The following is a 115,343-nucleotide window of genomic DNA, read 5'->3' as shown; positions in this document are numbered from 1 at the left end:
TTGAATTTTTTAATTCGAGAGTTTTAGAGTAAGCACTAACTAACGTAAGCTCGAGATAAAATCTGGGCTAAAAGTCCTTAAACATCATTTGTTCATAGAAATTGGTTACTTATTAGCCGTGGAAAAGCAGAGATTATTCAATGCCTTCCGTGTTTCGCTTCGCGTCAAAAGATGTGCCGTGGCTATCTTGTACATAAAAGCTGGTATAAATCTTTTCTATGTAGAAGATATATCGAACTCACGTTAACTAGTAAATGTGGGAGATGATTACGTTCAGAACCAACATTCAATTTTACATAATAGCGTCACCACCTTTTATTTTAATATTGTAAGGAGGGGCTATAGAGAATTGATTCATACAAATTTATTTACCCCCGATTACTTCAACAGTCTGTTTTTTTAATTTTCCCTAAACGCCCTCTCCACTTGAGCCAGAGAACCCGGAGTTTAAATCTAAACGTTAAGGAGTCTCCAATAATCCCTGTAATCTCATCCATCTGCCGATCAGAGAATGCGCTGATTTTTCCTTTTTCCGAATCCTTTTTGTCCACTTTAGAAGGGTACAATAACATTTCGGTCTCCGGTAAATGTGCATTGCAAACTCTCCATGTCTCTTCATATCGGGCCAGGTAATTTGAAAGCACCTCTTTGTGATATTGATCAATGCTTGCATCTTCAGCTTTTTGGTCTTTACTGACAGCCAACAGCCTATCATACAAAATGCTTGCCAATTCGGATTGATGCCGCCTTACCTTTTTAATCAGCATGAGCTCTGACAAACTCAGTGAAGGGTTTACCGTCTTTGTTGGAGGTATTAATTCAATATCTAAACCAAGCCACTCTTTAAAAAGCATTTCTTCAAGTGCTCCCTCTTTTTTGCTGAATTTTCTGCATGTAAGGTCGATCCTCTCTTGTTCGGCATTTTTCAAAAACGCAAGTAAACCGTCCCCATATGAGTAGTGCTTTTCCGGCCAATTTCCAATATCGGGAGCCATGCCGCTTTTGGCCCGGTGCTTGTACAGTGAAAGCGCCTGGTCCACAGGATCTCTTAAAAAGAGTAAATACTTAGTTTCAGGGCAGCCGATACTGTCTAAAATAGCCTCAAACTGATTCAATCTGCTTTCTTTAGCCAGTGCCAGTACCAGCAGTTCATTGGACAGAAAAAGCGAGTGGCAACCGTTCTCTTTTGCTTTTACAAGATGTCTCGACAATAATCTCACTGCAGGTTTCAAAATCATCGGCATTCAGGGCATCAGTGATATCCTGTGCATTACCGGCTGAAATCTCTCCCTTTAGAAGCTGCTGCTCCAATTTTTCCGCTTTGGGAAACCAGATCCCTTCATTCGTTAACCGCTCTCTATTAATTCCAGCGATGCTCTGCAGATGAGAGCTTCCTGTTTTTTCCGTCCCGATATGCAGGTATATCTTCATGCCTGTGAATCTATTAAATAGTACAATACGCTGTCCTTCGGGATGGTTGGGCTATCCAGTTTCCAGGTCAGTTTATAGAGCGGGGAGCGCTGCTCATCTACCCATTGCCGGGCTTCATCTGTCAGGGGTTTCAAAAGGCCAAACCGCTGCATTTTATGGGGGATATCGGCAGGGTATTTGTTCATAGTTTGATAGATAGCGGCACACTCCTTGTCGGTTCGAATCAGATCATACACCTTAAAATGGTACACCATGTAGGGAAATAGCCTCAAGAGCCTCGTCATAAGCGGTGAAAACCAGATCCGTGGCCAGCTCAGATTTCGATTAATGATTCGGTTCAGCCACTGCTCCGTTTTACTCTTCTCTTTTCTTCCAAGATTAACAAAGTGATAGCTGTTCCAATAAGCACAAAGCGCGCTATATATTTTTTCCAATAGCGGATCATCAGGATTCGCAGCAATGAACCAGTTAGAGATGATGCGATCCCGGCCGGGACGGTGGAACATAAACACTCCGGCGTCCATATAATCAGGCAGCCATTCATCCAATGGCTGCACGCAAAAGCAGGTTGGATCGGCCCAGACGCCCCCATGCTTAACCAGCAACTTGGTACGAATCAGGTCGGAGGTGTGGGCCAAACCCAGTTTTTTTTGTACGTCACCGCTGAGGTCCAGCCTGTCTAAATGATCCCATACACTATCCTGATCCAGCAGATGAATCTCCCACTCCGGATGGTGCTTTTTCCAGGAAGCAATGCAGTGCTGAATAATCTCCGGAGCCTGATCAAAACCCTGGTGCCAGTATGTCCAGATCGTTTTTGTTATTTTTTGTTTGATAGCAGTAATAGTAAAAATGATTAACGGTTTAGAAAGCTAAATTACGTGAGTTCGAAATAAGGATTTCGATACAGATTCTGAGGATGTCCCAAAAGGTATATTTGAAATATGGATGCTTTAATTATTTAAGTTTACTTCGTGAACCTTTGTGACTTTGAGACTTCGTGGTAATAAATTGCGGTTTTTACCACGAAGACGTGAGGACACGAAGCAACACGAAGGACATGTTTCATAAAAAATAAAAATAAACTAAATAATTTAGGTCGAGCTTCGATCATATACACTTTTTAGACAGCCTCCTCGGGATGGCTCTCGTCATTGCCAAGGATTTAAAGTTAGAAAATTGAAAACATACTTTGTTTCAACCTCCCCTAAATCCCCTCCTTGGAAAAGGAGGGGACTTTTGATATTCAAATTCAGATTTTTATCTCAAACTCACGTTAAATAATAAATATCCAGAACTCAGTTCAAATATATTATACAGGCTTGGTATAATTATTTTTTACCGGCAGCCTCTTTTTCCCTCCACTCCTTATTTATGGGATGATTATTGAAGCGATTCAATCCGTAGTGCAAACCCTGCTTTTCGAGAACAGAGACCCTTAATTTCCTTAGGGATGCTGGCACTAATTTGCGTAAAACGTTCTTCATTTTATCCTTTCGGCTATAACGGTGTTTCCCTTTATTTTCGTAGGGGAAGCTTTATCCGGAATCGGCTCTTCCAAAAATGGGCAGAGCTTTTCCCATTTGTCCCCGCCAATCAAATCCATCACCAGCAGATCCTGCTCACGCCCCTCAAAATAGGCCTGCACATCCCGATAGTGTTCCCGGAAACGTTTCAAATATAGTTCTTCATTTCCCTTTAGCACCCCATCTCCATAGAGCCATTCATGCAAGCCCACATGCGTTTCCCCAAAGTGTTTTTTAGCGCTGTTCAGCCAGCTCTCTTCATCGCGAACGGTTAAAATAAACTTACTTCCCGGATATGCAGCATCCAGTTCTTTAAAGAGTGCCGCCCAGGGCACATCCTGAACTGCGTCGAAATTACCGGCCATATTGATAGGCGTCTCGATGTCGCGTTTAAACAAAGGTTCAACCATATCGAGACGGGCACCCAGTACGTCATACTCTAAGATCTAATAGAGCCAGGCCGAGAGTACGTTGTGCCCGTTTTGTGCCAGCCGATACAAAAGACCCTCGGTTTATGATTTTTTTTTCGCGCCATCTACTTCAACAGTTTATTTTAAGTTCGTCCTATAAAACCAAGTTTTTTGAATCTCTCATCCCAAAGCATTTGTCAAAAGAATGGATTAACCACCATATACAAGAAAAAAATAAACCGTTTACGACTTGTTTCAAATGTTTCTTTCATTCTTTAGAATGATATAATATCCTTTCAGATTGGCAAAACATACGTTGTGTGTACCTGGTCTCCGTCTAATGAAAGCTAGCAACTTGGTGACTTTGTAGAGCCAAGTGTTTAGAAGAATTACCCAATATGCACTTACAATTGATATGCCTACAGGTTAAAAAAACCATCTTTATGAATTCCTTCATCTGCTGAAACATTATTTCAAAAAAGTGTGAGAAATTCTAGTGATAAAAGATAGTATCAAGTGAAGATCCACTTATTGTCTCATAATTGTACTCTCAAGGTAGCTTTCAAATTCTGCAAATATATCCGGTGCACTTTTTTGCATGCTTTCCAGATTTTGTATACACAAAAACTTTTTCCGATGGCCATCTTTTTTAAGAAATCCTAAAGTATGAAGTTCATTAAATGACACTTTAGTAGGTATATAGGCTAAATCATTATCGTTCCTTACAGCTGCCTTTTTTTCTTTTAAAGCTAAATGCATGAACAATGAATCCGTTATAAAGTTTTTGTTACTCCTAAATTTATGAACTAAATGATTGCGTAAAATCGAAGGATTATCATCAAAAAAACTTTTTAAAGTACTTATCTTCATTGCATATGGCACATGCAATCTGTGGAAATATTTTTTCTTAAATCCGGCTAAATTGGCAGATTTAATAAAGTGAGGCTTACTGGAAGAGATTGTAATGTTTTTGCGAAAGAGTAGAAACTTTTTTAACGCTCTTTTTAACTTGTTTCTTAAGAGTGTATCTTGTTGTTTCCTTTGCCCACGCATAACAACTTTTTCACCATTATAGAAATCTTTCCTCTCCACCGGGCTAATAAGAAACATGTCATCATTGAAATAGATAAATTTTTCAGCCAATCCTATAATTTTCCACATTACAGGTGAAATTGCCCTACTGTTAAATGTGGGTAAACAATCCAGATGATTTCTAAATATCGTTTTATGATCTATAACGTGTACATTCATTTTTTTTGAAAGTGAAAGATCTAACCATACAGGAGTTTGTTCATCAGTTACCAGACAAATATTTCTTATCCAGTGTGCAAACTTTCTTATACTTTTTATACAATACTTAACCTCTCCTCTTTCTACAAAACGCCCTTCAATTCTAGCAATTTTGGCTTCATTTTTTTACTATATCATCATATTTACTTCTCTTGTTACGATGTACAGGTTCATTACCGTCAACCCATAAAATCACAGTATCTGCACTATCTTTTTCCATTAATAATCAATGAATCTACAATTCTAAATATTTTTCTTTAAAAAGATTTCATTCCCATCTGATACCCAAACACAGAATTGCCTAGTCACTATTAATTAAACTCCTAATAAGGAGTTTATATAATCTTAGATACCTTACCTTAATTGGGTAGAAAATAATTTTTAAAAACCCTTCGTCTCCATTTTTCCATTTCCACAATAACTGTCTGTAAATAAAGGTATTTTTCTTGATAAGTAGTTTCTCACTAATTTTCGATTCTTTAAAAGCTTCGTAAATTGCGCTCCAAGTCTTGACTTGTCTATCTAATTTGACTTCCATTGACACCATACTCATAACCCCTCCCTCATGAACTCTTCTCACACTTGGTTTAATATTCTCTAAATACTTAAGTGAACCTTTTAAGGAAAAGTAGGTTAATAAAAACCTATCACCGTTCGGACAATTAACCGGGTCTGGCATATCTTCTAAATCATTAATAAACATAAATGTACACGGTAAAGGTTTTTCTCTATAATCTTTAATTTCTTTATTTACATCTACGTTTTTAAAAGTATGATAGGTTAAAACAACCTCAGGGTTTTTCTCCATAAAGCCCACCTGTTTTTGGATCTTTTGCGGATCAGTCCAGTAATCATCTCCTTCACATAAAGCTATATATTTTCCCCTGGCTTTTGGAAATATATATTCGCTCATTGGACGTATTCCCTGAGAGTATTTATTCTCTTTTTGCAGTATGGCAGTAATCAGATCAGGGTACTTTTCAGAATATTCCCGGATAATATCGGCAGTTTTGTCTGTAGAGGCATCATCATGAATGATAATTTCTACCGGGAACGTTGTCTCTTGCATCAAAAAACCTTCTAAACAATCCCGTACAAAATTTTCATGATTGTAAGCCAAGCTGCAAATACTTACAATTGGTGCGGTATTCTTCATATTATGCTCAGTAATTTTTTTAAGACTACTCCTCAACAGAATCCCTCCTTTAATATTGAATGATTTTTAATACACTTACGATTTTTTACAAGTTTCATTTAAAATTTATCCTTTATGGATTGAAATCTTTTATCATTTAAAATTGCCTCAATAATCTCATTTGGTAATTCTTCTTTCCATTTATTTATATTCTTATTTTTCCGATAAACGCCATAAGGATCATCTGAAAATATTGACGTGCTGTCCTTTATGAATTTACAAACTTGTTCAGACATTGGCAGGTCACAAAACTTAAACAGTTTTTTTATTTCACTTTGAGTACTGCCACATAGGTTTTCATAAGAAATTACAAAAAATCTTCTTGGAAAATTTTTTTGCAGTTTTAAAAACAACCGAGCAACCTCCACCCATTTTTCATACCCGTAATAATGATGCTTATTTATATTTTTTTTTGGGGCATAACGCCATTCTTCCATAGCATCCCAATTTTCATCAAACTCATTCGGCGCCTTTATCCATGATTTAATCACACCACAGGGATGACGGACAATTCCAACCACTTTTATTTCAGATGTTGCCAATAAGTTCTCTACTGTTTCAAGATATCTGACTTCCTTCCATACAAGGTGCGTAATTTCTTCTTTGTGAAATTCAGGATTTTTATTTCCTGAAAGATTCTTTACATGACAAACATATGGATCATCAGTGCTTAACAAGTCTTTATGAAATTTTTCAATCTCTTCTTTGTCGCTTTTCTCGCTTAATGAGGGCAAGAAAGAATAAGAAAAAAGAGGCTGATGCCTGTAAGCAACATGTTCGGAACTGTTAAAAATTTGACCTAACCAGGTAGTACCGGAGCGGGGAACCCCAAAAATTGCAATCTTCTTCATGAATTAAACTAATTTGTGATTAAATAAAAGTATTTCATTTTTAAATGAAACATGAGCAAATCACTCATTGACAGATCCGACACAAATTCATTACCGGTTCTAATTTAAAAGCAACGGCTACCTCTAATAAACTTAGCATTGTACTTTTTTAAAGAATCGCCTATCATACAAAATTATTACGCTTGAAGTGTTTAAATTATGTTTTAAAAACATACACCATACGGTTATTGAAATCTAGCCTATTCAACTTCAATTTTAATATGTTGTTCAATATCGCACATTACATCTTCCATCTCTTCTTTTGTCGGAAACACCATAAGTAATATTCCGATAGCGGCATTTGCCCCTTGAAAAGAAGTAACTTCCTCACCTACTTCTGTGTATTGATGCTTCTCTTTTATGTATGAATAAATTTTCGGATCTATAGCTATTTTTTTTAGTGTGCCATTTTTTCCTGAGTGCAAAACATAATATGATGAAAACTTTCTGAATAATTTTCCGATCTCGATTTTTTCACCGATCGCTGCTCTTAGTGCTGCCTCCACCATGTTAAAACCTGTTGCATACTCAATTACTTGTGGTGTGAAATTACCGCCACTTCTTGGCCCAATTTCCATTATAAAAATTTCATCTTCATTCGTAACCCTGACTTCAATATTTATTGCTCCAGTTTTAAATCCGGATCTTTTTATCAAAAAATTTAAATCTCGATTTATTCTGTCTAAAATATCTTCACTTATGTTAGCAGGCCATGTTGTAGAATAAGGTACAAAAGGATTAATGGTAGCATCATAGTGGTGATCCCCAAGGCAGGAAAATATCAGTTCGTCGTCTACAACAAATCCATCCCCATGCAGTTGCGCTCCTTTTGCAGCTATATACTCCTCAATAATTATTCTATTTTTCCTAGAAAAAGACAATGCATATGAGGCAGCTTCTTTAAATTCAGTAATAGCTCGAATGAGCTTTACGCCTTTGCTTCCCGATGAGTCAACAGGTTTTACTACTAAAGGGTACTCCATTTCCAATTCACTGATATTATCTATTTCATCCCCGGTTATACTTTTTACTTTTGGGCAGTTGAGCCCAATATCCCGAAGTAATTCTCTGAACAGATGTTTTTCAGAGAGGGTTTTCACACTTTGATATGAATTTCCCGGCAACCCCAATTCTTCACTTACATAGGCGGCCGTTAGAGCTGCAGGATCTGAAGCATACGCCAACACGTAGTCAATCTGTTTTTCTTTTGCTATTTCTAAAATATGCTCCTTGTCAGTCGTACTGGCATTAATATATTCATCAGAAAAATTCTGACCGGGATTATCCGGCAGATAATCACAAAGTATCGTATGAAGCCCCATCTTTTTCGCCATTTTGATAGCGGGCAATTGAGCAAAACTTCCGCCTAAAAGTAGTATCTTCTTTTTTTTCAAATTACTCTGCGATTGAGGTATTTATAATTTGAACGATAATTTCCTGGTCTGCATCAACTAAATCAAAATACAAGGGTAAACACAAAATCCTTTTCGAAATATCTTTTGATACCGGCACCTCCTCTGTTTTTACATAGTCTAAGACATCAAGACTGGGATAAAAATAACGGCGAGGAAAAATATCCTGCTCCTCCAATGCGCCTTTTACTTTTAATGTAGATGATTCACTTTCAAAAATCATAGGATAATATGCACAATTCCATATGTGCTACCCTCTTGGATAGTAATCGTTTTAAGAGAATAATTTGTTAGCAACTGTGAATATTTTTTACACTGCAATTTACGGTTTTCTTAAAATGTTGGTCGCTGTACTTTAAATTCGTGAGTCCCATGGCTGCATGGAATTCAGAGTTTTTGCCATTAATCCCCACCCCGTCAAACTGTTCAAAACCGGCATGACCAAAATTCCGCATCCGGCTCATGCGATAGTTTACTTCATCGTCGCTTGTAAAAACTGCTCCGCCTTCCACCGTATGAAACAGCTTGGTAGCATGAAAGCTGGTGGTACTTACGTCACCGTAATTAAAAACGGATTTACCTTTGTATTGGGTACCAAAGCAGTGGGCAGCATCGTAAATAACCTTTAAATCGTGCTTATCGGCAATGGCCTGAATCGCCTCAATATCACAGGGATTACCAAATACATGGGTAGCTAATATGCCCGTAGTATTTTCAGTTATAGCTGCTTCAATCAGTTCCGGGTTAATATTTAATGTTTCAAGGATCAATATCCACAAATACCGGTCTGCAACCCTCCCAGACAATACTGGAGGTGGTGGCTACATATGAAAAGGGTGTGGTGATAATCTCCCCCTTCAAACCCAGCGCCTTAATGGCAATTTGAAGTGCAATGGTGCCATTGGATAGATAGAGCAGGTGTTCAACACCCAGGTAATCTTTCAGCTTCTGTTCCAGCTCCTGCACCAGTGGTCCGTTGTTGGTCAGGTACTCCCTTTCCCATATCCCTCTAAGGTATTTCTGGTATTCCTCGCGGGGAGGTAAAAATGGTTTGGTAACGGGTATCATTCTAGCACCTATTTTTTCCTAGGATAAGATTAGTAATAATTGGTTCACAGTTACTTCCTGTCGCTCTAGCCCTTCTTCCATATTTACAGTAAATACAGGTGTATTTATAGCTTTAAAATTATCCGCCAATTTTCCCACTATTTCATATTCATCGATACAAACAGAGTACATTTCATTCACAGAAAGACTTTTATCAACGAATGTCCCTTTTCCTTCATTAACTCTTTTCAATCTCCTTTGAGCACATTCATCAGGTGATATTTTACAAAATATAATAGCCTCAGGTTTAGAGTTTTTTTTATATGTTGTAGAATTTTCATCATAAACTTTTTCAAACAATTCATACTTTGATAGTGCGCGGGAATTATTATGAATAATCCCATCTTCATAAACAACATGGCCTTGATACCCAAAATGTTCCAAAAATGCTACATCAGGAAGTAACCTTTTTTCCAAATACCACGCTATCATTTTTGCTTTCAGGTATGATTTCTGTTGGAAAATTGCATCCTCGTCTGTATGCATATTTTCAATAAGTACATCTAAATAAGAATCGTATCTAGGCAGGGTTTCATAAAAAACATCCTCCTTATATTTTTTAATGAAACCACTGTCAAGAAATTGTTCTCTCTGTTTTTTTTTATTCGCTAAAGAATATAAGCAGGCTTTTGAGCAGTGCTTTTTTTCCTTTTGGAGAAGTAATTTTTCCTACTCTCTTCATTGCCTTCTAACTTCTTCCGGTGTAAACCATAGACCCTCCTCTTTCTTGTCCCGTAGATACTTAATCTTCCGAAATAAAGTACTCTTTCCAGCTCCGGATTGTCCTATAAACTCAATTCTTTTCATCTATCAAAAAGCTTTGAAAACATTTTTTTATCCATGATTGAAAATGAAAGTCTACCTTACTTTGAGATCTGTTTTTTAAGCTCTAGTGTTTCTTTAGTAAAATTTTTAAATAATCACCGTAGCTGGATTTTTTCAATTCATCCGCCTTTTTTAGCAATTGTTCTTCATCAATCCACTTTTGTCGCCAGGCAATCTCTTCAAGGCATGCAATCTTATACCCCTGCCGGCGTTCAATAATTTCCACATATTGAGTAGCTTCACTCATCGCCTCGTGTGTTCCGGTGTCCAGCCAGGCATAACCACGGCCTAATACCTGCACGTGCAGAGCATCCAGTTCCAGGTATTTTTGGTTTACAGACGTAATTTCCAGTTCGCCTCTGTCTGAAGGCTTAACATTTTTTGCAATTTCTACAACGCGATTGTCATAAAAATAGAGCCCGGTCACGGCCAGATTACTTTTGGGTTTCTGCGGCTTTTCCTCAATGGAGAGTGCTTTCCCAGAGCTGTCCATTTCTACAACCCCAAAACGTTCGGGGTCCGTAACCCGATATCCAAATACGGTTGCTCCTTTCAAAGACTGAACGGTGTCGGCAAGTTTATGCCCAAAGCCTTGCCCGTAAAAAATATTATCCCCCAGAATCAGGCACACATCATCCTTCCCAATAAACTCTTCTCCTATGATAAATGCCTGTGCCAAGCCATCCGGGCTGGGCTGTACGGCGTATGAGAGTTCAATGCCCCATTCAGAACCGTCTCCAAGCAGTCGCTTAAAACTCTCACTGTCTTCAGGTGTCGTAATGATCAAAATTTCACGTATTCCGGCCAGCATCAATACCGATAGCGGGTAATAGATCATCGGTTTGTCGTACACCGGCATTAGCTGTTTGCTGATGGCTTTGGTTACGGGATATAAACGGGTTCCGGAGCCGCCTGCGAGTATTATTCCTTTCATATTGTTGAGTGTTCAGGTAAAGGTTGAGGTTGAGGGGGTTAAGGCTCAGGTTGAGGGTTTTCTTAACCTTAACCTCAGCCTCAACCTTAACTCAGAGCCTTCATTATTTTATTTAGTTGATGTATCAATTCGTTGTATTCCAGAAAGAGTCGTTCCGTCTGTTCATCTGAAAAATATCCGACTCCGTTTCCATATTCTAAATGGCTTTGTGTTTCATATGCTGATCCACGTGCAACGGTATAAAAATAACTTTTGTCTTTCTTTGTTCTTCGGCCAAATGCTTCTGCAATATTTGCCGAAATGCTGTTGGATGATCTTCTTATTTGAGAAGTCAATGCATAATCTTCCGCCCTTGGCAGTGGCGTTGTCAGATGAAAACTATCAATTGACAGTTGATGTGCCTTTTTCCAAACATCCATATCCCTAAATGACTTTATCATGTTCTATAACTTTAAAATTATGATTGGTTTAGCGGATTCTCAACCTCAGCCTCAACCTTAGCCAGTGCCTAATCTCTCAAGACTGTAGTTGTTTTCAGTGACTGCCTCACACCAGTCAATATTATCCAAATACCACTGAATGGTTTTCTTAATTCCGCTGTCGAATGTTTCTTCAGGGGTCCATCCCAGTTCTTTTTCTATCTTGGAAGCATCAATGGCGTAGCGGAAATCATGTCCCGGACGGTCGGTTACAAAACTTATTTGATCTCGATAATTTTCATCTTTAGGGACTACGTTATTCAGCGTATCACAAATAGTGTGCACTACTTCGATGTTCTGTTTTTCGTTGTGCCCGCCAATGTTATAGGTCTCACCGGGTACTCCGGTTTGAACAACTTTTAAAAGGGCTCTGGCATGATCATCCACATAGAGCCAGTCCCGAATATTTTCACCCGTTCCGTAAACCGGTATCTCCTTTCCCTGTAATGCCTTTAAAATCACAACAGGAATCAGTTTTTCAGGGAACTGATAAGGCCCGTAGTTATTTGAACAATTCGTGATCAATGTTGGCAATCCATAGGTATGATGCCAGGCACGCACCAAATGATCGGACGAAGCTTTGCTTGAGGAGTAGGGAGAACGCGGATCATATGGAGTATCTTCGGTGAAAAAGCCGGTATCTCCCAGTTCTCCATACACTTCATCCGTTGAAACATGCAGAAACCGAAAATGATCTTTCCGGTCACCTTCTAACTTCTGCCAGTAATGTCTGGCTTCCTCAAGTAGCGTATGGGTGCCATTGATATTGGTTTTTATGAATTCCGCTGATCCATCTATCGAACGGTCAACATGAGATTCTGCCGCCAGGTGCATTATAGCATCCGGCTGATACTCATTAAAAATCCGATGAATCGCTTCAGTATCACATATATCCACTTTTTCAAATTGATAGCGATCGGAATGACTCACACTTTCCAAAGATTCCAAATGTCCCGCATAAGTGAGTTTGTCAATATTCAAAACATTGTGCTCTGTTTCATTGACGATCATTCGCACTAAAGCCGAACCGATGAACCCCGCGCCACCTGTAATTACTAATTTCATACTAACCCTCTATTTCTGTGTCTATATATATTCTACCTTCTTAAACTTCGCCCTGTGGAATTAGTCAATTTCACTTGAACCTGCTTGATGTTCTTAAATTTCCATTCTGAATGATTTACCTTTTCATTAATACCTTTTAAACTCGCCCTGGACATCCTCAAATTCGAATCGAGTTTTCAACACATGTACCGTCAGTAATTCGAAGTCTTCAATTCTTCTACTTTTAGAGCATCTTTACTGATCTCACGTAACCTTGTAATGATTTCATCGTCTTCATTCATAGTAAAACTCGCTCCTCCGGTAACTAATAATTTCATTCTAAACCTGTTTCTATTTTTTAATTAATACCTTTAAAACTCGCCCTGTGGAATACGATTTATTGAAGTTGATGTCTAAGTTTCATTCCAGATTTTCAGACATAAATCGTGATCTCAAATTAATCGAATCAACACATGTACGCATAGTACAAGCTTCAATTCTTGACTAAAGATGATTTAAACCTTGACATCATTCCACGGGTGAAACCCGCACCCCGTAATTTTAATCACTGTTCATTATAATACCTTATGCCTGTGTACATTTGAGCAACATTTTATTTAGAGCGCGAATTATTCATTCACCAGTGCCATCTCTCTAAACTCACTGTTGGTGCTCACAAGATTATCATATGATCCCTGGTCCACTATTTTTCCATCTTTCATGAGGTACAGTGTGTCGCAATTTTGAACGGTAGTCAGGCGGTGAGCAATCATAATCACAGTCTTATCACCTTTAAGGGATTCAATAGCACTTGTGATCTCTTTCTCAGTAATATTATCAAGTGCGGAGGTGGCTTCATCCATCACTAAAACCTGAGGGTTGTGGTAAAGCGCGCGGGCTATTCCTATCCGCTGACGCTGGCCACCGGAGATTCTTGTTCCGTTTTCACCCACTATCGTCTCAAGTCCATTTGGAAGTCGGCTAACCATCTCACTAAGCTGAGCAGATTGAATGGCCTGAGTCACTTTATCATCATCGATTTCGTCTTCCGGAATGCCAAATGCGACGTTGTTTCGAAGTGACTCATCTGCAAGATAAATTGTTTGAGGTATGTACCCGATATTTCGCTGCCATGCGGAAATTCCCTCCTGGATATCCTGGCCGTCCACTCGGATTGTGCCGGATGTTGGAGTTAAAAGCCCCAAAATCAGATCAACGATGGTTGTTTTTCCTGCGCCTGATTCCCCCACAAATGCGATGGCTTTTCCTTTAGGAGCAATAAAACTTACGTTATCGAGTGCTTTTTCATCTGCTCCCGGATAACTATAGCTGACACTCTCCGCTATAATAGCCTCTTTTAGCTGAATAGAGTTTTGTTTTTTTCGATCTGCTAAAAAGTTGTTTCTGTACTCTTCAAGCTCTTTTAAATCATCATAAATGGGATCTATAGCCACAAGATTGTATCGCAGTGATGTGTAGAGTGTACTTAGCTGTTGAATAGCGGGCATAAGCCGAACGGTAGCCATGGCAAATAGAGTAAGAATCGGAATAATCGTACTCATGGGGCGCCCCTGCCACACCATGATGGCGGAGATCAGCATCATCGCCAATACGGCTGTGGTCTCAACAACCGGTTTTGGGATTTGTTGAATATATTGAATGTAGGTTTTGAGCAGGGTACTTTCGCGTGCTTCGATACGAAACTTTTCAATAAAAAGGTTCTCCCTGTTCAAGACCCGTGCATCCTTAATCCCACCGAACCCTTGCTGTAAAGCCTGAATCATATTTCTCCTGTGCCTCTGCTCCTGTTCTCCATAACGTTTCACCTTTTTCTGAGTGAAGAAAATAAAGCTGCCTGCTCCAATTCCCGAAAAAGCAATAACAACAAGGGAGATCAGCGGTTCCATGGCAAATAGAAATATAAGAATGGAAAGAGCCATCAGCCCTTCCTTGCTAATTTTTAAAAGGTTAGTGAAAACATTGTTTACAATAATGTTTACTTCAACAATGGTGTTTCGGAGCAGTTCAGAAGAATTTCTACCAAGATGAAAGGTATAGGGTGCCTGCATGTAGGAACTCATTAACCGGTGGCTTAAGAGGTATCTCCTGTTATATACATACTTCGCTTCCGTGTAATTATACGCCAGTATATACGCGCTTTTTAGAATAAAAATCCCCGACCAAAGCAACCGAGCCCAGAATGAGCAGATCTCTGGCGGTAGTAATATTAAGCATTTCCCACAGCCCCATCAGAGGTTCATACTGCAAAACACGGTCAGGTGCCTGAACAATAGAGACAAAAGCAGGTATCATACCGATACCAATAACTTCAATCCCGGCCGCAATAAGCATCAAAACAAAGAGTATCGCCACCTTAAAAGGATCTCCTTTTGGCAGAATATAGACAAGTTTTTTTATCAATGATTTCAAAGCAAATTATTCTCTAAATTCAAATATTACACATGATTAAGTTATAATTAGCAAACGTGAAAGTTCAATTTGAATTTCTTAATTCAGCCCGGTTTAATCCTGCAATCCAAGACAGAAATTAAAGAAATAACAGATATCTATTAACTGAATTCATCTACCAACAAACATTGACTAGAATTCACCTTTTAAAATTTGAGTGAAATTGTAAAGACAAACCCCTGACGCTACCCCAAGCGTATTCCACTTCATATCCTCCCACAGAGGCTCTCCTCTGCCCAGCATCTCATCATAAACCAACTCCTTTGTCGCTCCCAACAGCAAAGTAAGAAGCGCCGCTTTCCATTTGGATTCCAGAATCATATAGCTGCCCAGATATCCGATTGTGCTCACCATATAATGGCTCTTTTTATAATTGTCGATATCACTGTAAATCACCAGAATGGTAGGTGAAAGCGTTGCCAGCTGCGCTGCTTCTTTAAGCTGTGCCTCCGCAGAAGTGTTCAGTATGAACAATAGCACAATGGTGAGGGTGGTCAGTTTCATATAGTTGGATTTATTGGTGGACCGTGGACCGTGGACCGTGGACCGTGGACCGTGGACCGTGGACCGTGGACCGTGGACCGTGGACCGTGGACCGTGGACCGTTGAACCGTTGAACCGAAAGTTGTTGATTTTAAATCATGTGTCAAGTTAATATTATGAAATTTCACGATTCGACAATTCGACAGTTCAACAATTACAGGCGCCAAAGGAGCACTCAACGCTTACAGGAACTTCGCTCCGCTTCGAAGCTCAGGCTGTCAGGTTGATTGCTTCAGCTTCTTCATATCCGACTCCACCATATCTTTTACCAGGTCGTCAATTTTATATTCAAACTCCCATCCCAGTTTTTCTTTGGCTTTTGATGGATCACCCAGCAACAGTTCTACTTCGGTTGGCCGGAAATACTGGGGATCTACTTCAATAATTTCTTTTCCGGTCGCTTTATTGATTCCCTTTTCATTGACCCCTTCACCTTTCCACTCCAGATCAATACCCGCATGCCTGAACGCCATGTTGCAGAATTCCCGAACCGAAGTCGTTTCGCCTGTCGCCAGCACATAATCCTCCGGTTCATCCTGCTGCATCATCAGCCACATCCCTTTTACAAAATCCTTGGTATGACCCCAGTCACGTTTTGCATTCATATTGCCCAGGAAAAGTTTCTCCTGCACTCCCTCCGCAATTCGGACTGCTGCACGGGTAATTTTCCGTGTCACAAACGTCTCACCTCGCCGGGGAGATTCGTGGTTAAACAGAATTCCGTTCGCCGCAAAAATACCGTAAGCCTCCCTGTAGTTCACCGTAATCCAGTAGGCATAGAGTTTGGCAACGGCATAGGGTGAGCGGGGATAGAACGGAGTCGTCTCTTTTGAGGAGTTTCCTGAACTTTCCCATAAAGCTCGGAGGTTGATGCCTGGTAAAATTTTGTTTTTTTCTCCATTCCCAGAATCCGGATCGCCTCCAGCATACGCAACGCCCCAAGGCCATCCACATCAGCCGTATATTCGGGAGAGTCGAAGGAGACCTGAACGTGACTCATCGCTGCCAGATTATAGATCTCATCCGGCTGAGTCTCTTCAATAATACGAATCAGATTGGTGGAATCGGTCATATCGCCGTAGTGCATATAAAACGGCAGCCCGTTGAAATGGGGATCGGTGTAGAGGTGATCTACCCGGGATGTATTAAATGAACTGGAACGCCGCTTGATCCCGTGAACCTCATATCCTTTATCTAATAGAAGTTCCGCCAGATAGGAGCCGTCCTGCCCGGTGATTCCTGTGATGAGAGCGGTTTTGTTTTTTTTCATAGTCATGAGCTGTAGAATACGTTTAAATTTTTTGGGTAGATTTTGTCTAACTGATGAACTGTTGAATCGTTGAATTTATCGTCCCGATCCCGAAAATATTCGAGAGAAAAATAACTTTAAAGCCGTTTATTCCTCTTTTCTAGGGATGAAATCTTTTAAGTTACTTTTTCTTCCTATTTGATATTTATATAGTGAATTCAACTTGTTTATGATTTCATCCAAACTCTTCCGAGAGTCGATATAAGTTTCTTTTGAAATAAAGTTCATATCTAATGCAGTAATGACATGATCTATTGTTTCCAGTGCACTGGTGTATGCCATATTTGTAAAATGGGCTTTATCTTTATCACTTGCTCTGCCCGAACCCTCAGCCAGATTTGAGGTTATGCTTCCTGCAGATCTTCTTATCTGCGATGTTAATCCGAATAATTCTTCTTTTGGAAAATTTCCGGTTACCTGATAAACCGTCTTTTTGAATTTCCTTGCCGCTTGCCAAACTTCCAACTTCTCAAAACTGTATGTATAAAATTCGTTATCCATATCCCCTCCGTGCATTTAATTTTAGTATGAACCTAATGGTATAATCGTATTGAACTGTTGAATTGTTGAATCGAATGTGTTTGAATTTAATTTGTTTATCAAATCGCTTATTCAGAACAATCACTGTTTTCATCCGGTTTCATTGACCAACCCCTCAGTTTTCCCAGTTCTACGCATTAAATACAACCCCGCTCTCGACAGTTCGACAATTCCACAGTTCTACAATTTCACTTCCTTAATAGTCTCAATATTCTCCAGAAACCACTCATACGTTGATCGAATTCCATCCTCAAGTTCAATGCTGTATGTCCACCCGGCTTCTTTCATTCTTGAGACATCCATCAGTTTTCTCGGGGTTCCATCCGGTTTGGAGGTATCCCATTCGATCTCTCCCTCATGACCCACAATTTTTTGAATGGTTAAGGCCAGCTCTTTTATCGTAATATCTTTTCCTGTCCCCACATTATAGAGATCATGCTTCATATCGTTTGTGAGCGCAAAAAGCACGGCGCTAGCCACATCATCTACGTGCAGAAATTCCCGCATCGGCGAACCGGTTCCCCATAGCGGAACGGGTGTATGGCCGGCAATTTTCGCATCATGAAATTTCCGGATCATCGCCGGAAGCACATGAGAGGTTTTTAAATCAAAATTGTCATTTGGCCCGTAAAGATTGGTTGGCATCAGTGAAACGTAGTCGCGGTCAAACTGCTCACGCAACGCTTCCACCATCTTCACCCCTGCAATCTTGGCGATGGCGTACCATTGATTGGTGGGTTCCAGCGGGCCGGTCAGCAGCGAATCTTCGCTGTAGCGGTTGTTCGGCCAGTTTCGGATAGATACATGAGCTCCCAAGAAAAATCAGCTTTTCGACATCGTTTTCGTGAGCTGCTGAAATCAGGTTATTCTGAATTTCCAGGTTTTCGTACAGAAACTGCCAGGGATAGTCGCGGTTGGCAAGTATTCCACCCACACGGGCAGCTGCATCGATCACTACATCCGGTTTTTCAACATCAAAAAAGTCTTTAACAGCTTTTTGATTTCTGAGATCCAGCTCCCTGCTGGATCTTGTAATTAGGTGGGTATAACCTTCTGACTCAAGCCTTCTTTTAATCGCAGAACCAACCATTCCGTTATGCCCAGCGATGTAAATTTTTTTATTAATCTCCATTTTACTTTTTGAATTCTTACACAAGTGACTTGAAAACTAATTTTGCATCATCTAACTAAATCGTCAAGAAAGTCTATTCCCTAAATCGATCCCATAAAATCAACGTAGTCGTTATCACGCTTAGCACCGGAGCTATAACCCCTACGTAATCAGTCAAAGAGGGTTTATTTCGAACTCTTACAGTTACGATATCATTATTCTGAAGCTCAAACTCCCACATTTCCACAGGTTCAGGATCGTGGTATAAATATCTGAAGTAGGCTACCTCCACCACCCTCCTGTTTTCATTAAATCTGGACACCTTAATTTCAACCTGTGTCTTTGTCCAATCGACATTACTTTGACTGCCTCCACCACGTACCTGACCGTACCCAAAGCTGAATGAAATTAAATCCGGAAGGTTGGTATCCTCCGGTATCAAATAACGACCGGAGCTTCCAACATCTCCCCACACATTTACTGAGTCAACCAATTGCCCCATTTCAGCCACTCTTATATATCGATCGCTTAATGTTTCCGGAAGCTGCGCCTGAGCCGGAATCGCCATTAATGATATGATAGCTACTGCAGCATAGGTTATAATGTGTTGCATATTTTTTGTTTTTGAATAGAAATTCGCTCTGTCTCTCATTTCGAAATACCTTTAAACATACGACTCATAACTTTCATACATAGATTTATAATAACCGGAACCGTAATATCCTGAAGTTTCTTTTTTATGATCAAATCCATTTACGACAATTCCGCTGATCTTTGCATTGATCCGCTCCAAATCTTCGACCGTTTTCTGAAACACTCCACGGTTTGTCTTTCTGTATTTCGTGACCAGAATGGTAGATTTTACTCTTTTCAGAAGAGCGGTTGAATCACTCACAATTCCAAAGGGTGGGGTATCCAAAATAATCACATCAAACACCTCTTCCATCTGAGACAGAAATTCATTGAATTTTTTACTGTTCACAATTGTATCAGGAGCCTCATAGCGAGTACCTGAGGTAATTAATTTCAGCATGTTTTTGTCCGTCTCCTTCAACAGACCCACTAACTTGATTTTGCCGTTCAAGTAATCGGTTATGCCATTCTCATTTTCATATCCAAAATAGGTGTGCAGCTTTAGGCCGCCTGAAATCGGTATCAATTAAGAGTGTTTTATACCCGTCATCAGCAAATGATACGGCCAGGTTTGAAACAATGGTAGACTTTCCATCTCCTTTTTCGGCACTGGTCACGGCAATCGTTTTTGGCGGAGTATCACCATTCTGATAGATGAGATTATATTTCACCCTTCGGATGGCTTCCGATGCAAGGTTGGATCTGTCCTGCAGAAGCACCAGCTCTTTAGGCACATCCCCTTCGCCTGTAGTAAAAGATTTTCTATCTTTCTTTGAAACCTTATCAAAAACCGGTACGGCCGCTAAAAGGGGAAGATAGGATGTTCTCAACATATCAAGGTTATTTACACTGTTGTCCATGAACTCACGAACAAAAATGATTCCCGCTGAGAGAACCCCACCAAGCATAATACCCACCAACAAAATTATTTTCTTGTTTGGACTGATAGGTATTCGGGGAGTCAATGCTGTATCTACAATGCGGCCAAAACCGAACTGAGACTGTCTTAATACAGACATCTCCGCATAGTTCTGTGAAACCGTCAAATAAAGCTCTTCATTCATCGCAACATCTCTCTGGAGGCGAGCCAACTGCATCATTCCTTCCGGCAGAGAGTTTAAATCCTGTTCAATCTCCTGTTTCCGCTGCTCCAATGCCTCGCTTCTGGATTGAAGCTGATTTTGTTGAATTCTCAGTTCTGTTAATCTAGTTTGAATGGTCGCGATCATTTGAGCTCTCTCCTCACTGTCCATTCCGGTATACTCTTCATCTTCGGTAAAAAGCTGAGCCGAAAGATCTCTGATCTCATTCTTTACCCTTTCAATCTCTTCATCCAAAAACTTTAATCTTGGCGGAGTCTGCTCCCGATCTCTCACATTAGGATTTCGGGTCAAAATTAAGGTTCGTTCTCCCTCATACCTTGCAAGCTGTTCCTGAGAATTTCGAATTCGGGGACCGATAGCCTCTGAAAACTGCTCCGTCAATCCCGGCTTCAGGCTCTCCATCCTCTGTTCATGATTTTGAATGGCTTGATTCACGGACTCCAGCTCCAATTTGACTTGCTGAAGCTCCATCTCAATCGATGTTTGACGCGTTACAATTCCGGAAGCCTGTTCGTCCATCTGAACAATCCCGGTGTTATCCATAAACTCTTGCAACCTTTTTTCAGACTGTTGAAGCTTCTGTTCAATATCTCTTTTCTCTCTCTCCAGAAATTCAGCTGTTAATTCAGCAGCTCTTCGATTTTCCTGTGTTGAGCTTTCAACATAGATCTCCATTGCCATGTTTGAAACATGAGATGTCTCTTCAGGAGAAGGGCTTTCAAAGCTAATATCTATGATTTCCGAATCTCTTTCTAATCTGTTTACACTCAAATTCCTTCGAATTCGACCGGTGACTTGTGCTTCAGAAGCCCTGCTTATATTCCCTTCTTCATCCACGTTCCAAAGTACAGGAAAAGCACGATGGTCACCCGGTTCCTCTTCAATGAGTGACCCCGCAATTTTTTGTGCAAAATCCCGGGATTTCAGTACCTGAATCTCATTCGCTATCGTAGAGCTGGTACCCACTCCGGTGGTTTGGGATATAATTCTCGACAGCTCATCATCGCCCGAAGATCCGGCACTAATAATCATGGTTCCGCTACTTTTATAGATAGGAGTCAGTGTATCAGAGTAAAACCACGCTCCTGTTCCACCTAAAATCACAAACAGCAGAATCAGCCATTTATATTTTAAAATCAGGGAGACCAGGTATTTTGGGTCTAACCCTCCCTGACCGCCTTGGTCTTGGTTTGCCATTGGATTTACCGGGACAAACTCGAACTTACTTCTTTGATTTGGTCCTCTCCCTTCATTATCACTGTGTATTATATCTGACATACTCATTTACCTCATATAAGTCTTTTTCTACCATCAATTTTTCCAAGACTTCAAGTGATGATACGCGAAAACAATGATACCCGATTGAAGCGAAAAATAACAGCATAGCAGGCAGAATTAGCAATTCTTAATGCTGATTACTTAGGTATAAAAACCTTAGCGAAGCAATTTTGTTTGTTCAGTAACTGCTTTCTGTTATGATTAAACGTTCTTCCTCACTTCAACTCATACATTTATAGTAAATTACAAAATAAAGTCAGGCTTTCTTGCTGATTGTTTTTGTAATCTAAATCTATACACTGTTGTTTTATCGTTAGCTTGATGTAACATATTAAACTCACCCCTATCTTTACAAATGGTTCACTACCCGACTGCTTTATTTGATTCAAGAATCTGCAAAAGTTTTCTTAATTACAATAACCAATACGCCGACAGTCTCAACCACACCCCTGTCATGCTGAGCGACTAATTTTGCCCAAACCGTGGCAACACTATTTCGGTATTGACAAAATAAATCTCCCCTGCCAGTGTTTTTCTGGCCCCGAGTGCATTTATCGGGGAGGGGAGTACTCTTGAAGCTTTAGCGAAGGAGAGAGGGGTGTTTGATGCGTAGTTTGAAGCTTTTCCTAATCTGTCACCAGTAGCGCCTAATTTTGCCCAAAAGCAGGGCATCACTATTACAAGAGTGACAAAAACCACTTTCAAAAAATAATTTTGATGATTACGTACTTATTTATGAAGCTCCCCTTCCTTGTGCCGTGCGTTTGCGGCATAGGAGCCTGTCCGGCTACCACGAAAGGCACGATGGGTCCGAACCAATCTGTCATGCGTGAGTGATATGCCAACCGGCGGAGAGCCGAGAGATCTCCAAAATATCAATTACAGTGCAAAAAATCCATGCTTTCAATTCAATCCAATGACCTAAACCCTGCAAACACTGTATTATTGAAATGCAATCGCCTCTATCCGTTAAGCGCATTACAATTCACGCCCACTGTTCTGCGAATCATGTATGTTGCCTCATATACCCCAGATTTCGCTTCGCCTGTCCCGATGTATTTGGTCGGGAGGGCTATTGATATTTTGCCCCTACAGGGCAGATTACATTCAAAAATTGAATTTCAATCGCGCAAGCGAAACTGCGTGGTCTGCACCAAAGCGGGTTTGACATTGCTATACAGACACACTTTGAAGCATTTCTAACGATTCCAGGATTATAGGGTTATAATCAGATGGTGAGAAAGAACCTGCATCGAGAAAAAGTTTTTCGATGTACGATAACAGAAATAATAGTATATAAGAGATTCCTAATTCACGCTGCTTCCACAATTTTTTTATAATAGACAATTAATGTCTTGGCTTATGAACAAAACAACTGTGAAAAATGAAAGCAAATAATATTGAGATGGATGTAGACACAATTCAAATGAAACAAGAAATTAAAGACCACATACTTGAAGTGACAGGTCTAGAAGAGAGTAAGATTCAGAATGATACATTGATTTTTGAAGAAGGTTATTTCGATTCCATGGGATTTGTTTTACTCATCACTCTACTCGAGGAAAATTTTGGAATCTCAACTACAGATTCCGACCTGGTTGAAGAAAACTTCGAATCGATTAATGCTATCACTGACTTCGTAATCCGTAAATCCGATTCATAATAATGTGCGGAATTGCTGGTATCATTGATTATCAAAGCAAGTCTAACAAAGAGTATACAGTAGAAAATATGCTCTCTGTAATAAGCTATCGCGGACCTGACGAAAGTGGTATTTATCAATCCCCTTTTGCCACATTAGGTAATGTAAGATTACGAATTATTGATATTGCAGGTGGACAACAACCTCTCTCCGACCCATCCGGCAGATATTGGATAGTCTTCAACGGGGAAATTTTCAATTACCTGGAATTACGAGCAGAACTTGAAGCCAGAGGCAACAAATTTGCTACCCATTCCGATACTGAAGTACTGGTCCAGCTTTATGCAACATTCGGCAAAAATTGTCTTTCAAAATTGAACGGGCAATTTGCCTTTGCTATCTGGGATAAGCAAAAAGAAGAGGCCTTTTTTGCCCGCGACAGGGTGGGTATACGGCCGTTATTCTATAATCTCTCTCCGAATGGGGAGTTAACCTTTGCTTCTGAGATCAAATCTATTTTTGAGAACAAAAAGCTGAAGCCGGAATTTAGTCCTGAAAACCTTTCCCAGGTATATACTTTCTGGACAACTATTACTCCGGATACTGTATTTAAGAATGTATACGAACTTCCTCCGGGTCATTTCATGACCTATAGCAGAGAAGGGTTACATATTGAAAAATTCTGGGAGCTGGATTTCAGTAAAATTAATCACTCCATCAGCCTGGAAGAGGCACAGGAGCAGTTTAATGAACTTCTAACCGATGCCGTAAGAATTAGGCTGAGAGCCGATGTGGAAGTTGCTGCCTACCTTAGTGGGGGAATAGATTCGAGTGCAACCGTATCGTATATAAAAAAATTGGAATCGCGTGTACTGAATACCTTCTCCATCGGGTTCCAGGAGAAAGATTTTGACGAGAGTGCTTACCAGCAGGAAGCTGTTAAATACCTTGATACTAATCACAGGTATATAAGCTGCAGTTCACAGGAAATTGGAGAGAGTTTCCCTAAGGCTGTTTGGCACTCTGAAACTCCAATGATCAGGACTGCCCCTACACCCATGCTTTTGCTTTCTGAGCAAGTAAGGAACAGTGATATAAAAGTAGTGATTACGGGCGAAGGGGCAGATGAGATGCTGGCCGGTTATAATATTTTTAAAGAAGCGAAAATCCGCAGATTCTGGGCAAAGCAACCCGATTCCAAAATCCGGCCGCTTTTGTTGAAAAAACTTTATCCTTACCTGCCACAGATGCAGAATGCTAACCCGGCTATTTTAAAAATGTTCTTCGGGTTCAAACTGCAGGACACAGAAAATCCATTTTATTCACACCTGCTTCGCTGGAACAATTCAAATCATATAAAGAAGCATTTTTCAGACGAAATTAAATCGGCATTGAATGATTTTTCTCCCTTTGAAAAGCTGGAAGCAAGAATTCCTGCCGGATTTGATAGCTGGGGAGGTCTGGAGAAATCCCAGTGGCTGGAATCCACCGTATTTATGTCGGGTTACCTATTATCCTCTCAGGGAGATCGCATGGCTATGGCCAACTCCGTAGAGGGAAGGTATCCATTTCTCGATTACAGAGTGATTGAATTCTGCACATCTCTACCGGATTCTTTTAAGCTGAAAGGTTTAAATGAGAAATACCTTCTAAAGAAATTATTAAAAAATAAAATCCCCGATAGCATACTTAACCGTTCCAAGCAGGCATACCGGGCACCGATAAAGAGCGTTCTGGCTTCGAAAGATAAGCCTGACTATGTTAGGGAAATGCTTTCGGAGAGAACCATAAAAAAGGTTGGAATCTTTAATCCTAAATCCATATCTGATCTGATTGCGAAGATAGAAAGGAGCGGTGCCGGCTCGGAGGTGGATAATATGGCGTTAACTGCGATTGTTTCTACACATTTATTGTATTCGCAGTTCATGGAGGGTAGATACAAAGGAAAAGAACCGGATAAATTGAATAACTTAAAAATTATCAAGGATACATAAACTTTGTTTTACGCAAACTAATGCCATTTTTTTTAAAAAAATTTCATCACAACAAACTAAAAAACAATGACTAAAAACAAACCTTTCTCAAAAGAGATCATCCTCCTCGAAAACGTCGAAGAAGTTGCCGACAACATCATCAAGCAAATCCAAACCGATGTAAACAAAAATCTCAAACGATTTGGCGGTGTGGTAGGTATAAGTGGAGGAATTGACTCTTCTGTTTGCATGGCACTGGCAGCAAAAGCCTTAGGGCCCGATAATGTTTTGGGTGTTATGCTTCCGGAGCACGATTCAAGTCCCGACAGTGAGATGCTTGCTCAGGAGCTGGCAGACAAATTCGGTGTTAAAGCAATCAAAGAAGATATAACCGGAGCCCTCAAAGGTTTCGGATGTTATGAACGCAGGGATGAAGCGGCAAAACGTGTATTCCCGGAGTATGATCCGGAAACATGGAAGATGAAAATTGGCGTAAGACAGAGTGGATTGTACAATAACCTGCCTCCTATCTTCTCACTTACCATCATCGATAAAGATGGTAATGAGAAAGACAAGATCTTACATACCAAAGAATATTTACAGATTGTGGCAGCCTCAAATTTCAAGCAACGTTCAAGAATGTCTATGCTGTATTATCATGCCGAAGCATTGCATTATGCAGTTATCGGAACACCGAACAAGCATGAGCAGGAACAGGGATTTTTCGTAAAATATGGTGATGGCGGCGCTGACGTAATGCCTATCGGAAATCTTTATAAGACTCAGGTTTACCAATTGGCAGAATATCTCGGAATACCCGAAAAAATAATAGAAAGAACTCCCACAACCGATACCTACTCAGCTGAGCAAAGCCAGGAAGAATTTTTCTATCAATTGCCGTTTAATTTAATGGATATTTATTGGTATGGTTTTGAAAATGGATATGATCCCGCGGAAGTGGCTGAGGTTATGGATGAAACAGAAGATCGGGTTAAGGCACTTTTTAGAAATTTCGAACGAAAGCAACGAACCACGGAATATCTTAGGATGTCACCGGTTAGAAGTTATTATCAGAGTTAAGAGAATAGAACGCTGATGGCGAGTCTCCGTTATCAGCGTTCTATAATGTTAGTCTTGTACCATGAATTCATTCGACTACTTTTTAGAAAATACCTATCAACTTAGTAAGCCATTCTTACTGGGAAAGGAAGAAACCACATTTAAAGAGCTCTACAATGATTCCCTAAGCTTGGCCACATGGCTCCGAAATGAATTCGGTCAAAATAAATACATTCCTGTCATTTCGGTAAACAACAGGTTTTTTCTGATTACATACCTTGCAATTTTAAAATCCGGAAACATCTGCATTCCCCTTGATCCTGCAATTGAAGAAAAGAATTTTGAATACATTACCGATTTAATAGATCCGGCGCTGATTTTTCTGACAAATGATATTAAACAAAAGCTTCCCTTGGATGGATACCGTTGTATGGATCAGAAAGAGCTGGCGGAATTGAAAACGCCTGAGACTTTATTGGAAGCTGAACCGGATTATGACCGGGAGAAATGCGCAGAGATCATTTTTACTTCCGGTTCTACCGGTAAACCCAAAGGAGTTATGCTATCGCATAAGAATCTTATTGCCAACACGGGTTCTATTATTGAGTACCTTAAGCTGGATTATAACGACAGGATGCTGGTGGTTCTTCCTTTTTATTATTGCTATGGGCTGTCACTGCTACATACACATCTTAGAGTGGGCGGATCCATTGTGCTGAACAACTCCTTTATCTTCATGGGAACAATCATCAAAAATTTACTGGATTATGAATGTACGGGATTTGCGGGTGTACCCAGTCATTTCCAAATCCTGTTACGAAAATCTGACACGTTTAAACAGACGCACTTTCCAAATTTGAAGTATGTCACCCAAGCGGGAGGGAAATTGGCAACGGTCTTTATTGATGAATTCATCAAAAGTCACCCTGATATTAATTTTTTCGTAATGTACGGGCAAACGGAGGCCACCGCCCGGCTCTCCTATCTCCCCCCTGAATTGTATAAGCAGAAGAAAGGATCCATGGGAAATGGAATGCCCGGTGTGGAACTGAAAGTGGTTAATGATTCCGGGGAAGAGATCAAGCCCGGAGAAATTGGCGAGGTGAAGGCCAGGGGAGATAATATCATGATCGGGTATTTTGCCGATGAACAAAGAACCCAGCAAGCCTTGCGAAACGGTTGGCTGTATACCGGTGATCTTGGAACGGTAGATGAGGATGGATATATCTACATTACTGCCAGGAAGAAGGAGATTATAAAGGTGGGAGGTAAAAGAATTAGTCCAAAGGAAATTGAAGCTGTAATTTTGCAAATACCCGAAGTTCTGGACTGTTCAATTGAGGGGATTGAAAGTGAAATACAGGGTGAGGCTTTAAAAGCAACAGTTGTTGTCAATAATGGTTCAGATAAGACTATAACAGAGGAAACTATAAAACAGCACTGTGTGAAACATCTAGCGCTTTTCAAAGTCCCTCATATTTATGAATTCAAGGACAGAATTACGATTAGTGCTACCGGAAAAAAAACTAAGAACTCTTAGTTTTTGTATTAGAATTAATTTATAAGATTAACCAATATACGTACTATGGTTTTCCAAAATTCCTTATAAATAACTTTAAATAAAGCTTCTTTTAGCCCCCCCCTCCCTATTATCTGATCATCAATGTGTCGGGGCCTTTAACCAGTTGCCCCAGTTGTGATATACCATTCAAAAATTAAATTAAAATAACTGCGATTAGCTCCAATAGTCTCTAATATTGATTAAGTAAATACACCAAATTTAACTATCATCTTTAGAGCAAATTTCATGATTAATCGGAACAATTACAGTTTTATATTTCCATTCTTAATGTCATTAGTGATTACATCATGCACAGATGTTTCAACCCAATCTGCTTTGGAAGATTCACTTGAAACAGTTGAAGAAGTTTCACTTATATCCGAAACCTCAAATACCTCAATTACGGTTAACAAAAGCGATGAAAGTTATTTCCGAATTGAATTCTCCGGCATAGGTACAAATGACATTATTACCAACGGTGAAAGAGAGGGATGGTGTATTGATTGGCAAAAGCCCATAAATGCATCCAATAGTACTTATGAAAACATTCCACTCTACTCTACTTACAATGTTGAGAGCTGGAAACCCATTAACTATCTGTTTAACATTGTTGATGACCTTCATAGCTCAATGCCGGAAATGACCTATCTTGAAATTCAGCTCGCTGTGTGGACACTTAGAGGAAACCCGGAGTTCGATGTAGCAACCATAGATCCTGAAAATTCACCTTCAGGTATCTTCCGTGACGGACAGCCTCTTTTTAACATGGAAGTATTGGAAGAAATCCTTGAGATAGTGGAAGCCGGTTATAAAACTTACGAACCCGGTGAGAACTCAAGGTTTGCTGTAATCGCAGCCACTCCGGCCGATGTTCAAACAGTGATTACTGTAGTAGAGAAGTAAGCTTTAGATAGTTCCTATTTCAACCGAGTGTCATTCAGACAGGATCAACCAAAATGCCCCATGACTACGGCATTCTATACTACGAGCACTTTTCTTACACCACAGATTGGAACCTGTGGCTGTAATGTTTGCTATGGCTACACCAGATTTGCTAACAATCCAAAACATATGAGAAGCAGACTTATCCATTTTCGATTTCAGCCTTGATAGATGTTTAACAATCGGAGTTATTATGCCTGATTCCGACTCAGTGTCGCTAGATACGACCAACTTTGCGTACCCGCAATTTAATTTTTTGAATAACGCTCATATGATATATGCCCAACCCGCAAAATATTAGAAGCATATTATTAGATACAATTAACTTTTTCTTGGCCTACATATTTTATAGTATAAACTTATCAGGCAAATTGAGTGATTTGCTTTAGGTAAAATCAACTAAAAATTTATGGGAGAACAATATGTTAACCAGGGGTATACTAGCATTTCTATTTTTATTTATAGCATCAGTTTTGGCATTTACAGCCTGTGAAGTCACTTCTGAGGAGGGACTTAATGAGTCTCTTGATCCAGTACCAAATGTCACGAAGATTGAGGGAGCTGAAAATGTTGCCATCACGGTCAATCGCGGATCTACCAGTAATTTTAATATTGACATCCAGAATGTTGAGTGGAACACATTGATTTCGAATGGCGAGCGGGAAGCTTACTGTATAGCCTGGAAAGACCCGATTTCAAGCAACAACGCTATATATGACGGAGTTGGTATTTATTCCACAGAAGATGATGAACAGTTTAAAGACGTCAATCGCCTTTTTACAATCAAGGACGCACTACTTAAAGCCGATCCCGAAATTACCTGGCGCGAAATTCAGGTAGCGGTTTGGTCAATTAGTTCCATTTCAGGAGTTTGACATGAACATGCCTGTTGACGAGCTGCCGTCAGAGGTTGTTTCAAATGGTCAGATAAATTTCGACAAAGAAAAAGTTCAATTTATTATCGACGCCGTATAAGGAAGGAAACACAGCTAAAACTGCAGAATTTTCCGGCACATCAGATCTCTGGTTTGGCGGTAAGGATAAAACAATGTGCGTAATTGGCACAAGCGAAGAGTACTCAAACTCTTATAACTACAGTGTGATGAAACTGCTTTTGCTTATGGCGGCAACTACGATTCCAACCATTGGGGAATTGCGGGAATCCCCTGGGGTTTAGAAGGTTACGCAAACTGTTTCCCAGCAGAATTAAGCCTCACATCTGCCAGATGGGGCTGGACATAATGGAAAGCTTGAAGAAGGTCAATATTCATTTCCCTCTTATATGCCGGAGCAGGTCTCTGTAATCTTGTCGAAAGGACAGTATTCAGGTGACGTTAAGATCGACTACAGTGATGGAAAAATGACCGTTACATTCTCTGCTGCTGAGGGTACTTCTTTTGAGGAAACTCATCTGCATGCGAGTAATGACCCATTGCCTAAAATTGAGAAGTGGAAAAATTTCCGTTGCACCCGGCCAGTATTCCAGCAATGATAACGTAACTTCAAGTTCTGATACCGAAATCGTTTATGAAGTTGATGGCCTTTCCGGCCAAGTTTATGTTATCGCTCATGCAGTAATGACGGGCTATGAGTCCTCTAACTAAGTGTAGAATAGGGTTTCAACTTTTAATTTAGAAAAAGGCTTTGAGTCTGCTTAGATCAAAGCCTTTTTTATGTTGCTGATCACTCTGATCAAACAATTTAATCAGGACAGATGAAATCAACTGAGCTTCTTAAGCTATTGGTATTCGACTTGAACTCGCTTCCACTCATCGTGATTATTCCAGCTTATTGAAGTGCTCCGTCTTGACATTAAATCCTTCTCCAGTAGATACCGCCTCTATCCTGCCCGGAGCTCCAAACCACACACTCTGTTCGGCGGGTAATTATTTGTTCGCTCTTATGCTATAAACAGTCAACACCCGCCGGGGTGATCCAGTCGAATATGCATAGTCTGATTATTCCCAGTTCACACTCCCCGTCTGCATACTGCCATTGCAGGTCTTGTTTAACGAAGCTTCAGCGAAGGAAAGCTGGCGGGTTAAAGTCGGTCATTTAATCATTTTTCGTTGGGTCATTTCCTCTTGTCCAACAGATCGCCTGCCCTCATTGATCGTCCCTCGTCATGGAGCTCTGCTCCGGGACAACATGTATACAGCTCTGCTGTACAAACCCATTTTGTATGGACTCCGCCTCTACCTTGCCCGGAGCTTCAAACCACGCACCCAATTTGGCGGATTATTATTTAATCATGGCTGATTCTATAAACAGAACACCCGCTGGGGTGATTCCCAAATCGCAATTCAGCTGTTCGTCGTTCGATTATTCGCAGTCCAAATTATTCCCTTGCAATGATTCGATAATTAGAAATATAGCCGGAGGAATAGGTGGCAGTAAACTTCTTCGTCGCGGTGCACCGTTCCGGGATGAGAAACATGCAGCTCTGCTGAATTAAAACAGTCTTTCTGTACCATGCCTACGGCATTCTACACAATTATCACATATCCTATACCACAGGTTGAAACCTGTGGCTATGATGTTCACCATGGCTACGCCATTTGGGTTTTTGCTGGCAGGTAATGGTAACATGTCATCTTTCGCACTGATATTGATAACAAATATGAGGGACTCGCAATCATGACAGGAACTAAAGTGTCGTCAGACACGACCAACATTGTAGCCCCCACAATTCATTGTGGGTGATAAAGATTTCCCACCCTGAACAAGTGCCGTACGGCACGTACCATATGATGAATCACATATTAAAATCTAACTATTGCAGATTTTACTTTATTTTTAGCAAGGATTAATCCATCATTACACAAGCTCTTATGAAATCACTTCTACGAATAATATTTATTTACCCGGTTTTGGGTTATTTGCTACTAGTGCTTTGTGCGTGCAACGGTGAAAGATCCATCGAAGATGGCGATCAAGAGAACCCCGCAAATGAAATACTGCAAACCGGTAAGGCGAGCTGGTATGGTCCGGGGTTTGACGGTCGCCTCACTTCCAGCCGTGAACGGTTCGACAAAGATGCTCTTACCGCTGCCCATCGGACGCTTCCTTTCGATACCATAGTAGAGGTTGTAAATACAGAAAATAACAAATCGGTGGAAGTGCGAATCAACGATCGCGGGCCCTATGCACAAGACCGCATTATCGATCTTTCAAAAGCAGCAGCTGAGGATATTGACATGCTCGACAGAGGTGTAGCCGAAGTGGAACTGTTCCTGGTTGAAGCCGGCGCTACCATTCCGGAAAACCTGAACCACCCTACATACACCATTCAGGTGGGCGAGTATAATCTTGAAAACTATGCTGAACAGTTTGCTGAGTCGATTGGTGACGGTGTGCGAATTGAACAGCGTTTTATTCCCGATCGCGACAGACCCATTTTCATGATCTATTACGGAAACTACAACAGTATAGCCGATGCCAGAGAGGAACTGATGAAACTTGAGGAGCGTGGATTTGAGGGGCTGATCCGACAGATTAACTGACTAATCTAATCTTAATCACCAACTTCGTTTTCCGGTGATTGAATATAATCGACTCTCTGTATTTTCGCTCGTCATGGAGCTCCGCTCCAGACACGACAATCATGCAGCTCTGCTGCATAAATCCGTTCTGTTTGGACAGCGCCTCTATCCCTGACCGGAGCCCCAAACCACGCACTCTATTCGGCGGTTGATTTTTAACCATTTCTAATTCTATAAACAGGACACCCCGCTGGGGTGGTCTTCAAATCAGCAATTCAGCTTTTCGTCTTTCGGTTATTCACAGTTCAAATTATTCACGTCAAATAGTTCAATAATAAGAAAGGTAACCGGTAAAAAAGACCGCAAACTTCTTTGGAGATCAAAAAGCCCTGCAATTTTATTGCAAGGCTTTCATCTTAAGTGATTATGGTTGGATTCGAATCCCGATAAACACCATCGGGATTTCGCGTTACGCTCAACCTATGACCCTCCCGATTGTACTGCATCGGGATGCTCTAAACCAACCTGCCATCCGAAGCCTGGCACAGGGTGGCTGAGCTAACCTCGATTTAACTCAAATCTTAAAACAAAAAAAGCCTCACAACTATCGTTGCAAGGCTTTCTAAATGTGGGTGGTATAGGATTCGAACCTATGACCCCCTGCTTGTAAGGCAGGTGCTCTAAACCAACTGAGCTAACCACCCGAATTGTTTAACAGATCCCAAATATAAGAATGTTCTCAATTCAAAAAAATATTTTCTTTACCGTTTTGAAAAAATGTAAAGATGAACTGATCTGTAATATGAAATTAACTTTTCTATTTGAATAAATTACTGGAAATCAATCGTACAGGCTGATCGTCCAGGGTTACGCCGTCGGCGGTAATGGCTACGCGTGACTGTCTCAGCGGCAGCGTTGGTGACCGTCAACTCGTATAGACACCGGCGCGTGGCTGTCACCACTCACCGTGCTCGACGTCGCGTTGAGCTGCCCACATCCACAGCAAAGTCCATATCAGCCAGACCGTAATCTACATTGCCAAATCACATCCGCCAGGGTGATGCGTCACCGTTGAGGCATCGGTACCATCTGCCGTGTGCCGGACTCGTCGCCGTAGCTGAGGAGGCCGAGGCGCTTACTGCCCCGCATCCACATCAAAAGTGTTCGAGGTAGCATTAATCGTTCCATCCTCGGCCGTGATCGTCTGGCCGGTTCCTGCATCGGTTACCTCCACATCCAGCGTGGCCACTCCGGCGGTAAAGTTCGCCGTGCCCGGGGTGATCGTCCCGGCCGTAGTGCTCAGGGTAGCCGTACCGCTATAGCCCGTCGCTGTGTTTCCGCTACCATCCTGGGCTGTAATCGTGATTCAAAGGTGTACCCGCTGTTTGCGGGGAGCCAATCGTATCAATACTGTCAGCTCGATGCCGTTCCCGCCTCAAAATCAACATCCGACAGTACCTACTGCCGCTCCACTGTTATCACTACCCAAATACCCCGTCACCGTAATTGTGTTGGCATCTACAGAAGTGAGGGTAGCCGTGGCCTGCCCGGAGGCGTCTGTGAGTTCACTGGACCTGCACTCAGCGTCCCGCCGGTTCCACGCGGTGATCTCAAAAAAGACATCCTCACCTTCCAGCAGGTTACCGCCACCATCACGAACGGTAATCGTCAGCGTCGAAACATCGGTTCCGTTGGCAGTCAGTCCGCTCACAGGATCGGCTCCAATTTCTGAGCTTCGCTATCGGCATCGCCGGACTCCGCCTCAGCCGTAAAACTTACCGTGGACGTACTCCAGTCCGCATCCACCCCATAGGTGCCTACCTTTGTCGCCCAGGGTCAGCGTGCTCGCCTGCCTGCCCGTTCGTCCGGTAACAACCGAGGCTGCACTCGGCTCTGCCCGGCCGCATCCGTTGGCGTTGCCACTATACTAAAGCCGACCGTCTCCCCGGATACCGGATTGCCAAACCCATCCACCACTTCCACCACAAACGGTAAAGAAAGAGTTTGGTTGATTTGTGCACTCTGGCCTGAGCCGGAAACTTCATTCAGCGCCGCTCACCGATGCCGCGGTCACCTCAAATGGATCTGAATCCACATTGGCCACACCCGCCGCATCCGCATCAAAGGTAATCGTATACCCCGTACCGGCGGTCTCTATCACCAAATTCCCAAATTCGGCAATCCCGCTGCCGTTGGTCGTTACTACAACCGTGCTGGTTGCCGTAAAATCATTGCTGCTTAAAATGGCCGTCACATTTACACCGCTCACCGGGTTGGTTCCGTCAGTCACCTCAACGGCCGGAGCCCGGAGCAATCGCTTCTCCGGCTGTGGTTGACGTGGGCTGCTGGGTGATGCTCATCTCTGAGGCTGCACCAGCCTGGAATTCAATCGCTTCGCTGGTCATCCAGGGTCACCCAGTCAGCGGTAATGCACCACAGTGACTGTCTCGATGGTCGTGTTGGTGACCGTAAACTCATAGGTGCCGGCCGTGGCCGTCTCAGTGACCGTGCCCGCCACCGCGTTAGTGCCCACGTTCACAGTAAAGTCCGTATCCGTAAGACCAGTAATTTCATTGCCAAACACATCCGTCGGTGTGATGGTTACCGTTGAGGCATCGCTACCATCCGCCGTATGTGGACTCGTCGCATTAGCTGTGGAACCCGAGGCGCTTACTGCCGCAGGATCTACAGTAAAACTGTTCGAGGTAATATCAGCCAGACCCGTTGCACTAAACACCAGCGTATAGGTATCGGCCGTTTCAATAACCAGGTCACTGAATGTTGCAATACCCGAAGCATCGGTGGCAACCGTGGTTGTTCCCCCGTCAAATACATAGCTGCCCTGCTCGCTTACCGTCACATCCACTCCGCTCACCGGATTGCCTCCCGCATCAACCACCGTAACCGCCGGCGGACCGGCAATCGCAGCGCCCGCTGTCGTTGCTGAAGGCTGTGTGGTTACACTCATCGCCGAGGCATCGCCGGACTCCGCATCCGCTGTAAAGTTCACCGTGGAAGTACTCCAGTCCGCATCCACCCCATAGGTGCCCACCTTGTCGCCCAGGGTCAGCGTGCTCGCTGCCTGCCCATTGGCACCGGTAACAACCGAGGCTGCACTCAGGCTCTGCCCGGCCGCATCCGTTGGCGTTGCCACAATACTAAAGCCGACCGTCTCCCCGGATACCGGATTGCCAAACCCATCCACAACCTCCACCACAAACGGTGAAGTAAGAGTTTGGTTGATTTGTGCACTCTGGCCCGATCCGGAGACTTCATTCAGCGCCGATGCCGCGGCTGCCGTCACATCAAAACTCGCAGAGACCACATCAGCCACACCCGCCGCGTCCGCATCAAAGGTAATTGTATACCCCGTACCGGCAGTCTCTATCACCAGGTTCTCAAACTCCGCAATCCCGCTGCCATCGGTGGTTGCCGCAACCGTGCTGGTCGCTGTAAAATCATTGCTGCTTAAAATCGCCGTCACATTCACCCCGCTCACCGGGTTCGTTCCGTCGGTCACCTCAACCGCCGGCGCCAGGAGCAATCGCTTCTCCGGCTGTGGTTGACGATGGGCTGCTGGGTGATGCTCATCTCGGAGGCCGCTCCCGCCTGGAAATCTATCGTTGGCTGATCATCCAGGGTCACACCGTCGGCAGTAATCACTACCGTAACTGTCTCAACGGTGGTGTTTGTAACCGTAAACTCATAGGTGCCCTCGGTGACTGTCTCACTTACCGTGCCCGCCGTCGCATTGACGCCCACATCCACGGTAAAGTCCCCATCAACCAGACCACTGATCTCGTTGCCAAACCCATCCGTCAGGGTCACCGTTACCGTCGAGGCATCGCTGCCATCCGCCGTATGCGGACTCGTCGCCGTGGCCGAAGAGGCCGAGGCGCTTACCCCAGCCGGGTCTACAGTAAAAGCATTACTGGTTTGGTTGGTTACACTTGTTGCTGCAAATACAAGGTTGTACTGATCCACTGTTTCTATTGAAAGATTGTCGAAGGTTGCAAATCCGAAAGCATTTGTATTCACGGTTGTGGTACTGCCGGTCGTGAAAGATGCTCCTCCCTGTTCAGTGACTGTGACACTAATGCCCGGAACCGGATTATCAAACTCGTCATCAATACGAACAGCAGGCGGCCCCTCAATCAACTGACCCGCAACAGATGTTTCGGGCTGCGTTGTAATAACCATCAGATCAGGATCAGCCGCTGTGAAATTTATCACCGGCGTGTTGTCGAGCGTGGTGCCTGTAGCTGTAACCGTAACCGTAACCTCTTCAGCCACAGTATTTGCTACATCAAACGTATAAGTGCCACCGGTTGCAGTTTCTGTAATTGTACCTGCTGTTCCGCTATTACTCACACTGATATTGAAATCACTGCTGACCAGTCCCGTTATCGGATTGTCACTGCCATCCCTTACTTCCACCGTCACTTCACTGTTAGTGCCGGCCTGAAGAGTTGTTGGATTGGCCGTCACCGTTGAGTTCGATGCGCTTACATCGCTGGTGGTCACATCACTTGAATAGGGACTACCGGAGATTTCGATTGTATTCAGTGTAATGGTAATATCGTCCGTTCCTATCGTTTCAGGCGTATAAGATGTTGAATAGGACCCGTCCAGATTGTCCGTAATTGAAGTAAATGTTGCACCGCTATTCGGCCCGTTCGTCACACTTGCGGACAAATTGCTTCCAGTACCTATAACTTGGTTATTAAATGAATCCAGTACAGTAATCGTGATATCCGTAGGTTCTCCGGCAGCTCCATTTGGAACATCCGCTGTGGTGTTGGATGCATTCCCGGCTGCAGCGATCACATCAAATTCAACAGAACCTGCATTCGGAACCCCGGCAGCATCTGCATTGAAAACCAGCTGATAGGTATTTGCTGTCTCTATCATCAGGTCGGTAAATGAGGCGTTTCCGGAACCGTCTGTACTGACCGTGAGGGTTCCACCATCAAAGGTATAACCGCCCCTTTCGCTTACCGTTACATTTATACCCTGAACACCATTGCCAACATCATCGGTTACAGTAACCGCAGGTGCAGGAGTAATATCCTCACCCGCCGTGGTTTCTGAGGGCTGGGTGGTTACAGTCATTTGTGAGGCGCCCCCGATTTGGGCCTCAGCTGTGAAAGTGACGGGCGTCAGGGCTCCCGATGACGCATCAACGGTGTAAGTTCCCGGGGTATCTCCCACTGTCAGCAGGGTGGACGCTTGCCCCGCTGCATCCGTCAGTATCGACGCCTGGCTTACACTCTGTCCGGAAGCACCCGTTGGCACTTGATCAATGGCAAAGTCAACGGTTTCTCCCGCCACGGGGTTACCAAACTCATCGGAAATCTGTACCACAAACGGATCGGCAAGAGCCTCACTCACGGTTTCGGTCTGGTTATTACCGCTTTGAATCTCAAGCGATGCCGCATCGGCAGCGGTAAAGGTGATGGACGGGCTATCAGTCAGCGTAACGCCATTGGCAGCTACCGATACCGTAACGGATTCTGCCACGGTATTATTCACTGCAAAGGAATAGGTGCCATCTGAAGTTGGTTCTGAAACCGCGCCGGCTGTCGCTGAACCGGTCAGGCCAATGGTAAAGTCTGTCTCCGCCAATCCGCTTACCGGGTTGTTGCTGCCATCGCGAAGGTCAATGGTCACCGTTGAAGCATTTCCTGCCTGCAGAGTTGCCGGATCTGCCGTCACCGTTGAGTTGTCCGCATCCACGCCGCCGCTTTGCACATCAAAGGCATTGGAAGTGCCTGTGACGGTTCCATCGGTTGCCGTGATGGTTTGATCTGTTCCCGCTTCGCTAACGGATAACGTCCAGCGTTACCTGTCCGCTGCTAAAGGTCGTTGTGGCTCGGAGTGATGGCTCCCGCTGTTGTGGACAGGCCGGGCGAACCGGAATATCCGGTAGCGCGGTTCTCAAATTCATCCTGTGCCTCAATCGTAATGCTGAATGGCTGTCCCGCGGTCTGTGGAGTTGAGATCGTACTGATTACAAAACTATCGGCTGCACCGGGCTCTGCGGTTGCTGTAAATACCACCAATCCTGCCACACCGGCATCGGCATTCACCGTATAGGTTCCCGCTTCGGTCACCGAGCGTAAGCAGTGATGAAGCTTCGCCAGACGCATCCGTTGTGGTATTCGTTACGCTCAGTGCCTGTCCTGTTGCACCGGCAGGAGTCTGGTCGACTGCAAAATCTACCGTATGGCCACTCACCGGATTACCAAATGTGTCTTCAACTCGAATCACAAATGGCTCAGCCAGATCGGCGGCAACCGTACCGGTTTGATTATCGCCGGAAACGGAAACCGTTTCAGAAGCAGCCGCCGGAACCACATCAAATTCCTGGAAACAGCATCTTCAGACACACCTACGGCGTTAAATTCCATGATGTAGGCACCGGCCGTGTTGATCACCAGGTCGCTGAAGGTAGCAATACCACTGCCGTCGGAATTCACAGAAGTTGTTCCGCTATCGAAGTTTCCACTCTGCAGTCCCGCAATAACTTCAACACCTGATACCGCGTTGGAGAGGTTATCGGTCACAAGTGCAGCAGGCGGCCCTGCAATCGGCTGACCTGCTATCGTCTGTTGAGGCTGTGTATCCACGGCTACATTTTCAGCATCACTTGTGATCACATTACTGGTATAGGGACTGCCTGCAATAGCCACTCCGCTCAAGCTAATGGCAATTTCATCTGTACCGGTTGTTGTAGGAGTGTAACCGGTTGTATAAATACCGTTACCGTCATCACTGATCGGATCTACGGTTGCACCGTTATTGGCACCACTGACACTTACCGACAAATTATCGGTCTCACCAGTTACTCGATTTCCAAATTCATCTTCAACCGTGATCGTAATATCCGTTTGATCCCCGGCAGAACCATTGGGTACGGATGCCGTGGTGGCACTGGCTTCAGGTGCTGCCGGTATTACGTCAAAAGCAACGGTTGACCTACCTGTCCGGATGCTGTAAATACCAGGTTATAACTATCTGCCTCATTAATCACCAGATCACTAAATGTAGCTTCTCCCGATGAGTTCGAAGTTAAAGTTAGTGTACCGCCGGCAAATGTCTGACCACTCTGTTCCGATACGGTTATTCCCACACCGGGTACCCTGTTGTCAAACTCATCCAGCAGTCTTGCCTTTGGAGGCCCTGCAATAAATTCTCCGGCCACAGTGGTTCCCGGCTGATCAGGTATTGCCACAAGGGCCACATCTCCGGCTTCGAATGTTATTTCAGGAGTGTCATCAAGGGTTACGCCATCAGCAGTTACGGTTACTGTAACAATTTCTGCACTTTCGTTTTGTACCGTAAACTGATAGGTGCCAGTACTTATTTCACTCACAGTACCGGATATAGCATCTCCGCTTTCACTTATCGTGAAATCAGAATTAACCAGTCCGCCAATCGGGTTGTTGCTGCCATCGCGTAATTCAATGGTAATGGTTGAACTGCTGCCCGCCTGCAGTGTGGCGGGATTTGCAGTAACGGTGGAAACGGAGGCACTGATATCACTGGTTGTTACTTCACTGGTGAACGGGCTACCGGGAATTTGGGATCCGTTCAGGGTAATCTCAATATTGTCTGTTCCGGTACCGGTTGGAGTGTAGCTTGACGTATACTCGCCGGGCGTTCCTGATTCACTTACAGCAGGAGTATCTGAGTTGGCACCGCTGACTGTAACGTTCAGCTGCCCGGCCGCTCCGCTTACAGGATTATTAAATTCATCTTCAAGAGTTATCGTTATATTCGTTGTATTACCGGCAATACCATTTGGAACAACACCCACGGTATTTGCAAGTTCTGCTCCTGCTGCGGTTACATTAAACGAATTTGAAGTCACATCATCCACTCCGGATGCATTTGCATTGAAAACCAGGGAATAGCTGTCTGCCGACTGTATTACCAGATCACCGAAGGAAGCTATTCCAGAAGCATCCGTGCTAACCGTAAGAGTTCCTGCATCAAATGCATACCCGCCCTGTTCACTGACGGTCACGTCTATTCCTGCTACCGGGTTGCCGATGTTATCCGTCACTTCAACGGCAGGCGCCGGAGCGATTACCTCACCCGCTGTGGTTTCTGAAGGCTGGGTGGTTACGGTCATTTGTGAAGCATCCCCAATTTGGGCCTCAGCTGTGAACGTGACAGTCGTCAAGGTTCCGGATGACGCATCTACGGTGTAGGTGCCGGGAGTATCTCCCAAGAGTTAAATCAGTTGGATGCCTCGCCAAACTCGTCTGTTTGTACCGATGTCTGACTTAAACTTTGTCCGTTGGCACCCATTGGCACTTGATCAATGGCAAAGTCCACCGTTTCTCCTTCCACCGGATTACCATACTGATCGGTAATCTGTACCACAAACGGATCGGCAAGAGCCTCACTCACCGTTCCGGTCTGGTTATTCCCGCTTTGAATGTCCAGTGATGCCGCATCGGCAGCGGTGAACGTGATGGACGGGCTATCAGTGAGCGTAACGCCGCCTGCAGCTACCGTTACCGTCACGGATTCTGCAACGGTATTATTCACTGCAAAGGAATAGGTGCCATCTGTAGCTGTTTCTGAAACCGTGCCGGCTGTCGCTGAACCGGTCAGCCCGATGGTAAAGTCTGTATCGGTGAGGCCGCTTACCGGGTTGTTGCTGCCATCGCGCAGGTCAATAGTCACAGTAGACGCGCTTCCCGCCTGCAGAGTTACCGGATCTGCCGTCACCGCTGAGTTATCCGCATCCACGCCGCCGCTTTGCACATCAAAGGTATTGGATGTGCCTGTGATGGTTCCATCGGTCACCGTGATGGTTTGATCTGTTCCCGCTTCGCTTACGGATACATCCAGCGTTACCTGTCCGCTGCTGAAGGTCGCTGTGGCCGGAGTGATGGTTCCCGCTGTTGTGGACAGGCCGGGCGAACCGGAATATCCGGTAGCGCGGTTCTCAAATTCATCCTGCGCCTCAATCGTAATGCTGAATGGCTGTCCCGCTGATCTGTGGAGTTGAGATCGTACTGAATACCGAAACTATCGGCTGCACCCGGCTCCGCGGTTGCTGTAAATACCACCAATCCTGCCGTACCGGCATCGGCGTTCGCCGTATAGGTTCCGCTATCGGTTCCCGAGCGTAAGCAGTGTTGAAGCTTCTCCTGACGCCATCCGTTGTCGGTATTCGTTACACTCAGTGCCTGCCCTGCTGCACCGGCGGGAGTCTCGATCGACTGCAAAATCTACCGTATGGCCACTTCACGGATTGCCAAATGTGTCTTCAACCCGAATCACAAATGGCTCAGCCAGATCGGCTAGCAACCGTACCCGGTTTGATTATCGCCGGAAACGGAAACCGTTTCAGAAGCAGCCGCCGGAATACACATCAAATTCCTGGGAAACAGCATCTTCAGACACACCTACGGCGTTAAATTCCATGATGTAGGCACCGGCCGTGTTGATCACCAGGTCGCTGAAGGATAGCGATACCACTGCCGTCGGTAATTCAGCAGAAGCTGTTCCGCTATCGAAGTTTCCACTCTGCAGTCCCGCAATAACTTCAACACCTGATACCGCGACTTGGAGAGGTTATCGGTCACAAGTGCAGCAGGAGGCCCTGCAATCGGCTGACCTGCTATCGTCTGTCGTAGGCTGTGTATCCTACGCTCACATTTTCTGCATCACTTGTGATCACATTACTGGTATAGGGACTGCCGGACAATCGCCATCGCCAGTCAAGCGTAATGGCAATTTCATCTGTACCTGCTGTTGTTGGGAGTGTAACCGGTTGTATCAATGCCGTTACCGTCATCACTAATCGGATTTAACGGTTGCACCGTCATTGGCACCACTGACACTGTCCACAACAGGTTATCGGCCTCACCAGTTAACTCGATTTCCAAATTCATCTTCAACCGTGATCGTAATATCCGTTTGATCCCCGGCAGAACCGTTGGGAACCGGATGCCGTGGTTGGCGCCGGCTCGGGCGCGTGCTGGTATTACGTCAAAAGCAACGGATGATACCTACCTGTCCGGATGCTGTAAATACCAGGTTATAACTACCTAGCCTGATTGATCACCAGATCACTAAATGTAGCTTCTCACCGATGAGTTTGAAGTTAATGTAAGTGTACCGCCTGCAAATGATCTGACTCACTCTGTTCCGATACGGTTATTTCCACACCGGTTACCCTGTTGTCAAACTCATCCAGCAGTCTTGCCTTTGGAGGCCCTGCAATAAATTCTCCGGCCACAGTGGTTCCCGGCTGATCAGGTATTGCCACAAGAGCCACATCTCCGGCTTCGAATGTAATTTCAGGAGCATCATCAAGTGTAACACCTGCAACGGTTACGGTTACCGTTGAACTAGTCTTTCTGCAGTTTCATTTTGTACCGTAAACTGGTAGGTGCCAGTACTTATTTCACTCACAGTACCGGATATATCATCTCCGCTTTCGCTTATCGTGAAATCAGAGATTATCCAGTCCGCCAATCGGATTATTGCTTCCATCCCTGACTTCAACCGTAACCGTCGAACTGTTGCCCGCCTGCAGTGTGGCGGGATTTGCAGTAACGTTGGAAACGGAGGCACTGATATCACTGGTTGTTACTTCACTGGTGAACGGACTACCGGGAATTTGAGATCCGTTCAGGGTAATCTCAATATTGTCTGTTCCGGTACTGGTTGGAGTATAACTTGACGTATACTCACCGGGCGTTCCTGATTCACTTACAGCAGGAGTATCTGAGTTGGCGCCGCTGACTGTAACGTCCAGCTGCCCGGCCGCTCCGCTTACAGGATTATTAAATTCGTCTTCAAGGGTTATGGATATATTCGTTGTATTACCGGCAATACCATTTGGAACAACACCCACGGTATTTGCAAGATTTGCAGCAGCAGCGGTAAAGGTGATGGACGGGCTATCAGTCGAGCGTAACGCCGTCTGGCAGCTACCGTTACCGTCACGGATTCTGCCACGGTATTATCTACACTAAACGAATAAGTGCCTGCCGTAGCCTTCTGTCACGGTTCCGTCCGTCGCTGATCCCGTCAGTCCGATGGTAAAGTCTGTATCGGTGAGGCCGCTGACCGGGTTGTTGCTGCCATCGCGAAGGTCAATGGTCACCGTTGAAGCATTTCCTGCCTGCAGAGTTGCCGGATCTGCCGCTACGGTTGAGTTGTCCGCATCCACGCCGCCGCTCTGCACATCAAAGGTATTGGATGTGCCTGTGACGGTTCCATCGGTTGCCGTGATGGTCTGACCTGTTCCCGCTTCGCTAACGGTAACGTCCAGTGTTACCTGTCCGCTGCTGAAGGTCGCTGTGGCCGGAGTGATGGTTCCTGCTGTTGTACTGAGTTCAGGTGTCCCTGCGTAGCCGGTAGCAATATTACCCTGCGAATCCGTTGCCTCAATTGTAATTGAGAAAGCTTGACCGGCCGTCTGCGGGCTGGTGATTGTATTAAACTCAAAGTCCGTTGCACTGCCTGCAGCTGCATTAGCCGTAAAGGACACAGAACCAACCCCGCTAAGGGCTGCTGAAACCGTGTACGATCCCGCAATGGTTCCCAGTGTCAGTATAGAAGAGGCTTCGCCGGATGCATCCGTTTGAACTATCTCCTGGCTCAGACATCTCCCCTGAAGCTCCCGCAGGTGAATTCGTTATTTCAAATTCAACAGTTTCATTCTGAACAGGATTGCCAAATGAGTCGGTGACTCTGACAACGAAGGGTTCACTGAGGGTTTCCGTAACAACACCCGACTGGTTATTTCCTGATACAAGATTTATGGACGATGCAGCGGCAGGCACGACATCAAAAAGATCAGATACAGCATTATCGGTAACACCGATCGCATTAAATTCAAGAGAATAGTTTCCGGATTCGTTAACAGTCAGGTCATTAAATTCGGCGATTCCGGATCCATCCGTCAGCAACGTGGTTGTACCGGAGGCAATAGTACCGCCCTGCAGAGATACGACCACTTCAACACCTTCAACAGGATTTGCGAGGTTATCCGTTACCAAAACAGACGGCGGCCCGACGATCACCTGGCCGGCTACAGTCTCCTGAGGCTGTGTTGTAACTTCTACAGCATCCGCATCGCTTGTAATCACATCGCTTGAATATGGACTGCCGGCAATGGCCGTACCATTCAGTTCAATACTGATCTGATCTGTACCGGTACTTTCCGGCGTATAACCGGTTGTGTAAACACCATTCCCATCATCGGTTATCGTATTTACTGAGGCACCCGCATTGGCCCCGCTAACCGTAACTGACAGATTTCCGGCCTCTCCGCTTACCCGGTTGCCGAATTCATCATTAACTGTAATCGTAATATCTGTTACATCACCGGCCGCTCCGTTGGGTACCAAAGCTGTCGTGGAAGCCGGGTCCGCAGCAGCTGGAATTACGTCAAAAGCATTGGAAGTGATGACCAGCCCGCCGGCCGCCGTGAAAACAATATTATATCTGCCGGCATCTGTGATCACTGCATTTTCAAACGCAGCAATACCGGATGAATTCGTAGAAACGGTTAAGTCTCCTCCCACAAATTCCTGACCGCCCTGCTCGGAGATGGTAACGTCAATATCGGGTACAGGATTATTAAAGGAATCCCTGAGCAATATGGCCGGCGTGCCCGCTACCGGTTCACCCGCAACCGTCTCAGCCGGTTGTGAGGTGATGGTTATCTGAGACGCCGTTCCTGCAACAAACGTAATTGCAGGGGTGTCATCAAGAGTTACCCCTTGTGCTGTTACCGTAACCGTGACCTGCTGAGCCGTCGTGTTGTTCACATTAAACTCGTAGGTTCCGGATACGGATTCACTAATGGATCCCACAGACGCATTCCCTGATACATCGATACTAAAATCAGCGTTGTTCAATCCGCCAATCGGATTGTTGCTTCCATCACGAAGTTCAACAGTTATCGTAGAAGCGTTGCCCACAACCAATTCAGAAGGTGTTGCCGATACGGTGGATACAGATGCACTGATATCACTTACGGTTACTTCGCTTGTAAACGGGCTGCCCTGGATCGGAGTACCCTGCAGTGCAATTGAGATATCATCCGTACCTGCATTTTCCGGGGTATAGATTGCCGTATACTCACCGGTAGTGCCTGTCTCGCTTACAGATGGCGAAGCGCTGTTATCTCCCGTAACCGTTACGGACAGATCTCCTGCGACTCCACTCACAGGATTATCAAAAGTATCCTGTACGTTTATGGTGATCGTGGTTGGTTCTCCTGCTGCACCATCAGGCACAGTTGCTGTTGTATTTCCGGCATCGGCTTCTGCAGCTGTTATATCAAATGGATTCGATGTTGCATCGTCTACTCCGGAAGCATCGGCACTAAATACCAGTGTGTAATCAGTACCTGCAGTTTCAATTACCAGGTCATCAAATTCGGCAATACCCGAACTGTTGCTGGTTACGGTTAGTGTTCCGGAATCGAACAGATATCCACCTTGTTCAGCTACGGAAACATCCACTCCTTCAATCGGATTACCGGCGGCATCTGTTACTTCAACCTGCGGAGCAGGAGAAATGCTTGAACCGGCTACAGTTTCAGATGGCTGCAGTAATACAGAGAGATCTGAAACTGCACCTAACTCGGCTGTGGCAGTGAAAGTCACTTCACCGGCAGCACCGGCCGTTGTTGTAACTTCGTACGTTCCCGGTGTTGTTCCCAGGGTAAGAGTTGAAGAAGCCTCTCCACCGCTGTTGGTAACAACAGACTCTTCACTTAAGCTCTGACCTACTGCAGCCGGTGGTGTATTTGTAATTTCAAACGTCACATTATGCCCTTCAACGGGGTTTCCGAACTGATCTGTAACCCGGACTGTAAAAGGATTGTCGAGCGGCTGAGCCACGGTTCCGGTTTGATTGTTACCGGATTGAATTGCGATTTCATCGGCATCGCCGGCAAGGAAGGTAATTTCCGGTTTTTGTGAAAGGGTAACTGACTCGGCAACTACTGTAAGAATAATAGACCCGGCCGTAGTACTGCTGATATTCGTGGTGTAGACACCTGATGTTCCATCTTCAGTAATTGTACCGGCTGATGCAGTCCCCAGACCAGATATCTCTATCTCTTCTTCCATCCCCGTAACCGGGTTATCCAGGTTATCGCGGAGTGTAATGGTCAGAACGGAGCTGTTTCCAACTTCCAGTTCTGTGGGATCAGCTGCTACCGAAGAGTTCGCTGAACTCACCGAACTTGTGATTACACTGCTCGTAAACGGGCTTCCGGAAATGGCCGAACTGCCCAGCAATATTTCAATTTGATCGGAACCACTGGATGTCGGGGTATATCCTGTTGTGTATAAGCCGTTGCCCTCATCAGTAATAGTCTCAAATGAAGCTCCCGTATTATCACCTGAAACCACCTCAACAGAGAGTCCGGAAGCCGCTCCTTCAACCCCGTTTCCAAATTGATCGCGCACATTTATTTCAAGTTCAGTAAGCTCACCGGCAACACCATCGGGAACCTCTGCGGTTGTATTGCCTGCTGAGGCGGCTGCAGAAGTCACCTCAAAAAGGTTCGAGTTCAGTGTTGGCAGCTCATCCCCTTCCGGATCAAACGTAAGCCTGTAATCGCTCGCTGCGACGTTGATAACCAGGTTGGGAAATGACGCAATTCCGTTGGTATCGGTATTCGCATCAACTGTACTGCCCGGGGTAAAATTATTTTGATTCAGGGATACTGTTACCGTAACCCCGCTTACCGGTTCTCCGAAACCGTCGAGCAGCGTAACGGCAGGCGCGGGTGAAATTTCCGTTCCCGCCGTGGTTTCACCCGGCTGCGTGGAAATTGTGAACTCTGCTGATCCCTCTTCCTCAAATTCAGCGGTTACGGACTTGTCGCTGTCCATGGTCAGCGTAACCTGGTTATCGGTTTCATTAAGATCACCCTGCCATCGTGCAAACCTCCATCCTGATTCCGGCGTTGCGGTCAGTGTCACCTCTGTGCCATCGGGATAGGCGGTAAGATCCGGATCGGCAGTCACTGAACCCTGCCCTGTTACAGTAACCGAAAGTGTAAACTCTTCAATATTCTCTTCAACAAAAACCGCGGTGATGTTTTTATCCTCATCCACCTCAATATCCACCGGATTTTCACTGCCTGTCAGGTCACCCTCCCAGCGATCAAACACCCAACCTTCGGCCGGTTCTGCGGTAAGACGATAAGTGGCCACGACTTGATTCGCGGTCATCCGAGGCTGTATCTGTACTCGCTCCTGCGACTGACCCTGTGGCGAATCCAGGTCCCGCTGATCAAGACGACGGAGCTCGTCTGAACTCTTGTCGCGTAAGCCGGTATCATTTTTCTGAATCTCCCCTTCACTCTTTACGTCAGCCGGGGAGGAAGTCTGTGTGCTTTCTTTCCCTTCTGTTTTTATAGCCTCCTGATCGATGATTTCCTGCGTGACAGATCCTTCACCTACCACGTTTATATTTAGCTGAAACTGAAGCTCTGAAAAGAGAGCGGTAATGTTCAAGTCCCGGCTGATAAACAGCACTGCAGGGTTCTGGCTTCCCGTTAAGTCGCCCTGCCACTCTTCAAACAGAAATCCTTCGGAGGGTTCGGCTAACAAATCAATACGCGTACCATCTACGAATTCACCGCCCCGGGGAGTCACTGTACCGCCATTTTCCGGGTTTACATTTGTGGTAAGCGTGTAATTATCAGGAAGAGAATCGTCGAAAGGTGAGGTGGATGTATCACAGCTGAATGTGAAAATGGTTACAAAAATCACAACCGTAAACAATAATCTTCGCATCTAAATCTCCCCAAAAAGCCTTTTTTGATATTAGATCAATTGTCTCTCTGCCGGAATTCTCTTTTTCCCGCATTGGATTCCTCAATTGATTCTACTAGTAGATCTTTTATATAACAATTTGAGCTTTTTTATGCTGATTAGATTGCTCTAATTGATGATATTTTGACCAAGCACGCATCTTCCGTTTCGCTTGATAAGAAATAGAGTTTTATCAATAAGGATTTAACAGCAAACAGAACTAACATTCTTACAGCTAAAGCCCGAGTGGAGTCCTCCCGAAAATTTTTGTATATATGAGACAGGTTAACACTGTTAATCTGTCTCTAAATTCATCAGAACAATTTTATATTGATCCATGACTTACTCAAATCAACACCGGAAAGTAGTTTTTATCGATGGCGGACGAACTCCGTTTCTTCGTTCTCAAACTGATTTCAAGAAGTTTAGTGCTTACGATCTGGGACGATTTGCCGTGACCGGACTCGTCAATCAGACAAAACTGAATCCGCAGCACATCGATCATCTCTACTATGGAAATGTGATTCAGGATATCAACACCAGCAATGTGGCGCGGGAGGTTTCCCTGGCTTCCGGTTTGGGTGACCACATCCCGTCAACCACCGTCTCCATGGCGTGCATCTCTTCCAATGTTGCGCTGACATCTGCCATGAACTCCATCAAACTGGGTCAGATTGAGGGTGCTATTGTCGGCGGTGTTGAAGTGATGAGCGATATCCCGATCCGGTTCAGAAAGAAATTCAGACAAAAACTGCTGGAGACTCAGAAATATCGTAAACCAACGGACTGGCTGAAGTTTTTCAAGGGACTCAGACCGAGCGATCTGCTCCCCGAAATTCCATCCATATCGGAATTCTCCACGGGTGAAACCATGGGACAGAGCTGCGATAAAATGGCTGCAAAGTATGGAGTAACCCGAAAGGAGCAGGATGAATTTGCTTTTCAATCTCATCATCGTGCAGATCAGGCCGGGGATCAGCTGCGTGAGGAGATCTATCCGGTTCCGGTCCAAAAAGGAGAAAAACTGATCGACTCAGACAATGGCGTCCGGGGCGATACATCCATGGAAAAACTGGAGTCCCTTCGTCCGGCATTTGTCAAACCGCACGGTACCGTAACGGCAGGGAATGCTTCGTTTCTGACAGACGGAGCCTCCGCTGCATTGGTGATGAGTGAAGAGAAAGCGTTGGAGCGGGGATATCAGCCAAAATCGATTTTACATGCGTACAGCTATGTTGCCCAGCGTCCCGGCGATGAACTTCTGATTGGCCCCGCTTTTGCCGTGCCCAAGGTTCTGGATGAGATGAATCTGACCATGGATGACATCGATGTTTTTGAATTTCATGAGGCGTTTGCCGGTCAGATGATGACCGTACTTAAAGCCCTGGCCAGTGATGAATTTGCCAAAAACCGCTTGAATCGTGATCAGAAAGTCGGTGAGGTTCCGAATGATAAACTGAATGCCTGGGGAGGATCGCTATCCATTGGGCACCCGTTTGCCGCAACCGGAATCCGGTTGGTCACCACAGCCACCAACCGCCTCATCAAAGAGAACGGCCGATACGCACTCATTGCAGCCTGCGCCGCCGGCGGTCAGGGTCATGCGATGGTAATTGAAAGATATTCGGAAGGATGATAATTAACGCTTTTTAAAAATGGATTTAAGAAATGAGGATGTTCAAAAAATCAAACTTATAAGCAATCAAGCTCAAATAATTTAGACGTTTAATCCCTCTCTATTTGATAGAGAGGGAAATAGCTTGCCTGCAGAAGCCTTGGCATAGGCAGGGGTGAGTCGGAATAAGAATTCTAAATTATTTGAGCGAAAGTAGACCTCCCCTCTTGAGAGGGGATTGAGGGGTGTGTTATCAAGGCTTTGATAATGCACCGGAACTTTTCATCCAGGCCAAAGTGCTGAACACACCCCTCGCTCGTGATAATCGGCTTCGCCTTTATCACTCACTTTTCCCCTCTCAAGAGGGGACTTTTAAAGCGTAAAATTTTAAACCCATACCATCATGAGCAAAGAGAAAATATTTCAGATCGAAAAAAAAGGAGACGTTGCCGTTATTACGATGGACACTCCCGGGGAGAAGGTAAACAAGCTGAACGAGGCGTTGATTGATGAAATCTCCGACATTCTGGATCAGCTTGAGTCGGATGATTCCCTGAAAGGCGGAGTACTGGTCAGTGGCAAGGAGAACAATTTTGTAGCCGGGGCAGATATCGAGATGTTCAAAACCCGGGAGACCGCCGAAGAGCTTTCGGAACTGAGCTGGACGGGTCATGAAATATTGCTGCGCATCGAAAATTTGAAGAAACCGTTCGTGGTTGGAATCAACGGGTCATGCATGGGTGGGGGAACGGAGCTCGCGCTTGCAAGTCACTACCGAATTGTATCGGATGACAGCTCCACGAAAATCGGGCTGCCGGAGGTACAGCTCGGCCTGCTTCCGGGAATGGGCGGGACGCAGCGTCTTCCCCGACTGATCGGTATTCAAAAGTCTCTTACCTATATGCTGACCGGAAAAAATATGTACACCCATCAGGCCAAAAAAACCGGGTTTGCCAATGAAGTGGTTCACAAACACGCAATCGTAGAAGCCGGACTCAAAGCCGTTCAAAAGCTTTCTAAAGGCAAGAGCAAACAGCCCGACAAGCGCTCATTTTTTGAAAAAATACTGGAAGGCAATCCGATTGGCAGAAAGATCATTTTCAGTCAGGCGCGCAAGCAGACCCATGGAAGGACCAAAGGCAACTACCCGGCTCCTCCCAAAATTATCGACAGCGTGGAGTACGGTTTTAAAAATGGATTGGAAAAGGGTTTAAAGAATGAGTCCCGGCTCTTTGGTGAGCTTGCCGTAACGGCTGAGTCGAGAGCACTGGTTCAGCTCTTTTTTGCGATGAATGATGCCAAGAAGAATCCGCTGAAGGATCAGGCGAAAGAGGTAGAACGCATTGCTGTATTGGGCGCCGGTCTGATGGGATCGGGCATTACAGAGGTGAGTGTCGACAACGGATATCATGTTTGGCTGAAAGATCAGACGCTTGAAAATGCGGCGAAAGGCGAAGCAGATATTTTGAAAAATCTCGATAAAAAAGTGAGTAAGCATATCCTTTCGAGTTTTGAGAGGGATGAAATCGCCAGCCTGATTCACACGACCGAAAAATATGACGGATTTAATCATATCGACCTGGTGATTGAAGCTGTTTTTGAAGATCTCGATCTGAAGCAGAACATCGTTAAGGAGGTTGAAAATCATGGATCGGACAATACGATCTTCGCCTCCAATACCTCATCGCTTCCGATCACGGATATAGCAGCCAAAGCGGATCGGCCGGAGAACATAATCGGCATGCACTACTTCTCCCCTGTGCAGAAAATGCCGCTTCTGGAGATCATCAAAACAGATAAAACAGCAGACTGGGTAACCGCCACCGCTTATGAAGTTGGGCTCAAACAGGGCAAAACGGTGATTGTGGTGAATGACGGTCCCGGCTTTTATACCACACGGATTCTGGCTCCTTTCATGAATGAGGCGCTCTTGCTGCTCGAAGAGGGAGCAGATATTGAGGAACTCGATAAGGCCATGAAACAGTTCGGCTTTCCGGTCGGTCCGGTGGCGTTGTTTGATGAAGTTGGAATTGATGTGGGAGCTCATGTGGCAGAAGTGCTCAGCGAGACATTTGAAGCGCGCGGAGCCAAAACCAGCAAAAAAGCGAAAGAGCTGGTGGATGCCGGATATAAAGGGCGAAAGAATAAGAAAGGGTTTTATAAGTATGAAGACGGCTCGAAGAAAGAGGTAAATCGGGAGATCTACGGATTCTTTGGCGGACAGAATCGAAAATCGATCGACCGGAATGAAATCCAGCAGCGCCTGGCAATGGTGATGGTGAATGAGGCCGTTCTCTGCCTTCAGGAGGGAATATTGGAGAGTCCGACCGACGGCGATTTGGGGGCGATCATGGGACTGGGTTTTCCACCGTTCCTCGGCGGACCCTTCAGGTATATCGACCGTGAGACTCCCGGGAAAATGGTTGAGCGTATGGAGAAACTTCAAGAGCAACACGGAGACCGGTTCAAGCCGGCAGATCTGCTTCGTGAGAAAAAGGGATCCAGCTTTCATGAATAGGTGAAACGAATAGTTCTTTTGGGTATGTTTGATATATAGAAATTAGATCATCAAATCATAGACCTGGCAGGTTTTCAAAACCTGCCAGGTCTTGTACAACCATTCATCATGAAAGAATTCTGGAACGAACGATATTCAGATCAGGAGTACGTCTACGGCAAGGAACCCAATCAGTTTTTCAAGCGTGCGCTCGACAGGCTGAATCCCGGCAAACTGCTTTTGCCGGCTGAAGGTGAGGGCCGAAATGCGGTCTATGCGGCAAACCGGGGCTGGGATGTTTTCGCTTTCGATTACAGCGAAGAGGCTAAACAAAAAGCTCTGGCTTTGGCTGAAGAGAGCGGAGTGAACATTCAGTATGAGGTCTCTTCTGCTGAAGATATTTCACTGCCGGAAAATGAGTTCGATGCCGCTGCATTGGTATTTGTTCATTTCCCAAAAGAGATCTTTGAACCATTTCTTCAGAATGTCATCAACAGCCTGAAGAGCGGCGGGATTTTGATTATGGAGCTCTACTCCGAGAAACAGCTTGGCAGGGATTCCGGCGGTCCAAAATCGAAAGAAATGCTTTTCAATTATGACGAGCTTCGGGCGCTTCTCACAGGTGTAAAAGTCGATCTGTTTGAAGAGAAAGAAGTGCAGTTGACGGAGGGAAAATATCACCGGGGTGAGGCGGTGGTTATTCGCGCGATTGCAACGAAGAAGTAGAACTTTCTAAAATTCTGTGATGAATTTGAATCAAAATTTGAGGCTGTCAAAAAACTAAAAACAAAAGTAATCGAGCTTAAATAATTTAGACGACAAATCCCTCTCTATTAGTTAGAGAGGGAAATAGGGTGAGTCTGAAAACAAAACCTAAATTTTTTAAGCGGTTATTGAAGTACGTTTTTTTTGGACAGCCTCAGCAAGTCCTGCCTGCTCCCGAAAGCATTCGGGATTCGGTAGGCAGTGGTAGTTCAATCAAGTCAGGTTCATTTTTCACTGTTTTGTAAAATATTTCAGTCCACCACCGGTTCTTCTTCCTTGTTTTGAAGGGATTTATCTAATTTTGACTTTTTTATTAAAAATCAGCGCTTTTGGGTTGCGTACCTGACGGCACGCTAAACTGTTGGTATCCTGCTATTACTACCCATATTTTGTCCCTAACTGGACAAGGTTATTCTTTGGGATTTCAAATTTTAGCCCCTGACCTGAGCTCGATTCTTAATCCCTAATGAAATGCTACAAAAGTCCTGCTACGGGACGCCATATCCGTAGCCTTGCTAGACGATCACACCATCAGGAGTTGAGATATGCACCTGACAAAAACCAAGCACCAGAGGTGCGTCATGTCCGTAGCCCATGGTCAGCGCAAAGCGTTGGCCATGGGGCAAAGGGCAAACCCGAACATAGAAGCACCGTAGGTGCGGAATATATGGGTTGATTTTACAATTGAGATTGAATTCAGAATTCGAAACATGCCACACCTACGGTGCTCCTGTGAATATCGGCCTCTTTCTCTACCCCACAGATTCACGTTGTGAACCTGTGGGGCTACGGATATGCCGCCCCGAAACGGGGCTGGTTTCATCCCTTAAAAGGTGAACGCCATTCATTTTTTGTATGAATTACTGCTTCAAACATGCTAAAGCAGGAATGACCGGCAAAAAGAAGGTTTGCATCTAAAAAGGTATGACATGAACTATTTTAATCACTTTTAAATGAAACTTATTTTGTAGCCACTACACCTCCATTTTGCGGAACTTGAGCTAGCCCAAATTTTACATCTTCTCGTCAGAGACGACATATGGGTAGAACAGCAAATTGGGAAACATATTCAACCGTGCCGTAGGTACGGAACAAGAAATACCTCAGGACGTTGAGCAGAATGTCTAATCAAATGTAGAATCACATACGTCCCTCGGCCTTGAAGACGTACCCGTTAGACCGCGCGGAGCGGTCTGACGAAGCGACTACTTCTCCAGCTTCTCAATTCTGCTTTCCAGATCATCCAGCTTTTGCTGAATTTGGTGCAGCATGTGAATAATGATTACGTGCGTTTTCTTGGCGTCGATGCCAACCACGCTCTCATCGCTTTGAATGGCTGATTCGATCTCTTCGAGTTCTTTCTTGGGTATGCTTAAGTCCATGGTTATCTAAGTTTTTTTGATTTTAATTCAACTTAATCTGTTCAAAACGTGAATGTTCATGTAAATGAGCTTAAATAATTTAGACATTGAATCCCTCTCTATTTGATAGAGAGGGAAATAGGGTGAGTCTGAAGAAAAAAACTAAATTATTTAAGCGGCTTTACGACTCGAAGTCGTGCCACGAATGCTAAAATCAATCATCATTATCCGTCTGACCAACTAAAGCGGTCCGACGGAGTTTATTTCTCAGTTTCCAAACCGCTGTTGGCAAGTGCATCGAATCCGCCGATGTTGAAGACATTTTCGAATCCTTTACTCTTCATCAGGCGCGCAGCTTGTCCGCTTCTGTTGCCTGATCGGCAGTAGAGATAGTAGGTTTTATCCTTATCCAGGGAATCCACTTTATCGTGAAACTCGCCGGCATTAAAATCGATCTGTTGATCGGATGTTTTGAGATGACCTTGACTGTACTCCATTTTGGAGCGGACATCAATCACAACTCCTCTCTCCTCTTCCAGTTTTTCTTTGAACTCTTCGGCACTGATATCAATGCCATTTGATCGAGATAAAAAACTAAACATGATAATTCCTGTAATTACGATTCCAATTGTTACGATTAATACTCTTTGTATGCCTTAGTGGCGTTTATTCTTTATGTGTTCGTTTTAACTCTACACTATAAAGGCAATTAATTCGACTGTCCAAAGCGACCTAAAATTGTCAGTTACTACCTGTTTATAGCAAACAGAATTATAAGTAAAAACATTACCGAAAGGGCAACGGGTATTTCTTCCGCGTTTCTGATCATCCCCCTCATTCCCCCTTCAAAGGGGGAACTTGATAGCTAATAATGCAAAACAATTTTATCTTCAATTTTAAAAGAAGGTGTAGTAAAAGAACATCACGGAAACAACCAAGAATACGATCGTCATACCCCCGCCGGCTTTGAAATAGTCTTTGGTTTTGTAGCCCCCGGCCGACATCATCAGGGCGTTTACCTGATGCGTTGGAAGCACAAATGAGTTACCGGCATTCACAGCTGCCAACAATACCAACGGCCTTGGATCAACACCGGCCAATGCACCAATTCCCACAACCAGCGGCGCCAACACTACTACAGCTCCTACATTCGACATCACCAGTGAAAATCCGGTTGATAAGATTCCCACGGTAAACAACAGCACCAGCAGGTGACTTCCTTCAATAACGCTCATTACATTTTCAGCCAGAAACTCCGCTGTACCGCTATTCTGCATGGCAGCTCCGAGCGGAATCAAGCCGACGAGCAGAAAAACCACTTTCCACTCCACCGCTTTGTACGCATCCTGAATGTTCATCACGTTGGTTAGAACCATCACCAGGGCGCCGGTTAAAAACGAGATGGAGATAGAAAACCCGGACATCGCCAGAACAATGGCTAGCAGAAAGCTTCCTGCAGCCTGCCAGGTTTTAGAGCGATCTTTTAATTCTACCGAAATAGGCGTAGCTACAACAAAAGGATCGGTACTCTGCAACTCTTTTATATTATTCCATGGGCCGTAGATTATAAATGTATCACCCGGCTGGATCTTATGATCTGAAAAATCTCCCGTTACCTTTTCGCCTTTACTGAACAGCATGATCGGCTCCACGGCATAGCGTTTTCTCATGGAAAACTCCCGGATCGTCTGTCCGACAAGATCCGACCGGGGTGGCACAATCACTTCAACAAAGCCGGACTCTTCGGGATCATCAATGCCTTCAAAAATCTGATCGTCTTCGGTCTCTGAAAGATTGTGATCATCCACGTAGCGATTGAGATCATCTGTTTCTCCGTAGAGAGCCATAATGTCTCCCTGTTTGATCTGGGTTTCTCTCCAGGGTGCATACTTGGTATCCTTTCCTCCGGAATCTTTCAGTGCCAAAATATTAATCCGATACTCCTTCCAGATTCCGGTCTCTTCAATTTTTTTACCAATAGCCTTACAGTTGTTCTCAACCCTGAAATAGCGGATATCTTTATTCAGGCTAAACGCATCCACAATTTTTTCCTGCTCTGTCAGACCTACTTCACCGCCTGATGTATCCTGTGGCAGAAAGTATTTACCCAATACCACAAAGAAAATGATGGCTGCAAGCAAAAGCGCGATTCCAACCGGAGTTACGGCAAAAAGTCCATATGGTTCCAGATTGGCACTTTCGAGCAGATCGTTGGTCAAAATCAGGTGACCCGAACCTACCATGGTAAGTGTACCTCCGATAATGGCCGCGAACCCAATCGGCATAATAAGCACTGATGCCGATATCTTAATTCGGCGAGCTATATCTATGATGCTTGGTAAAAACAGCGCGGCGGCGCCAATATTTTGTATTACACCTGATAGCGTACCCACCGAGAGCGAGAGCGATCCCAGCACGGATGACTTTTTGGTTCCTACTCGTTTAAGCAGCCATTTCGAAAATCGCGACATCATCCCGGTTTTGGCAATTCCCTCTCCCAGAATCATCACGGCAATCATCGCTACCACCGCGTTACTTGAAAAGCCCGACAGCGTTTCCTCCGTCGTTAAGATCCCGGTCCAGCTCAGGGCGAGCATGGTGATAATGGCCGTAACATCTATCCTGACAATCTCCGTGATCAGCATAAAGATGGTAAATGCCATGATGGTCAATACGATGATAATCTCAGTTTCCATATCTCTGAATCTTTTCTCTTTAGATCTTAAGTTTCTTCATTATTACCTCTAGACATTGGTCTGACATGGAGAAAATGTTTTCCTGATTCGCTCCGGTGTTTCTTTGTAGCAAGCAACCGCATCCGACACATCAAAAAAGAAATTCTCCTGCCCCATTGATTCCTGAATACCGCACGTTTTCAGTTTATCCCGTACCGGCCCGATCGCTCCGGCTATAAAAAACGTGATCCCTCTCTGCTTCAGATCTTTGACGATTTCATTCAGAGCATGAATGCCCGTAGAGTCAATGGTATGAATGGCTGATGCATCCAGGATGACTAGTTCCAGCTTTTCACCTCGCTGTTCAATTTTTGAAAAGAGTGTTTCCTGAAAATGCTCCACATTTGCAAAGTAGAGTGATGAATCATACCGGTAAATCAGTATCTCATCATTAATTTTCGCATCGATATACCGGTCTATATTTCGGTAATTCCGCGTCTCTCCCAACCGGCCGAGTTCCGCACTATGAGGCTTTGTGCTGCTGTAGATCACCAAAATCAGTGAAAGCACAACGCCAATAGCTATACCCTCTTCAATTCCCAATACAAGTGTTGCAATAAACGTAACCAGCAACATCGCCAAATCCCGCTTATCTGTTTTCCAGAGGTGTTTCATTTCCGCAGCGTCAAACAGACCGGACACAGCCACCATAATAATCGCAGCCAGTACAGCACTTGGCAGATAGTAAAAGAGCGGAGTTAAAAAGAGAACGGTCAGTGCAATAATCAACAGCACTGATGATGGATGCAACTGTAGAGTTGGCGCCGGATTGATCATTAACAGCTGTTCTGGAAAAACCTCCCGTTGTAGGGAAAGCCTGAAAAAATGCTCCCCCGATATTGGCGGCACCCAAAGCCACCAATTCCTGATTGGCATCCACTTTATATCCGTGTTTGTTTGCAATTGCCTTTGCCACAGCAATCGACTCCATGTAGCTAACCAAAGAGATAATCAAAACTATAGGGATCAGAATTCGTGCATCCGACAGGTTCAAAAACTCAAGACTGAATGATGGCAGACCTGTGGGAATATCGCCCACGATAGCTACTCCGTGCTGGTTCAAGCCAAGCAGGGCCGTAACTGCCGTTCCAACAACAACCACAACCAGCGCTGAAGGAAATGTTCGCTTCCATTTTCTTATCAGAATAATCGCAGCTATTGAACCGATACCAATGGCGGCTGTGATCGGTTCAATTTCCGTGAATCGTCTGATTGTTTCTATTACAATTTCCTGTACCTGATTGGATCTGGGCAATTCCAGGCCTGTTAAGTTTTTGATCTGACTGGCACCAATGATCAACGCCGCGGCTGATGTAAATCCGCTCAGAACCGGATGTGATAGAAAATTTACCAGGAATCCCATCCGGAATATTCCCATCAAAAATTGCACCAGTCCAACGCCAAGTGCGGTTAGAATGGCTAACTGAATAAATCGTGCACTCCCCACTTCAGCAAATTCACCGACTCCCGCAACCACAAGCAGTGAAACCATGGCTACCGGACCTACAGCCAGCTGCCTCGAAGTACCAAAAAGCGCATAAATTAATAACGGTATAATTGAAGCATAGAGTCCGTAAACCGGTGGAAGACCCGCAAGTATAGCATACGCCATTCCCTGCGGAATAAGCATTATGCCAACGGTGATTCCGGCATTTAGATCTCCCTTGAATACGCTTTTATTATACGAACTGAGCGTATCTGCTAAAGGCACAAAATTTTTGATATGTGTTTTCAAATTCCTCACTTGAGTAATAAAGGCCGACAACTCTAAGCTGCCGGCCATTTTCTTGATCTCTTATGTTAAGCTTTAACTTTGCTCATATATTTTTCGAAATCGTCATCGATAAGAGCGACGTCGAAACCGTTTCTCTTCAGAAATGCTGAAGCTACAGCAGAACGCCCGCCTGTCATGCAGTGCAGATAGAGTTTCTTATCTGAAGGGATGTTCTCTTTATTCGGCAATAGCCTTGTGTGCGCAAAGTTTACTGCACCATCAACGTGAGACACTTCAAATTCAGATGCTTTTCTGACGTCAACCACCAGTTCATTGCTGTCCGGGTTTTCGACGTCTTCAAACTTCACAACTTCAAGTTTCTCCATCTCGCCACCCTGATCTTTGTACATCAGAATATCTCTTGGAGTTACATAACCTACAACGTTGTCCAGACCAATTCTGTAGAGGTCGCGAACGGCTTCAGTAAGCTGATGCTCGCTCACAACCAGATAGATCTTTTCATCTTCTGTTATGTAGGATCCCGCAACGGTGTTGAACTGCTTGTTGAGTGGAGAGAGCAGCGAGCCGGGAATATGTCCGGCAGAATAGTCCTCTTTATCTCTTGTATCGAGAATGACCGGTTCATCTTTACCCACCAGACCTCTCAGCTCATTCAGAGTAAGTCGTTTTGGCTGCGGAAGACCGCCAATCAGTGCCGGACCAATTTTGTTGTCACGCTTCATACGTGCAAAATAGAGCGGCGGCTCAGGCTGACCTTCCAGTATGAATTTCACAAAATTATCTTCGGAAGATGCCGATTTAAGCGAATTGTTGTAACGCAGCTCATAGCCAACGGTTGATTCCGGAATGGCGCCCAAAGCCTTCCCGCACGCGCTTCCTGCACCGTGTCCAGGCCAGATCTGCATATATTCAGGCATTTTTTTGAACTCTTCCACGGAACCGAAAAGCGTTCGGGCTGATGGCTCCATCACATCTTTCTGTCCGGCAGCAGATTCCAGCAAGTCGGGACGGCCAACATCACCTACAAATACAAAGTCGCCGGTAGCAACTCCCATTGGCTCATCCGCTGCGGCTCCATCAGTTACGAAATAGCTGAGGTGCTCGGGAGTGTGTCCCGGTGTGTGCCACGCCTTGATCGTGATATTACCGATTTTGAACTCATCGCCGTCATTCAGGAATTCGTAATCATAATCGCTGTTTTTTAACCACTCATATTTCCAGTCTTTGTCACCCTCGTCAGATGCGTAAACTTTTACGCCGCGTTCTGCGAATTCGCGAAGACCTGAAATAAAGTCGGCGTGGATATGTGTATCCACAGCAGCGGTGATGGTTAAGTTCTGGTTCGCTGCATGATCGATATAGTGATCGATATCTCTCATAGGATCAATAATCACAGCGGTACCGTTCGCCTGGCACCCTACCAGGTATGCATATTGTGCCAATTTTTCATCAAAGAATTGTTTGAAATACATGTCTGTTTACCTTTGTTGTTTTCGTGTTTAAATATTCTTGTATAATTCCTCCCCTCTCGAGAGGGGACAGATTGTGAAGCGTTCAGCGTAACAATCAGGGGTGTGTTCTACGCACTTCTGATTAAAGAATAATGCATAAATTTATAATTGTATTTAACACACCCCTCAATCCCCTCTCAAGAGGGGAGGTTTGATTAATGCGGTATTTTGTCTCTTACCAATCCATATGTATAAGTCCCTACCAGTGCTGCAAGAATTGGAATTACCATTATAGTCAATCCGCTACCAAGAAGCGCGAACATCGGCCCCGGGCATGCACCTAAAAGCGCCCATCCCAATCCAAATATAGATCCGCCAACAATATATCTTGTTACCTGCGATGCATCTTTGGGCGGAATAGAAATCGGGTTACCGTCAGTATCTTTCATATTCTTTCTCTTTATGATCTGAATAGAAATGATACCCACGATTATTGCCAGTCCAATAATTCCATACATATGAATGGAATCGAATCGGAACATCTCCTGAATTCTAAACCAGGATACAACCTCCGATTTCACCAGTACAAAACCAAAGCCTGTGCCAATCAATAAATACTTTAAATACTCTGTAAATTTCATTTTCTAATCTTTTATAGTTATCCCAATATGATTGGATAGATAAAGAATGTCATGATCAGGCCGCCGATAAAGAATCCGATCACAGCGATCAATGATGCGAGCTGCAGATCGGACAATCCTGATATAGCGTGACCCGAAGTACAACCTCCGGCATATCTGGCTCCAAATCCGACCAGAAATCCTCCGAGAACCAGCACGGTGAGTCCAACACCGGAGCCAAGCATATCCCAGGCAAAAAGGTCGTTCGGCACAAGACCGTTAAAGTCCTGAATACCCAGTGCCTGCAGATCTGTTATTGTTGAAGCAGCCAATTGAATCGGTTCAGGATTCGCAAACACATACCCGCCTAAAAATCCACCCACTACTGTTCCTATAAGAAACGTAAAGTTCCATTTACCGGCTTTTTTCCAGTCGTAATTGAAAAATTCTACGTTGCCAAAATTACAAGCCGCACAAGCGTGACGAAGGTTTGCCGATACACCAAACATCTTGCCGCCTAAAAGCAACAGAATGGGAACGGTCAACCCGATAATCGGGCCGGCCACATACCAGGGCCACGGTTGATATAAAAAGTCCAACATGATTCAGTTGTTATGTTTTTAGTTATTTCAATGATAAGATAAGCGATATGTATTAACTTGTCAATACAAGTGAGATAATTTATTTCTATCGCTATGATAAAGTTATTCCGCCGTAACAGAATATTATGTAGCATTTTACAAACCCATTGTTTCTCATATTCTAAAGCATTCGTAGTGTAAGATTGCTCCAGATAAATGAATGTATTTAAACACTCAATAATTTATATGAGTCTACTCTTTTCTTTGAGTATTTAAACAATCCATCAGCCGCACTTGCAGCTGCCACTGCACTTTTTACCTGGTTTTTTACAGGACTGATAGCCGCGGACTCCTTTGCGAATCAAATAGCCTGTGCTGATGAAAAGAAATGAGAGCGCAATTATTGATTGGATTTCTATCAAAATAAAATGGCCGTTTGATAGGTAATAAATGAACAGACATAGGCAAGGCCGGTCATATAGAATAACATGATCAGAGCCCATTTCCATGAATTGGTTTCCCGCCTCACAATTGCAAGCGTGCTCATACACTGCATGGCAAGAGCAAAAAATACCATTAATGAAAGAGCCGTGGCGGTAGAATATACAGGCTCACCGGTTTCACGGTCTGTATCATTAATCAGCTTCTGTTTTAAAGTCGTGATTTCACCGCCCTCCCCTTCAATGCTGTAGATGGTATTTAGTGTTCCCACCATTACCTCCCGTGCTGCAAATGAGGTAATAAGGCCAATTCCTATCTTCCAATCGAAGCCAAGAGGTTTAATTGCCGGTTCAATAAAGTGTCCGAATTTCCCGGCGTAGCTGTTTATCAACTGGCTATCATCACTTTCAACCACTCCGGCTTCTGTGGATGTTGTCACTTCTTCAACATTATTCACAGACTGTTGCGCAGGGACTTCATTCCGTGGAAATGATGCAAGAAACCAGAGTAAAATCGATATGGCGATAATAATTTTTCCGGCTTCGGTTACAAACGCTTTGCCTCTATCAAAAACATTTTGAAACACATTCGACCATTTCGGCATTTTATAATCGGGCAATTCCATGATAAAAGGACTGTTCCTACCCTTAATCAGGAATTTATTCATCACCAGCGCCGCGATAACGGCTACAATAATTCCGAAAAAGTACAGCCCGAAAAATGTGAGCCCCTGTAAATTTATAAACCCGACAACGCTGGTCTGAGGGATAAAAGCCGCAATCAGCAGTGCATAAACCGGAAGCCGTGCCGAGCACGACATAAATGGCAGCACCATGATGGTAATAATTCTTGCTCGTTGGCTTTCAATATTCCGGGTCGCCATAATTCCAGGAATTGCACAGGCAAAACCGGAGACCAGCGGCACAACAGATCGACCATGCAAGCCGATTTTTGACATAAACCCATCCATAATAAACGCAGCGCGAGCCATATATCCACTGCTTTCAAGTATGGATATAAAAAAGAACAGAAAAACAATCTGCGGCAAAAAAATAACCACGCCTCCAAGACCGGCAATCACCCCTTCAACCAATAAATCGGTGAGCATCCCTTCGGGTAAATTTGCTGAAAGCCAGCTCCCTGTGGAAACAAAAAGCAGGTCTATCATGTCCATGAACGGTGTTGCCCAGGTAAATATCGCCTGAAACATTAAGAGGAGAAGCATCAAAAACGTAAGCGGACCAAAAACTTTGTGAGTAACCACAGAATCAATGCGGTCGGTCAGAGATACTTTATCTGCAATTTTTTGCTCTTTAACCGAACCTATAGATTTTTCAATGAAATCATACCTGTTCATCACTTCAAGAGCAGCCGGGTTTTTACCCGCTCTCTCTATGATTTCATGAGCTTTTTTTACGGCCTCATCACTCTTCTCCGCTTCACCCGACTCTTCATCGTAATTGCTGATTAACCGCAACGCTTCAATTGTGTGGGCTTTTTCAGGAAGTTCTGTGAAGGGCTTTATCCACTCTTTTTTTACTGATTCTATAGCCTTAACCAAAACAGGATCGGGTTCCCACTGTAAAGGCTCTGGAGCTTGTAAATCTATTTTCTCTATGGCTTCTTTAACCTGCTGCACACCGCTTTTTTCTGTAGCGGAAATAGCTACAACAGGGATACCGAGCGTTTTTTCCAGTTGTTTGGTTTGGATGGAAATGCCTTTTGATTCTGCCACATCCATCATATTTAAAACTAAAATAACAGGAAGGCCCAGGTCCAATACCTGAGTAACCAAAAACATATTGCGATCCAGGTTACCGGCATCAGCAATCGCCAGAACCAGATCCGGTTTTTCTTCGTGCTCAAACTCTCCGGTCAGAGTTTCTCGAGTTACTCGCTCATCAAATTTTTGACTGTGCAGGCTGTACGTTCCGGGGAGGTCAATAACACGGTGTTTATATTCTCCAATGTGTGTAAAACCTGACTTCCGCTCTACCGTAATTCCAGGGTAGTTTCCAATCTTCTGCTTTAATCCGGTAAGCCCGTTAAAAACAGTGGATTTTCCGGTGTTAGGATTTCCAACTAAAGCTATGTTTAATGATCTTACTATCAATCAACGTCCCTCATCAATGCATTTGAACCGGTAATTCTATCAGGTAAACTATCTATGGTTTTACATCCTGTGATACATCGGAAAGTAAATTTTTGGACACGGATAAGGATGTACCCGGATCTATTCTTGGACTCAACCATCGCAGTTTATTATACCTGTCTCAATTATGGTAATATTTATTTGGCATTTCTCACCTTCTCACTGAGGATTTATCAGGATAGATTTAGCCATATTTTCGCTGATAGCTAATCGGGTTTCACCAATTTTCAGTATAACCCTTGAATGGTTTGAGAGAATTTCCCCCATTGCGCCTTCAATACATCCCAGTGCCTGTAACTGGCAATTGTCCTCGTGCCCACAGCGCAAGCATTGTATGGAAACTCTTTCGCCTTTTTTTGCACTATTGATCGGTTTGAGCTTCATCCGGATTTAGATTATTTGCTATTTATATCTAATCTAAATTAACCAAATAAATATGAATTGGCAGTGAAGCCGGCTTCGGTATCAATCAATCGCCACAGTTAATACCCTGTTGAGTATTGAAAATGCTTTATGTTCAAAAAACAACAACTAATGATAATGAAAATAGTCGTACTGTCTGCGTCTCAATACCTTCATTAAAATCCGCTTTTATTTTACACAGTTGTGAAATTAATTTTCAGCTCATGACTTATTTTATCAGAAAACAATACTTGTATTGACAAGTGTTTATGTATGCAGTACATTTAAGTACAGCATGTATCAACAGAAATCAATTAGATATGACTTTAAAGCAAGGAATACCGCGCCATGCGCAAATTACTCAGTGGCTGGTGGAACAAATAGAGAAAGGTGCTTATCAGCCGGATGAGAAATTACCGTCTGAAAATGACCTTGCTAAAAAGTTCGATGTCAGCCGCGTTACGATCCGTCGTTCACTCCAGTCTCTGGAGAATGACGAAATCATCTATCGCTGTCAGGGGCTCGGCTCTTTTGTGAATGACGACCGTAAAAAGCATAACCTGGTTAAGCTGACCGATTTCAACGAAGACATGAAAAAGGCCGGCCTTGAAGCCTCTTCCATTGTAAAACGATTTGAAGTAATCACTGCGCCCAAATGGCTGGCTGAGCGCCTCAACATTGAAGAGAACATCAAAGTGCTTCAGGTAGACCGGCTTCGACTTGGTGATGGCGAGCCTATTGCGTTTGACACCTCCTGGCTTCCAATCTTTTACGGACAGCTTCTTTCGGAGGAAGCCTTGAAGGAGAAGACCATCTACTCAATTCTTGAAGATGACTATGATATTGAGGTGACCAAGGGTTGTTACAGAATGTCGGCAACGTCAGCAGATGATGAACTATCCCAGGCATTGGACGTTCCGGTCAATACTCCACTTTTTTTGATAGATCGAATCACCTATACAATCGGTGAAAAACCAATCTATTATCAAAAGCGTTACTACCGAAATGATCAGGTTAAATACGAAATGACTCTGGAGCGCGGAAAGAATGACACATCCAAGTCTGATCCACTGCCGCTCAAAGAGTTCGTACCTGTATTCCACTCATCCAACTAAATCATTCCATTGCAATGGCTATCCGCGATTCTAAAATATTGAAATTCATTGCGGTTTGTGTTATCTGCATTTTGATAATAAGCGCCATCGGTTTTGGAATCGATTATCTAATCAACAATTAACTACGGAGACTTATTATGAAAAAGAACATGGGTAACATCGATCGCGGACTGAGAGTAGTCATCGCACTGGTTGTGGCTATACTCTATTTTACCGGACAAATATCAGGAACTGCCGCTATCATCCTCGGCATCTTGGCCGCTGTTTTTATTTTAACAAGCCTGGTGGGCACATGCCCTCTTTATCTTCCCTTTGGCTTGTCAACGAAGAAAGGATAGCTGTTTGCTGCACATTTCAATTCGTTGATTGATAAATCCGGTTACACCTTCAGTGTGAATTGCTCACCCATGGGAAAAAGTGTATCTTACAAAGCTGAATTATTAATCTACTAATCAACTTTGATATGACATTTTTGCAAGTTTTTTTCCTGATGGGATCACCTGAAGGCGGCGATGGAGCCATGCTCAACCTTCTCTTTTTGGGAGCCCTGTTTTTTGTTTTCTACTTCTTTATCATTCGTCCGCAAAGTAAGCGACAGAAAGAGATTCAGAAGAAAGTCAGTGAGATGAAAAAAGGCGATAAAGTTGTTACCGGAGGCGGCATGTTCGGTGTTGTAAACTCTATCGAAGACGAAACCGTTTTATTGGAAATTGACAGCGGTGTAAAAGCCCGATTCCAAAAAAGTTCAATTACGGATGTAAACCCGAATAAGAAGTAATATTTCTTTAACCGGGCCATCCGGAAAACAGATCTACCATGAGTCAGTCTCCTTTTCATACTATAGAAGAAGCTATTGAGGATATCCGTGCGGGAAAAATGATCATCGTTGTTGATGATGAAGACCGCGAAAATGAGGGAGACTTCCTGATGGCGGCTGATAAAGTCACCCCGGAATCCATCAATATTATGGTGAAGCATGGCCGGGGGCTTGTCTGCGTGCCGATTACCCGCCACCGGGCTCATGAGCTGAACTTAGAGTACATGGTTACCGAGGGCGCTGATCCTGATGAAGCCGCTTTTACAATATCTGTTGATCACAAGAAATTAACGACTACAGGTATTTCTGCACCCGACCGCGCAAATACGATCAAAGAGATGATCAACCCAAAAGCTCATCCCTCAGATTTTCGACGGCCCGGTCATGTTTTTCCGCTAATCAGTGTTGAGGGTGGCGTATTGAGACGAGCCGGCCATACGGAGGCGGCTGTTGATTTTGCCCGGCTGGCCGATTGTGCACCTGCCGGAATTATCTGCGAAATTATGCATGATGACGGCGAGATGGCCCGTCTGCCTGAACTGATCAAGCTCTCCAAAAAGTTTGATATGAAGCTGGTAACAATCAAGGATTTGATTGCCTACCGGATGAAGCATGAGTCACTCATCAAAAAAGTGCTCACTGTAGATATGCCAACTATCCACGGCGATTTCGACCTGCACGTTTTCGAAGAAAAGCTGACCGGCGAGCATCATCTGGCCTTTACAAAAGGTGAATGGACAAAAGAGGATCCCGTTTTGGTTCGGGTTCACTCTGCAAATCCGCTGGCTGATATTTTCGGAAGCAAGCGAAGCGACAAAACCGGCCTGCTGCACGAAAGCATGAAGATGGTTGCCAAGTCGGACCACGGCGTTGTTTTGTATATGGATCAGATGAGCCGCGAATTTAATATTGTTGATCAAATTACCGCGATACGATTGCAGGATGACGGACTCAGCAAAGACCAGATTCGTTCAAAACTGGGTTCAAAAATGGACTCACGGGATTACGGTGTGGGCGCCCAAATACTGCATATGCTCGGAATTCGAAAGCTCCGGCTGCTTACTAACAATCCGGTGAAACGGGTTGGGCTGAAAAGTTTTGGCCTGGAAATGGTTGGCGAGGTTGCCATACCGCTCGATCATCTTGATACGGATCACCCCGAAGAAAAACTCGACAAGCCACAGTCGAAAGAAGGGTTTCTGAAAAAACTGATGCTGGAGTGATTTCAAGTTTTCCCGAATTCTCGGGACTGCGAAAAACACGCAGCAGGTTTCAGGTTTCAGGTTTCAGGTTTCAGGTTTCAGGTTTCAGGTTTCAGGAATGAATTTGGTTCAATATTTACCATCTGCCAACTGCTGACTGAAAACTGCCAACTGCCAATTTTTCCCTACTCCTGATCTGACACCACAACTGCCACGCCGCCCCGTCTTTTATCACCGGCGCCTGAATATCCTTCCGGACCACGGCTGACCGAGTGTGCTCCTCCAAAAAACAGGTTCTTCTCACTCCAGATTTTATGATTAGGATAGTTTTTTTTAAGTCTCTTCAATTGATTCGTACCGTATCCCTTTTCCACGTGCAACAGTTTATCTTCTATGTGAACTCTTGGCGCTTCAATCGACTCTTTCAGCGACATTTTTAAATCTATCAGGTTTAGAAGTACCTGAAAAGTAGCTGTGCGAATACGGTTTGAGCCACCGGAACCAAAAACTACACGAGCACCTGATTTTAATTTTAAAATTCCCGGCGCCATCATCGACGTCATTCTTTCATTCGGCTTCCATGAGTGAAATCCACCGGGATTCAGGTCTTGTTCCCCAAGCATGTTGTTAAACATAAAACCCGTTCCGGGAATCATGACTCCGCTTCCCTCCCCATTGCTGGAGGTCATACCGGCCATATTTCCATCCCTGTCCACAACACTGATATGAGTGGTGCCTCTAAAGGATGCCGTTCTCTCCCTGACCTCTTTTTTGTAGATCTCCAAATATTCAGGATTCATTAGTTTCATAGCGGGATCATCTGATGGATTTTCAACAAATGCATCGATCCGCGCTCTGTTTGTCATCTGTTGTATAAATGCAACCGTATCAAGCCAGGCTTCATCTCCCGGTTCAAACTTCCCGGGATCGACGGATTCCATCAAATTTAATGCAAACCCAACCAATATTCCGCCCGATGACGGCGGAGGATTGATTGCAATTTCATTGCCCCGGTAATTAATCTTTAACGGATCTCTTTTAATGACACGATAGTTTTCAAAATCCTCTCTGGTCAGGTGTCCGCCATCTTCACGGCAAATTCTGGAGATCGATTCGGCAATTTCCCCTTCGTAGAACAGATGTTCTCCATCGAGTATCAGCTGCTCCAACAGTTCCGCAAGATCCGGCTGCTTTAAAACTTCACCTTCGCGTATCAGTTGCCCCTCTTCTCGTGAACTCCTAAAAATACGATTAGCCTCCGGCGAATCTCGATAGATCGGCGTGACGATATCAAAGATGCCGGATTGAAAAGAGTTCATCTCCACGCCTTTTCGCGCCAGTTCAATAGCCGGCTCGGCAAGCCTTTTCATCGGCAGTGTGCAGAGATCTCTGTGAATTTCAAACAGGCCTTTCACCATTCCCGGCACTGCAACAGAACCCGGCCCGATATGAAACTCCTGCTCGGCCTCGCCAAAATCTGCAGTGATTGGAAAGAAGCTAAGCCGGGAGGAATCTCGTTTGTGCATGGGAGTCTGGACAAAAAAATCATACAAGGTCTGACTTCCCGAAGCTGTTTCTGCCATCATGAATCCACCGCCGCCGAGTGAGGTAAGAACCGGTTCCGCGACCAAAGCAGCCAGTTGTGCGGCAATCACAGCATCATAGGCATTGCCTCCGTCACGGAGAATCTGCTCGGCCGCTTTCACGGTTTCAGGATGTCCGGCAGCAATGGCGCCTGATGTCTGTTTCTTATTTATACCCGTCATATTTGTTCTAATTTTTAATATGAACAGCTCCAAAGGAGCGCCGGTCAGTAACATCGTGCAACGCACGATGAAATTAACCAATCAACCCATCAGGCAGCCCCAAAGCGGGCGCCGGCCCTTCAGGCTAGCTTCTCCGAAAAACAACTCAGACTTAAGTTAACAGATGAGAACATAGACCATCAATCCATTTTGCCACGGAATCACGGAAAAGCACGGAATTTTCCATTTTTACGTGATTCTCTTCACATCAAAAGATAAGCTGTAGCATTTTTTTACAGCATCTTGAAGTACGGCGACTATATAGGTCTCTTTCAGCTTATCATAAATCCAGTACTCAGTACCCTGATAATAGCCTTGATTTGAGATTTGCCAACTGAAAACTGCCAACTGCCAATTTCCTTTCGGCACTATCCTACTGCTGATCCGTACTCTCTATTTTTGAAGCTCCCTCTACTGTCTCGTTCAGCTCTATTTCTGTTTTCAGATCATTCTCTTCATTTTCTTCCTCAGGCAGAATCCACTTATGAAAGAGAAGAAGAATAATAATTGAAGTGGTTATTGCTATATCCGCAACATTGAAGATGTATGGGAAAACAGCGGTGTCTCCAATTTGCAGGTAGAAGTGAATAAAATCAACAACGTGACCATCCAGAACCCCGCCATAACCACCGACAATTCCCATAAAGATGCGATCGTAGATGTTGCCGAGAGCACCGCCGATAATTAAACCCATGCAGACCAGGTAGGCATAGTTTGCACGGTTTAGCGTATAAACGATATACCCGACAATCCCGATCGTGGCAGAAATGGCTATTACGCTGATGGCCGGCGTAGAAAGCCAGTCCATACCCATGGCCATACCGGGATTTTTGGTAAAGTTAAAAGCGAGCCACCCTTCAATCAGGTCAAGCCTGTGAAGCTCCGGTGATGTACGAACAATATGCTTTGTTATCTGATCAATAATCAGAACAAAAACCGCCGGAATTGAAAATATGAGCAGCTTTTTTGCTTTTTCTGACAAAATATAGACTCTATCTGCGTTTTAGTTTAGCCTCGATACTCAGCTGAGTGTGAGGGACAGCTTCCAGTCTGCCTTTGGCAATTTTTTTGCCGGTAACTTTGCAAACGCCGTAAGTCTTATTGTCGATCCGAACCAAAGCGTCATCCAGGTAGCGGATAAACTTCTTGGTGCGGTTGAAAAGCATATACGTCTTTTCACGCTCCTGAGCATCCGTACCGGCATCCGCCATATGGAATGAGTAAGCTGACTCATCGGAAGAATTTTCCATGCTTTCACGCAATGTGCTTTGCAGGGCATTCAGCTCCTGTTCAGCTTCGTCTCGCTTTTTAAGTATAATTTCCCGGAAGTACTGTAGTTCCTCGTCATTATAGGGACTGATTCTTTCCGAAGTCTTGGAATCCTTTGAAGATGCCATAATACTGATGATTAGTTGTTAGTAGTTCTCCGTATCGAAATTTCACATTCCCGGTCTTCGATATCCCAGGATTTCACAAAATCTGATACGTCAAGTAGTTCAGGGGTAATTTCTTCTGCAAGGGTTTCTGATTTGATGTTTTCACGGTTAGCCTCAACTGCCTCAGCAATTTCATCATTTCCGGAAAACCCGATCACAATACGATCGGTTACATCAAAGTCGGCCTCTTTACGCATATTCTGAATTCGATTCACAAATTCGCGTGAGAGTCCCTCTTTCTGAAGTTCAGGTGTGATTTCCGTATCCACGGCAACGGTAATTCCGTCTTCGGTTTCAACCGACCATCCCTTCAAACCGGAGCGCTGAATCTCAATCTCACCGGATGAAATACGTACCGTTTCACCACCCTCAAGCTCGAGTTCAATAACGCCCTCATTCTCATATTCGGTAATCTCGTCTGTAGAGAGATTCTGGATTCTGGCGGCAACCGGCTTCATCTTTTTCCCAAGTCGCTTCCCTAATACAGGAAAGTTCGGCTTGGCCGATTTGCTCACAATACCGGAATCATCGTCTACAAATTCAATTTTTTTAACGTTCACCTCATCCAATATAATATCTTTTACAGCTTCAACCACAGCTCTTTCTTCTTTATCTATCGGAAGAATGATTTTTGACAGAGGCTGGCGCACGTTGATATCGATCTGATTTCGCACACGGAGCACAATCGAGCTCACGGTTCGGGCGATATCCATACGGCGCTCAAGCTGTTTGTCGATGGCTGTCTCTTCCACGGTTGGGTAGAAGGAAAGATGCACCGACTCTTCATCCTGTCCGGTCACTTCATTCAATCTTTGAAAGAGCCATTCGCCGAGATATGGCGCAGTCGGACTGATAATCTTCGCCAAACTCACCAGGCACTCATACAGTGTTTGATAGGCGGCCGTTTTATCCAGGCTCTTGCCCTCTTTCCAGAAACGGCGACGGTTTCGGCGAACATACCAGTTACTCAGCTCCTCAACATAACGCTCCACTTCGCGGGCCGCTTTGGTAGGCTCATATTCATCCAGATATTCATCCACAGACTTAACCGTAGTGTTAAGTCTTGAAATCACCCAGCGGTCCATTTCGGTTCGCTCCGTTTTTGGCAGCGGCGATCCGGAGTAGGTAAACCCGTCAATATTCGCATACATCGCAAAGAATGAGTAGGTATTCACAATGGTGTTAAAAAACTTGCGCTGCGTCTCCTGCAGACCTTCTTCGCTGAACTTGAGATTCTCCCACGGAGAGGAGTTGCTCATCATATACCAGCGAACGGTATCGGCTCCGTACTTCTGAATCACTTCAAACGGATCCACAGAGTTGCCTTTCGACTTACTCATCTTCTCGCCGTTGGCATCCAGAACCAGTCCGTTGGAGACCACATTCTTATATGCGGGCTTATCAAACAGCATGGTTGCCAGCGCATGAAGCGTATAGAACCAGCCTCGTGTCTGATCCACACCTTCGGCGATAAAATCGGCCGGAAAATTCTCCTTAAACTTATCCTTGTTCTCAAACGGGTAGTGCCATTGCGACCACGGCATCGAGCCGGAATCGAACCACACATCCAGCAAGTCCGGAATACGTCTCATGGTTCCGCCGTCGGGGCCTTCCCATGTATAGTCGTCGATATGCGGACGGTGCAGGTCAATCTCCACATCATCGGAAATTCCCGCTTTCTTCCGCAGTTCCTCAACACTTCCCACGCACTCAATATGCTCGGGATTCTTATCGCTCACCCAGAGCGGAATCGGTGTCCCCCAGTAGCGCTGACGAGAAACGGCCCAATCCACATTATTTTCGAGCCAGGTTCCAAAACGTCCGGTTCCGGTGCTCTCCGGCTTCCAGTTAATTCCCTTGTTCAGCTCCACCATCTTATCCTTCACTTCGGTGGTGCGGATAAACCACGACTCCACCGGGTAAGACATCAGCGGAGTACCTTTTCGCCAGTCAAACGGATAGTTGTGCACGTACACCTCGTGATGATACATGCGGTTTTTATCCTTGATGGCGCGATTAATTTCTTTGTCGGCCTCTTTGAACCACTGTCCTGCAAAATCGGGTGCCTGGTCCGTAAATCGTCCTTCCTGATCAATCGGGTTGAACATCGGAATTCCGGCATCCTGGCAGGTTGTGTAGTCATCCGCACCAAAAGCGGGAGCGGTATGAACCACGCCTGTACCTTCTTCGGTGGTTACATAATCTGCTTCAATCACTCTCCAGGCGTCTTCTTTATCAAACTCCTCGAGTGCGAAATCAAAAATGGGCTTGTAGATCCAGCCGATCAGATCGGAGCCTTTGTAGCTCTCAACAATTTCATAATCGTGATTGATGGCATCATCCAGGCAATCTTTAGCCAGAATATAGAACTCGGTGCGATCGCCCTCGCTCACCTTGATTTTGACATACTCCAGCTTTGGATTCACGGCCAGCGCCATGTTGGAAACAATAGTCCATGGAGTAGTAGTCCAGGCGAGGAAAAAGACGTTTTCGTCGGCATCGAGCGGGAATTTCACATAGATCGACGGATCCTGCGTCTCCTTATACCCGAGGCTCACCTCGTGTGAGGACAGTACGGTTCCGCTTCCCGGCGAATACCACTGAATTTTATATCCCTGATACACCAGTCCTTTGTCATAGAGCTGCTTAAACGCCCACCAAACCGACTCAATGTAGTCGTTTTCAAATGTGACGTATGGATCGTCCAGATCCACCCAATAAGCCATGCGGTTGGTGAGCTCATCCCACAAATCCTTGTATTTGAGCACACTCTCGCGGCACTTGGCGTTATATTCCGCCATGCCGTATTCTTCCACCTGAGAGCGCCCTTCGAGCCCCAATTCTTTTTCAATTTCAATCTCTACCGGCAGCCCGTGCGTATCCCATCCGCCTTTGCGGTCTACGCGGAAACCTTTCAGTGTTTTATAGCGGCAGAAGAGGTCTTTAACCGTCCGCGCCATTACGTGGTGAATCCCCGGCTTTCCGTTTGCGGTTGGAGGACCCTCATAGAACGTGAACGGAATTCCATCCTCGCGGGAAGTCAGACTTTTCTTAAAAATCTTGTTCTCCTTCCACCAGTTGAGGATTTCCACTTCCGCTTTTGGGTAAGCGAGCTGTTTAACTTCGTCGAATTTTTTAGCCATGTTGAACGATATCGTTCATTCTGAAAATTTTATATAAGCACTAAATATACGAAAAGGTTTGCAATGAATATACCTTCGCGCAGAACCAAATTTGTACCTGTTTTTCTTAAGCGGGTGAATATATAGGGAGAGACGGAGAAAGTCAGGTTAAAGTTTTGTGATGGGAGGGAGGTTAAACAAAGAAATCAGTAGTTTTATATTTTACAGCTGCACCAAAACAGACGATGATTTTGATAACAAACTCTGTAATTGAGAGTTCAATAGGAAACTATAATGATTCATCACCTTAAAATACTATTTCTATTTGTCACAATTTTTCTATTCATAAGTGTTAACGGAAAAGCACAAAATAGTGACTTCGATTTAATCTCCGTCCATGACCTGAAATTAAATCAGACAATAACCCTCGGCGATTCCAAAGAGGAAGTTACAGGTGTATTAGGTGACCCGGAAAATATAAAGCAGGTGCATTGGGAAATAAATGATGTAATGGTCAATGTGTATAAGTACGATCATTCAACGCTCTCATTTTTAGACAATACATTGGAGAGCTTTTACATCAGAGACCAGAGCTTTGTCTTAACACACAAGGGTGATGAATTTAAAGTTGGAGATTCAATCGATGTATTAAATACAATGTTTCCGGTCTCTTTTACCAACATGTTTGATAAATCTATGGTAATCTATTTTGGCGTTGAAGTTGGCAGTGAAATGAAACCATCCATAGGTTATATCTACATTGAGTTTGATGAGAATAACATAATTACAGGCGTTTCAACAAGAAGTAGATGAGAAATAGAATGTATGATTTAGACCTTTACGTCCCCTCTTTATAGGCTTTGTTCCGTTACCGATTAGCGATGAGTATTGAATCTGCACCTTTAACAAATATGAATACTCATTCTACACTTGCTTAGGACTGCATAAAACAACTATTTAAACTTTATTGTAACACTTTACTCACTTTATACTCTTGTTATCAAAATCAACAAGATATTGTTATCTCATGCGTTTAACTTTAAATTGCAGAAGCACTGAAAGCTTTATAAAAAGTTTTAGAACAGCTCTATTCATGAGTTTATTATTGATTATTGGAACCGAATGCGACCTTACCCCCCACTGATTCACCGGGTATTGATCCAATACAGAATGACATGGATCTGCGTCTCTCATTTACGGGAATGCCTACAGGATCAGAACTGAAACAACAGTAGGCGTGTAACAGATAATCCGACAGATATCGACATGAGGATACTCACAACCTTACCACAGTAGAAGATGCGGTTGGAGAGCAGTCATCTTAAGCAAAGCTTTACAAGATTTCGGAAATACACATGCCGTGGCAGGTAATATTAGACACGGATTTTGATACCTCAGAACGAATTTTATGGCGTAACCCATTAACAGTAGACACACAGGGGCACGAGCAGCAGATATTCCGTGAATCCGGGACGAAAAAGAGGATTCTTTTGGTGCGCTGAAAGTAGATAAACCCAACTTCAACATGCTCAGCAGCAAAAAAGTTTACGGAAGATATTGTACAAATCAGCTTTGCGACATGTCACTCGATGGCTCAGGCCCAAGAATATACGGTAAACACTGATCACCTGCGACGATGATGAAGTCGATGGCGTTCAACGGCGAAACCATTGAACAGACCCAGATGCCACTAATGCAGGACCCCAAGTTGAAATCAGCAGCTTTTGTGTAATTACAGCTCAGTAGATGAGCTTGGAGAGAACAGAGGCATAACCTCTAACTATGGAGATAGCCGCATAGGATTCACAGTATGATGTTCAAACATATGTTACCCGAACTTACAATAACCAACGACCAGTGGCCAGTCGTAATCGAGGGCAATGCTGTAAACGTGGGAGATTCACTTGCCAGTCTCAAACAGGCATTTGCGACATTTGAAAATACGCCATGTTCCGATGGCAAGTACAGAATATATAGTATTTTTTGATCACCTAGAGAATGAATTCGATGGCGTTGGAATTTATTTCAACCCAGGAGCACACAGATTCAGGAAATACGATATTTTGTGAATCCGTGATGGTAAAAGGATCCATATTTGTGTGTCTGAGGGAGTTGTAGCCACCCACCGGTGGGTGGCTACAAAAAAGGTCTCCTTGTCCGATCTTTTGGGTTGATCTATAACCTAAAACCTAAACGAAGGAGACCTCATGATCGATCTAAAAGATGATCAACTGCAAGATATTATTCACAGCGTTCTAAATAAAGACGAAGGGTTAAATGAACTCTTAGAACTTATTTTGAACGGACTCATGAAAATCGAACGAACTCACTGGATGGCCAGCACCTCCGGTCCCGGTAACAAGGCCAACGGCTATCGTCCCGGCCAGGCCATCGGCCACGGGCGAAAACTCTCACTGCGCATTCCCCGCGATCGGTTAGGGAAGTTCCAGCCTGTGCTCTGGGCGATGCTGCGCGATCAGCACGAGGAAGTTCGCCGTTTGTGCTTTGAATTGTACGGAAAGGGACTTTCCGCCAGCGAAGTTGGCCAGATTACTGAGAAGATCTATGGGCAAGCCTATAGCTCTTCAGCCATCAGCAACTTTACCCAACAGCTGGGCGAACAGATCCACGAGTGGCGGCAGCGCCCGCTGGCCGGGCGATACCCGGTGATCTTGGTCGATGCCATTCACAAGAAAGTTCGCCGAGGACACGTCAGCAGTGAGGCCTTTTACGTCGTGATGGGCCTTACAGAACAGATGCAGCGAGAGGTTTTGGCCATAACGAACCTTCCCAGCGAATCCCCTTCTGGGTGGAGTGAGCTTCTGGAATCGTTAAAGGACAGAGGACTTGCGCAGACCGATCTGGTCATCGCCGACGGGCTACCAGGGCTTGATCAGGTTATCCATAAAGCTTTCCCTGCGGCCCGTCATCAAAAATGTGTGACGCATTTTAAGCGAAACATTCAAACCAAGGTCAAAGCATCCGATAAGGACGCTGTAGCCGAGGATCTCAGGGAGGTATTTTTGACCGGACAGCGCAACTATACCCGCAGACAGGCTCTCGAGAAGTTTAACGAGTTTGCCAGGCGATGGGGCAAAAAATACGATGCGATCAAGCGTCTGGTTGGCGATGAAGACATGGACTACTATTTTACCTATCTGGATTTTGACCGGCGAATCCAATCCATGATCTATACCACTAACTGGATCGAACGACTGAATAAAAAATTTCGCAGGAGTCTGAAAATTCGCAATGCGCTGCCGTCGGTTGAATCGGCCCTGTTGCTGTTAGGGAAAATGGCTATTGACACCGAAGAAACGACCTACCAATATCCAATTTATAATTTTAAATTTGACCAAACTTTATTCCCAGATGCAATCCAATAGATCCATAAGGAGATCTGAGACCAGACACACTTTTTTGGACAGTGCCTTGATGAAGAGGAGATCCGGAGCCTTGTGTGGGTAATCCTGTTAAGAATCCTCGAATTGCTCCACAGGAAAACAGCGGTATAAATGGTGGGCGGTTTGGGTTTACAGAATTAATCCAGATGAAGTCCAAAAGAACATTCAGCTTTAGATATAAAGTGAATTTTGGTGAACTATTATTCTATGTTTGATGGAATCATTATTAATACTGGCTATCAAGAAGATGCTGGAATTAATTTGGAAATAGATCCAGAATATAATTTAGTGACGAAGATTGTATACTTTGTGAGTCCTTGACCTATTTTCTTCCTCTCATTAACAAATTGCATCCATGGACAACACAAAGCTGATTACCCATTTAAAGAAGATTTGTATTGCAGTGTTTTTCACTTTTTTACCAATTGGCTTTGCCCATGCACAGATAGCTGAGAAAATGAATTATGACCAATTCAAAAATTTCTCGATCAACAACCAAATAACTGTCGTTAAACTTGTTAACCTTGATAGTAATTGGGAATTTCTTAAAGAATCTTTAGGCTCACCTATCAGTGAAGATTGCAAGGAAGGAGATGCATTTATGGGTATTGAACCCTATTGCAGCTTTATGTACGACGGATTAAAAATCAACTACACAAGCGTTGGAAACGGAGTTGAACTGTACTTCAATCAAAATTACTAATGATAGTGCCTATTTAATGTACGAGAGTGTTGAACTTCGCGTGGGTGACTCCATTTCGAAATTAGCTCCTCTTTTTCCTGAGGCCTATGAAAACCGTGGGCAATTAGAGACAAATCATCGTGATAAGGCTAAATGTCGCGAATTCAGTTGCAAACATTTCTTTTCGACTATAATCAGGTGGATGAAAAAATAACGGAAATTCGGTTCGTCCAAGTTTTGACATAGTACTAAATCGACCAACATCTAAATACCTAATATCCATCTTGAGTCAGGCCCGTGAGACCCATCATACCGGACGGCGGCTCATCCAAATCCTGCGATCTGGAAATGATCTCAATTAGGTCGAAAAATGAAATCAGTTGGAAATATTTACAGTGAGGGCGAGTATCTTTTACCTTAATACTCAATCATTTTCTAAGGTAACTTGAATCTCTCCCGCAAACCCTCAATCTTTTCAGCCTAAAGAACCGCATCAACCAAAGAAACCATTTTATGCCTGAGCTAAACCCCATCACCAAAGAAAATCCCTACAAAATCGTCTTCGTCTGTCTCGGCAATATCTGCCGCAGCCCCACGGCCGAGGGCGTTATGCAGCACCTGGTCAACGAGCGCGGCCTCCAACCCTATTTCTATATCGATTCGGCCGGAACCTCCGCCTATCATATCGGTGAGCCGGCCAACAGCAAGGCGCAGAAAGTGGCAAACGAGCGGGGAGTTGAGCTCAAATCGCGTGCCCGACGGTTTGAGTCGGAAGACCTGGACGAGTTCGACCTGATCCTGGCGATGGATCAGGAAAATTACCAGAACATTCTGGCTTTGGACGGCAACGGTTCCTATTCCGATAAAGTGAAGCTGATGCGTGAGTTTGATCCTCAGTCGGACGATAACGCAGAAGTCCCCGACCCCTATTTCGGCGGCATGGACGGATTTAACAATGTATTCGAAATTGTAAAGAGGAGCTGTGAAAATCTGCTGGATGAACTGGAAGAGCGGATTGAGAAGTAGTTATGCCCTGAGTCGCCTCACTCGGTGGGGCTGCATTGGAACTGATTCATAACTGTACCCCGGATCGCCTGATCCGGGAAAAATCCGTCTTAAAAAAACAAATTTTGCTATTACCGCCTCTACCCTGAATAGGTCTTCAAACAGATCTCTCTAATCGGCGGGATTTTTTTGACTGTGATTTTTCTACCCATGTTTCATCCCTATGGGATGATGAATGGAGGCGGCTGTGACATGGTATTTTTATAAGAAGCACTGTCCTGTTTTTGGTTTACTAAATTAAGCAAAGAGCTCCCCTCCTTGCGGCGTTCTTTTGCGCCGGAGTAGCCTAACCGACGACTGGCGGTAGGGAACGGCGGGTGGGTCGCCCTTACAGGGCTTTTCGTGTTTATCTAATCTTACAATCCCGCCATTGAAATGGCGGGCTATAATGTGGATTCATGGCTACGCCATTGGTCTTGGTAGCCGAGCTCATGTTGTGCTTTTCACCATTTAATTACAGAAGCATTTCGACTTCACTCCGCTCTGCTTCGTTGCGCTCAACGTGACGACACCTGTATCCCGAGTAAAACAAAGATTGTTCTTGAAGATTCACATAGTTCTGAAGAAGCATTCTGTGTTTTGGGCAAATGAATTCAGAGTATTAAAAAACCAAAACTCCGTAGGGGTGACCCGCAAATAGTCTTGTTTTCCCGTTGGGATCTGATAAAATTACCGGGGTTTCAACCCCGGGGCTGGATTACAAATTAAACCTCCGCCGAACAGAGGGGGTCGTTTGGAGTATCAAGCAGATTAGAGGCGGTAATACTCAGACTGAAAAGACATGGTATTTTTTTGATTCCACACACAAAGCCAAATCGCTCAAACTTGCAATGAATAAACAGTAAAAATACCATGTCTGCTTCGTGCTTCCGTGCTTAGACTTATCCATCTCTTTTATACCTGATTCTTCGTCTTGAAAAGACCTCCCCTGGTCATAGTCATCAGTTTTTCAAAGTGCAGCAGTATGAACAGAATAAATCCTACTTGAAATATCAGCTGAACGACTTCTGAATCCACACCTTGCACCGGAATTTTAAGTTGCGGAATTAACTGTGTTAGCACTACCCCGATGATGATGCCTACTATAAAAAAGACCCAGGAAAAAGCCACTCCCCTGCGATACCCCTCCTGAACAGCTTTTTCTTCAACTTCCAGTTCGTTTATCTTCGACATCAACTCATCCTCAAAGTCCGGAAATGGCATTTCTGAGCTCGCTTTAGTCAAAATCTCTTTCATGATCTTATCATTGCTATTTTCTTCCATCAGACTTAGAGCTCCTCTTTTTTAAAATCATAGATTTGCAGCAGCTGTGCTTTCATACTTTTCCTCGCTCTGTGCAGTATCACCTTTGCGTTTGAATCTGACCAACCTGTTATATCACATATTTCATGAATGCTATAGTCATGCAGATAAAAAAGCTTCAACGCCAAGCTTTCATTGGAGCTTAATTGACCCAAAGCTTTTCTGACAACGAATTCTTTGTGATCCGCATCGATTTTTTGTTCCGTTTTATTCTTGTCAGAGTTACTAATTTCACTTTCTTTTAACTGATGATTTCTGTCCGGCTTTCGACTTCGCATCATTTGATATGACTCGTTGACCACGATGCGGTGAAACCATGTACTGAATGCTGCTTCACCCCTGAATTTATCTAAGCCTTCATATGCTTTTATAAATGCCCTCTGAACGGCCTCCTTTGCGGCATACTCCTCCTTTAAAATCGATATCGCCAGGTTGTATGCATCGTCCTTACACTCCCTTATGATAAATCGAAATGCCTCTTTGTCGCCATTTAATACCCGTTCTACGTAACGATCTGGCATTTACAAGTTATCCGTTATCCTTTTTGCCTACATAATGTGCAACAATCATCCCAATTCCACCAAACAAAAGCATCATGATTGGTATAAATTCATCCCGCATATCAGTCAATTCGTTTAAAATACCTCCTATAATCAAACCCACTGAGATGGCTGTAATTAACACACCCAATCTTAACCACGGAAAACGAAATGAGAAATTCCATCCTCCTTTGTCTTCCGGGACCTCAAGTCCTTTTTCTATTAAAAGCATTCGCTCTCTTTCCCTGGATTTATGCGTGAAATACCAAGCCAAAAAAATGGCTGTTAAAAACGCGAGAAAGATGATAGTAAAAATGACCTGACCCATAATTGCTGACTCCTTTATTTAATTTAAATTCACTTGTTTGATGCAGAGTTTAGGCAAAAGGTTACAAATTATTTTAAATATCACTTTCTCTGTTAGATGATTTAATTCATACTGGCATATGAAAAACAACTTTTCCCTTGCCCGCCTCAATCCTGAATGGATTTTAAACAATTCTCTATTCGACGGGGACATTTTGGGATGCAATTCTTCTACCCATATTTCATCCCTACAGGATGATGGATGGTGACATAAAAGACATCATACACATTGTGACACCATATTTAGAAAATCGGAATATTTGCGGGTCGCCCTTACAGGGCTTTTCGTGTTTATCTAATCTTACAATCCCGCCATTGAAATGGCGGGCTATAATATGGATTCATGGCTACGCCATTGGGCTTCGTGATAGAGATAACATCCTGCTTTACACAATTAATTTGTGGGGACATTTCGACTTCACTTCGCCCTGCTTCGTTGCGCTCAATGTGACGAAATTTGTATCCTTGGCAAAACGATAATCATCAATTTTTAGGACTATCCGAATTTCCATATTGTTTAATTTTTCATAGTACATGGAAGGCAGTTGGGTTTAACATACTATCCAATCAAATGTAGCGGTTTCAAAGTTTTGCAAAAGAACTCTAAGTTTTGAACAAATGTAGTCGGAGTATTTAAAAACCAAAACCCCGTAGGGGTGACTCACTTATAGCCCGGGGTTTCAACCCCGGGGAGTAGGTTTACAGATTAAATCCCCGCCGAACAGAGGGCGACGTTTGGAGTTTCAAACAGTGTTGAGGCGGTTATACTCCGTTTGAAAACGACGGGTCAGGCAACAATAAAAAAAGTCATCTATTCCTATAATTGCGGGATACATCGTTCTTAAAAAAGATTTTTTGAAGTGGTTAAACGAATCTGTGAAAATCTGTTGGATGAACGAGATAAGTCTATAGTTGATGACTCACATTTCTTGAAACTGAATGCACAATTCAAAAAAGGATAATGTCGTAAAAATATATATACCCCAACATCCAATTCCATGAGATCAATTATGTCAAATAATGATCATAATAGGCAACCTGGCCAAACGGTATATTTTCATCATTGGGACTCAGACTTTTGTGAAACCATAGCCGGGTATCATCCGGTTTTTGATTTAGCAACGCATTAACCAACGCGACATTTTGAAATACCCCTCCGCTAAATGCCAGATCTTTTACACCTGCTTGCCGGCTTATCTGAAAAACCAATTTCCCCAGTGAGTTAAAAAAGCCCCCGGCAATGTATTCGATGTTCCTGCCCTGCCGGATATCGTCCAGGATACCGATATAGGCCGGCTTCCAGTTTATAATATCATCGCAAATCTCAAATTTATAATCACCGGAATCGAGCCCCTGACTGTTTCTCGCTCTGCTTTCAAGTTTTATAGCTGCTTCTGCCTCATAACTGTTATATGAACTGATTCCCAAAATGGCTGCCACCGCATCGATCATTCTGCCCATCGATGAAGTTTTAAGTTTTGCCGGAACTGAAAGCAGTTTTTGATAATAATCCCACTCTTTTTCATTGAATTGAGCTCGTAATATCGGCTCAGCTTCGGGAATTTCAGCAAAAACCGAAATGGCAGACAACCGAGGCTCCAGGCTCATTTTATCTCCGGCTAAAACCGGAAAGTAATCCATATGCAGCTTTCTTTTGATCCCACCCTGATCCTTTTTAAAGATTTCACCTCCCCAAATCTGCCCATCATCTCCATATCCGGTCCCATCCCAGATAAATCCGAGAACTTCTTTGTCCGTTTTCAGAAGACCATTTTCTGAGAGGACGGCTGCAAAATGAGCTTTATGATGCTGAATCGTATGCAATTTCACATCTGCTTTTTCAGCAACTTTCTCCGCCAAGGCTCTGCTATGATATGCCGGATGACTATCTGCAAGAACAACCTCAGGTTCAAATGAGTAGAGTGATTGAACATGCTTCAATGTAGCTTGATAAGCAAGTTGTGAATCGTATGACCCTTGATCTCCCAGATATTGGCTGACAATTAATTTTTCACGGTCAGCAATTGCAAAAGCACCTTTCAGATCTGCCCCTGTCGCAAGTACCCGTTTATCCATTTTTCTGAATGGATGCGGAGTGTAATTTGGTGACAACCCACGGCTCCTTCTCAAAATAATCCTTTCGCCATTTTTGGCTAACTGTACAACACTATCGTCTTGGGGTGTCACGATCTCTCTGTCAAATGTCAGAATATAATCGGCAATGGATCCTAAATGATCCAATGCCTGTTGATCATCATAAATAATGGGAGACCCGCTCAGATTTGCACTTGTCGCAATCAGCGGGCGGTTCACACCCGAAAGTATCAGCTCAAAAAGCGGGCTGTAGGGAAGTAAAATCCCGATTGTTTGGAGTCCCGGTGCCACAGCCTCACAGCATAGCCCTGAAGCCGGCTCTGCTTTTCGCAATGCCAGCAAAACCGGTGCATCTGCACTGTTCAGTGCTTTCTCTTCATTTGGGCCTATCCACGCATCATCCTTCACGGATTTCAGATTCGGATACATCACCGCAAATGGCTTTGAAGGTCTTTTTTTCCTGATCCGCAACGTTTGTACACTCTTTTCACGGGTAGCATCTGCCAGCAGCAAATACCCTCCGATTCCTTTTACTGCCCATATCTGACCCTCATTTAATGATTGTGTACAAAACTGTATCACTCTTTCCGGATCACGTTCCACAACCTTCTTCTGTGAATCGTAAAGAGTTATCGGAATAGAACAGGCCGGACATGAATTGGTTTGGCTGTGCTGTCGAATAGCTCCCGGTTCTTCGTATTCCGCTTGGCAATCCCGGCACATCTCAAGTTCCGCCATCGTGGTATGAGGGCGATCGTATGGCAGTTTTCGAATGATTGAATATCTGGGGCCGCAATTCAGGCAGGTTGTAAAAGCATATCTGTACCGCCGGTTTGTTTTTTCTTTCATTTCATCCCGGCAGCGATCGCAGAGCGCAATATCGGGCGGAAGAAGCGCCCCGGTTTTTTTACCGGTTGAACTCTCCTCAATTTGAAAATCTTCGTATTGTTGATCCGCTATTTTGCGAATAGTACGGCTGGTAATCAGTGAATGGGGCGGTGCATGCTCAGCCAAATAGTCATAATAAGATCGCACCGATTCCTCATCCGCAGTGATAACGATCTCAAGCCCTTTTCCACTGTTTTTAACCCGGCCTTTCAGCCCTCTTGACCGCGCCGAGTCCAGCACGAACGGCCGAAAACCAACCCCTTGAACAACTCCTTTAAAATGTAGGTGATAGGTTGGCATAAGGTTTCGGTTGTATCATCCGTTTCTCAACTCTGCAGAGCGCTCCCTGAGCCAGTCGTACCAGGAATCGAGACCATCTCCGGTAGTGCAGCTTACCTGGAAAAAGATCAGGTTCGGATTGATTTTTTTTGCGTTTTCAATCAGTTTGTCGCAATCAAACGGGACATAGGGAAGCAGATCCATTTTGTTAATGATACAAACTCCTGATGTGTGGAACATATCGGGATACTTGAGTGGTTTATCATCTCCCTCGGTTACGCTGATAATCACAACACGTTCATTTTCGCCCAAATCAAACATTGAGGGACATACCAGGTTTCCTACATTTTCGATAAACAGCAGGCTATTCTCTGCCGGCTTCAACTCCTGGATTGCATGCAGCACCATATGTGCATCCAGGTGGCAACCTTTTCCTGTGTTGATTTGAACCGCTTTTGACCCGGTCATTTCAATTCGATCCGCATCCATGGATGTTTGCTGATCTCCCTCTATCACTCCAAACGAGAGTTCTCCTTTCAGGTCTGTGAGCGTGCGCTCCAATAACATTGTTTTTCCTGAACCGGGTGAACTCACCAAATTAATGGCCAGGATACCTTTCGCATCTATGTAACCGCGGTTTCTGGCAGCCAATAGTGCATTTTCGTGCAAAATATCTTTTTCGAGATGGATCATTCTGCTCCCGGTGTTCTGTTGGCCCATCTCGTTATTGGTGTGTGAGTGTGAATGATCGTGACCCTCTCGCGACTCATGAGCATGGTGATGGTGACCGTGTGCTGTTTCATGAGCATGCTGATGAGCGTGTGCATGCATATGCCCTTTGTTACTCCCGTGGGAATGGTCGTGATTCTCAGTTACAATGTGGGCACTGTCGGTGCCGCATCCGCATGTTATACACATAATTTTACCTCTACTTTTCAGATTTTAATCTCTCTTCAATCCGTATCGTTTTGATGTTCATCTCCTTCCCTTCTATAATTTCGGAGAAATAACATCCACATTCCGGACAAGAGTCATAAAGTGCATTCATTTCAAAGAGTGTATTGCACTCGCTACACCTACCCATGCCCTGAATGTAGTTTATTTTCAACTCTGCCCTTTCAAGCACACTGTCTCGAATTCCATGTTTCCAGGCAAACTCAAATGCCGCCGGTTCGATTGTACTCAGTTTGCCGATATCCAGCTCAACGGCAGAAACCGATTCTGCGTCAGCTTTGAACACTTCTTTTTCCACTATCTCGACAATATTAAGTACGATCGAAAGTTCATGCACGTGCTTTAACCCTCTTTTTCATTCTAAATATCAGCCATGTACAGCTGGTTGCAATCAAGAATACAACAGTGCCCAATATGATTGCATGCATCGGTTCAGTTAGATAGTGCAGCAATGAGTGTCCGGCAGTTTCTCCATGACCCGAATGTGCAAACAGTGATGCCTGATTTACGATGATTATCAGTATGGCTGTCAAAAATATTTTACGAAAGTAGTTCATGATTTAATTTTTTTGTGTTGATGTATCTATCCTGGTCAAAACAGTTCTTCTGTTTCAATTTCTTTAATTTGAGCTTGTTTATATAGTTCGGACGACCGAAATAAATCCAATGCTCTTTGTAAGTGATTTGACGCTTTGTTGCTCAACGGTTCACCAAGTTCCCATCTGTACCCTTTAATAGGCAACACATAGGCCTCCGGCGTTTTCCGATAAAGCGTCTCACACAGATAAAGTACCGCTTCCGGGCTCTGTAGATGAGATGAAAAGTAGTAGGAACGTGCAGGCTCACATTTTTTTAATGCATAACCTTTCGGAATCAGTTCTTCCGTCGCATCCACAAAGAGCACCCTTTCATATTTACTAATTATGTCGGCATCTTCCACTTGCAGCTGATAGCGATACTCCAGGTCAAATCTGCCGGGATCTTTTCCCTCAATATCATTCAAAAAAAGCCATCCCAATGCGTCATCTCCGCGTGAACCATTTCCGATACCGATCAATAACGTACGCATGATTTAATTTTTAGTTTTTTCTCCGATCAATGTGCCTTCATGATCGTACAGTTCCGCTTTCAGTGGCATTTTTCCCATCGCTTGGGTTGCACAGCTAAGGCAGGGATCGTAAGCCCTGATGGCCACCTCCACCTGGTTCAGCATCCCTTCCGTTATAGTTTTCTCGCGGCTTATAACATTGTTTGCAACCCATTTAACCGCTTCGTTCATGGCATCATTGTTATGAGTCGTCGAAACGATCAAATTACACCGCACAATCATCCCTTTGTCATCCACTTCATAATGATGTGTAAGCGTGCCCCGGGGTGCTTCAATGATTCCTATTCCAACATTGCGTTCGTTCCCCTCACGAACCAGATCATTTTCATCCAGAATATCCGGATCCAACAGCAGTTCTTTCATCAATTCTGCACAGTGAAGTGTTTCAATCAACCGGGCCCAGTGAGAATACATCGTGCTGTTGTTCACGCTTGATCCTGTAAATTCGAAATATTCACGGCGTGCTTTTTCGGCCAGTGGTGTAGATATGTAATCACAGATATTCATCCTGGCAAGAGGCCCGACACGATTCCAGCCTTTCTTTCTGCCTACACTTTTCAAATATGGAAACTTCATATACGACCATTTGGCAACGGCTTCCGAAAAATATTCCAGGTAATCATCCGGTTCCACATCCGGCAGAGTGATATTTCCCTCAGAATCGATTGCCCGCAATTTACCGTCGTATAGTTCCAGTGCGCCATCCGTTCTCACAGTGCCCAGGTGTCCGGATGGAAAAGCTGCAAAAGTGTCCAGAAATACCCGGTTTTTGGAGTGATAATCCTTCATAAAATCAACCATCTCCTGTGACCACTTGATCATGGTGTCGATGTCCGGAAAATCCTTGCCATTTAAAAAATTATCCCGTTCTTCCGCTTTAAGTGATTTATAGACCCCACCCGGGACCGCCAGTGTTCCATGAATTTTTTTTCCGGCAAGTGCTTTAATAAGTTCCTGGCCAAATTTTCGCATTGTAATTCCTTTCACTGCCAGATCTCTATTTTCAACAGCCACGCCCACAACATTTCTTTTCTCAGGCGGTGCATCTACGCCAAAAAGCAAATCCGGCGAGGCAAGATAGAAGAAATGAAGTGCATGAGACTGGAAGATTTGAGCGTAATGCAGTAATCTTCTCAATTTTGTCGCTCCCGTTGAAAGATCTTTTGGGTCGATTCCCACAATTTGGTCAATCGCCTTCGCTGCGGCCAGATGATGGCTCACAGGACAAATGCCACACAATCGTTGAACAAGATTTGGAGCCTGCCAATATGGATGACCCTGAATAAACCGTTCGAATCCACGAAATTCGACAATATGAAAATAGGTTTCATCAACATTACCCTCGTCATCGAGGTGAATAGTTACGCGTCCGTGGCCCTCTACTCTGGTAACCGGATCAATGGTGATTGTTTTGCTCATAATAGCTCCATTGGTTTAATCGTACTTGAATTCTGAATAGAGTATGGAATAGTTCTCATTCCATAACAGGTTTTTCACGGCTTTCCAGATGTGTTGTGCATCCGGCGGACATCCCGGAATGAAATAGTCAATTTTTACAACTTCCCGGCATTCATAAATTCTGTCCAGCATCTTGGGCAGGTGTTTGTGGTAGGGTATCGTAGTATTTCCCTGCTCATTTGTTACGCAATTTAGAAAAGCCTCTTCCAGGCACTCTCCCAATGGAATGGTATTTCGCAGGGACGGCAGTCCGCCCCAGATAGCGCATTCTCCCACAGCTACCAGCAGATCACATTGTTCCCGGAAAGTTCTCAGGGTTTCAACATTCTCTTCGTTACAAACCGAGCCTTCAATAATTCCTACATCACAGCGTTGTGTAAATTTTTTGAAATCTGTCAGAGGTGATTTGTCAAAGGTAATCAGTTCAACGAGATCGAGTATTTCTGTATCCACATCCAGCATTGACATATGGCACCCAAAACATCCGGCCAGTGATACAGTGGCAACTCTCTTTTTCTCAACATTACTGAGATCGATGTTGTTATCAGATTTTACGGGCTTTACGTAGTCCGGCCTGATCGAATCTTCATCAAATTTACGTTCACCAAAAGGTTTACCAACGCTTTCTCCACGTACAATAATTGCGCCGGTCGGGCAGATGTTCATTGCCTGTATCGCCTGATCCCGGGTCAGTTTTTTCTCCTCTTCGTAATCAATTCCTACATGTGTTTCATTGCCGCGATTTTGATAGCTGAACACCTTTTTTCCATCGTCATTCTCTACTTCAACCACGCATCGCAAACATTTGATACAACGATTGTGCTCCATCACCATCCGTTTGGCACCGTAATCGATCATCCGGTTTTTAAACAGGTGGGGAAAGCGGCTGATAGCTATACCTAATTCATACCCCATATGCTGGAGATCACAATTTCCACTCTTTTCACAGGATGGGCATATGTGGTTGCCCTCTGCAAACATCATCTCAACGATGCCTTTTCGCATATCTTTCAGTTCTGCACTGTTCACCTCCACAGCCAACCCCTCTCTCACTTTTTCAGTACATGCGGGAGTAAATTTTCCGTTTATTTTACAAGTGCATGTCCGGCACGTTCCCAGCGGTGGATCTATATTCTCAAAATAACAGAGTGATGGGATAAAGAAACCATTTTCAGTTGCAACATCTACCAGGTTTCTTCCTTCATCAGCAAGGATATTTCTGCCATCAATCGTAATATTTACATGTTTACCCATAGCAGGTTCTCTCCCACTTTTTATTAATCTTTAAACTCTTCGTAGTCCCGGGTAGCTGCTTCCAGGTCAAATTTCAGACTTTGGTCAGAACCGTTATGTTGAACTATTTTTTCAAAATAATCGCCAAATTTGTCCAGAGTATTAATCAAACTGTTGGTTGCAGTTTTTCCCAGTCCGCAACGGCTGGTATTTCTCATAAGCACTCCCCACTCTTTCAGCTCATCAATATCATTTCTATTTGCCACACCGTTTCTGACCCTCTCAAGTTTTCGCTCGATAATAAAATTTCCTGCCCGGCAGGGTGTGCATATTCCGCATGATTCATGTTTATAGAAGTCGGCATAGTTCAGCAGAATGGTGATAATATCCCGGCTTTTATTATAAACGGTCAGCGCCCCTCCGCACCGGATATGCTGAACAAAAAAGTCTGAAAACAATGCAAAAGGCTGATCCTGTTCATCAAGTGTATGTACTGTGCCGGATGGACCGCTTTCCTGGATAAAATAGGGGTCTTCCGCACCGCACTCCTGCAGCAGCTCTCTGAGGGTCATCCCCCACTCGATTTCATAAATTCCCGGATATTTACAATCTCCGGAAACGCTGATCACTTTTGTGCCGGGAGATTTTGGTATACCGTATGTCAGATACTTATCAGCCCCCATATTTATAATTCTGGCTGCTGCGCAAAATGTCTCTACATTATTTACGACAGTAGGCAGATTCAGAAACCCTTTTTGAACCGGGAAAAACCAGCGGGTACGGGGTTCACCTCTTTTACCTTCCGCCGACTCAAGCAGTGCGGTCTCTTCTCCACAAACATAAGATCCGGCTCCCATCTGTATTTTTATATCAAAATGAAAATCTGTAATTCCCCCACAATCCTTTCCCAAAAGACCTTTTTCTCTGTATAGTTTAATAGCTTGTTCAAGTCGTTGCTTTAACCATGTATATTCACCTCTCAGATAGATAAGCCCAAAAGATGCCCCGATAGTATAGGCGCAGATAATCATCCCTTCTATCATCGATTCGGGAACACGCTGCATCAGAACCCTGTCCTTAAAAGTACCCGGCTCTCCTTCGTCTGCGTTACATACCACAACCTTTTTTGTCTCTTTTTCATCTGCTGCAGCCTGCCACTTCATCCAGGTTGGGTAGAAAGCCCCGCCACGGCCGGCCAGTTTAGTCAATCTCAGAGCCTCAATCACACCTTCCGGTTCCATATCAGTAAGCTTTGAAATGGATTTACCTATTTTGAACTCCGAAAAAAATAAACTGGGCTTGTTTTCCGGTGTATACCGTAAATTTTCCTCAGGTTCATCACAGATCTCCTCAACAGGCACTCCCTTTTTCAATTGTGTGATGATCTCCCGCACCTTTAACGAATTCAGGTTTACAAACGGATGGAAATTTATGAGTGCTGCCGGTTCCTGGTCGCTTAATCCGATACACGGAGTTAAATAGAGTCCAAATGTCCCGGTTGGATCCGTTGAACCTACAGTGGCAGAGGTCTCCCGTTCAAATGCTTCAAGAATTCGTTTATATCCCTTTATCTGGGATGTCATACTGTTATTGAGATAGATCACATACTTACCGGCAGGCTTTCTGTGAAAGAAGTGATAAAACGAGGCAACTCCCTCTACTTCTACTTCTGATATGTTATACTCTTTTGCAAGCGTTGTTACATCCGAATCTGAGATATAGTTTTTTGAGTGCTGAAAATCCCATAAACGATTCAGTATCTCTGTTCGGGGAGGAAGGGATATAAATTGCTTGAAATACTCTGAATTCATAGCATCGTAATTTTAGGATGTTTGAGACTTCAATCATTTGATTTTATCTCATTTCTGAATCGGTCCGATCCAAGTTATAATCCGATGGATTCAGAAATCATAGATACTTCGCTTGAACTTTATTCCCACCATTTTCCAAACGAAATCCTGACTGAATTTAAATCTCTTGCACTACACTGCTACTTCTTATTTATATATTAAGGTATTTTTATCTTATTTAATATTTATTTATGCCTCCCATGATTAAATTTTATCTTTTTTCATTCTCTTGACCGATTACCCAGGTAATACAACACAGCTGATCCGGATGGTAAATCCTTAATACAAATTTCTACTTGTACTAATCTGTACGAACCTCAATTGCCACTTCATCTCAAAATATTAGTTAACAGTTTAGCAAATGCGAGGCAATAACTCGCCCGTTGCCTGGGCCAACACTCTCCTGCCTCCGATAGCACTGTGGAGTACAACCTTACCCGGATGATCCTCTGTAACTTTGCCGATCGCGACTGCACTTGAACCATATTCCCATTTTCGTATCAGTTCAATACACTCTTCTGCGATTTCTGCATCCACAATAGCGACAAATAGTCCCTCATTGGCAACATAAAGAGGGTCCAAACCTAACATTTCGCATGCACCGGCCACTTCATCCTCTACCGGCAGCACCTTTTCATTTAGCTGAATGCCCTTACCTGTTTGTTCTGCAATTTCATTCAATACGTTTGCAACGCCACCCCGGGTCGGATCGCGCATCAGGTGGATTTGGCTGCCAAAAGTATCGATCAGTTCAAGACAAATCCGGTGTAACGGACGGGTATCGCTATTTAATTTTGTCTCAAACTCCAATCCGTTTCGTTTGCTCATGATCGTGATACCATGCCGAGCCATGGATCCGCTTAGCAATACTGCATCACCCTTTTTGATCCGGCTCATTCCCATTTTCGACTTCGAGTGCATCTCTCCTATACCTGTTGTATTGATAAATATCTGATCCCCTTTTCCTTTCTCTACGACTTTGGTATCACCCGTAATAATTTTGACATCTGCTTCTTCACATGCATCTCGAATGGAGTGTAGAATCTGCTGAAAAAGTTTCATCTCCAATCCCTCTTCAAGAATAAATGAGAGTGACAAATATTGTGGCTTAGCTCCGCTTACTGCAAGATCATTGACCGTTCCATTCACTGCCAGATCGCCAATAGTTCCTCCCGGAAAAATTAACGGAGATACCACAAATGTATCCGTACTGAACGCTGTCTTTCCATTCAGTTGAATAGTTGCAGCATCTCCCTGTTCACGCAGCCATTCATTATCCAGCAGAGAAAACACGCCGCTTTTCAGTAAATTTTGGGTCAGTTTTCCACCGCCTCCGTGTCCAATAGTAATGGAATCAAACTCATTGACAGGAGCAGGACAGTTCAGCTCTACTTTTACAGATTTATTCATAGACTTTACTCTGTTGATTCCTGGGTTGCATAATTATAATAAGCTGCACAAGCACCCTCACTGCTAACCATTGGTGCTCCAAGCGGTTTTTCAGGTGTACACCCTTTGCCAAAATGGGGACACTCATGTGGTTTTATTTTCCCTTTCATTACATCCCCCGACAGACATCCGCTATCTTCAGAAATTCTCTCTTTCAGTGGCCCAAATTTAAGTGTGGCATCATAATCCCTATATTTTTGAGCCAAAAAAAGGCCGCTCATTGGTATTTCACCGATTCCACGCCACTCCCGGTCACGATATTCAAACACGGATTTCACCAGATCAACAGCTTGCCGGTTACCGTCTTTTCCCACAACTCTTTTATACTGATTTTCCAGCCTGTATTCTCCATTCTCAAGCTGAGATACCACCATGTAAATTCCTTCAAGCAGATCCACCGGTTCAAAACCTGTAACAACAATGGGCATTTTCCATTTTTCAACCAGTGGCACGTACTCACTCAAACCCATCACCGTGCAAACATGTCCGGCAGCCAGAAAACCATCCACTTTTGTATCCGGATCCGACATGATTGCTTCCATCGCCGGAGGCACCATTACGTGGGCACTCAAAACAGTGTAGTTTTTCAATTTTTGTCTGTACGCCTGCTCCACAGATAGCGCATTGGCAGGAGCCGTTGTTTCAAAGCCTACCGCAAAAAAGACGACCTCCCTGTTCGGGTTTTGTCGTGCAATAGAGACCGCTTCAAGCGGAGAATAGAGAATTCTGATGTCGCCACCCTTGGCACGGGCTTGCTGCAGGCTGAGTGTGCTTCCGGGAACCCGTAGCATATCTCCATATGAGCATAAAATCACATCATGTTCCAGAGCAAGTTCTACAGCTTTATCAATCAATGAAACGGGTGTGACACATACCGGGCACCCGGGTCCATGAATCATTCGGATTTGGTCGGGCAACATCTGAAGCAATCCATGGCGGACAAGGCCGTGGGTTTGTCCGCCACAAACTTCCATTATATTCCATGGCTTCGTTACACACTTTCTGATCTTATTAAGAAGTGTTCGTACAATTTCTTCGTCACGGAATTCTGACAGGTATTTCATATTACTCTCCGTAACCGCCCGGCTCAGGGTTTAACTCATCCAGCTCACCCATTTCCTTGAGATACCTCAGGGTTTCGATGGCTTCGTTCTCATCAACCTTGCTTAATGCCACTCCAACATGTACAAGTACATAATCATCTACCCCAATTTCGGGCAAAAAGCAAAAATTCACTTCCCTGATGATACCACCGAAGGAGACTTTACCGGGCCGGTTTGTAGGATCTTCGGTAGTTTGCAGTTCAACAACTTTACCCGGGATGGCAAGACACATTAGCTGACCTCTCGTTTGAAATTTATCGGTTTGAAATCTTTTTTATTCCGTTTGGCGCAAGTTTAACTTTTCAGTTCGATAACTGCATTGATCAGGTAATTCCTAACATTGCAGTAAAAACCGTCAACTCTTGTTGAAATGAAATAACCCTCTATTTTATATTCTTTTCTCTTTGAATCTGTTCTATATATTAATAATACAAAAAAATGGTTGGTATTCATCAGCAATCACAGGCTTATGTAATATATTCGGGCTGAATGTCCACAACTGTTCCTGTTTTTTTGAGCTGTAATTTTAGTTGTTAAAACAATCTATCAGAATTCGAAATCATGATTCCCGAAACTCTCAAAAACCGTTTATCTGAAGATTATGATATTGAAATCCTAAATGTCAGGGCAGTTTCGGGTGGCAGCATCAACCGGGCGGCGAAGATCTCCACAAACCGGGGTGATCTGTTTCTGAAGTGGAACAACAGTGCGCCGGACGATTTTTTTGAAAAAGAGGCGGCAGGACTAAAACTTTTGGGTTCAGCCGGAACCGCACTTCGTATTCCAAAGGTACTTTCATCAGGTAAACCTGAAAACGGCATGCCCGGCTATCTTTTGATGGAATTTATCGAAGAAGGACGAAACGGCGACTCATTTGAATTCGGCCGTAACCTTTCAAAATTGCACCAAACCGGCACCGATCAGTTCGGACTTGAAACCGATAACTATATCGGGAGCCTGCCCCAAAGCAATCGCCGGCATGATGAGTGGACCGACTTCTTTGTGGAAGAGCGGATCAACCCGCAAATTGAAATGGCTGTGGATTCAGGCAAACTCAACAGCGGTATTCTTCAAAACTGGGATCGACTTGCAGGGAAACTGAATGAAATCTTCCCGCCGGCTAAACCCTCTCTTCTTCACGGCGACCTCTGGGGAGGGAACTACCTGTTTGATTCATCCGGGAGCGCCGTGCTGATCGATCCCGCGGTCTACTACGGTCACCCCGAAATGGACCTTGCGTTCACCAAAATGTTCGGCGGATTCTCACGCGAGTTTTATAAGGGATATCAATCAGAAACTCCACTCGAGCACGATTTTTCAGAACGCGTGCCCATCTACAACCTCTATCCGCTGCTGGTGCACGTAAATCTCTTTGGCGGACACTATATCTCGCAGTTCAACTCAACTCTTGGAAAATTTTAGACTTTGGATTGCATGCCGCAGTTTAGAATCTCCCCGCTTTAGGGTATGTGAGATAAAATGCCATGGCACATCTTTTAACGAAAACAAAACACCGAATTTAAACGGAACCCCCTTTTTTCCGTGTTTCCGTGGCAACCAATATTGGATGGTAATTTGCTAAACCATTCACTTCAACAGTTTTTCAACTCTTCCACCGGACCCTCCCTCTTCTTCCTAAAGAAATCGAAATCAACTCAAAGGATTAATAAACTTATGTTGATCTGATTTTTTGATTAATATTTTAAGCAACCCAGCCCTTTCGCTCTCAAAACCGGGGAGAATTTGCGAAGAAAAAATAACGCACACCTCAATATTGCTTACCAAATTTGGAAATTGACTCAAAGTAAAAGCGCTTTTCTAACTTGTATTATTTATTAAGGAATTATTTGATTATTAATTAAAAAAATAATTGACAAAAGCATTTCTTACGATCAATTTAAGTCAAACCAATAATCAAACCAACGCTGCACCTTATGAACACACTTACAAAACTAACACTTTTACTGTTTGCTCTTCTCATGCTGACCGGATATTCCGGAGTCATCACCCCGGCTCATGCCGGCCCCCTAACGGAGGCGAGTGACTCCATCGTTTCGGCGGTAACTGTTGACGTTGCACAGGAAGGGACATACACCACGCTGGAAGAATTCCAGGAATCACCGCACTACATTAAATTTATAATTGACAACCTCTGGATTCTGATTGCAACATTTCTTGTCCTGCTGATGCACCTTGGTTTTGCATCTGTGGAAAGCGGATTAACCCAATCCAAGAACTCCGTAAATGTTATTTATAAAAATGTATTTATTCTCTGTACCGGTGTTTTGATCTACGCTTTTGTAGGATTTCAGATTATGTATCCCGGCGAGTTTAACGGGATTCTCGGATTTGGCGGATTCGGCATTGGCTACGATCCATCCGATGCTGTTGGAATGCTAACACCCGCCTATGGTGCAGAAATGACGATCTGGACCGATTTTATTTTCCAGGCAATGTTTGCCGCTACGGCCGCCACCATTGTATCGGGTTGCGTAACCGGCCGCATCAAACTCTCATCGTTTATGCTTTTCGGTGTGTTGCTGCTTGCAATCGCATATCCTATTACCGGCAGCTGGGTATGGGGCGGAGGCTGGTTGGCCGAACTCGGCTTTTATGATTTTGCCGGTTCAACACTGGTTCACGGAGTTGGCGGTATTGCCGGTTTGGCCTGTGTAATTTTACTTGGAGCGCGCACCGGTAAATTTAAAGACGGGAAAGTGTTTGCCATCCCTGCACACAACATTCCCCTGGCAACGGTAGGAGTCTTTCTGCTTTGGGTTGGATGGTTTGGCTTTAACGGCGGCTCCGTATTAAGTGCCGATCCGGCAGGAGTTTCATACGTGTTTGTAACAACAGCGCTTGCGGCGTGCGCCGGAGCCCTGGGGTCAATGGTCACCACTCAGGTTGTCATGAAAACTCTGGACGCCCCTATGGCTTTGAACGGCATCCTCGCAGGACTGGTGGGTATAACAGCAGGCGCTGATGTAATTTCAGTTTCCGGTGCGGTATTTGTCGGAGCCTTTGCCGGTGTGCTGGTCGTTCTTTCAATCCTGATGTTCGATAAGCTGAAAATTGATGATCCGGTAGGCGCCATCTCCGTTCACGGTGTATGCGGTATCTGGGGAACTCTTGCGGTCGGCATTTTTACCGATGTCAGTCTTTGGGTTCAGCTAATCGGAGTCATTGCAATTTTATCCGCTACTTTTATTTTCTCGCTGACGGTATTCGGGCTTATCAAGGCAGTATGGGGTGTGAGAGTATCGCCTGAAGTGGAGTCGGACGGACTGGATATTTCCGAACATGGCAACAACGCTTATCCTGATTTTTCACCTGTAAGATCGTCCGAACTAGGAGCCTACACAGCTTAACTAACTATCAATCAATCATTCAAAAAAAGAAGGAGTCAGTGTAACCCGCCGTTACCTGCTCCTTCACTTTATCCAAACTACGACAGATCACTAAAATGCACCACTATGAAAACCAAATCAAAAGCATTCGCACTCCTTTTAGCCGGTTCGCTGTTTTTCGCTGCCGACGCCTATTCACAACTCAGTTTCGGCACGGAAGTTTATAACCGGTACGTATGGCGTGGAGCCGATTTCGGCAATTCACCCAGTATCCAGCCCGATATCAATTACACCGCCGGAAATTTTGAAATTGGCACCTGGGCTGCATTTGCCACCACAGGTAATCCCGCCGGCACGGAAGTTGATTTCTACTCCTCTTATACATTCGTTACGGATGCCGGTGATGTTTCTCTGTCCGTTACCGATTATACCTTCCCGGACGATCCGATCAACAATTACTTCAGCAACGAATCTCATTTTATCGAGATTGGTGCAGGTTATGCAGGAACCGAATCGTTCCCGATCACTGTTTTTACCGGGGTGTTCGTAACCAATGATGATGACTACTCGGTTTATACGGAACTGGGATATGAAGTTGGAGAGATTACCTTATTCATGGGTTTTACCCCCTCCGAATCCCAACTTTACGGAACCACCGGTGCAGGGATTATCAATACCGGTTTTTCGGTTTCCAGAGATGTCCAAATCACCGAAATGTTCTCCCTCGGTCTTAACGGCAGCGTGATTGCAAATCCCTATTCCGATAATCTCTTTTTTCTGATTGGTTTGGGATTCTGAAATGCATCTAACCCGCAAAATCCTCTCTACTTCACGGCGATCTCCGGCATGAAACCTATCTGTTTAATTCATCCGGAAAACATCATCATCTACTGCGGCCACCCGAAAATAAACCTCTCTTACACCAACATGTTTGACGGATTTTAAGAGGAGTATAAATCATAAACTCCTCTCAGTTCCATGATTTCAAAGCAAGTAGCCATCTGCAATCTCTAATCTCACCTAGTTCACCTAAACCATTTAATAATAACTTTAGTGATGGAAATGCATAGAAGGCAATAAATGAAGACGATCACTTTTATGATCAGATAAAAATCAGATTCAAATAGTAACTCAGATTTTTTAAAAAAGAGAGAATGAACCCTCCGGCCTTGATTGGTGGAGGAGTGGCATGGTTTGCATCATAGCGCGGGAAAAATCACAATATCGGCTCCCTTGGGAGCAATCGATGTTGTGTAACCGCGCGGGCAAACCGGGCCCGGAAGCAATCACAGACGGGAGTTTTTGAATACTTTTGGCGGCCCAAAAGTATTAAGGAAGAGTTAAATACGTGGATATTCAAAAAAACAATTTTAATGATTTTAAGAATCAAAGGGTAATATTCACTCTTAAGAGTGAGGACTTTACATAGACAACTTTTTTAAGTGGAAATTGGGGTTTTCGAAGTTTTTGCCTAGTCTTAAAACAGTCCATATCAATCGCTAAATCTGCCTGAAAATGCCACACATCAAAACTGTTTCTTACGATGAAGCCGATCCTGAACTGAAAGAAGTCTATGATGACATCATCAAATCGCGGGGAAAGCTGGCTGAAGTTCATAAGATCCAGAGTCTGAATCCGGAAGCACTGGTAGCCCACATGGAACTCTACATGGCAACCATGTTTGGCAAATCACCGCTGAAAAGATATCAGCGTGAGATGATGGCTGTGGTTGTTTCGGCTACGAACCGCTGCAACTACTGTATTGAGCATCATGAACAGGCGCTTCTCGCCTATTGGAAGGATGAGAATAAAACGGAACTGTTGAAGCACGACAGAGCCAATCTTGACCTGTCAAAAACCGATCGGCAGCTCTGCAATCTCGCTGAGAATTTGACCGTCAATGAAGGCCCGGACTATGCACAATATGTGCAGCAGCTTAAAGATACAGGCCTGGATGATCGCGCCGTTCTGGATGCGGTTCAGGTGATCGCCTATTTTAATTTTGTAAACCGGATGGTGCTCGGGCTGGGCGTTGTGTTTGATGAGTCTGAGAAGAAGGGATACAACTACTAAAATTTCATTTGAGCGCAATGAATGATCTGAAATCACCACAGAAAATTATCAGCCTGGTGCCGTCACTTACCGAGCTTCTGTTTGACCTCGGGCTGGAGAATCAAGTCACCGGACGAACGCGGTTTTGCATTCATCCGGAAGGGAAAGTGGATCAGGTTGAAATTATGGGCGGCACCAAAAATCCGCGGATCGATAAAATCCGGGAAGCTGAACCCGATCTGATCATCGTGAATAAAGAGGAGAACCGGAAAGAGGATGTCGAAGCGTTGCAGAAAGATTTCGACGTGATGGTAACTGACATCAACACCATAGAAGATGCTCTGTTGACGATTCATGATATCGGAAAACGGTGCGGTGTAAATGAAGCTGCTGAAGAGCTGGCCTCTGCAATCCGAAAAGAGTACGAAAGTGCACCCGATGAACCCCAACTCACCGCTGCCTACATGATCTGGCGCGATCCGTGGATGACCGTCGGCAGTGATACATATATCCATTCCGTCCTCTCCCACTGGAAGTTGAAAAATGTGTTTGAGAATCAGACGAGATATCCCAAAACCACTCTTGATGAGCTATCCAATAAAAATCCCGATATCATCCTTCTCAGCAGTGAACCTTATCCTTTTAAGGAGAAACACATCAAAGACGTGGAAAAGGCCTGCCCCGATTGTCGCGTGTTGCTTGTTGACGGCGAGTGGTTTAGCTGGTACGGCTCGCGCATGCTTCCGTCTTTCAGAAATTTGAATAGTTTTCGGAAGGCAATCAGTTAAATTATCGCCAGTTCGAGATAAGGAACTGACGCCAAAAAAGTCCCCCTTCGAAGAGGCTGTGAGTAAATAAGTTGTCAATTATTGGTAAAGTTAAATTTTTTAAGGTTGATGGTTTTATTGTGAAACTCCCCTCCATATCAAGTCCCGCAGGGCGCGATAGGGAGGGGACGGGGAGTTACCCATGTAATTTCGAAAAAGTTCGATAAATTCAACTTAAATTCTGTTAATTTTCAATTTAATTCTGATGAACTCTTTAATATTCGCCCATAAAATTTTAGGTGCTTCAAAAAATACTATGAAAACTAATTTTATGGGTAATGTCAGGGGACGGGGGTGGGTCAGAAAGACTGGATCTCAAAAAATGGTTTGAATCTTAAATTATTAACGTACAATTTCTTTGGAAATCAATTTTCTCACAGCCCCTTCGAAGGGGGAAGAGTCCCGAAAGCTGGCGGGGCGAGGGGGATGACCTGATTTATTAATGTTTAGCTTGACGGCGTACGCGCAGGCGTTTTTTTGCAGCGGAGCTGCTTGCTTGTCGTCCCGGAGCAGAGCACCGGGACGAGGAGTGTCCGCCTGCACCGAGACTTCGGTGGCCAGAATCAACTACTTTTCATCCTCCATTATCCTTCGCCAGCCGGCGGAAAACAATTTTTAGCAAATTCTTATATCGAAATCACGTTAGGTTAATGTATCAAAACACCGCCGGTTTTCGTTATCTTGCCGTTATGATCAAATCTACGTGTTCAACTCTACTGCTTATTTTAGGTTTATTTGCCGGGATAGCCAACGCTCAGACATCGGATCAAGTCACTCCAGAGGAGCGCGCTCAGGCTATGGAATATTTCATTCAGGGTATCACCGATTTCGAAAATGAGGACTACGAACAGTCGCTGGATAATCTTACCGCTGCACACCTGAAATTGTCCGACAATCCCGGTATCAACTATGCGCTCTCCGATGTATACCTGGCGATGGAAGATTACAGCAATGCCTCCTACTACGCCCAGATAGCGGCCGCCAGTGAACCGGAGAATCGCTGGTATCAGCTGCAGCTTGCAGAAATTTATCGGCAGTCCGGACGCTACGAAGCGATCATTGATGTATTCGATACCATTCTGAACTATCATCCGGACGACGTTGATGTCCTTTTTATGAAATCCCAGGCCTATGTTGAGTTTGGCCAGCTTGAAAAATCAAATGAAACACTCGACAAACTGATTGAACTTCGCGGCAGTGAATTTGAATTCCACCTTCGAAAGTTTCAGAATTTCAACGCCATGCAGCAACAGGAGAAGGCTTTGAAGCAGCTTGAAATTATGCGTGAGCTGAACCCGGGCAACCTCTCCACACTCCACTCTATCAGCCAATACTATCTTGAATTGAATGATGAAGAGATGGCGCGCGAAACACTTTTAGACGCGCGGGAACGCAATCCCAGAGATCCGCAGACGCTCATTCTCCTGGCTGAGATTTTTATCAATAACGAGGAGTGGGAAAATCTTGGAGAAACATTTCTCAGCATGATTGAAGATCCGCTTCTCTACCCTACGCAGAAAATGGAACTGGTTCAGTTTCTCTATGCTCAACACCAACAGCGCCCTGATGAAGAGATACTGGTCAATCAGACCGAAAAAGCGATACTATCCTTCAGCCGAAATGAGCCCGAATATGGCCCGGCTCAACTGATTGCCTCCGAGTTTTTTATTCAGCAAAACAAACCGGAGCTTGCTTTAGAAACCCTGGAACGGGCATCGGAAGCTGCACCTGAAGAATCCGATGTGTGGAGTCAACGCCTGCAGATTCTGTTTTCGCAGCAGCGCTATGAGGAAGTAATCGGCCTGAGTGAAAAAGCCCGGGAATTTGCACCGAATAACGCATTTGTCCTCTTTTTTACGGGAGCCTCTTACATGATGGGCGATCAATATGAGAAAGCTGCTGAACTGCTGGAAGAGGCCTCCAATGCTCCGGCGCGGAGAAATTTCAGATCTATTATTTACGGTACGCTGGGTGATGTAATGCAGGAGCTGGATAGATGGGATCAGTCAGCAGACGCCTATAATATGGCCCTTCGGCTGGATCGCAACAATCACAACGCACTCAACAATTACGCCTATTTTCTGTCTGATCGTGACGAAAGACTGGACGAAGCCCTTGAAATGGCGGAGCGCGCTATCTCCATAGAAGCTGAAAATGCCGCTTACCTGGATACCATCGGCTGGATCCATTTTAAGATGGGGAACTATGAAGATGCTCGCACGTATATACAAAAAGCTATTGACACCGGAGATGCCAGCGCCGAGGTTTATGAACACCTGGGTGATGTTTACAGAGAACTGGGAGATGAGGAAAATGCCAAACTCTGGTGGAACAGAGCACTCGAACTGGATCCGGATCGAGACCACTTGAAAGAACGGATTGACTAATCCATCAATTTATGACACTTTCTCTCTCATAAGTGCATATCATCTACTGAATGAAAATTTTAAAAACAATACCACAGCTTTCGACGGTTTTAGCCTTGGTGATAACCGTCATCATACTTGCTTCCTGCAGCAGTTCTGAGCGGCTTTTATCTGTTGAGGATATGGAACCGGCTTCCATTTCTAATCAGGAGTTGATGGATTTAGTCCCGGACTACTCTGAAGACCTGGAAACACTGAAAGGTAACGGCAGGGCCATTGTAAGCGAGCCCGGCGGAAGTGACCGGGTTACTCTTCAGTTTCAGTCTGACCGCGAAAAAAGCCTGATCACAATAAGAACAAGCATCGGAATTGAGGGCGGACAAATTCTGGTAGACTCCGATTCGCTGCTGATCTACAACCGGGTGGATAAATACGCTGAAAAAGTATCCCTGCAGCAGAGCAATCTGACCAGCATCGGATCCCTCGCCTCATTGAATATGCTCGACATGTTCAACTTCACCATGGAGGAAGATGACATTCGCGGTATTTTTGAAAATGACGAGTACTATGTTGCCGTACTGAATAATCGCACACAGGTAACTCTTTCCAAAAAAGACGGGCTGATTCAGAACGTTATTCAATCCGGAGGCGAAGCGGCCTACAGCCGAATAGATTATGAAGGTTACGCTCAAATTGAGGGCTTTTATCTACCGCGTAAAATCACCATTTTAAGCAGTGACGGTTCATCTCAGGCAACGTTTTTGGTTCAGCGCCTTGAGGTTAACAATACGTTACCGCCCATGGAGATTTCCATTCCTGAAAACATTCCAATTTACAGGATATGAACGTTCGCTACGCTATCATTTTATTTTTGATCTTATCCCTCTGTTTTGGAGTGAATGATCTGTTTGCCCAGGACAGCTCTTACGAGGAGCAGCGCAATGAAATTGTACAGCAGCAAAACTCCACAAGAAATCAGATTGAGACGCTGCAGGAGCAGATCGAAAATTACAATGAGCGTCTCGGCTATGCCACTGAGCGGTATGATGAGATGTTCAGGCAGTACCAGGAGATGGAACGTGTGATTGCACTTCAGCAGGAGAATATCCGGCAAATGAATCGGGAACAGGAACAGATTTCTGCAGAAATTAGGCTTATTGAGCAGAATATCGCCCGGCTTCAGGAAAAGCTTGAAACGCTGATTGAGGAGTACAAAGAGACTCTCACGTTTCTATACAAAAACGGTCGCACCACAGAGATTGCGCTACTTATGAGTGCAGGATCATTTAACCAGCTTCTGATTCGATCCTACTACCTTGGAAAGTTTGATGAGTATCAGTCGGAACAAGCTGATCAAATCAAAAAGGCACAAAGCGAGTACGAAGCATCCATTGCTGACCTTGAAGAGACCCGGGAGAAAAATCAGGAGGCGCTGGCATCCATACGTGAGGAGACAGAACAGCTTCAACAGCGCCGGGAAATGCAGGAGAGAAATGTGCAGCTGCTTCGGCGGGATCGCGATAATTTACAGGAACAGCTCGAAATTCATCAGCGGCAGCTAAACGAGCTCACCCAGGTTTTAGAAAATCTTGTGGCAGAAGAGGAGCGAATTCAACGCGAGGAAGAAGAAAGAAGACGACGTCTGGCTGAAGCCTCTGAAATTGAGGATGAAGATGAACGCCGGGCAGCCGAAGAGCGATTTTCAAGGCCAATTTTACGTGAAAGCGGAATCACCAATGAGGAGCTTCTCGCCTTTGAAAACAGTTTTGAAGAAAACCGTGGTCAGCTTCCCTGGCCTGTGGATAACGGAACCATTACGCAGAAATTCGGAATTCGCACACACCCGGTTTTTAATACACGCACCAACTACCCAGGAATTGAAATCGCCGCCGTTCCCGGCTCTACCGTTCGTTCAGTAAATGACGGTTATGTATTTGGAATCCAGAATTTTCTGGGTTTTGGAGATGTGGTCATGGTTCATCACGGCACCTACAAAACCATGTATGGCAACATGAGCGAGGTTTTTGTCAGAAAAAATCAGGTGCTGCAGAAAGGTGACGTCGTCGGTCTCTCCGGAGACGAAGACTCTGCCAACGGAGAAGTGATCATTTTCATGATTGCAGAAGGCAGTGAGTATATCGACCCTCAGCGATGGCTGCAATCCACCCCGGTGCCTTAGTTCTTCTTATGTCATGAGTCTTTACTCAGATACCTTATGCTTATCTGTTTTCCCAGCCCGCCTGCTTCCTAAAAGTTCATTTTTGGGTATTCAATATCATTTGGGTAACTCACGTTAAATCTGAAAAGAATATTTTTAGTTACTGATGAACCTTTTATCGTTTCAAATCAGTTCTTAACAAAATAGGCCTGCTTATTTGTCTGAGCCTACAAGAAGTATATATTCCCGTACAAAGATTCAACTTTAACAATCTATTATCCAAGCCTGTGCAAACATTCGATTTCCCAAAAATTCAAAAACAGCGGTTCGGGTTCTATGCAATTTTCACCCTCGCTATTCTTCTCTCAGGATGTAAAGACTCCGGAACTGAGGCTGTCGTTGATGATCAGGATCGAATGGTTGATTTAGAGTTAATAGAGTGTGATAACGGAATGGCTGCCACCTTTCCATGCAATAATGTTGGCCTTTATTCCGTGTTGACCCCGGAGGAGCTTCTCTCGAAATCTTCCGGAGACCTCGAACCCCGGCTGAACGATATTTGGGGATGGATAGATCCGGTGACCGAAAAAGAGTATGCGCTGGTAGGATTGAGCGACGGGATTTCAATTGTAGATGTTACAGATCCGGAAAAACCGGTTGTGATGGCCAAGTTGCTCGATAATATCAGCGCCGGAAAACAGAAAACGGCAGTGCAGCGCTTTCCCTGGTTATTCAACCATGATGAAGAGGACGGGTTTAAAGAAGCTTCCATTTGGCGCGACATAAAAGTGTACCAAAATACTCTATATATGGTGAGTGAAGAAGATAATGCGGGCCTTCAGGTGTTTGACCTTACCCGGATCCGGGATATACAATCACCACCCGCCATGCTAACAGAGGATACTCGCTACACAAAGTTTGGCAATGCTCACAATATTGCCATAAATGAAGAAACCGGGTTCGCCTACGTTGTCGGTTCCACATCTGGTGAGACTTGTGCTGAAAGAGGAGGTTTGCACATGATCTCACTTTCCGAAAATCCATTAAATCCTCAATATGCAGGCTGCTATTTTGAAGAGGAGGCGGGCGGATGGACCATAAACGGATACATCCACGACACTCAATGTGTGGTTTATGAAGGACCTGACTTAAAGCACTCAGGCAGAGAGATCTGTTTCTCCTCCAGTGAAACAACGTTTAGCATTACCGATGTAGACGACAAAAATAATCCATTCACAATATTCAACTCCACATATGATGGCAATGCCTATTCACACCAGGGATGGCTCACAGAAGATCATCGCTACTTTATTATGAATGATGAGGTGGACGAACTCACCACAGGAAATAACACAAGAACCTTTGTATGGGACGTCCGGAATCTGGAGAGTGCCGAGATGATTGGGTTTTATGAGCATGCAACACAGGCGGTCGACCACAATCTCTATATCAACAACGATATTATGTACCAGGCCAATTACACGGCAGGATTGCGTGTACTGGATGTTTCAAACCCTTTACCGGAGGCGATCCAGGAGATCGGTTTCTTCAATACCACCCCTAACAATAACCGGGCTGAGTTTGAAGGCTTGTGGTCGGTCTACCCCTGGCTATCGGGAGATAAAGTTATTGTGAGTGATATTCGTAACGGGCTTTTTATCCTAAAGGTTGATGGGAAAAACTAAATTCAGATTCAAGCCCTAACTTTCAGATCATTTCATATTCACAAACTGCAGCGGAATTCCGAAATTTTTTGACTTCATAAGACGAATAACCTCTTGAAGATCATCAATCTTCTTGCCTGACACTCTCACCTGATCTTCCTGAATAGCCGGCTGAACCTTCAGCTTCAGATTTTTGATCTCCTTCACAATTTTCTTGGCTGTTTCCCGATCAATCCCCTCCTTGATTGTAGCACTCATCTTGACGTGACCCTGAGAGGTTCCCTCTTCAGATCCAAATTCCAACGCCTTCGGTTCCAAACCTCGTTTTATGAAATGCTTGATCAGCATCTCCTTCACCGCATTCAGTTTCATACTCTCCGCGGCAACAATATCTATCCGGTTCTCCTTTTTTTCAAACTCCACCTCGGTATGCAGTCCTCTGAAATCGTATCGGGTTGATACTTCCTTCATTGTATTATTTACAGCGTTATCCACTTCCTGCGCATTTATTTCATTTACTATATCAAACGATGCCATATCAATATTTTTTCAATTCAGATTATTGGGTCTCATTTAGTCTATATGCCTGAAACCTCAAAATTCATGATTATAAGCTTTTTAAATAACTTACATCAACTATTTGTATGCTTGTAATGTACTGCCTTTGTACATTTTTTATGTATTTTATTAAGGATAAATAGTTTTGGGTACGTTTTACAGTTGTGTTATGAAGATATATCTGTTGTTCTTGTTGTTCTTCCAGAGTGCATTTTCTGAAGATTCGGTTAATAACGACTATACCGGTCTTACCTATACACCCGAGGAGGTTTCCATTAGTGAAGGAGTGTCCGTAGCTATCCATCCTGAGGATGGAAGCATATATCTCTATTTCAGAGAAAACGGCAACATACTGCAGTTTTCAGAGTCGGGTCAGGTTGACACTCTTGGTACGTTTACAGTAGAATTTAACAAGAGACAAATCATAGACGTGCACCCCAATGGAAACGAGCTGCTTTTTTGGGATTCCGGTTTGGGCAGAGTTCACTCATTCGATTTAAACACACTGGAATTTACAAGGCTTGACGAATCCCATAACCATATGAACCAATTTGGCCATGCCGCGACTTTGGATGAAATGGGGAATATTTACGCAATGGGCGGATATGGCTACTGGGAGTTTAAAAATCAGCTTATCTACTATTCTCAGAATGACAAACAGTGGCAACTGCATTCAAAACCAGACCCGGAGATTGTGCCAAAAAACAGCGGCGGCCGACTTTTTCGGACACACAGTACATTTTACTATTTCGTAAAGCCGACTCGCTCCAATACTCTACATAGTTTTGCTTACAAGTACCTTCCCGAAGAGAATGAATGGGTTTCAGATCATCAGCTTAACCGGTTATTTTCGCAGAATTTTCTAAGTTTTGGAGGTTCTCACTCTGTATATGCACAAACTTCTACGTACGCCATCGATCGTGGCCGAAACTTGATTGGTTTACTTTATTCCCGTAATCAATCTGATTATGCTTATATAGTTGATTTAGAAGAGAAACAGACATATAGGTTTGATCTCTCTCAACTCAATATTTACAATTCCAAGAATCTGTTCTATGTGCCCGGCAAAGATCACTGGGTCATTTTGGGTCACCCGTTTTCTACAAACCGGCGGGACCAATTAATTTTACGGACATTTGAATTTGATTTATCACATCCCGCGCTGTCCGTTGTGCAGTTCCAGGAGGAAGAGGGTTTTAAAACAATAATGATTCTGGGTACTTTTGGCGGTCTATTTCTGATCATTATTGGGTGGTTTGTTTACCGTAATATTCTTTCAAACGGTGATAGGGGCGAATCTGAAAAACGATCAAAGTCATCTCCATACATCATGGAAATTTCTAAAGACGATGAAGAGGAATTGACTGTTTATTTTGAAGACAAAAATTTCAGCCACTCCGGTGACGTCTACCTGTCAAGAATGTTTGAAGTTATTTACCAGATGAAACGGGAAGGCATATCCGAAATACTCATTTCAGACCTGGATCAAAAGCTCTTTTCTGAAAACACACATTCGTCCTATAAATCCAGAACACGCCGGAAAGTTATACAGGTCATTAACAGCGAGAGTGATTACGAAATTATTGAAGAAAAGAAGAGTCAGACCGATAAAAGAATAAAAGTTATCGATGTAAATCTTGACAAAATAAAAATCAACCCCCAGGTTTCATAAACGGCATTTAGTCAACTAACTATCAACTATCCGTTAACTAAAAGTATTATATTATTTCCCAAATAGGCGGTATTATGTCAATGGATTGAGAACACACAGCTTATCCGTTCAGATTAAAGCTGTCGATTGTTGAAAGAACTTGAGAACTAACAACAAGTACGAACACATACTTGAACCGTACAATGGCTGACCCCGTTGTGCGGTTTTTTTATTTATACTCTTAAGACAAGAGCAGTTTTAGTAACCCCCACTTTTTTGTGAAATTTTTTTGGCATCCACGATTACTGAAAAATTTTACAAAGACATTTCATTGTTTTTGAACTCTATCCTCTTGATCAAAAATATCCAAAACAATGATTTTATTGGGAAAAAGAAAAATTACCATCCCAAATACAATATAAAATTAGGTTGATACGGGGATTAGTACTTTACGGTTCACAAATCTATAGAACCGGGTAAATAAAGTCTGATTTATTTCACAAGAACTTTTTTAGCGCTTATAGCGTTTATTTTCTATAATAGAATAATTGCTATTAATTAAGATTACCGGAATGGAACACAGAATAGACTCATCTGAATTTAAAGATTCTGAAATCGAAGCGATTTTAGATCTAATACGACGAAAGAAACCGGCATTGGTTGACCCTGAAGGGAATCGCACTGAACTGCCAGAACCCCTTTTTAAGATGCTTGTTCATATTGTGGAACAGATGAAGCAAGGCCGCGCTATTATCATGATGCCGGAAGATGAGACGTTTACAACTCAGGCTGCTGCCAATTTCCTTGGCGTATCTCGTCAACATCTTGTAAATCTGTTGGAAGACGGGGAAATACCCCATCACAAAGTGGGAAGTCATCGCCGAGTCTATTTCCGGGATTTAAAAGCATACGCCGACAAAAGAGATGCCGTACGTAGAAAAACAATGGATGAATTATTTGACGAAGTAACAAAAGCCGGTAAATACTCAAGCGAATCAATGGGAGATGAACGCTGATTACAAAGCCTTACTTGATGCTAATGTTTTAGCTAATTATGCAGTTTGTGACTTCTATTTAAGACTCTCGGAAAAACCTCGCTTACTTTTGCCTAAATGGACAGAACAAATTTTAGACGAAGTGCACAGGACACATGTTCAACAATTAGGCTGGGATTTACAACTCGCTGACAGTTTCCGAAATGCAGTCACAAAATCATTTCCTGAGGCATTCATCAGTGGCTATGAAGATCTTATACCGCTTATGACAAATGATAAAAAGGATAGACACGTACTGGCTGCTGCAGTGCGAGAAAAACTGGATATAATCATTACTTTTAATCTAAAAGATTTCAAATCTAATGATCTCGATAAATGGGGAGTTAAAGCAATGCATCCGCAAGATTACTTACTAACATTATACTCAATGAATCCACAAGTAGTCATTATGAAACTAAATCAGATTGCTTATTAAAAGGAAGAAGAGCTTGAAGATACCATCCTTGGGTTTGGATCGTCACTACCTGCTTTTTCAACAAGGTTACTAGAAGATATGGGTGTTTAAGGTTTGATCGACTCCACCCGTTAAACTCTTCTTATATTCTCTCTACTAATTAAAATACGAGTGCAATGAAAAATATGATTATTAAGACGAAGCACTAAGATTAGCAGTAAGAACCAGAAATCATGGAGCACAACATTTTTTAAACTGCCAACAATCTACTCTGTAAATTTTCATTGTGTTTCGCATCTATTTACTCCTAATTTTCGTGTCTACAAAATCGGGACGTGGCTCAGTTCGGTAGAGCACTCGGCTGGGGGTCGAGGGGTCGCAGGTTCAAATCCTGTCGTCCCGACAACAAAAAGCTCATTGCATATTGCGGTGGGCTTTTTCTTTTTCAACACCCGGTTTAATCAACCCAATTCCTGTTTTCCCTTTGCGGAGGCATGCTCCGCGGTTCAAATCCTGTCGTCCCGACTTAACAATAAAGCTCACTGCATATCGCAGTGGGCTTATTGTCTTTGTCAACAACCGGTTTAATCGAACCATCACATTTGAGAGCATGCTGGTTCAAACCTGAGATACATAAACGGGAAGGCATGGCTTACCAGACCGGTTTAATCAACCCAATTCCTGTCATCCTTTGCGGAGGCATGCTCCGCGGTCAAATCCTGTCGTCCACAACGATAGCTCACTGCATTTGCAGGAGTTCTTCTTCAACAACCGGTTCAATCAACTCAATTTCTGTTTTCCCTTTGCGGAGGCATACTCGCGGTTTCCCTAATTCCGGGTCAAACGATTCAAATCAGCTTCTAATAACAACAGAAAGGTTTTATCTCCCCAAACAACTCTATTCTATAAAAACCATTTCAACTCATCTCACGATTCAAAAAGTTCATCCTGCCTAAATTGAAATAATTTTCTCATATTGGGAAAATTTCAATTCAGACAGACACTATGATTCGAACCGGACTCTTTTTAATTACTATCCTGTTGCTTCTCTCTTCTTGCTCGCCTGACCCTCAGCAGTCGGCAGAAAATCCATTTGACGGCCCCAATCCCTGGCCGGATATCCGCAAAGAACGAATTCAAACGCTGCTTCCACAGGCCATGCAGCGTGCCGATATTGACACCTGGGTCATTTTATGCCGGTCGAACAACAACGATCCGCTTGCCCGGCACATCGGCTGTGAAAATGCCATAGCTCCTGCCGTATTTATTTTTGAACTGGAAGAAGAAACTGTACGCTCAACTGTATTCACACCTCCGGGCGAAGCCACAGCTTTGCGGGAAATCGCTCTCCACGACAGTATCTCCGTTGTGGACCGAAGTCCCGGAGCCATGGTTGAAGCAGCCAATTATCTAAACAACACACATCGCGGTCGGCTTGCACTCAATTTTAGTGAAACGAACGAAATTGCTGACGGTTTAAGCTATTCACAGTATCAACGGTTTACAGACCTACTCATCCAGCCGGTTATCAACCAAATTGTCTCCTCTGAAAACCTGGTCTTTGAATGGTTATCGGTGAAAACTCCGGCTGAAGTTGACATTCTTCGTAAAGCAGCCGAGCTGACGGCGGAATGGGAAGTTGAAGCCTATCAGCAGGTGATTCCAAACGAGACGACGGATAAGGATATCGCTGACTTCCTAAAAGCTAAGATGCGGGAATATGGAGTAACAGATGCATGGTCGCCGGATCAAAATCCTGCGGTTAACTCCGGGCCAGATCGGGGACACTCTCATCCGACAGAAAAAATCATACGTCCGGGCGATGTCATTCAGATCGACTTTGGTATCAAGGTTTATGACATGTGGGTGACCGACATCCAGCGTTTTGCATACATTTTACACCCCGATGAAACCGAACCGCCGGCTGAAATTCAACGATATTGGAACGTGGCCAGAGATGCCAATCGCATGGTTCTGGAAGTGATGCAGCCCGGAATTACGGGATTAGAGGTAGACCGGGTTCAGCGCAACTGGCTGGCTGAAAACGGTTCTATGAATGTGATGTGGAATACCGGACATCCGGTCGGATATGTTGCTCATGATGTAGGTCCAAGTCTTGGCGGGGCTCAGGAAGGACGAGAACCTAGCTCTACAGCATTTGAGCCGCTTCGCGTGGGTAATGTGTTTGCTTACGACGGTTTCTACATGTGGGAGATTGAGGGCGGAACGAAAACGATCTCCGTAGAAGAGATGGCCGTCGTCACAGAAAACGGAGCCAACTATTTAACGGAGCCGCAGGAAGAGCTGATCTTGATCTCTTCGGATTAGTGAGCTTTTTAAATCGGTGAATCGGTCGTTCGCCCATCGTTATTCGTCAATCAGAAAAAGATGAACTGCGAATCACCGAACGACCGAACTGCGATGGACGATCTTGATACAACCAAGACATGGTATTTGTATCAGATTTCAATCTTAAATTCTCATACAACGGGTCAGCGACCCGTTGTACGTTGAATTTCTACTCTCTTTCTGCGGGTACCAGAAGAACCGGAATTTTACTCTGCCGGGTTACCTGATTACTTACCCCGCCAATAAAGAATCTTTCCACAAAGCCTTTACCCTGGCTACCCATAATCATCATCGTGGCTTTGTTATCTTCAGCCGCTGAAACAATCTCTTTCGCCGGCGTTCCAAATGTGATATAGATCTGGGCATTTTCCCGGGTATTGTCGGATAGCTGATCCCGCATTTCATCTAAAATCTGCTCTGTCTGTTTGGTCAGCTCATCACGGCTAACCGGATCTTTCAGAGCGATGGCGTGATGTCCCTGAACGTGAACCAGGGAGAGTTTCTTGATCAACCCCTCTCTGTCAAGGTTTTTAATCACTTCAAACGCACGGTAGGCGTTTTCGGAAAAGTCCGTCGGATGCATTACATGATCCAGAGACTTCTCATGAGCCTGACCCAGAACAAGTTTTCGCTTCTCCACATCATCATCATACCACTCCACTTCCATGTTAATCAGGTAGACCGGCAGGTCGGATCGGTGCAGAACTTCCGTAGCCGTACTTCCCATCAGCATCTCCTGCACTTTACTGTGGCCCCGGTTACCGATCACAACAAAATCAGCATCTCTTTCCTTTGCCGACTCCAGTACCTCGGTTGGCGGGTAAAAGTGCACGCCGCTTCGGATATCAATTTCAACCGTCAGGTCTTCCGCTTCAAGCTGCTTTTTGTACCCTTCCAATGCTTCGCGATGCTCTTCGGTATTCACCTCTGTACGCTTGGTGCTGTATGGTATCGGAACCACATTGACCAGCGTTACTTTTTTCATTCCAAATTTTTTCAAGTGAGGAACGCAACTCACAACCAGGTCACTGGCTTCTGAAAGGTCAAGCGCTACTACGGCATGTTTAAATAGTATAGACATATGATCTCCTCTTTATTTAGAACTAAACTCCTACTCTTTTCCTACTCTAATTTAAGTTAATTAAAACCTTCTGCTTTTGTTATAGGGGTTTCCACGATTCTTTATACCCCACCAATATCACCAATTGTAGGTCCAGTCAACCTCAGCTTTCACGGCCATTTTACCTTCCGAACCGTGAATCCGAAGTGCTGTTTTGGTATTATCAATGCTTTTCCCGCAGATCGTAATCTGTTCACCCAGGTAAACAGGGCCAACATTTTCATACTTGATTTCTGAAATGACTTTTCCATCCGCTTTTGATGTAAATGCGTCGATCATCAAAAGAACCAAAAATGGCGAATGAACGAGCACATTGGGATACCCCTCCATCTCACGTGCGTAATCCTGATCGTAATGAATTCTGTGACTGTTAAACGTTAACGCAGAATATCTAAAGAGCTGAATTGAACTGGGCTTGGTGGATTTACGCCACTCGGGATCGATATCCAGCGGCTGTGTACGAATGGGATGCGCCCCTTTCTCACTCTCTTCCCTATACACCAACGTCTGCTCTTCATCAATGGCTACGGCACCGCGTGCGCTTACCTGATGGCGAATGGTTACAAAACAGAGTTGCCCGGATTTGCCCTCTTTTTCATCAATTTTGGTAATCGTTGATTTTTTGTCTGCAGGCACACCTGATTTCAGAGGCTTTTTGAACTTGATCGTGCCACCTGCCCACATTCTGCGCGGCAGTTCAACCGGTGGAAGAAAGTCGCTGTTTCGTTCATGTCCGTTGATTCCCAAATCCATCTGGGGAATGGGCGGGTTAAAATAGATCCAATGTCCGCAGGGTGAAATCTCCGAACCGTCACTTACCGATTCAGGATCGCCGTTCATCAGCGCCTCAAACTTCTGAAGCTGCTCCGGTGCCATCGAATCTGAAATATCGAATGTATGTCCAATCCATTTACTTAAATCCATCAGCTGAACTCCTTTTTAATTTTTTCATCGTGTTCCCCCAACGCCGGGATGGCGCCAAAATCTGATTCAAACCCTGCAAAACGAGCCGGCCTGTCAGCCATTTTAATCAATTCTCCGTTCATCTCCACTTCAGTTAACCGCAATTGTGGATGTTCGGCAAACTGTTGAAGAGTGTTCAGGTTCGCAAAAGCTATTTGGTGTTTTTTCAGTAGCTGAACCACTTTTTCATGACTAAGTTGTCCAATCTGATTTTGAATCAGTTCATTTAAAAGAGCAACGTTCTTAACCCTCGAAGAGTTGTTTTTAAACCGCTCATCCGAATGATCAATATCAGAATTGAGTACGCCATCGCAAAACCTTTCCCACTCTCTTTCATTCTGAATGCCAATCATCACATCCCGGTTGTCCGCGGTCTTAAACGGTCCGTAAGGAGCAATTTCTGCGTGATACACACCTTTTCGCTTGGGAGTTCTCCCGGCATATTTTTGATGAAACCACGGCACCATCATCCAGTCGGCAAGCGAATCAAACATGGAGACTTTTATCGAAACCCCGGCTCCGGATTGTCCCCTCTGAATCAACGCTTCCAGTATTGCCGAATAGGCGTGCATGCCCGTACTGATATCGGCAATGGATATTCCCACTTTTGCCCGCATCTCGCCGTCGCCGGTCACATCAATCAGGCCCGACTCAGCCTGAACAAGGTTGTCGTACGCTTTCATTTCTGCATATTCACCCTCTTCCCCATATCCGCTGATATCGCAGGTAATCAATTTTGGATATTTTTCACGGAGTGATTCGCTTCCAAATCCCAGTTTCTTCATAGCGCCGGGCTTAAGGTTTTGAATCAGCACATCTGTACTTTCAACAAGGTTTGAAAAGAGCTCCTTTCCTTCCTTTGACTTTAAATTGATCCGAACCGACTCCTTACCGCGGTTCACCCACGCAAAATAGGTGCTTTCCCCCTTTACAGATGTATCGTAGTCCCTGGCAAAATCACCCGATTCGCGCTCAACTTTAATCACCCGTGCTCCTGCATCGGCCAGGCGACAGCTTGCAAGCGGAGCCGAAAGAGCCTGTTCAACAGAAACGACCGTAACACCTTTAAGCGGCTGGAATTTCATGAAATAACACTCACATTTTTCATTCAGATATAAAAAAAGCCGAACTCCCAAGTAGAAGCCGGCTCTTTCAAATTCAGATTATTGATCTTGTTTCGGACCTTCTTCCTGTCCGCTTCCCTGCGCCT

General features: G+C 44.2%; 100 protein-coding genes, 2 tRNA genes and 3 pseudogenes (1 of these 105 only partly in view). 33 read left to right on the top strand and 72 right to left on the bottom strand.

All coding sequences use genetic code 11. The features are described from left to right. Positions 1-383: 383 nt before the first annotated feature. From U5K35_RS02060 to U5K35_RS01940, 23 genes and pseudogenes are all read right to left on the bottom strand, one after another. Positions 384-1,211 (bottom strand): hypothetical protein, encoded by an 828-nt coding sequence (locus U5K35_RS02060; RefSeq protein WP_322569808.1) that lies wholly within the window; start codon positions 1,209-1,211, stop codon positions 384-386. Next, positions 1,150-1,431: a hypothetical protein gene (locus U5K35_RS02055; RefSeq protein ID WP_322569807.1), complete on the bottom strand. Its 282-nt coding sequence runs from the start codon at positions 1,429-1,431 to the stop codon at positions 1,150-1,152. Before U5K35_RS02055 ends, U5K35_RS02060 begins: the two co-directional genes overlap by 62 nt. Next, entirely contained in the window at positions 1,428-2,255 is an 828-nt protein-coding gene (locus U5K35_RS02050) for a capsular polysaccharide synthesis protein (protein ID WP_322569857.1), read from the bottom strand. Before U5K35_RS02050 ends, U5K35_RS02055 begins: the two co-directional genes overlap by 4 nt. A 659-nt stretch (positions 2,256-2,914) precedes the next feature. Beyond that, positions 2,915-3,367 (bottom strand): sulfotransferase family protein, encoded by a 453-nt coding sequence (locus U5K35_RS02045; RefSeq protein ID WP_322569806.1) that lies wholly within the window; start codon positions 3,365-3,367, stop codon positions 2,915-2,917. A 528-nt stretch (positions 3,368-3,895) separates the two neighbouring features. Continuing rightward, on the bottom strand, positions 3,896-4,759 hold the full coding sequence (locus tag U5K35_RS02040) for a hypothetical protein (RefSeq protein ID WP_322569856.1): 864 nt from the start codon (positions 4,757-4,759) through the stop codon (positions 3,896-3,898). Positions 4,760-4,775: 16 nt separating this feature from the next. Beyond that, a complete protein-coding gene (locus U5K35_RS19485; protein WP_416221570.1) occupies positions 4,776-4,877 on the bottom strand; it encodes a Stealth CR1 domain-containing protein in 102 nt (33 codons plus the stop codon). An 81-nt stretch (positions 4,878-4,958) separates the two neighbouring features. After that, positions 4,959-5,813, bottom strand: a complete 855-nt coding sequence (locus tag U5K35_RS02035) for a glycosyltransferase (protein ID WP_322569805.1) — start codon at positions 5,811-5,813, stop codon at positions 4,959-4,961. Between the two features lie 98 nt (positions 5,814-5,911). Beyond that, positions 5,912-6,703, bottom strand: coding sequence for a sulfotransferase (locus tag U5K35_RS02030; protein WP_322569804.1), 792 nt, complete (start codon positions 6,701-6,703; stop codon positions 5,912-5,914). 239 nt (positions 6,704-6,942) lie between these two features. Then, positions 6,943-8,136, bottom strand: a complete 1,194-nt coding sequence (locus U5K35_RS02025; RefSeq protein WP_322569803.1) for an ATP-grasp domain-containing protein — start codon at positions 8,134-8,136, stop codon at positions 6,943-6,945. A 1-nt stretch (position 8,137) separates the two neighbouring features. Then, positions 8,138-9,222: pseudogene (locus U5K35_RS19480) on the bottom strand (DegT/DnrJ/EryC1/StrS family aminotransferase). Between the two features lie 18 nt (positions 9,223-9,240). Then, positions 9,241-9,747, bottom strand: coding sequence for a hypothetical protein (locus tag U5K35_RS02005; RefSeq protein ID WP_322569799.1), 507 nt, complete (start codon positions 9,745-9,747; stop codon positions 9,241-9,243). Between the two features lie 403 nt (positions 9,748-10,150). Then, positions 10,151-11,020 (bottom strand): glucose-1-phosphate thymidylyltransferase RfbA, encoded by an 870-nt coding sequence (rfbA, locus tag U5K35_RS02000; RefSeq protein WP_322569798.1) that lies wholly within the window; start codon positions 11,018-11,020, stop codon positions 10,151-10,153. Between the two features lie 86 nt (positions 11,021-11,106). Beyond that, on the bottom strand, positions 11,107-11,460 hold the full coding sequence (locus U5K35_RS01995) for a four helix bundle protein (RefSeq protein ID WP_322569797.1): 354 nt from the start codon (positions 11,458-11,460) through the stop codon (positions 11,107-11,109). A 57-nt stretch (positions 11,461-11,517) separates the two neighbouring features. Further along, entirely contained in the window at positions 11,518-12,564 is a 1,047-nt protein-coding gene (gene rfbB / locus U5K35_RS01990; protein WP_322569796.1) for a dTDP-glucose 4,6-dehydratase, read from the bottom strand. A 608-nt stretch (positions 12,565-13,172) separates the two neighbouring features. After that, entirely contained in the window at positions 13,173-14,732 is a 1,560-nt protein-coding gene (locus U5K35_RS01985; RefSeq protein ID WP_322569795.1) for an ABC transporter ATP-binding protein, read from the bottom strand. Further along, a complete protein-coding gene (locus U5K35_RS01980) occupies positions 14,680-14,973 on the bottom strand; it encodes a hypothetical protein (protein WP_322569794.1) in 294 nt (97 codons plus the stop codon). The genes U5K35_RS01985 and U5K35_RS01980 overlap by 53 nt, the downstream gene beginning before the upstream one ends. Before the next feature lie 171 nt (positions 14,974-15,144). After that, on the bottom strand, positions 15,145-15,516 hold the full coding sequence (locus U5K35_RS01975) for a hypothetical protein (protein ID WP_322569793.1): 372 nt from the start codon (positions 15,514-15,516) through the stop codon (positions 15,145-15,147). Between the two features lie 257 nt (positions 15,517-15,773). Then, positions 15,774-16,825: pseudogene (gene gmd, locus U5K35_RS01970) on the bottom strand (GDP-mannose 4,6-dehydratase). A 126-nt stretch (positions 16,826-16,951) separates the two neighbouring features. Next, entirely contained in the window at positions 16,952-17,365 is a 414-nt protein-coding gene (locus U5K35_RS01965) for a four helix bundle protein (RefSeq protein WP_322569792.1), read from the bottom strand. Positions 17,366-17,584: 219 nt separating this feature from the next. Continuing rightward, positions 17,585-18,536 (bottom strand): annotated as a pseudogene (locus tag U5K35_RS19475) (GDP-L-fucose synthase family protein). Positions 18,537-18,609: 73 nt separating this feature from the next. Further along, complete coding sequence (locus U5K35_RS01950) at positions 18,610-19,128, bottom strand: hypothetical protein (RefSeq protein ID WP_322569790.1); 519 nt, start codon at positions 19,126-19,128, stop codon at positions 18,610-18,612. Between the two features lie 51 nt (positions 19,129-19,179). Further along, positions 19,180-19,674 carry a CpsD/CapB family tyrosine-protein kinase gene (locus U5K35_RS01945; protein ID WP_322569789.1) on the bottom strand — a complete coding sequence of 165 codons (495 nt, stop codon included), beginning with the start codon at positions 19,672-19,674 and terminating at the stop codon, positions 19,180-19,182. Then, complete coding sequence (locus tag U5K35_RS01940; protein ID WP_322569788.1) at positions 19,625-21,529, bottom strand: exopolysaccharide transport family protein; 1,905 nt, start codon at positions 21,527-21,529, stop codon at positions 19,625-19,627. The genes U5K35_RS01945 and U5K35_RS01940 overlap by 50 nt, the downstream gene beginning before the upstream one ends. 1,384 nt (positions 21,530-22,913) lie before the next feature. On the opposite strand from U5K35_RS01940, the gene U5K35_RS01935 reads away from it, so the two are divergent. The 8 genes from U5K35_RS01935 to U5K35_RS01900 all read left to right on the top strand — a co-directional run bounded on the left by U5K35_RS01935 (position 22,914) and on the right by U5K35_RS01900 (position 32,209). Continuing rightward, complete coding sequence (locus U5K35_RS01935; protein WP_322569787.1) at positions 22,914-23,192, top strand: acyl carrier protein; 279 nt, start codon at positions 22,914-22,916, stop codon at positions 23,190-23,192. 2 nt (positions 23,193-23,194) lie between these two features. Then, positions 23,195-25,165, top strand: a complete 1,971-nt coding sequence (asnB, locus tag U5K35_RS01930; protein WP_322569786.1) for an asparagine synthase (glutamine-hydrolyzing) — start codon at positions 23,195-23,197, stop codon at positions 25,163-25,165. A gap of 66 nt (positions 25,166-25,231) precedes the next feature. Next, positions 25,232-26,224, top strand: coding sequence for an NAD(+) synthase (gene nadE, locus U5K35_RS01925; RefSeq protein WP_322569785.1), 993 nt, complete (start codon positions 25,232-25,234; stop codon positions 26,222-26,224). Positions 26,225-26,285: 61 nt separating this feature from the next. Continuing rightward, a complete protein-coding gene (locus tag U5K35_RS01920) occupies positions 26,286-27,743 on the top strand; it encodes a class I adenylate-forming enzyme family protein (RefSeq protein ID WP_322569784.1) in 1,458 nt (485 codons plus the stop codon). A gap of 357 nt (positions 27,744-28,100) precedes the next feature. Beyond that, positions 28,101-28,667 (top strand): hypothetical protein, encoded by a 567-nt coding sequence (locus tag U5K35_RS01915; RefSeq protein WP_322569783.1) that lies wholly within the window; start codon positions 28,101-28,103, stop codon positions 28,665-28,667. A 512-nt stretch (positions 28,668-29,179) separates the two neighbouring features. Next, positions 29,180-29,581: a hypothetical protein gene (locus U5K35_RS01910; RefSeq protein ID WP_322569782.1), complete on the top strand. Its 402-nt coding sequence runs from the start codon at positions 29,180-29,182 to the stop codon at positions 29,579-29,581. 1,307 nt (positions 29,582-30,888) lie between these two features. Beyond that, entirely contained in the window at positions 30,889-31,161 is a 273-nt protein-coding gene (locus tag U5K35_RS01905; protein ID WP_322569781.1) for a hypothetical protein, read from the top strand. Between the two features lie 376 nt (positions 31,162-31,537). Further along, entirely contained in the window at positions 31,538-32,209 is a 672-nt protein-coding gene (locus tag U5K35_RS01900; RefSeq protein WP_322569780.1) for a septal ring lytic transglycosylase RlpA family protein, read from the top strand. A gap of 608 nt (positions 32,210-32,817) precedes the next feature. Here U5K35_RS01900 and U5K35_RS01895 read toward each other — a convergent pair. The 16 genes from U5K35_RS01895 to U5K35_RS01820 form a co-directional block, all read right to left on the bottom strand. Then, a tRNA-Val gene (locus U5K35_RS01895) sits at positions 32,818-32,892 on the bottom strand. 737 nt (positions 32,893-33,629) lie between these two features. Continuing rightward, positions 33,630-33,914: an Ig-like domain-containing protein gene (locus U5K35_RS01890; RefSeq protein ID WP_322569854.1), complete on the bottom strand. Its 285-nt coding sequence runs from the start codon at positions 33,912-33,914 to the stop codon at positions 33,630-33,632. 315 nt (positions 33,915-34,229) lie between these two features. Then, on the bottom strand, positions 34,230-34,502 hold the full coding sequence (locus U5K35_RS01885; RefSeq protein WP_322569779.1) for a hypothetical protein: 273 nt from the start codon (positions 34,500-34,502) through the stop codon (positions 34,230-34,232). 105 nt (positions 34,503-34,607) lie between these two features. Further along, positions 34,608-35,708, bottom strand: a complete 1,101-nt coding sequence (locus U5K35_RS01880) for a carboxypeptidase-like regulatory domain-containing protein (RefSeq protein ID WP_322569778.1) — start codon at positions 35,706-35,708, stop codon at positions 34,608-34,610. Next, the gene (locus U5K35_RS01875; RefSeq protein WP_322569777.1) at positions 35,705-37,939 is read right to left on the bottom strand and encodes a beta strand repeat-containing protein; all 2,235 of its coding nucleotides are present in this window, start codon (positions 37,937-37,939) and stop codon (positions 35,705-35,707) included. The genes U5K35_RS01880 and U5K35_RS01875 overlap by 4 nt, the downstream gene beginning before the upstream one ends. 104 nt (positions 37,940-38,043) lie before the next feature. Then, positions 38,044-38,337, bottom strand: a complete 294-nt coding sequence (locus U5K35_RS01870; RefSeq protein ID WP_322569776.1) for a hypothetical protein — start codon at positions 38,335-38,337, stop codon at positions 38,044-38,046. Positions 38,338-38,454: 117 nt separating this feature from the next. Next, positions 38,455-39,015 carry a filamin/ABP280 repeat domain-containing protein gene (locus U5K35_RS01865; protein ID WP_322569775.1) on the bottom strand — a complete coding sequence of 187 codons (561 nt, stop codon included), beginning with the start codon at positions 39,013-39,015 and terminating at the stop codon, positions 38,455-38,457. A 128-nt stretch (positions 39,016-39,143) separates the two neighbouring features. Continuing rightward, positions 39,144-40,424 carry an invasin domain 3-containing protein gene (locus U5K35_RS01860; protein ID WP_322569774.1) on the bottom strand — a complete coding sequence of 427 codons (1,281 nt, stop codon included), beginning with the start codon at positions 40,422-40,424 and terminating at the stop codon, positions 39,144-39,146. An 8-nt stretch (positions 40,425-40,432) separates the two neighbouring features. Continuing rightward, positions 40,433-41,008 (bottom strand): invasin domain 3-containing protein, encoded by a 576-nt coding sequence (locus tag U5K35_RS01855; protein WP_322569773.1) that lies wholly within the window; start codon positions 41,006-41,008, stop codon positions 40,433-40,435. 47 nt (positions 41,009-41,055) lie between these two features. After that, positions 41,056-41,433 (bottom strand): hypothetical protein, encoded by a 378-nt coding sequence (locus tag U5K35_RS01850; RefSeq protein ID WP_322569772.1) that lies wholly within the window; start codon positions 41,431-41,433, stop codon positions 41,056-41,058. A 121-nt stretch (positions 41,434-41,554) separates the two neighbouring features. After that, a complete protein-coding gene (locus tag U5K35_RS01845) occupies positions 41,555-41,686 on the bottom strand; it encodes a hypothetical protein (RefSeq protein ID WP_322569771.1) in 132 nt (43 codons plus the stop codon). Positions 41,687-41,828: 142 nt separating this feature from the next. Then, positions 41,829-42,005 carry a hypothetical protein gene (locus tag U5K35_RS01840; protein ID WP_322569770.1) on the bottom strand — a complete coding sequence of 59 codons (177 nt, stop codon included), beginning with the start codon at positions 42,003-42,005 and terminating at the stop codon, positions 41,829-41,831. Positions 42,006-42,314: 309 nt separating this feature from the next. Then, the gene (locus U5K35_RS01835) at positions 42,315-42,488 is read right to left on the bottom strand and encodes a hypothetical protein (protein ID WP_322569769.1); all 174 of its coding nucleotides are present in this window, start codon (positions 42,486-42,488) and stop codon (positions 42,315-42,317) included. Positions 42,489-42,665: 177 nt separating this feature from the next. Continuing rightward, a complete protein-coding gene (locus tag U5K35_RS01830; RefSeq protein WP_322569768.1) occupies positions 42,666-43,070 on the bottom strand; it encodes a filamin/ABP280 repeat domain-containing protein in 405 nt (134 codons plus the stop codon). Between the two features lie 117 nt (positions 43,071-43,187). Then, positions 43,188-43,709, bottom strand: a complete 522-nt coding sequence (locus U5K35_RS01825; protein ID WP_322569767.1) for a hypothetical protein — start codon at positions 43,707-43,709, stop codon at positions 43,188-43,190. A 13-nt stretch (positions 43,710-43,722) separates the two neighbouring features. Then, on the bottom strand, positions 43,723-47,985 hold the full coding sequence (locus U5K35_RS01820; protein ID WP_322569766.1) for an Ig-like domain-containing protein: 4,263 nt from the start codon (positions 47,983-47,985) through the stop codon (positions 43,723-43,725). Between the two features lie 355 nt (positions 47,986-48,340). On the opposite strand from U5K35_RS01820, the gene U5K35_RS01815 reads away from it, so the two are divergent. The 3 genes from U5K35_RS01815 (at position 48,341) to U5K35_RS01805 (ending at position 52,841) form a co-directional block, all read left to right on the top strand. Then, positions 48,341-49,639 carry an acetyl-CoA C-acyltransferase gene (locus tag U5K35_RS01815; protein WP_322569765.1) on the top strand — a complete coding sequence of 433 codons (1,299 nt, stop codon included), beginning with the start codon at positions 48,341-48,343 and terminating at the stop codon, positions 49,637-49,639. 382 nt (positions 49,640-50,021) lie between these two features. Beyond that, positions 50,022-52,136, top strand: a complete 2,115-nt coding sequence (gene fadJ, locus U5K35_RS01810; protein ID WP_322569764.1) for a fatty acid oxidation complex subunit alpha FadJ — start codon at positions 50,022-50,024, stop codon at positions 52,134-52,136. 108 nt (positions 52,137-52,244) lie between these two features. Further along, on the top strand, positions 52,245-52,841 hold the full coding sequence (locus tag U5K35_RS01805; RefSeq protein WP_322569763.1) for a class I SAM-dependent methyltransferase: 597 nt from the start codon (positions 52,245-52,247) through the stop codon (positions 52,839-52,841). Between the two features lie 1,244 nt (positions 52,842-54,085). On the opposite strand, the gene U5K35_RS01800 is transcribed toward U5K35_RS01805, so the two are convergent. The 10 genes from U5K35_RS01800 to U5K35_RS19470 form a co-directional block, all read right to left on the bottom strand. Beyond that, positions 54,086-54,262: a hypothetical protein gene (locus tag U5K35_RS01800; RefSeq protein WP_322569762.1), complete on the bottom strand. Its 177-nt coding sequence runs from the start codon at positions 54,260-54,262 to the stop codon at positions 54,086-54,088. 239 nt (positions 54,263-54,501) lie between these two features. After that, positions 54,502-54,843, bottom strand: a complete 342-nt coding sequence (locus U5K35_RS01795) for a rhodanese-like domain-containing protein (RefSeq protein WP_322569761.1) — start codon at positions 54,841-54,843, stop codon at positions 54,502-54,504. A gap of 294 nt (positions 54,844-55,137) precedes the next feature. After that, positions 55,138-56,937 carry an SLC13 family permease gene (locus tag U5K35_RS01790; RefSeq protein ID WP_322569760.1) on the bottom strand — a complete coding sequence of 600 codons (1,800 nt, stop codon included), beginning with the start codon at positions 56,935-56,937 and terminating at the stop codon, positions 55,138-55,140. 48 nt (positions 56,938-56,985) lie between these two features. After that, positions 56,986-57,711, bottom strand: a complete 726-nt coding sequence (locus U5K35_RS01785) for a SulP family inorganic anion transporter (RefSeq protein ID WP_322569853.1) — start codon at positions 57,709-57,711, stop codon at positions 56,986-56,988. Next, a complete protein-coding gene (locus U5K35_RS01780; RefSeq protein WP_322569759.1) occupies positions 57,602-58,711 on the bottom strand; it encodes a SulP family inorganic anion transporter in 1,110 nt (369 codons plus the stop codon). Before U5K35_RS01780 ends, U5K35_RS01785 begins: the two co-directional genes overlap by 110 nt. 65 nt (positions 58,712-58,776) lie before the next feature. Beyond that, positions 58,777-60,183, bottom strand: coding sequence for an MBL fold metallo-hydrolase (locus tag U5K35_RS01775; RefSeq protein WP_322569758.1), 1,407 nt, complete (start codon positions 60,181-60,183; stop codon positions 58,777-58,779). Between the two features lie 194 nt (positions 60,184-60,377). After that, positions 60,378-60,803, bottom strand: a complete 426-nt coding sequence (locus U5K35_RS01770; protein ID WP_322569757.1) for a DUF6691 family protein — start codon at positions 60,801-60,803, stop codon at positions 60,378-60,380. 17 nt (positions 60,804-60,820) lie between these two features. Then, positions 60,821-61,384 carry a YeeE/YedE family protein gene (locus U5K35_RS01765; RefSeq protein WP_322569756.1) on the bottom strand — a complete coding sequence of 188 codons (564 nt, stop codon included), beginning with the start codon at positions 61,382-61,384 and terminating at the stop codon, positions 60,821-60,823. Positions 61,385-61,781: 397 nt separating this feature from the next. Next, positions 61,782-63,917: a ferrous iron transport protein B gene (gene feoB / locus U5K35_RS01760; RefSeq protein WP_322569755.1), complete on the bottom strand. Its 2,136-nt coding sequence runs from the start codon at positions 63,915-63,917 to the stop codon at positions 61,782-61,784. A gap of 198 nt (positions 63,918-64,115) precedes the next feature. Then, complete coding sequence (locus U5K35_RS19470) at positions 64,116-64,340, bottom strand: FeoA family protein (RefSeq protein WP_416221569.1); 225 nt, start codon at positions 64,338-64,340, stop codon at positions 64,116-64,118. Positions 64,341-64,678: 338 nt separating this feature from the next. Here U5K35_RS19470 and U5K35_RS01755 point away from each other — a divergent pair, with 338 nt between their 5' ends. From U5K35_RS01755 to ribB, 4 genes are all read left to right on the top strand, one after another. Continuing rightward, positions 64,679-65,473 (top strand): GntR family transcriptional regulator, encoded by a 795-nt coding sequence (locus U5K35_RS01755; protein WP_322569754.1) that lies wholly within the window; start codon positions 64,679-64,681, stop codon positions 65,471-65,473. 137 nt (positions 65,474-65,610) lie between these two features. Next, positions 65,611-65,811, top strand: a complete 201-nt coding sequence (locus U5K35_RS01750; protein ID WP_322569753.1) for a DUF2892 domain-containing protein — start codon at positions 65,611-65,613, stop codon at positions 65,809-65,811. 125 nt (positions 65,812-65,936) lie between these two features. Further along, positions 65,937-66,251, top strand: coding sequence for a preprotein translocase subunit YajC (gene yajC, locus U5K35_RS01745; RefSeq protein WP_322569752.1), 315 nt, complete (start codon positions 65,937-65,939; stop codon positions 66,249-66,251). A gap of 38 nt (positions 66,252-66,289) precedes the next feature. Then, complete coding sequence (ribB, locus tag U5K35_RS01740; protein ID WP_322569751.1) at positions 66,290-67,513, top strand: 3,4-dihydroxy-2-butanone-4-phosphate synthase; 1,224 nt, start codon at positions 66,290-66,292, stop codon at positions 67,511-67,513. Between the two features lie 164 nt (positions 67,514-67,677). On the opposite strand, the gene ggt is transcribed toward ribB, so the two are convergent. The 4 genes from ggt to ileS all read right to left on the bottom strand — a co-directional run bounded on the left by ggt (position 67,678) and on the right by ileS (position 73,876). After that, a complete protein-coding gene (gene ggt / locus U5K35_RS01735) occupies positions 67,678-69,258 on the bottom strand; it encodes a gamma-glutamyltransferase (protein ID WP_322569750.1) in 1,581 nt (526 codons plus the stop codon). A gap of 412 nt (positions 69,259-69,670) precedes the next feature. Beyond that, entirely contained in the window at positions 69,671-70,279 is a 609-nt protein-coding gene (locus U5K35_RS01730) for a signal peptidase II (RefSeq protein ID WP_322569749.1), read from the bottom strand. Between the two features lie 10 nt (positions 70,280-70,289). Continuing rightward, entirely contained in the window at positions 70,290-70,694 is a 405-nt protein-coding gene (locus U5K35_RS01725; protein ID WP_322569748.1) for a TraR/DksA family transcriptional regulator, read from the bottom strand. An 11-nt stretch (positions 70,695-70,705) separates the two neighbouring features. Further along, entirely contained in the window at positions 70,706-73,876 is a 3,171-nt protein-coding gene (ileS, locus tag U5K35_RS01720) for an isoleucine--tRNA ligase (RefSeq protein WP_322569747.1), read from the bottom strand. A 273-nt stretch (positions 73,877-74,149) separates the two neighbouring features. Here ileS and U5K35_RS01715 point away from each other — a divergent pair, with 273 nt between their 5' ends. The 4 genes from U5K35_RS01715 (at position 74,150) to U5K35_RS01700 (ending at position 78,967) form a co-directional block, all read left to right on the top strand. Then, positions 74,150-74,668 (top strand): hypothetical protein, encoded by a 519-nt coding sequence (locus U5K35_RS01715; RefSeq protein WP_322569746.1) that lies wholly within the window; start codon positions 74,150-74,152, stop codon positions 74,666-74,668. A gap of 1,394 nt (positions 74,669-76,062) precedes the next feature. After that, positions 76,063-77,241, top strand: coding sequence for an IS256 family transposase (locus tag U5K35_RS01710; RefSeq protein WP_322569745.1), 1,179 nt, complete (start codon positions 76,063-76,065; stop codon positions 77,239-77,241). 373 nt (positions 77,242-77,614) lie between these two features. Then, positions 77,615-77,962, top strand: a complete 348-nt coding sequence (locus tag U5K35_RS01705; RefSeq protein ID WP_322569744.1) for a hypothetical protein — start codon at positions 77,615-77,617, stop codon at positions 77,960-77,962. Positions 77,963-78,454: 492 nt separating this feature from the next. Further along, positions 78,455-78,967 carry a low molecular weight protein-tyrosine-phosphatase gene (locus U5K35_RS01700; RefSeq protein WP_322569743.1) on the top strand — a complete coding sequence of 171 codons (513 nt, stop codon included), beginning with the start codon at positions 78,455-78,457 and terminating at the stop codon, positions 78,965-78,967. A 933-nt stretch (positions 78,968-79,900) separates the two neighbouring features. On the opposite strand, the gene U5K35_RS01695 is transcribed toward U5K35_RS01700, so the two are convergent. The 14 genes from U5K35_RS01695 to U5K35_RS01630 form a co-directional block, all read right to left on the bottom strand. Further along, the gene (locus tag U5K35_RS01695; RefSeq protein WP_322569742.1) at positions 79,901-80,269 is read right to left on the bottom strand and encodes a hypothetical protein; all 369 of its coding nucleotides are present in this window, start codon (positions 80,267-80,269) and stop codon (positions 79,901-79,903) included. A 5-nt stretch (positions 80,270-80,274) separates the two neighbouring features. Beyond that, positions 80,275-80,829, bottom strand: a complete 555-nt coding sequence (locus U5K35_RS01690) for a sigma-70 family RNA polymerase sigma factor (RefSeq protein ID WP_322569741.1) — start codon at positions 80,827-80,829, stop codon at positions 80,275-80,277. Positions 80,830-80,836: 7 nt separating this feature from the next. Continuing rightward, positions 80,837-81,175, bottom strand: a complete 339-nt coding sequence (locus U5K35_RS01685) for a DUF6249 domain-containing protein (RefSeq protein WP_322569740.1) — start codon at positions 81,173-81,175, stop codon at positions 80,837-80,839. A gap of 1,046 nt (positions 81,176-82,221) precedes the next feature. Then, positions 82,222-84,495 carry a carbamoyltransferase HypF gene (gene hypF, locus U5K35_RS01680; protein ID WP_322569739.1) on the bottom strand — a complete coding sequence of 758 codons (2,274 nt, stop codon included), beginning with the start codon at positions 84,493-84,495 and terminating at the stop codon, positions 82,222-82,224. Positions 84,496-84,510: 15 nt separating this feature from the next. After that, positions 84,511-85,392, bottom strand: coding sequence for a hydrogenase nickel incorporation protein HypB (hypB, locus tag U5K35_RS01675; RefSeq protein WP_322569738.1), 882 nt, complete (start codon positions 85,390-85,392; stop codon positions 84,511-84,513). Between the two features lie 10 nt (positions 85,393-85,402). Continuing rightward, entirely contained in the window at positions 85,403-85,765 is a 363-nt protein-coding gene (locus tag U5K35_RS01670) for a hydrogenase maturation nickel metallochaperone HypA (protein ID WP_322569737.1), read from the bottom strand. Then, positions 85,758-85,985, bottom strand: coding sequence for a hypothetical protein (locus tag U5K35_RS01665; protein WP_322569736.1), 228 nt, complete (start codon positions 85,983-85,985; stop codon positions 85,758-85,760). The genes U5K35_RS01670 and U5K35_RS01665 overlap by 8 nt, the downstream gene beginning before the upstream one ends. 35 nt (positions 85,986-86,020) lie before the next feature. Further along, complete coding sequence (locus tag U5K35_RS01660; protein ID WP_322569735.1) at positions 86,021-86,497, bottom strand: hydrogenase maturation protease; 477 nt, start codon at positions 86,495-86,497, stop codon at positions 86,021-86,023. 3 nt (positions 86,498-86,500) lie between these two features. Further along, on the bottom strand, positions 86,501-87,955 hold the full coding sequence (locus U5K35_RS01655) for a Ni/Fe hydrogenase subunit alpha (protein ID WP_322569734.1): 1,455 nt from the start codon (positions 87,953-87,955) through the stop codon (positions 86,501-86,503). A 15-nt stretch (positions 87,956-87,970) separates the two neighbouring features. Beyond that, positions 87,971-89,248, bottom strand: a complete 1,278-nt coding sequence (locus tag U5K35_RS01650; protein ID WP_322569733.1) for a 2Fe-2S iron-sulfur cluster-binding protein — start codon at positions 89,246-89,248, stop codon at positions 87,971-87,973. Positions 89,249-89,271: 23 nt separating this feature from the next. Beyond that, entirely contained in the window at positions 89,272-91,038 is a 1,767-nt protein-coding gene (locus U5K35_RS01645; RefSeq protein ID WP_322569732.1) for an NAD(P)H-dependent oxidoreductase subunit E, read from the bottom strand. A 393-nt stretch (positions 91,039-91,431) separates the two neighbouring features. Further along, positions 91,432-92,487 (bottom strand): hydrogenase expression/formation protein HypE, encoded by a 1,056-nt coding sequence (hypE, locus tag U5K35_RS01640; protein ID WP_322569731.1) that lies wholly within the window; start codon positions 92,485-92,487, stop codon positions 91,432-91,434. A 5-nt stretch (positions 92,488-92,492) separates the two neighbouring features. Beyond that, positions 92,493-93,590, bottom strand: a complete 1,098-nt coding sequence (gene hypD, locus U5K35_RS01635; protein ID WP_322569730.1) for a hydrogenase formation protein HypD — start codon at positions 93,588-93,590, stop codon at positions 92,493-92,495. A gap of 1 nt (position 93,591) precedes the next feature. Further along, complete coding sequence (locus U5K35_RS01630; protein WP_322569729.1) at positions 93,592-93,861, bottom strand: HypC/HybG/HupF family hydrogenase formation chaperone; 270 nt, start codon at positions 93,859-93,861, stop codon at positions 93,592-93,594. 329 nt (positions 93,862-94,190) lie between these two features. On the opposite strand from U5K35_RS01630, the gene U5K35_RS01625 reads away from it, so the two are divergent. From U5K35_RS01625 to U5K35_RS01585, 9 genes are all read left to right on the top strand, one after another. After that, positions 94,191-95,051, top strand: a complete 861-nt coding sequence (locus tag U5K35_RS01625; protein ID WP_322569728.1) for a fructosamine kinase family protein — start codon at positions 94,191-94,193, stop codon at positions 95,049-95,051. A 512-nt stretch (positions 95,052-95,563) separates the two neighbouring features. After that, a complete protein-coding gene (locus tag U5K35_RS01620) occupies positions 95,564-96,997 on the top strand; it encodes an ammonium transporter (RefSeq protein WP_322569727.1) in 1,434 nt (477 codons plus the stop codon). Between the two features lie 105 nt (positions 96,998-97,102). Beyond that, a complete protein-coding gene (locus U5K35_RS01615) occupies positions 97,103-97,774 on the top strand; it encodes a hypothetical protein (RefSeq protein ID WP_322569726.1) in 672 nt (223 codons plus the stop codon). Between the two features lie 717 nt (positions 97,775-98,491). Beyond that, on the top strand, positions 98,492-99,049 hold the full coding sequence (locus U5K35_RS01610; protein ID WP_322569725.1) for a peroxidase-related enzyme: 558 nt from the start codon (positions 98,492-98,494) through the stop codon (positions 99,047-99,049). Between the two features lie 17 nt (positions 99,050-99,066). After that, a complete protein-coding gene (locus tag U5K35_RS01605) occupies positions 99,067-99,816 on the top strand; it encodes a helical backbone metal receptor (protein ID WP_322569724.1) in 750 nt (249 codons plus the stop codon). 689 nt (positions 99,817-100,505) lie between these two features. Further along, positions 100,506-102,242, top strand: coding sequence for a tetratricopeptide repeat protein (locus tag U5K35_RS01600; protein ID WP_322569723.1), 1,737 nt, complete (start codon positions 100,506-100,508; stop codon positions 102,240-102,242). A 50-nt stretch (positions 102,243-102,292) separates the two neighbouring features. After that, on the top strand, positions 102,293-103,066 hold the full coding sequence (locus U5K35_RS01595) for a DUF4292 domain-containing protein (protein WP_322569722.1): 774 nt from the start codon (positions 102,293-102,295) through the stop codon (positions 103,064-103,066). Next, positions 103,063-104,400: a murein hydrolase activator EnvC family protein gene (locus tag U5K35_RS01590; protein WP_322569721.1), complete on the top strand. Its 1,338-nt coding sequence runs from the start codon at positions 103,063-103,065 to the stop codon at positions 104,398-104,400. The genes U5K35_RS01595 and U5K35_RS01590 overlap by 4 nt, the downstream gene beginning before the upstream one ends. Before the next feature lie 266 nt (positions 104,401-104,666). Then, complete coding sequence (locus U5K35_RS01585) at positions 104,667-106,064, top strand: choice-of-anchor B family protein (protein ID WP_322569720.1); 1,398 nt, start codon at positions 104,667-104,669, stop codon at positions 106,062-106,064. 27 nt (positions 106,065-106,091) lie between these two features. Here U5K35_RS01585 and U5K35_RS01580 read toward each other — a convergent pair whose 3' ends face one another. Next, positions 106,092-106,580: a YajQ family cyclic di-GMP-binding protein gene (locus tag U5K35_RS01580; RefSeq protein ID WP_322569719.1), complete on the bottom strand. Its 489-nt coding sequence runs from the start codon at positions 106,578-106,580 to the stop codon at positions 106,092-106,094. Between the two features lie 190 nt (positions 106,581-106,770). Here U5K35_RS01580 and U5K35_RS01575 point away from each other — a divergent pair, with 190 nt between their 5' ends. The 5 genes from U5K35_RS01575 (at position 106,771) to U5K35_RS01555 (ending at position 112,029) form a co-directional block, all read left to right on the top strand. Beyond that, a complete protein-coding gene (locus U5K35_RS01575; protein WP_322569718.1) occupies positions 106,771-108,273 on the top strand; it encodes a hypothetical protein in 1,503 nt (500 codons plus the stop codon). A 551-nt stretch (positions 108,274-108,824) separates the two neighbouring features. Further along, positions 108,825-109,268 carry an excisionase family DNA-binding protein gene (locus tag U5K35_RS01570; protein ID WP_322569717.1) on the top strand — a complete coding sequence of 148 codons (444 nt, stop codon included), beginning with the start codon at positions 108,825-108,827 and terminating at the stop codon, positions 109,266-109,268. Further along, a complete protein-coding gene (locus U5K35_RS01565) occupies positions 109,258-109,722 on the top strand; it encodes a hypothetical protein (protein ID WP_322569716.1) in 465 nt (154 codons plus the stop codon). Before U5K35_RS01570 ends, U5K35_RS01565 begins: the two co-directional genes overlap by 11 nt. Before the next feature lie 308 nt (positions 109,723-110,030). After that, positions 110,031-110,104: transfer RNA gene (locus U5K35_RS01560), tRNA-Pro, on the top strand. A 602-nt stretch (positions 110,105-110,706) separates the two neighbouring features. Beyond that, complete coding sequence (locus U5K35_RS01555; RefSeq protein WP_322569715.1) at positions 110,707-112,029, top strand: M24 family metallopeptidase; 1,323 nt, start codon at positions 110,707-110,709, stop codon at positions 112,027-112,029. A 190-nt stretch (positions 112,030-112,219) separates the two neighbouring features. Here U5K35_RS01555 and U5K35_RS01550 read toward each other — a convergent pair whose 3' ends face one another. From U5K35_RS01550 to U5K35_RS01535, 4 genes are all read right to left on the bottom strand, one after another. Further along, positions 112,220-113,131: a universal stress protein gene (locus tag U5K35_RS01550; RefSeq protein WP_322569714.1), complete on the bottom strand. Its 912-nt coding sequence runs from the start codon at positions 113,129-113,131 to the stop codon at positions 112,220-112,222. A 117-nt stretch (positions 113,132-113,248) separates the two neighbouring features. After that, positions 113,249-114,094, bottom strand: a complete 846-nt coding sequence (locus U5K35_RS01545; RefSeq protein ID WP_322569713.1) for an FAS1-like dehydratase domain-containing protein — start codon at positions 114,092-114,094, stop codon at positions 113,249-113,251. Further along, positions 114,094-115,218 carry a CaiB/BaiF CoA-transferase family protein gene (locus U5K35_RS01540; protein WP_322569712.1) on the bottom strand — a complete coding sequence of 375 codons (1,125 nt, stop codon included), beginning with the start codon at positions 115,216-115,218 and terminating at the stop codon, positions 114,094-114,096. Before U5K35_RS01540 ends, U5K35_RS01545 begins: the two co-directional genes overlap by 1 nt. A gap of 78 nt (positions 115,219-115,296) precedes the next feature. After that, positions 115,297-115,343, bottom strand: partial view of a hypothetical protein gene (locus U5K35_RS01535; RefSeq protein ID WP_322569711.1) — the final stretch only. Its footprint extends 322 nt past the window's final position; only the last 47 of its 369 coding nucleotides appear in the window; its start codon lies beyond the right edge, outside the window; it ends in the stop codon at positions 115,297-115,299.

Origin of the sequence: Rhodohalobacter sp., from assembly GCF_034521535.1 — a bacterium.
GTDB lineage: Bacteria > Bacteroidota > Rhodothermia > Balneolales > Balneolaceae > Rhodohalobacter.
The sequence above is the reverse complement of the archived record's forward strand: the minus strand, read 5'-3'. Positions and strand labels throughout refer to the sequence as shown.

Bases quoted from the DNA above. Each gene is read 5' to 3' on its own strand.
- U5K35_RS02055 (WP_322569807.1), bottom strand. From the start codon at position 1,431: ATGAAGATATACCTGCATATCGGGACGGAAAAAACAGGAAGCTCTCAT.
- U5K35_RS02045 (WP_322569806.1), bottom strand. From the start codon at position 3,367: ATGGTTGAACCTTTGTTTAAACGCGACATCGAGACGCCTATCAATATG.
- U5K35_RS19485 (WP_416221570.1), bottom strand. From the start codon at position 4,877: ATGGAAAAAGATAGTGCAGATACTGTGATTTTATGGGTTGACGGTAAT.
- U5K35_RS02035 (WP_322569805.1), bottom strand. From the start codon at position 5,813: ATGAAGAATACCGCACCAATTGTAAGTATTTGCAGCTTGGCTTACAAT.
- U5K35_RS02030 (WP_322569804.1), bottom strand. From the start codon at position 6,703: ATGAAGAAGATTGCAATTTTTGGGGTTCCCCGCTCCGGTACTACCTGG.
- U5K35_RS02005 (WP_322569799.1), bottom strand. From the start codon at position 9,747: ATGCATACAGACGAGGATGCAATTTTCCAACAGAAATCATACCTGAAA.
- rfbA (WP_322569798.1), bottom strand. From the start codon at position 11,020: ATGAAAGGAATAATACTCGCAGGCGGCTCCGGAACCCGTTTATATCCC.
- U5K35_RS01995 (WP_322569797.1), bottom strand. From the start codon at position 11,460: ATGATAAAGTCATTTAGGGATATGGATGTTTGGAAAAAGGCACATCAA.
- rfbB (WP_322569796.1), bottom strand. From the start codon at position 12,564: ATGAAATTAGTAATTACAGGTGGCGCGGGGTTCATCGGTTCGGCTTTA.
- U5K35_RS01975 (WP_322569793.1), bottom strand. From the start codon at position 15,516: ATGAAACTGACCACCCTCACCATTGTGCTATTGTTCATACTGAACACT.
- U5K35_RS01965 (WP_322569792.1), bottom strand. From the start codon at position 17,365: ATGGATAACGAATTTTATACATACAGTTTTGAGAAGTTGGAAGTTTGG.
- U5K35_RS01950 (WP_322569790.1), bottom strand. From the start codon at position 19,128: ATGCAACACATTATAACCTATGCTGCAGTAGCTATCATATCATTAATG.
- U5K35_RS01940 (WP_322569788.1), bottom strand. From the start codon at position 21,529: ATGTCAGATATAATACACAGTGATAATGAAGGGAGAGGACCAAATCAA.
- U5K35_RS01935 (WP_322569787.1), top strand. From the start codon at position 22,914: ATGAAAGCAAATAATATTGAGATGGATGTAGACACAATTCAAATGAAA.
- asnB (WP_322569786.1), top strand. From the start codon at position 23,195: ATGTGCGGAATTGCTGGTATCATTGATTATCAAAGCAAGTCTAACAAA.
- nadE (WP_322569785.1), top strand. From the start codon at position 25,232: ATGACTAAAAACAAACCTTTCTCAAAAGAGATCATCCTCCTCGAAAAC.
- U5K35_RS01920 (WP_322569784.1), top strand. From the start codon at position 26,286: ATGAATTCATTCGACTACTTTTTAGAAAATACCTATCAACTTAGTAAG.
- U5K35_RS01905 (WP_322569781.1), top strand. From the start codon at position 30,889: ATGGACTCCGCCTCTACCTTGCCCGGAGCTTCAAACCACGCACCCAAT.
- U5K35_RS01900 (WP_322569780.1), top strand. From the start codon at position 31,538: ATGAAATCACTTCTACGAATAATATTTATTTACCCGGTTTTGGGTTAT.
- U5K35_RS01870 (WP_322569776.1), bottom strand. From the start codon at position 38,337: ATGCGTCTGGCGAAGCTTCATCACTGCTTACGCTCGGTGACCGAAGCG.
- U5K35_RS01840 (WP_322569770.1), bottom strand. From the start codon at position 42,005: ATGACGGTAACGGCATTGATACAACCGGTTACACTCCCAACAACAGCA.
- U5K35_RS01820 (WP_322569766.1), bottom strand. From the start codon at position 47,985: ATGCGAAGATTATTGTTTACGGTTGTGATTTTTGTAACCATTTTCACA.
- U5K35_RS01815 (WP_322569765.1), top strand. From the start codon at position 48,341: ATGACTTACTCAAATCAACACCGGAAAGTAGTTTTTATCGATGGCGGA.
- fadJ (WP_322569764.1), top strand. From the start codon at position 50,022: ATGAGCAAAGAGAAAATATTTCAGATCGAAAAAAAAGGAGACGTTGCC.
- U5K35_RS01805 (WP_322569763.1), top strand. From the start codon at position 52,245: ATGAAAGAATTCTGGAACGAACGATATTCAGATCAGGAGTACGTCTAC.
- U5K35_RS01800 (WP_322569762.1), bottom strand. From the start codon at position 54,262: ATGGACTTAAGCATACCCAAGAAAGAACTCGAAGAGATCGAATCAGCC.
- U5K35_RS01795 (WP_322569761.1), bottom strand. From the start codon at position 54,843: ATGTTTAGTTTTTTATCTCGATCAAATGGCATTGATATCAGTGCCGAA.
- U5K35_RS01790 (WP_322569760.1), bottom strand. From the start codon at position 56,937: ATGGAAACTGAGATTATCATCGTATTGACCATCATGGCATTTACCATC.
- U5K35_RS01775 (WP_322569758.1), bottom strand. From the start codon at position 60,183: ATGTATTTCAAACAATTCTTTGATGAAAAATTGGCACAATATGCATAC.
- U5K35_RS01770 (WP_322569757.1), bottom strand. From the start codon at position 60,803: ATGAAATTTACAGAGTATTTAAAGTATTTATTGATTGGCACAGGCTTT.
- U5K35_RS01765 (WP_322569756.1), bottom strand. From the start codon at position 61,384: ATGTTGGACTTTTTATATCAACCGTGGCCCTGGTATGTGGCCGGCCCG.
- U5K35_RS19470 (WP_416221569.1), bottom strand. From the start codon at position 64,340: ATGAAGCTCAAACCGATCAATAGTGCAAAAAAAGGCGAAAGAGTTTCC.
- U5K35_RS01755 (WP_322569754.1), top strand. From the start codon at position 64,679: ATGACTTTAAAGCAAGGAATACCGCGCCATGCGCAAATTACTCAGTGG.
- U5K35_RS01750 (WP_322569753.1), top strand. From the start codon at position 65,611: ATGAAAAAGAACATGGGTAACATCGATCGCGGACTGAGAGTAGTCATC.
- yajC (WP_322569752.1), top strand. From the start codon at position 65,937: ATGACATTTTTGCAAGTTTTTTTCCTGATGGGATCACCTGAAGGCGGC.
- ribB (WP_322569751.1), top strand. From the start codon at position 66,290: ATGAGTCAGTCTCCTTTTCATACTATAGAAGAAGCTATTGAGGATATC.
- ggt (WP_322569750.1), bottom strand. From the start codon at position 69,258: ATGACGGGTATAAATAAGAAACAGACATCAGGCGCCATTGCTGCCGGA.
- U5K35_RS01725 (WP_322569748.1), bottom strand. From the start codon at position 70,694: ATGGCATCTTCAAAGGATTCCAAGACTTCGGAAAGAATCAGTCCCTAT.
- ileS (WP_322569747.1), bottom strand. From the start codon at position 73,876: ATGGCTAAAAAATTCGACGAAGTTAAACAGCTCGCTTACCCAAAAGCG.
- U5K35_RS01715 (WP_322569746.1), top strand. From the start codon at position 74,150: ATGATTCATCACCTTAAAATACTATTTCTATTTGTCACAATTTTTCTA.
- U5K35_RS01710 (WP_322569745.1), top strand. From the start codon at position 76,063: ATGATCGATCTAAAAGATGATCAACTGCAAGATATTATTCACAGCGTT.
- U5K35_RS01705 (WP_322569744.1), top strand. From the start codon at position 77,615: ATGGACAACACAAAGCTGATTACCCATTTAAAGAAGATTTGTATTGCA.
- U5K35_RS01700 (WP_322569743.1), top strand. From the start codon at position 78,455: ATGCCTGAGCTAAACCCCATCACCAAAGAAAATCCCTACAAAATCGTC.
- U5K35_RS01695 (WP_322569742.1), bottom strand. From the start codon at position 80,269: ATGGAAGAAAATAGCAATGATAAGATCATGAAAGAGATTTTGACTAAA.
- U5K35_RS01690 (WP_322569741.1), bottom strand. From the start codon at position 80,829: ATGCCAGATCGTTACGTAGAACGGGTATTAAATGGCGACAAAGAGGCA.
- U5K35_RS01685 (WP_322569740.1), bottom strand. From the start codon at position 81,175: ATGGGTCAGGTCATTTTTACTATCATCTTTCTCGCGTTTTTAACAGCC.
- hypF (WP_322569739.1), bottom strand. From the start codon at position 84,495: ATGCCAACCTATCACCTACATTTTAAAGGAGTTGTTCAAGGGGTTGGT.
- hypB (WP_322569738.1), bottom strand. From the start codon at position 85,392: ATGTGTATAACATGCGGATGCGGCACCGACAGTGCCCACATTGTAACT.
- U5K35_RS01665 (WP_322569736.1), bottom strand. From the start codon at position 85,985: ATGAACTACTTTCGTAAAATATTTTTGACAGCCATACTGATAATCATC.
- U5K35_RS01660 (WP_322569735.1), bottom strand. From the start codon at position 86,497: ATGCGTACGTTATTGATCGGTATCGGAAATGGTTCACGCGGAGATGAC.
- U5K35_RS01655 (WP_322569734.1), bottom strand. From the start codon at position 87,955: ATGAGCAAAACAATCACCATTGATCCGGTTACCAGAGTAGAGGGCCAC.
- U5K35_RS01650 (WP_322569733.1), bottom strand. From the start codon at position 89,248: ATGGGTAAACATGTAAATATTACGATTGATGGCAGAAATATCCTTGCT.
- U5K35_RS01645 (WP_322569732.1), bottom strand. From the start codon at position 91,038: ATGAATTCAGAGTATTTCAAGCAATTTATATCCCTTCCTCCCCGAACA.
- hypE (WP_322569731.1), bottom strand. From the start codon at position 92,487: ATGAATAAATCTGTAAAAGTAGAGCTGAACTGTCCTGCTCCTGTCAAT.
- hypD (WP_322569730.1), bottom strand. From the start codon at position 93,590: ATGAAATACCTGTCAGAATTCCGTGACGAAGAAATTGTACGAACACTT.
- U5K35_RS01630 (WP_322569729.1), bottom strand. From the start codon at position 93,861: ATGTGTCTTGCCATCCCGGGTAAAGTTGTTGAACTGCAAACTACCGAA.
- U5K35_RS01625 (WP_322569728.1), top strand. From the start codon at position 94,191: ATGATTCCCGAAACTCTCAAAAACCGTTTATCTGAAGATTATGATATT.
- U5K35_RS01620 (WP_322569727.1), top strand. From the start codon at position 95,564: ATGAACACACTTACAAAACTAACACTTTTACTGTTTGCTCTTCTCATG.
- U5K35_RS01615 (WP_322569726.1), top strand. From the start codon at position 97,103: ATGAAAACCAAATCAAAAGCATTCGCACTCCTTTTAGCCGGTTCGCTG.
- U5K35_RS01610 (WP_322569725.1), top strand. From the start codon at position 98,492: ATGCCACACATCAAAACTGTTTCTTACGATGAAGCCGATCCTGAACTG.
- U5K35_RS01605 (WP_322569724.1), top strand. From the start codon at position 99,067: ATGAATGATCTGAAATCACCACAGAAAATTATCAGCCTGGTGCCGTCA.
- U5K35_RS01600 (WP_322569723.1), top strand. From the start codon at position 100,506: ATGTATCAAAACACCGCCGGTTTTCGTTATCTTGCCGTTATGATCAAA.
- U5K35_RS01595 (WP_322569722.1), top strand. From the start codon at position 102,293: ATGAAAATTTTAAAAACAATACCACAGCTTTCGACGGTTTTAGCCTTG.
- U5K35_RS01590 (WP_322569721.1), top strand. From the start codon at position 103,063: ATGAACGTTCGCTACGCTATCATTTTATTTTTGATCTTATCCCTCTGT.
- U5K35_RS01580 (WP_322569719.1), bottom strand. From the start codon at position 106,580: ATGGCATCGTTTGATATAGTAAATGAAATAAATGCGCAGGAAGTGGAT.
- U5K35_RS01575 (WP_322569718.1), top strand. From the start codon at position 106,771: ATGAAGATATATCTGTTGTTCTTGTTGTTCTTCCAGAGTGCATTTTCT.
- U5K35_RS01570 (WP_322569717.1), top strand. From the start codon at position 108,825: ATGGAACACAGAATAGACTCATCTGAATTTAAAGATTCTGAAATCGAA.
- U5K35_RS01565 (WP_322569716.1), top strand. From the start codon at position 109,258: ATGAACGCTGATTACAAAGCCTTACTTGATGCTAATGTTTTAGCTAAT.
- U5K35_RS01555 (WP_322569715.1), top strand. From the start codon at position 110,707: ATGATTCGAACCGGACTCTTTTTAATTACTATCCTGTTGCTTCTCTCT.
- U5K35_RS01550 (WP_322569714.1), bottom strand. From the start codon at position 113,131: ATGTCTATACTATTTAAACATGCCGTAGTAGCGCTTGACCTTTCAGAA.
- U5K35_RS01545 (WP_322569713.1), bottom strand. From the start codon at position 114,094: ATGGATTTAAGTAAATGGATTGGACATACATTCGATATTTCAGATTCG.
- U5K35_RS01540 (WP_322569712.1), bottom strand. From the start codon at position 115,218: ATGAAATTCCAGCCGCTTAAAGGTGTTACGGTCGTTTCTGTTGAACAG.